Annotated in this window: 93 protein-coding genes, 1 tRNA gene, 8 pseudogenes and 1 other annotated feature (2 of these 103 running past the window's edge); of the genes and pseudogenes, 64 read left to right on the top strand and 38 right to left on the bottom strand. The window is 39.7% G+C overall.

The window, feature by feature from the left end; all coding sequences use genetic code 11:
* From feoB to EGS47_RS18840, 15 genes and pseudogenes are all read left to right on the top strand, one after another.
* Positions 1–924: the 3' portion of a ferrous iron transporter B gene (feoB, locus tag EGS47_RS02655; protein WP_004699721.1), read on the top strand. It extends 906 nt beyond the left edge of the window; 924 of the gene's 1,830 nt are visible here — the last part of the coding sequence; its start codon lies beyond the left edge, outside the window; the stop codon is at positions 922–924.
* Between the two features lie 125 nt (positions 925–1,049).
* On the top strand, positions 1,050–1,454 hold the full coding sequence (locus tag EGS47_RS02650; RefSeq protein WP_004699723.1) for a hypothetical protein: 405 nt from the start codon (positions 1,050–1,052) through the stop codon (positions 1,452–1,454).
* A gap of 80 nt (positions 1,455–1,534) precedes the next feature.
* Positions 1,535–2,839 carry a TolC family protein gene (locus tag EGS47_RS02645; protein WP_125269146.1) on the top strand — a complete coding sequence of 435 codons (1,305 nt, stop codon included), beginning with the start codon at positions 1,535–1,537 and terminating at the stop codon, positions 2,837–2,839.
* Positions 2,839–4,329, top strand: coding sequence for an efflux RND transporter periplasmic adaptor subunit (locus EGS47_RS02640; RefSeq protein WP_004699726.1), 1,491 nt, complete (start codon positions 2,839–2,841; stop codon positions 4,327–4,329). Before EGS47_RS02645 ends, EGS47_RS02640 begins: the two co-directional genes overlap by 1 nt.
* Before the next feature lie 14 nt (positions 4,330–4,343).
* A pseudogene (locus EGS47_RS02635) lies at positions 4,344–5,564 on the top strand (efflux RND transporter permease subunit); the annotation flags it as partial.
* Between the two features lie 49 nt (positions 5,565–5,613).
* A protein-coding gene (locus EGS47_RS02630; protein ID WP_125269079.1) for an IS3 family transposase occupies positions 5,614–6,833 on the top strand; the annotation gives its coding sequence in 2 pieces (ribosomal slippage) (positions 5,614–5,890 and positions 5,890–6,833; 1,221 coding nt in all).
* Positions 5,889–6,005: a sequence feature (AL1L pseudoknot), on the top strand. Its footprint overlaps the gene before it by 117 nt.
* A gap of 40 nt (positions 6,834–6,873) precedes the next feature.
* A pseudogene (locus tag EGS47_RS02625) lies at positions 6,874–8,790 on the top strand (efflux RND transporter permease subunit); the annotation flags it as partial.
* Positions 8,791–8,823: 33 nt separating this feature from the next.
* On the top strand, positions 8,824–9,186 hold the full coding sequence (locus EGS47_RS02620) for a copper-binding protein (RefSeq protein WP_004699729.1): 363 nt from the start codon (positions 8,824–8,826) through the stop codon (positions 9,184–9,186).
* A gap of 146 nt (positions 9,187–9,332) precedes the next feature.
* Positions 9,333–9,767: an arsenate reductase (glutaredoxin) gene (gene arsC / locus EGS47_RS02615; RefSeq protein WP_004699732.1), complete on the top strand. Its 435-nt coding sequence runs from the start codon at positions 9,333–9,335 to the stop codon at positions 9,765–9,767.
* 59 nt (positions 9,768–9,826) lie between these two features.
* Positions 9,827–10,147, top strand: coding sequence for a metalloregulator ArsR/SmtB family transcription factor (locus EGS47_RS02610; RefSeq protein WP_004699734.1), 321 nt, complete (start codon positions 9,827–9,829; stop codon positions 10,145–10,147).
* Between the two features lie 6 nt (positions 10,148–10,153).
* On the top strand, positions 10,154–10,627 hold the full coding sequence (locus EGS47_RS02605) for an arsenate reductase ArsC (RefSeq protein WP_004699737.1): 474 nt from the start codon (positions 10,154–10,156) through the stop codon (positions 10,625–10,627).
* Positions 10,628–10,634: 7 nt separating this feature from the next.
* The gene (gene arsB / locus EGS47_RS02600) at positions 10,635–11,675 is read left to right on the top strand and encodes an ACR3 family arsenite efflux transporter (protein ID WP_004699740.1); all 1,041 of its coding nucleotides are present in this window, start codon (positions 10,635–10,637) and stop codon (positions 11,673–11,675) included.
* A 5-nt stretch (positions 11,676–11,680) separates the two neighbouring features.
* Positions 11,681–12,385: an arsenical resistance protein ArsH gene (gene arsH / locus EGS47_RS02595; RefSeq protein ID WP_004699742.1), complete on the top strand. Its 705-nt coding sequence runs from the start codon at positions 11,681–11,683 to the stop codon at positions 12,383–12,385.
* An 18-nt stretch (positions 12,386–12,403) separates the two neighbouring features.
* Positions 12,404–13,354, top strand: a complete 951-nt coding sequence (gene trxB / locus EGS47_RS02590) for a thioredoxin-disulfide reductase (protein WP_004699744.1) — start codon at positions 12,404–12,406, stop codon at positions 13,352–13,354.
* Between the two features lie 145 nt (positions 13,355–13,499).
* A complete protein-coding gene (locus tag EGS47_RS18840; RefSeq protein WP_323807942.1) occupies positions 13,500–13,670 on the top strand; it encodes a hypothetical protein in 171 nt (56 codons plus the stop codon).
* Between the two features lie 21 nt (positions 13,671–13,691).
* On the opposite strand, the gene EGS47_RS02585 is transcribed toward EGS47_RS18840, so the two are convergent.
* Together EGS47_RS02585 and EGS47_RS02580 are read right to left on the bottom strand one after the other, a co-directional pair.
* Entirely contained in the window at positions 13,692–14,963 is a 1,272-nt protein-coding gene (locus tag EGS47_RS02585) for a tyrosine-type recombinase/integrase (protein WP_004699746.1), read from the bottom strand.
* Between the two features lie 179 nt (positions 14,964–15,142).
* Entirely contained in the window at positions 15,143–15,979 is an 837-nt protein-coding gene (locus EGS47_RS02580) for a tyrosine-type recombinase/integrase (RefSeq protein ID WP_005003199.1), read from the bottom strand.
* Between the two features lie 17 nt (positions 15,980–15,996).
* Between EGS47_RS02580 and EGS47_RS02575 the strand changes: the two genes are divergently transcribed.
* The 3 genes and pseudogenes from EGS47_RS02575 (at position 15,997) to EGS47_RS18880 (ending at position 18,868) form a co-directional block, all read left to right on the top strand.
* Positions 15,997–16,347, top strand: coding sequence for a hypothetical protein (locus tag EGS47_RS02575; protein ID WP_005003200.1), 351 nt, complete (start codon positions 15,997–15,999; stop codon positions 16,345–16,347).
* Positions 16,348–16,436: 89 nt separating this feature from the next.
* Positions 16,437–18,353 (top strand): annotated as a pseudogene (locus EGS47_RS02570) (type VI secretion system Vgr family protein); the annotation flags it as partial.
* Positions 18,354–18,628: 275 nt separating this feature from the next.
* On the top strand, positions 18,629–18,868 hold the full coding sequence (locus EGS47_RS18880) for a DUF2345 domain-containing protein (protein WP_005003203.1): 240 nt from the start codon (positions 18,629–18,631) through the stop codon (positions 18,866–18,868).
* Here EGS47_RS18880 and EGS47_RS02565 read toward each other — a convergent pair.
* Positions 18,836–19,353: pseudogene (locus EGS47_RS02565) on the bottom strand (transposase); the annotation flags it as partial. The gene EGS47_RS18880 and the pseudogene EGS47_RS02565 overlap by 33 nt on opposite strands.
* Before the next feature lie 228 nt (positions 19,354–19,581).
* Between EGS47_RS02565 and EGS47_RS02560 the strand changes: the two are divergent.
* From EGS47_RS02560 to EGS47_RS02540, 5 genes are all read left to right on the top strand, one after another.
* Positions 19,582–20,103: a DUF3304 domain-containing protein gene (locus EGS47_RS02560; protein ID WP_125269145.1), complete on the top strand. Its 522-nt coding sequence runs from the start codon at positions 19,582–19,584 to the stop codon at positions 20,101–20,103.
* Positions 20,104–20,129: 26 nt separating this feature from the next.
* Positions 20,130–20,651 (top strand): DUF3304 domain-containing protein, encoded by a 522-nt coding sequence (locus tag EGS47_RS02555; RefSeq protein WP_005003208.1) that lies wholly within the window; start codon positions 20,130–20,132, stop codon positions 20,649–20,651.
* 28 nt (positions 20,652–20,679) lie between these two features.
* The gene (locus EGS47_RS02550; protein WP_005003211.1) at positions 20,680–22,191 is read left to right on the top strand and encodes a T6SS phospholipase effector Tle1-like catalytic domain-containing protein; all 1,512 of its coding nucleotides are present in this window, start codon (positions 20,680–20,682) and stop codon (positions 22,189–22,191) included.
* 763 nt (positions 22,192–22,954) lie between these two features.
* Positions 22,955–23,629, top strand: coding sequence for a DNA-binding response regulator PmrA (locus EGS47_RS02545; protein ID WP_004990411.1), 675 nt, complete (start codon positions 22,955–22,957; stop codon positions 23,627–23,629).
* A gap of 20 nt (positions 23,630–23,649) precedes the next feature.
* Positions 23,650–24,969, top strand: coding sequence for an ATP-binding protein (locus EGS47_RS02540; RefSeq protein ID WP_026039880.1), 1,320 nt, complete (start codon positions 23,650–23,652; stop codon positions 24,967–24,969).
* Positions 24,970–25,113: 144 nt separating this feature from the next.
* Here EGS47_RS02540 and EGS47_RS02535 read toward each other — a convergent pair whose 3' ends face one another.
* From EGS47_RS02535 to EGS47_RS02520, 4 genes and pseudogenes are all read right to left on the bottom strand, one after another.
* Positions 25,114–25,878 (bottom strand): hypothetical protein, encoded by a 765-nt coding sequence (locus EGS47_RS02535; protein ID WP_004990405.1) that lies wholly within the window; start codon positions 25,876–25,878, stop codon positions 25,114–25,116.
* A gap of 152 nt (positions 25,879–26,030) precedes the next feature.
* Positions 26,031–27,218: pseudogene (locus EGS47_RS02530) on the bottom strand (ammonium transporter).
* Between the two features lie 160 nt (positions 27,219–27,378).
* Positions 27,379–27,816, bottom strand: a complete 438-nt coding sequence (locus EGS47_RS02525) for a helix-turn-helix domain-containing protein (RefSeq protein ID WP_228274804.1) — start codon at positions 27,814–27,816, stop codon at positions 27,379–27,381.
* A gap of 88 nt (positions 27,817–27,904) precedes the next feature.
* Positions 27,905–30,808, bottom strand: a complete 2,904-nt coding sequence (locus EGS47_RS02520; RefSeq protein WP_125269143.1) for a valine--tRNA ligase — start codon at positions 30,806–30,808, stop codon at positions 27,905–27,907.
* 250 nt (positions 30,809–31,058) lie between these two features.
* On the opposite strand from EGS47_RS02520, the gene EGS47_RS02515 reads away from it, so the two are divergent.
* Together EGS47_RS02515 and EGS47_RS02510 are read left to right on the top strand one after the other, a co-directional pair.
* A complete protein-coding gene (locus tag EGS47_RS02515; RefSeq protein WP_125269142.1) occupies positions 31,059–31,733 on the top strand; it encodes a hypothetical protein in 675 nt (224 codons plus the stop codon).
* Positions 31,734–31,758: 25 nt separating this feature from the next.
* Positions 31,759–32,565, top strand: coding sequence for an SDR family NAD(P)-dependent oxidoreductase (locus tag EGS47_RS02510; RefSeq protein WP_125269141.1), 807 nt, complete (start codon positions 31,759–31,761; stop codon positions 32,563–32,565).
* A gap of 32 nt (positions 32,566–32,597) precedes the next feature.
* On the opposite strand, the gene EGS47_RS02505 is transcribed toward EGS47_RS02510, so the two are convergent.
* The 8 genes from EGS47_RS02505 to sdsA form a co-directional block, all read right to left on the bottom strand.
* Positions 32,598–33,059 carry a YbjQ family protein gene (locus tag EGS47_RS02505; protein WP_119686502.1) on the bottom strand — a complete coding sequence of 154 codons (462 nt, stop codon included), beginning with the start codon at positions 33,057–33,059 and terminating at the stop codon, positions 32,598–32,600.
* Between the two features lie 10 nt (positions 33,060–33,069).
* The gene (locus tag EGS47_RS02500; RefSeq protein WP_004990395.1) at positions 33,070–33,420 is read right to left on the bottom strand and encodes a YbjQ family protein; all 351 of its coding nucleotides are present in this window, start codon (positions 33,418–33,420) and stop codon (positions 33,070–33,072) included.
* 98 nt (positions 33,421–33,518) lie between these two features.
* A complete protein-coding gene (adeK, locus tag EGS47_RS02495) occupies positions 33,519–34,970 on the bottom strand; it encodes a multidrug efflux RND transporter AdeIJK outer membrane channel subunit AdeK (RefSeq protein ID WP_004990394.1) in 1,452 nt (483 codons plus the stop codon).
* Positions 34,970–38,149 (bottom strand): efflux RND transporter permease subunit, encoded by a 3,180-nt coding sequence (locus EGS47_RS02490; RefSeq protein WP_125269140.1) that lies wholly within the window; start codon positions 38,147–38,149, stop codon positions 34,970–34,972. Before EGS47_RS02490 ends, adeK begins: the two co-directional genes overlap by 1 nt.
* 12 nt (positions 38,150–38,161) lie before the next feature.
* Positions 38,162–39,430, bottom strand: a complete 1,269-nt coding sequence (locus EGS47_RS02485; protein WP_035272001.1) for an AdeA/AdeI family multidrug efflux RND transporter periplasmic adaptor subunit — start codon at positions 39,428–39,430, stop codon at positions 38,162–38,164.
* Positions 39,427–40,065 (bottom strand): phosphatase PAP2 family protein, encoded by a 639-nt coding sequence (locus tag EGS47_RS02480; RefSeq protein WP_004990390.1) that lies wholly within the window; start codon positions 40,063–40,065, stop codon positions 39,427–39,429. The genes EGS47_RS02485 and EGS47_RS02480 overlap by 4 nt, the downstream gene beginning before the upstream one ends.
* A gap of 190 nt (positions 40,066–40,255) precedes the next feature.
* On the bottom strand, positions 40,256–42,310 hold the full coding sequence (locus EGS47_RS02475) for a site-specific recombinase (protein WP_004990389.1): 2,055 nt from the start codon (positions 42,308–42,310) through the stop codon (positions 40,256–40,258).
* Positions 42,311–42,322: 12 nt separating this feature from the next.
* On the bottom strand, positions 42,323–43,300 hold the full coding sequence (sdsA, locus tag EGS47_RS02470) for an All-trans-nonaprenyl-diphosphate synthase (protein WP_004990385.1): 978 nt from the start codon (positions 43,298–43,300) through the stop codon (positions 42,323–42,325).
* A gap of 440 nt (positions 43,301–43,740) precedes the next feature.
* Here sdsA and rplU point away from each other — a divergent pair, with 440 nt between their 5' ends.
* Together rplU and rpmA are read left to right on the top strand one after the other, a co-directional pair.
* Positions 43,741–44,052 (top strand): 50S ribosomal protein L21, encoded by a 312-nt coding sequence (rplU, locus tag EGS47_RS02465; RefSeq protein WP_004664501.1) that lies wholly within the window; start codon positions 43,741–43,743, stop codon positions 44,050–44,052.
* Between the two features lie 18 nt (positions 44,053–44,070).
* The gene (gene rpmA / locus EGS47_RS02460) at positions 44,071–44,328 is read left to right on the top strand and encodes a 50S ribosomal protein L27 (RefSeq protein ID WP_004929519.1); all 258 of its coding nucleotides are present in this window, start codon (positions 44,071–44,073) and stop codon (positions 44,326–44,328) included.
* Positions 44,329–44,391: 63 nt separating this feature from the next.
* On the opposite strand, the pseudogene EGS47_RS02455 reads toward rpmA, so the two are convergent.
* A pseudogene (locus EGS47_RS02455) lies at positions 44,392–45,275 on the bottom strand (pirin family protein).
* 300 nt (positions 45,276–45,575) lie between these two features.
* Here EGS47_RS02455 and lolA point away from each other — a divergent pair.
* From lolA to EGS47_RS02430, 5 genes are all read left to right on the top strand, one after another.
* A complete protein-coding gene (gene lolA, locus EGS47_RS02450; RefSeq protein WP_125269139.1) occupies positions 45,576–46,271 on the top strand; it encodes an outer membrane lipoprotein chaperone LolA in 696 nt (231 codons plus the stop codon).
* 159 nt (positions 46,272–46,430) lie between these two features.
* A complete protein-coding gene (locus EGS47_RS02445; RefSeq protein WP_119686496.1) occupies positions 46,431–47,216 on the top strand; it encodes an RsiV family protein in 786 nt (261 codons plus the stop codon).
* A 225-nt stretch (positions 47,217–47,441) separates the two neighbouring features.
* Positions 47,442–48,713 carry a serine--tRNA ligase gene (gene serS / locus EGS47_RS02440; RefSeq protein WP_005003260.1) on the top strand — a complete coding sequence of 424 codons (1,272 nt, stop codon included), beginning with the start codon at positions 47,442–47,444 and terminating at the stop codon, positions 48,711–48,713.
* A 68-nt stretch (positions 48,714–48,781) separates the two neighbouring features.
* Entirely contained in the window at positions 48,782–50,155 is a 1,374-nt protein-coding gene (cysG, locus tag EGS47_RS02435) for a siroheme synthase CysG (RefSeq protein WP_119686495.1), read from the top strand.
* Positions 50,156–50,190: 35 nt separating this feature from the next.
* On the top strand, positions 50,191–50,670 hold the full coding sequence (locus tag EGS47_RS02430; protein ID WP_044436037.1) for a tRNA (cytidine(34)-2'-O)-methyltransferase: 480 nt from the start codon (positions 50,191–50,193) through the stop codon (positions 50,668–50,670).
* A 6-nt stretch (positions 50,671–50,676) separates the two neighbouring features.
* Here the strand turns inward: EGS47_RS02430 and EGS47_RS02425 are convergent, their stop codons facing one another.
* Together EGS47_RS02425 and EGS47_RS02420 are read right to left on the bottom strand one after the other, a co-directional pair.
* Entirely contained in the window at positions 50,677–51,060 is a 384-nt protein-coding gene (locus EGS47_RS02425) for a VOC family protein (RefSeq protein ID WP_119686494.1), read from the bottom strand.
* 14 nt (positions 51,061–51,074) lie between these two features.
* The gene (locus EGS47_RS02420) at positions 51,075–51,458 is read right to left on the bottom strand and encodes a winged helix-turn-helix transcriptional regulator (RefSeq protein WP_119686493.1); all 384 of its coding nucleotides are present in this window, start codon (positions 51,456–51,458) and stop codon (positions 51,075–51,077) included.
* Between the two features lie 133 nt (positions 51,459–51,591).
* Between EGS47_RS02420 and EGS47_RS02415 the strand changes: the two genes are divergently transcribed.
* Complete coding sequence (locus tag EGS47_RS02415; protein ID WP_119686492.1) at positions 51,592–52,152, top strand: flavodoxin family protein; 561 nt, start codon at positions 51,592–51,594, stop codon at positions 52,150–52,152.
* A gap of 169 nt (positions 52,153–52,321) precedes the next feature.
* Here the strand turns inward: EGS47_RS02415 and EGS47_RS02410 are convergent, their stop codons facing one another.
* The gene (locus EGS47_RS02410; protein WP_228711788.1) at positions 52,322–52,882 is read right to left on the bottom strand and encodes a hypothetical protein; all 561 of its coding nucleotides are present in this window, start codon (positions 52,880–52,882) and stop codon (positions 52,322–52,324) included.
* 245 nt (positions 52,883–53,127) lie between these two features.
* Here EGS47_RS02410 and EGS47_RS02405 point away from each other — a divergent pair, with 245 nt between their 5' ends.
* Both EGS47_RS02405 and EGS47_RS18590 read left to right on the top strand, forming a co-directional pair.
* Positions 53,128–54,627, top strand: coding sequence for a cation:proton antiporter (locus EGS47_RS02405; protein WP_119686490.1), 1,500 nt, complete (start codon positions 53,128–53,130; stop codon positions 54,625–54,627).
* Positions 54,628–55,097: 470 nt separating this feature from the next.
* Positions 55,098–63,308: pseudogene (locus EGS47_RS18590) on the top strand (Ig-like domain-containing protein); the annotation flags it as partial.
* Between the two features lie 469 nt (positions 63,309–63,777).
* Here the strand turns inward: EGS47_RS18590 and oxyR are convergent.
* The 4 genes from oxyR to rubA form a co-directional block, all read right to left on the bottom strand.
* Positions 63,778–64,683 carry a LysR family transcriptional regulator OxyR gene (gene oxyR, locus EGS47_RS02395; protein ID WP_004990358.1) on the bottom strand — a complete coding sequence of 302 codons (906 nt, stop codon included), beginning with the start codon at positions 64,681–64,683 and terminating at the stop codon, positions 63,778–63,780.
* 6 nt (positions 64,684–64,689) lie between these two features.
* Positions 64,690–65,634 carry an esterase EstB gene (gene estB / locus EGS47_RS02390; RefSeq protein WP_004990357.1) on the bottom strand — a complete coding sequence of 315 codons (945 nt, stop codon included), beginning with the start codon at positions 65,632–65,634 and terminating at the stop codon, positions 64,690–64,692.
* A 60-nt stretch (positions 65,635–65,694) separates the two neighbouring features.
* Positions 65,695–66,876, bottom strand: a complete 1,182-nt coding sequence (gene rubB, locus EGS47_RS02385; RefSeq protein WP_005003284.1) for a rubredoxin reductase RubB — start codon at positions 66,874–66,876, stop codon at positions 65,695–65,697.
* A 79-nt stretch (positions 66,877–66,955) separates the two neighbouring features.
* Positions 66,956–67,120, bottom strand: coding sequence for a rubredoxin RubA (gene rubA, locus EGS47_RS02380; protein WP_004990351.1), 165 nt, complete (start codon positions 67,118–67,120; stop codon positions 66,956–66,958).
* Between the two features lie 394 nt (positions 67,121–67,514).
* On the opposite strand from rubA, the gene EGS47_RS02375 reads away from it, so the two are divergent.
* A complete protein-coding gene (locus EGS47_RS02375) occupies positions 67,515–68,051 on the top strand; it encodes an adenine phosphoribosyltransferase (protein WP_005003289.1) in 537 nt (178 codons plus the stop codon).
* A gap of 64 nt (positions 68,052–68,115) precedes the next feature.
* Here the strand turns inward: EGS47_RS02375 and EGS47_RS02370 are convergent, their stop codons facing one another.
* The gene (locus EGS47_RS02370; RefSeq protein WP_005003292.1) at positions 68,116–68,619 is read right to left on the bottom strand and encodes a YqiA/YcfP family alpha/beta fold hydrolase; all 504 of its coding nucleotides are present in this window, start codon (positions 68,617–68,619) and stop codon (positions 68,116–68,118) included.
* A 259-nt stretch (positions 68,620–68,878) separates the two neighbouring features.
* On the opposite strand from EGS47_RS02370, the gene lysS reads away from it, so the two are divergent.
* Positions 68,879–70,408 (top strand): lysine--tRNA ligase, encoded by a 1,530-nt coding sequence (lysS, locus tag EGS47_RS02365; RefSeq protein ID WP_005003294.1) that lies wholly within the window; start codon positions 68,879–68,881, stop codon positions 70,406–70,408.
* Between the two features lie 59 nt (positions 70,409–70,467).
* Here lysS and EGS47_RS02360 read toward each other — a convergent pair whose 3' ends face one another.
* On the bottom strand, positions 70,468–71,154 hold the full coding sequence (locus EGS47_RS02360; RefSeq protein ID WP_119686725.1) for a superoxide dismutase: 687 nt from the start codon (positions 71,152–71,154) through the stop codon (positions 70,468–70,470).
* A gap of 457 nt (positions 71,155–71,611) precedes the next feature.
* Between EGS47_RS02360 and EGS47_RS02355 the strand changes: the two genes are divergently transcribed.
* Together EGS47_RS02355 and EGS47_RS02350 are read left to right on the top strand one after the other, a co-directional pair.
* A tRNA-Met gene (locus EGS47_RS02355) sits at positions 71,612–71,688 on the top strand.
* Positions 71,689–71,837: 149 nt separating this feature from the next.
* Entirely contained in the window at positions 71,838–73,025 is a 1,188-nt protein-coding gene (locus tag EGS47_RS02350; RefSeq protein ID WP_005003300.1) for a hypothetical protein, read from the top strand.
* Between the two features lie 51 nt (positions 73,026–73,076).
* On the opposite strand, the gene EGS47_RS02345 is transcribed toward EGS47_RS02350, so the two are convergent.
* Positions 73,077–74,141: a hypothetical protein gene (locus tag EGS47_RS02345; protein ID WP_005003302.1), complete on the bottom strand. Its 1,065-nt coding sequence runs from the start codon at positions 74,139–74,141 to the stop codon at positions 73,077–73,079.
* Positions 74,131–75,759, bottom strand: a complete 1,629-nt coding sequence (locus EGS47_RS02340; protein WP_005003305.1) for an NAD+ synthase — start codon at positions 75,757–75,759, stop codon at positions 74,131–74,133. The genes EGS47_RS02345 and EGS47_RS02340 overlap by 11 nt, the downstream gene beginning before the upstream one ends.
* A 264-nt stretch (positions 75,760–76,023) precedes the next feature.
* On the opposite strand from EGS47_RS02340, the gene EGS47_RS02335 reads away from it, so the two are divergent.
* The gene (locus EGS47_RS02335; RefSeq protein ID WP_005003306.1) at positions 76,024–76,482 is read left to right on the top strand and encodes a hypothetical protein; all 459 of its coding nucleotides are present in this window, start codon (positions 76,024–76,026) and stop codon (positions 76,480–76,482) included.
* 197 nt (positions 76,483–76,679) lie between these two features.
* Here EGS47_RS02335 and EGS47_RS02330 read toward each other — a convergent pair whose 3' ends face one another.
* A complete protein-coding gene (locus EGS47_RS02330) occupies positions 76,680–76,913 on the bottom strand; it encodes a hypothetical protein (protein WP_004990327.1) in 234 nt (77 codons plus the stop codon).
* Positions 76,914–77,411: 498 nt separating this feature from the next.
* Between EGS47_RS02330 and EGS47_RS02325 the strand changes: the two genes are divergently transcribed.
* Positions 77,412–78,410, top strand: a complete 999-nt coding sequence (locus EGS47_RS02325) for a CobW family GTP-binding protein (protein WP_005003310.1) — start codon at positions 77,412–77,414, stop codon at positions 78,408–78,410.
* A 48-nt stretch (positions 78,411–78,458) separates the two neighbouring features.
* On the opposite strand, the gene dctA is transcribed toward EGS47_RS02325, so the two are convergent.
* Complete coding sequence (gene dctA, locus EGS47_RS02320; RefSeq protein WP_119686726.1) at positions 78,459–79,718, bottom strand: C4-dicarboxylate transporter DctA; 1,260 nt, start codon at positions 79,716–79,718, stop codon at positions 78,459–78,461.
* Between the two features lie 203 nt (positions 79,719–79,921).
* Here dctA and EGS47_RS02315 point away from each other — a divergent pair, with 203 nt between their 5' ends.
* The 10 genes from EGS47_RS02315 (at position 79,922) to EGS47_RS02265 (ending at position 89,116) form a co-directional block, all read left to right on the top strand.
* A complete protein-coding gene (locus tag EGS47_RS02315; protein ID WP_004990315.1) occupies positions 79,922–80,458 on the top strand; it encodes a YaeQ family protein in 537 nt (178 codons plus the stop codon).
* A 44-nt stretch (positions 80,459–80,502) separates the two neighbouring features.
* Complete coding sequence (locus EGS47_RS02310; RefSeq protein ID WP_119686727.1) at positions 80,503–80,844, top strand: FKBP-type peptidyl-prolyl cis-trans isomerase; 342 nt, start codon at positions 80,503–80,505, stop codon at positions 80,842–80,844.
* A gap of 648 nt (positions 80,845–81,492) precedes the next feature.
* Positions 81,493–81,885, top strand: a complete 393-nt coding sequence (locus EGS47_RS02305; RefSeq protein ID WP_004990307.1) for a hypothetical protein — start codon at positions 81,493–81,495, stop codon at positions 81,883–81,885.
* 473 nt (positions 81,886–82,358) lie between these two features.
* Positions 82,359–84,434 (top strand): poly-beta-1,6-N-acetyl-D-glucosamine N-deacetylase PgaB, encoded by a 2,076-nt coding sequence (gene pgaB, locus EGS47_RS02295; protein WP_119686729.1) that lies wholly within the window; start codon positions 82,359–82,361, stop codon positions 84,432–84,434.
* Between the two features lie 12 nt (positions 84,435–84,446).
* Positions 84,447–85,709, top strand: a complete 1,263-nt coding sequence (gene pgaC / locus EGS47_RS02290; RefSeq protein WP_004990303.1) for a poly-beta-1,6-N-acetyl-D-glucosamine synthase — start codon at positions 84,447–84,449, stop codon at positions 85,707–85,709.
* Between the two features lie 28 nt (positions 85,710–85,737).
* Positions 85,738–86,151 carry a poly-beta-1,6-N-acetyl-D-glucosamine biosynthesis protein PgaD gene (pgaD, locus tag EGS47_RS02285; protein ID WP_004996518.1) on the top strand — a complete coding sequence of 138 codons (414 nt, stop codon included), beginning with the start codon at positions 85,738–85,740 and terminating at the stop codon, positions 86,149–86,151.
* A 234-nt stretch (positions 86,152–86,385) separates the two neighbouring features.
* Positions 86,386–87,519, top strand: a complete 1,134-nt coding sequence (locus EGS47_RS02280; protein ID WP_119686731.1) for an acyltransferase family protein — start codon at positions 86,386–86,388, stop codon at positions 87,517–87,519.
* Positions 87,520–87,597: 78 nt separating this feature from the next.
* Entirely contained in the window at positions 87,598–88,176 is a 579-nt protein-coding gene (gene pnuC, locus EGS47_RS02275; protein ID WP_119686732.1) for a nicotinamide riboside transporter PnuC, read from the top strand.
* Entirely contained in the window at positions 88,173–88,487 is a 315-nt protein-coding gene (locus EGS47_RS02270; protein ID WP_119686733.1) for a hypothetical protein, read from the top strand. Before pnuC ends, EGS47_RS02270 begins: the two co-directional genes overlap by 4 nt.
* Before the next feature lie 29 nt (positions 88,488–88,516).
* The gene (locus EGS47_RS02265; RefSeq protein WP_119686734.1) at positions 88,517–89,116 is read left to right on the top strand and encodes an alpha/beta hydrolase; all 600 of its coding nucleotides are present in this window, start codon (positions 88,517–88,519) and stop codon (positions 89,114–89,116) included.
* Between the two features lie 49 nt (positions 89,117–89,165).
* Here EGS47_RS02265 and EGS47_RS02260 read toward each other — a convergent pair whose 3' ends face one another.
* The gene (locus tag EGS47_RS02260; protein ID WP_119686735.1) at positions 89,166–90,461 is read right to left on the bottom strand and encodes an MFS transporter; all 1,296 of its coding nucleotides are present in this window, start codon (positions 90,459–90,461) and stop codon (positions 89,166–89,168) included.
* Between the two features lie 243 nt (positions 90,462–90,704).
* Entirely contained in the window at positions 90,705–90,908 is a 204-nt protein-coding gene (locus tag EGS47_RS02255) for a hypothetical protein (protein ID WP_035272242.1), read from the bottom strand.
* A gap of 298 nt (positions 90,909–91,206) precedes the next feature.
* Between EGS47_RS02255 and EGS47_RS02250 the strand changes: the two genes are divergently transcribed.
* The 3 genes from EGS47_RS02250 (at position 91,207) to EGS47_RS02240 (ending at position 94,216) form a co-directional block, all read left to right on the top strand.
* Positions 91,207–92,073: a Cof-type HAD-IIB family hydrolase gene (locus EGS47_RS02250; protein WP_125269138.1), complete on the top strand. Its 867-nt coding sequence runs from the start codon at positions 91,207–91,209 to the stop codon at positions 92,071–92,073.
* A 156-nt stretch (positions 92,074–92,229) separates the two neighbouring features.
* Positions 92,230–92,712: a peptide deformylase gene (gene def / locus EGS47_RS02245; RefSeq protein ID WP_125269137.1), complete on the top strand. Its 483-nt coding sequence runs from the start codon at positions 92,230–92,232 to the stop codon at positions 92,710–92,712.
* 220 nt (positions 92,713–92,932) lie between these two features.
* Positions 92,933–94,216 carry a glutaminase gene (locus EGS47_RS02240; protein WP_119686737.1) on the top strand — a complete coding sequence of 428 codons (1,284 nt, stop codon included), beginning with the start codon at positions 92,933–92,935 and terminating at the stop codon, positions 94,214–94,216.
* Here the strand turns inward: EGS47_RS02240 and EGS47_RS02235 are convergent.
* Positions 94,213–95,001, bottom strand: coding sequence for an AraC family transcriptional regulator (locus EGS47_RS02235; RefSeq protein WP_005003324.1), 789 nt, complete (start codon positions 94,999–95,001; stop codon positions 94,213–94,215). The two genes, EGS47_RS02240 and EGS47_RS02235, sit on opposite strands and share 4 nt — an antisense overlap.
* A 105-nt stretch (positions 95,002–95,106) precedes the next feature.
* Here EGS47_RS02235 and EGS47_RS02230 point away from each other — a divergent pair, with 105 nt between their 5' ends.
* The 4 genes and pseudogenes from EGS47_RS02230 to EGS47_RS18780 all read left to right on the top strand — a co-directional run.
* A complete protein-coding gene (locus EGS47_RS02230; RefSeq protein ID WP_005003325.1) occupies positions 95,107–96,330 on the top strand; it encodes an MFS transporter in 1,224 nt (407 codons plus the stop codon).
* A 164-nt stretch (positions 96,331–96,494) separates the two neighbouring features.
* Positions 96,495–96,788, top strand: a complete 294-nt coding sequence (locus EGS47_RS02225; protein ID WP_004996544.1) for a cold shock domain-containing protein — start codon at positions 96,495–96,497, stop codon at positions 96,786–96,788.
* Positions 96,789–96,858: 70 nt separating this feature from the next.
* Entirely contained in the window at positions 96,859–97,431 is a 573-nt protein-coding gene (locus EGS47_RS02220; RefSeq protein WP_005003327.1) for a hypothetical protein, read from the top strand.
* A gap of 140 nt (positions 97,432–97,571) precedes the next feature.
* Positions 97,572–101,759: pseudogene (locus EGS47_RS18780) on the top strand (DEAD/DEAH box helicase); the annotation flags it as partial.
* Between the two features lie 75 nt (positions 101,760–101,834).
* Here EGS47_RS18780 and EGS47_RS18875 read toward each other — a convergent pair.
* A complete protein-coding gene (locus EGS47_RS18875; protein ID WP_373869131.1) occupies positions 101,835–101,894 on the bottom strand; it encodes a hypothetical protein in 60 nt (19 codons plus the stop codon).
* On the opposite strand from EGS47_RS18875, the gene EGS47_RS18870 reads away from it, so the two are divergent.
* The 4 genes from EGS47_RS18870 to EGS47_RS02200 all read left to right on the top strand — a co-directional run bounded on the left by EGS47_RS18870 (position 101,886) and on the right by EGS47_RS02200 (position 103,464).
* Entirely contained in the window at positions 101,886–102,086 is a 201-nt protein-coding gene (locus EGS47_RS18870) for a type ISP restriction/modification enzyme (RefSeq protein WP_316249908.1), read from the top strand. The genes EGS47_RS18875 and EGS47_RS18870 overlap by 9 nt on opposite strands.
* The gene (locus tag EGS47_RS18775) at positions 102,086–102,796 is read left to right on the top strand and encodes a type ISP restriction/modification enzyme (protein ID WP_005003330.1); all 711 of its coding nucleotides are present in this window, start codon (positions 102,086–102,088) and stop codon (positions 102,794–102,796) included. Before EGS47_RS18870 ends, EGS47_RS18775 begins: the two co-directional genes overlap by 1 nt.
* 63 nt (positions 102,797–102,859) lie before the next feature.
* The gene (locus EGS47_RS02205; protein WP_005003333.1) at positions 102,860–103,087 is read left to right on the top strand and encodes a type II toxin-antitoxin system Phd/YefM family antitoxin; all 228 of its coding nucleotides are present in this window, start codon (positions 102,860–102,862) and stop codon (positions 103,085–103,087) included.
* Positions 103,084–103,464, top strand: a complete 381-nt coding sequence (locus tag EGS47_RS02200; protein WP_005003338.1) for a type II toxin-antitoxin system VapC family toxin — start codon at positions 103,084–103,086, stop codon at positions 103,462–103,464. The genes EGS47_RS02205 and EGS47_RS02200 overlap by 4 nt, the downstream gene beginning before the upstream one ends.
* A 29-nt stretch (positions 103,465–103,493) precedes the next feature.
* Here EGS47_RS02200 and metH read toward each other — a convergent pair whose 3' ends face one another.
* Positions 103,494–107,180, bottom strand: a complete 3,687-nt coding sequence (metH, locus tag EGS47_RS02195) for a methionine synthase (protein ID WP_005003340.1) — start codon at positions 107,178–107,180, stop codon at positions 103,494–103,496.
* A gap of 437 nt (positions 107,181–107,617) precedes the next feature.
* Between metH and EGS47_RS02190 the strand changes: the two genes are divergently transcribed.
* Together EGS47_RS02190 and EGS47_RS02185 are read left to right on the top strand one after the other, a co-directional pair.
* Entirely contained in the window at positions 107,618–109,249 is a 1,632-nt protein-coding gene (locus tag EGS47_RS02190) for an inorganic phosphate transporter (protein WP_004996551.1), read from the top strand.
* Between the two features lie 148 nt (positions 109,250–109,397).
* The gene (locus EGS47_RS02185; RefSeq protein WP_125269860.1) at positions 109,398–110,735 is read left to right on the top strand and encodes a D-serine ammonia-lyase; all 1,338 of its coding nucleotides are present in this window, start codon (positions 109,398–109,400) and stop codon (positions 110,733–110,735) included.
* A gap of 73 nt (positions 110,736–110,808) precedes the next feature.
* Here the strand turns inward: EGS47_RS02185 and EGS47_RS02180 are convergent, their stop codons facing one another.
* From EGS47_RS02180 to EGS47_RS02165, 4 genes are all read right to left on the bottom strand, one after another.
* Complete coding sequence (locus EGS47_RS02180; protein WP_004990267.1) at positions 110,809–111,177, bottom strand: DUF1090 family protein; 369 nt, start codon at positions 111,175–111,177, stop codon at positions 110,809–110,811.
* Positions 111,178–111,319: 142 nt separating this feature from the next.
* A complete protein-coding gene (locus EGS47_RS02175) occupies positions 111,320–112,852 on the bottom strand; it encodes a hypothetical protein (RefSeq protein WP_104794800.1) in 1,533 nt (510 codons plus the stop codon).
* A gap of 148 nt (positions 112,853–113,000) precedes the next feature.
* Positions 113,001–113,999 (bottom strand): SUMF1/EgtB/PvdO family nonheme iron enzyme, encoded by a 999-nt coding sequence (locus EGS47_RS02170; protein WP_004990261.1) that lies wholly within the window; start codon positions 113,997–113,999, stop codon positions 113,001–113,003.
* Positions 113,996–115,343: the 3' portion of an arylsulfatase gene (locus EGS47_RS02165; RefSeq protein WP_004990260.1), read on the bottom strand. It continues 335 nt past the right edge of the window; 1,348 of the gene's 1,683 nt are visible here — the last part of the coding sequence; its start codon lies beyond the right edge, outside the window — the gene reads right to left on this strand; its stop codon occupies positions 113,996–113,998. Before EGS47_RS02165 ends, EGS47_RS02170 begins: the two co-directional genes overlap by 4 nt.

Here is a 115,343-nt window from a genome sequence, read left to right as displayed (position 1 = left end):
GCTGCTTTTTTGTTAGATAAGCTGATGTCTAAAGCTGGTTTAAGTGGGCGTTCATTTATTCCACTACTTTCGAGCTTTGCTTGTGCAATTCCCGGAGTCATGGCGACTAGAAGTATTAGCTCTGAAAGAGATCGTTTAGCAACGATTATGATTGCACCTTTAATGACGTGTTCTGCACGACTACCTGTATATGCTTTGCTGATCGCTGCATTCATTCCAAACAAGTTGGTTTATGGTTGGCTCAGTTTACAAGGTCTAGTTCTGTTCGGGCTTTACATGTCAGGAATCGTATCCGCTTTATTGGTTTCTTTATTCCTGAAATTAGTCAGAAAAGATAAAACTGAAAGTATTTTCATTTTTGAATTACCTACATACCGTATTCCAGATGTTCGAAATGTAGCTTTGGGGCTTTATGATAGAGCAACTATATTCTTAAAAAGAGTTGGTGGAATTATTGTCGCACTTTCTATTTTATTATGGTTCTTGGTAACGTTCCCTTTACCACCTGATAATCCAACAATGCCACCAATCAATTATAGTATTGCTGGACAGTTAGGGCATCTAATCCATCCAATATTTGCTCCGATTGGATTTACTTGGGAAATTTGTATTGCTTTGATTCCTGCAATGGCAGCTCGTGAAGTGATTATTGCTGCGTTAGGGGTGATCTATGCAATGTCTGGTGATGAAGATGCAGTTACCCAGACTTTATTATCTCAAATATCTGGTCCGGATGGATGGGGGCTAGCGACAGGTATGTCATTGTTAGTTTGGTTTATCTTTGCCCCGCATTGTTTAGCAACACTAGCGACCATTCGAAGAGAAACAGGGAGTTGGAAACAACCAGTCGTAATGGCTGTATATCTCTTTTCATTGGCTTATTTATTTTCCTTTATAACTTATCAAGTTATAAGTCGGTTTTAATTTAGAAGGCGGTTGTTGATATAAACCAACAACCGCTGTTTAATGAATTAGTTTAATTAATTATAGGATTGTTATTTACAGGATAATCTGTAAAACTAAAAAGGTTAAATTTTGGTCTTGATGTTATGCACTTGTTAAGGACATGCTTATCGCTGTTTTTATCTTTTGCTATCCTAATTGTAGGATCGGCAGCAGCTGCTGCATCTGTACATAGCCCATGTTTAATGTCATCTCAAGATACACAATCCATGCAAATGATGAATTCTGAAGATCATGAAAAAGCAAGTGCTATGCACATGGATTGTATGAAAGCTGAGGTAAAGATTAAGAAGCAATTACATGATCCATCATGTATGTCTAAGCAAGATTGTATTATGTCATTTTCTAAAATTGCATATACATCTACAGCGCTGGATGTTTTGCAGTCGATGATTTTTTTACCTGCGGAACAGTCTACTTTTTCTCCATTAAATCAAAATTTCATCTCATCTGATCTTTCCAATTTATGGAAACCCCCACGCTTTAACTAATTTGATGATTCTTCATCATTCATAGAGTTTTCTATGGGTGTTCTGCACGTGCGCGTGTACATCATTTTAGAGCTAAAAATATGAACTTTAATAAAGGAAAGCTGTCCCTAAAATGGGGTGGATGCTCGATTGCGACGATCTGTTTTTTCTTGAGTTATGGACATGCTTATGCCCAGCCACTGACTTTGGATACAGCATTGAAGCTTGCTGAGCGATATGCGCCTGCTCTAAGAGCTAATAGTGCTCAGATTGAAGGTGCTGAGAATATAGTTTCAGCTTCAGGTATTTTGCCCAATCCTAAACTATTTGTGGGTCTCGATAATTACCCTGTATCAGGTGATGCTGCATGGTCTGTCACACAAGAGGGGATGACGATGCAAAAGATTGGCATCATGCAAGATTTTCCAAATCGTGCCAAAAGATTAGCTGAAGTTGAATTAGCAAAAGCTGAATTGGGTTCAGCAAATGCTCAAACAGAAATTCTGCGAATTGAGTTACGTCAAAAAGAAGCATCGGCATGGCTTAAACGTTTTTATCTTGAGCGTAAACTGGCGTTATATGATGACCTTCTTTCAGAAAATGGATTGCTATCCCAGATTACACAAACACAGGTTGCGTCTGGTCGAACCATGGTTGCTAATACAATTTCCCCTAGGCTGGACAAAACTATTTTGCTTGATCAAAAAGATGATTTGCTTCGAGATATAAATAAGGCAAAACTAGAATTACACCGATTAATCAGTGAGGATTCTAGTGGTACAACTGAAATAGAAAGTTTGCCTACCCAAGAACCTATAATTAATTTTGATACATCACGTTTATATCATCATCTGCATCAACACCCTGAACTAAAAGCATTCCAAGCAGAAAAGCAAACTGTTGAAGCAAAGCTTAAGCAAGCCCAAGCCCTTCAAAAACCAGATTGGGGTATTGAGCTTGCCTATCAGCATCGTGCTCCTGAATTTGGAGATATGATTGGTGTACAACTGACAACAGAACTACCAATATTTTCAAAAAAACGTAGTGGTCCGCTCATTCAGGCAGCATTAGCTGAACAAAATCGGATTACAGCAGATCAGGAGATAAAATACCGCGACCATCTCACCATGTTAGATGAGGGGCTATCGGATTTAAAAGCTCTTGAAAGACAAATCCAACGTACCGTTCAAAGTACACTTCCTTTGGCTAAAGAAAAAGTAACTTTACAGTTAGCAAGTTATCAGGCTGGTAAAGCCAATTTGTCAGATGTCATTGAGACACGACAAGCATTACTAAATCAGCGATTACGTCTCATCGATTTACAACAACAGCAAGCAATTATCAAAGCCCAGCTCTATTTTTCTTTTGTAGAACCCACCTTAAACCATGCTGAGGAGTCAAGATAATGTTAAAAAATAAATTGGCATTTGTAATTGCTGGCTTGATTGTGGGCAGCTTGGGAGTCGGTAGTGGGATTGGATATTGGTATGCGCATCAAAATGATGAAAAGCAAACTGTAAGTGATCAGGCAACTGCTAAAGTGTTGTACTGGTACGATCCAATGAAACCAGAACAGCATTTTGATAAGCCAGGGAAATCCCCTTTTATGGATATGCAGTTAGTCCCTAAGTATGCGGATGAAAGTACTTCTGGAATAACTGAAAGTGCAGGAGTAAAGATTGATCCAGCTCTTCAACAAAATCTAGCCATTCGTTATGCCACAGTCGAACAGGCTGTAATGGGCAATACCTTGTTAACCAATGGCATATTACAAGCGAATGAACGACAGGTAGCAATTCTGCAAACACGAGCAAGTGGTTTTGTTCAGCGTGTTTATGGCCATGCAGTCGGGGATATAGTGACTCAAGGGAGTCCGATTGCTGATATTTCAATCCCTGAGTGGACTGGGGAACAGACTGAGTTTTTGGCAGTACTTAAAATAGGAGACCGTTCTCTTATTCAAGCAAGTCGACAACGCCTACAGCTTCTGGGAATCCCACCAAATGTGATCCATCAAGTCGAACGGACACATCAAGTACAGTCTAATATGACTTTGAGTGCTCCTTTGAGTGGATTCATTGACTCACTAGAAGTTCGTAGTGGAATGGCTTTAGCTATGGGGCAAACACTTGCCACCATTAAAGGCGTGAATCCAATTTGGTTAGAAGCAGCAGTGCCTGAAACGCAAATTGCTGGGATAAAGCGAGGAGATAAAATCGAAGCAACTTTTGCTGCGTACCCTCAAAAAGTGTCTGGCAAAGTCATTGATATTTTACCGACATTAGATACTACAAGCAGAACCATAAAAGTTCGTATTGAGTTACCCAATAGAGAGGGGCAACTCAAGCCCGGAATGTTTGCTTCTGTCAAATTTTCCAACAATCCTCAAAGCAGTTTAGTTGTGCCAGAGCAAGCTGTTATACGTACAGGTACTCGTAATATTATTATTGTCGCACATGAAAAAGGGCGTTTCGAACCTGTTGTTGTACAGTTAGGACAGAGTGACGGAAATAAAATAGCAATTCTACAGGGTTTGAACGCTGGTCAGAAAATCGTGATTTCGGGACAATTCCTAATTGATTCTGAGGCCAATTTACAGGGTGTACTGGATAAGCTGAACACTGGACAATCGATTACATCATCTCAAGTGACTAAGGCATCAATATACCAAGGCATTGGTAAAGTGGAAAAAGTTACAGCTCAAGACATTACCATTTCACATCATGCAATTGCTGAATTGGGGTGGGGGGCTATGACCATGAGCTTTAAACAACCAGTACAACCATTTACCCAAATTCAGCAAGGCGAGCAGGTCAGTTTTCGTTTTACACGTGTTGGGGATGCTTATGTTATTTCTGACATTTCCAAGATGTCTATGACATCTATGCAGAACTAAACGGGAGAACCATTATGATCGCCCGTATTATTCGTTTTTCAATTACAAATCGAGTATTTGTCTTATTAGCTGCTGTAGTTCTTGCCGTTTGGGGAACTTGGGCTGTCAAGAATACTCCGGTTGATGCTTTGCCAGATCTGTCTGATGTACAAGTGATTGTGCGAACTAATTTTCCCGGTCAAGCACCACAAATTGTTGAAAATCAGGTGACTTATCCTTTAACAACGACCATGTTATCAGTACCCGGTGTTAAAGCTGTTCGGGGCTATTCTTTTTTTGGTGATTCGTTTGTTTATGTCATTTTTGATGAACATACTGATCTTTATTGGGCACGTTCTCGTGTATTGGAATATCTCAATCAAATACAAGAAAGAATGCCTGCAAATGCAAAATCTTCATTAGGACCAGATGCTACAGGTGTTGGTTGGATCTACGAATATGCTTTGGTTGATCCAACAGGGCAACATGATCTCTCACAACTGCGAAGCATACAAGATTGGTTTTTGAAGTATGAACTGAAGACAGTACCAAATGTGGCTGAGGTCGCCACAATTGGGGGGATGGTTAAACAATATCAAGTTGTTTTAGACCCAACCAAAATGGCAGCATTCGGTATAACTCAGCGAAGCATAATTGAAGCAATTCAAAAGGCAAATCAGGAAACTGGCGGTTCAGTCCTAGAAATGGCTGAAACTGAATATATGGTGAGAGCTTCAGGTTATTTAAAAACATTAGAAGATTTTCGGCAGATTCCGTTACGTACAAACGATTTAGGTGTTCCAATCACTCTTGGAGATGTTGCAACGATTCAACTCGGTCCTGAAATGCGTCGTGGAATTACTGAACTCAATGGACAAGGGGAAACTGTTGGAGGTGTTGTGATTTTACGTGCTGGTAAAAATGCACGTGAAACCATTACTGCTGTAAAAGAAAAACTTGCTGAATTACAACAAAGTCTACCGAAAGGTGTACAAGTTGTTTCTGTGTATGACCGCAGTCAATTGATTGATCGGGCGGTAGAGAATCTCAGCCATAAATTAATTGAAGAGTTTATTGTAGTGGCTTTGGTTTGTGGGCTATTCCTCTGGCATTTACGTTCAGCAATGGTTGCGATTGTTTCTTTGCCTTTGGGAATCTTGTCAGCCTTTTTATTGATGTATTATCAGGGACTAAATGCCAATATCATGTCATTGGGTGGGATTGCAATCGCGATTGGTGCTATGGTTGATGCATCTGAACCGTACCGGGTTTGTCGGAGGGTCAATATTCTGAGAGACTATTCCGATGAAAAAACCAAACTATACCCCCGAAATTAGAGAAAGAGCGGTTCAATTACTAATTGAATCTGAAAAAGATTATCCTTCTACTTGGGCAGCAATCACAGCTATTGCACCTAAGATTGGTTGTACTCCTGAAACATTGCGTGTTTGGTATTTAAAGCATATGGATCAACTAAATCCTGCCAAAGTACAACAGATATCTGACCAAGAAAAAATGAAGCAAATGGAACGTGAAATTAAAGAATTAAAACGTGCCAATGAAATTCTACGTAAAGCAGCCGCTTTTTTCGCCCAGGCGGAGCTCGACCGCCCACACAAATAATGGTGGATTTTATCCATAACAATAAAGATCGATATGGTGTTGAAGCGATTTGTAGAATTTTACCGATTGCAGCTTCGACCTATTATCGGGCTTTAGATCTCGTTGATAACCCAGAACATCGAGCGAAACGTGCTCAGCATGATTTACATCATGCAGAACAAATCAAACGTATTTGGAAAGAAAGTTCAGGTCGATATGGTGTACGTAAAGTCTGGCAAAAATTGAAACGTGAAGGCTATGTTATTGCACGTTGTACAGTTGCTCGATTGATGCAGAAGCTAGATATACAAGGTGTTTGGCGTGGTAAGAACAAACAAACTACCCGCAGCCGAGATGATCAAAAACGAGCAGATGATTTAGTGAAACGGAATTTTAGTGCTGATCGACCTGACCAATTATGGGTCAGTGACTTTACGTATATTCAAACCAATTCTGGCTGGGTCTACACTGCATTTATTATTGATGTGTTCTCGCGAGCAATTGTTGGATGGAAAGTATCTACACGGATGAATACAGATATGGTGCTCGATGCATTGGAGCAAGCATTGCACGATCGAGGCATGCCAAAGAATGTAATTCATCATTCCGATAGAGGTGTTCAATATCTTTCTATTCGCTATACCAATCGTTTAGAAGCAGCAAATTTACGAGCATCAGTCGGTACGACAGGTGATTCATACGATAATGCTTTGGCTGAAACGGTGAATGGCTTATACAAAACAGAGGTGATTGAATATTTAAAAGCAGATTGGCAAGGTTTAGCGGATGTACAACTTGCGACATTAAATTGGGTAGATTGGTTCAACAAAAAGCGTGTACACAGTGCACTGGGTTATGTATCGCCTTTTGAGTTTGAAGCAATGTACTATGATAAGATTAATCCGTTAGGTCAGGTGGCCTAACTTAAATAAAAAAGTCTCCGACAAACCCGGTACGGTTCAATCTGTGGTTATGGTCGAAAATGCACATAAGCATATCGAAGCTTGGCAACATGAACATCCTGATCGAGTTTTAGAAATACAAGAGCGTTGGGACATCATTACACGTTCTGCCAGTGAGGTTGGGCCTGCTTTATTTTTCTGTTTACTCATCATTACTTTATCCTTTATTCCCATTTTTACTTTGCAAGCACAAGAAGGACGATTGTTCTCTCCATTGGCATTTACTAAAACTTATGCCATGGCTGCTGCTGCGGGGCTATCTATTACATTGATTCCAGTTTTGATGGGATACTGGATTCGCGGGAAGTTACCATCTGAACAACGGAATCCATTAAACCGTTTTCTCATCAAAATATACCGTCCTATGTTAGATAAAGTCTTAGCTTATCCAAAGACAACGTTATTAGGTGCGTTACTCATTTTTCTTATCAGTCTTTTTCCTTTAACGCAATTAGGTGGAGAGTTCCTGCCTAATATGGATGAAGGTGATTTACTGTATATGCCTTCAGCTTTACCGGGATTGTCCGCAGCAAAAGCTTCTGAATTACTTCAACAGACTGATCGAATGATTAAAACTGTTCCAGAGGTTGCCACTGTATTTGGTAAAGCTGGGCGAGCAGAGTCGGCTACAGATCCTGCACCTTTAGAAATGTTTGAAACCACGATTCAGTTTAAACCACGATCTGAATGGCGTTCAGGTATGACACCAGATAAGTTGATAAAAGAACTGGATAAAGCTGTTCAAGTACCGGGTTTAACAAATATCTGGGTGCCGCCTATTCGTAACAGAATTGATATGTTGGCGACCGGGGTTAAAAGCCCAATCGGGATCAAGATTTCAGCAAATGATTTGCAAGATATTGATCGGGTAGCACAACAAATTGAACAGGTTGCCAAAAAAGTGCCCGGTGTTAGCTCAGCTTTAGCTGAACGACTCACTGGTGGGCGATATGTTGATATCGATATTAATCGAATGGAAGCTGCACGCTATGGTCTCAATATCACCGATGTACAGCAAATTGTGTCATCAGCAATTGGTGGGGAAAATATTGGTGAAACTGTTGAAGGGTTAGCAAGGTATCCTATTAATGTACGTTATCCGCGAGAAATTCGAGATTCACTTGAGGCATTAAGAAATTTACCAATTCTGACTGAATCAGGTCAGCAAATTGTTTTGAGTAGTGTTGCCAACATTCAAATCACAGATGGTCCTCCGATGTTAAAAAGTGAGAATGCTCGTCCAAGTGGTTGGGTCTATGTTGATGTACAAGGACGTGATTTAGCCTCCGTTGTTCGGGATTTGAAACAGTCTATTGACCAACAAGTGAAACGCTCTGCGGGTATGAGTATTAGTTATTCAGGTCAATTTGAATTTATGGAAAGAGCAAATGCTCGCCTAAAGGTAGTAATACCAATCACTTTGATGATCATTTTTCTATTGCTGTATCTGATTTTTAGACAAGTACAAGATGCTGCTCTGATTATGCTGACTCTACCATTCGCTTTAATTGGTGGTATTTGGGCAATGTATTTCAGTGGTTATAATTTCTCAATTGCCATTGCAGTAGGCTTTATTGCACTTGCCGGTGTTGCCGCAGAGTTTGGAGTGGTCATGTTGTTTTATTTAAAGCAGGCGATAGAACATGCTCAACAAAATTTATCATCTTTAACTGAGCAGCAACTCAATGATGCCCTTCGTACAGGGGCAGTACTACGGGTTCGCCCTAAAGCGATGACTGTAGCTGTCATTCTGGCGGGTTTGATTCCTATCCTTTTAGGAACTGGAACGGGCTCTGAATTGATGAGTCGTATTGCTTTACCTATGGTTGGGGGCATGATTTCAGCTCCACTTTTATCAATGTTTGTTATTCCCGCTGCATATCAGCTTTTAATCAAAAGAAAACTATCAAAATCTTGATAGTTTTCTTATTTCGTTCAAAGAGGTTTTATTATGTTTAAATTTATTAAAATTGTCGCTCTTGTTGCCACTGTTACTGCGTTAAGTGCATGTAGTAAAAATGAGGCGTCAGAGCAAAAGAAAGCGGAAGCGCCTATGGAGCAGATGAGTAAAGAATCATCTACAGCAACGACAACTCAAGCAGTTGGAGTGATTACGGCTATTGATACGAAAGAAAATATTTTGACACTCGATCATGAGGCAATTCCTGCGATTAAATGGCCTGCGATGACCATGGGCTTTAAAGTTGCTGATCCTGCATTATTGAATGGGCTTGCAGTAGGGCAAAAAGTTGATTTTGAATTAAAGGCTGAGGGAGAAACATACACAGTCGTAGCTGCTAAGTTAAAAAAATAGGATGATTTAGTAGATAGAATTTTGATAGTAATGAGGTTCTTTTCAAAAGAGCCTTATTCTCTAATAAAAAACAAAACATATGGTATTGCATATATATGGTAATTCGAATATAAAGATATTATAAATTATCAAAAGAGCTCAATTCGATGACAACTTCATCAACTGTGACGATTTATCACAACCCAGCTTGTGGGACATCTCGCAACACTTTGGCTTTGATCCGTAATACAGGGATTGAGCCAACTGTGATTGAATATCTCATTACACCACCTAGTCATGACGAATTAGTTAAATTGATTCAGGATGCAAAATTAACAGTAAGAGAGGCCATTCGCCAGAATGTAGATCCTTATCGGGATTTAGACCTTGATCGTAGTGATTTGAGTGATGAGCAGTTACTTAGTTTTATGCTTGATCATCCAATATTGATTAATCGACCATTTGTTGTTACTGAATTAGGCACTCGCTTAAGCCGTCCTTCTGAAGTTGTCTTAGATATTCTACCATTACCTCAGAAGGGTGCCTTTACGAAAGAGGATGGTGAAAAAGTGATTGATGAAAATGGTCAACGAGTGAATTAAAAATTTTACTTTTTGTATGTGATTATCCGCATATCCAAATAAGTGAATGGGAGTTAAGAATGGACCAAGTTAATTTTTTTAAATGCTTATCAGATGAAACTCGACTAAATATCGTGACTTTAGTCGCTGAGAATAAAGAATTATGTGTTTGTGATTTGACTGAAAAGTTGCAACTGAGTCAGCCAAAGATTTCTAGGCATTTAGCGTTATTGCGTTCTTCTGGTCTCTTACAGGACAGGAGACAAAGCCAATGGGTGTATTACAGCATTAATCCGCAATTACCAATGTGGTGCCATGACGTTCTGAATCTTTTGGTAAGCAGTCAAACCATAGTAAATAAAGATTCCCAAAATATCCAAATAAATAGCTATTGTGAGTAATAGAATATGAAATTTCTTTTTTTGTGTACTGGAAATAGTTGCCGTAGCATCCTCTCAGAAGTCCTTTTTAACAGTCGTGCGCCTGAAGGATGGAAAGCATACAGTGCAGGTAGTAAGCCATCAGGGCAAGTACATCCATTGACTATAGAAACTTTAGAAAATCTTGGTCTCTCAACAGATGGTTTGTGGAGTAAAACCATTGATGACTGCGAACAATATCAACCTGACGTCGTGATTACTGTTTGCGATTCAGCAGCTCAAGAAGCGTGTCCACTTTATTTAGGTGGAGCGATTAAGGCACATTGGGGCTTGGCTGATCCTTCACATTTAGATTTGCCGAAAGAAGAAAAATTAAAAGCATTCCAAGTTACTGTTGATCATATCAACCGCCGCTTAGACGCTTTATTGGCACTAGATACAACTCATATGTCTCGCCCAGATTTGATTGCAGCAATCAATCAAATTTCGCATATTGAATGAGAACATCATGGCTCAACAAAGATTATCTTTTCTAGATCGTAACCTCACTCTATGGATTTTTATCGCCATGGCATTGGGGATTGCGATAGGTGTGTTCTTTCCGCAAGCTTCCGTTACTTTAGACAAAATGAGTGTGGATTCCGTCAATATTCCAATTGCGATTGGTTTGATTCTGATGATGTATCCACCTTTAGCCAAAGTGGACTATGCTACTTTGCCACAAGTGTTTAAAGACAAGAAAACCTTAACTTTGTCTTTGGTGCAGAACTGGGTGATTGCGCCTGTATTAATGTTTGCATTAGCAATTATTTTTTTACATAGCTATCCAGAGTACATGACAGGCTTGATCCTGATCGGTTTGGCTCGCTGTATTGCAATGGTCTTGGTGTGGAATGGTTTAGCCTGTGGTGATAACCAATATGTAGCAGCGTTGGTGGCATTCAATAGTATTTTCCAGATTCTGTTTTTTAGTACCTATGCTTGGCTGTTCCTCACATTCTTGCCACCCTATTTCGGTATTGCAGGGCAAGTGATCAATGTTGATTTCTGGACGATTACCCATGCGGTGTTGGTTTACTTGGGGATTCCATTTCTTCTTGGTTTCTTGACTCGTTTGGTTTTGGTCAAAGCCAAAGGCTTAGATTGGTATCAAAATGTCTTTTTACCCAAGATCAGCCCACTCAGTTTATTGGCACTTCTTTTTACCATCGTGGCAATGTTTAGCCTAAAAGGTGGTGATGTAGTGAGCTTACCATTGGATGTTCTGCGTATCGCAATCCCACTCACGATTTATTTTATTGTGATGTTTTTCATCAGCTTCTTTATGAGTAAATGGATGGGCAATGACTATCCTAAAACCACAGCAATTTCTTTCACGGCTGCTGGTAATAACTTTGAGTTGGCTTTGGCTGTAGCGATTGCAACCTTTGGTTTGGCTTCACCTGTGGCATTTACCACCGTGATTGGTCCTTTAGTTGAAGTACCTGTATTGATCGCTTTAGTGAGTGTGTCTCTATGGCTCAGAAAAAAGTATTTTAAATCGGTGTAATTGTAATGAATCTTCCTAATGTTGATATGGAGCTACTTGAACAGCCAACTTTGGAAAAAGTTCAAGCTAAATCGTTAGATCATGCGCCACGTATTTTGTTGTTATATGGTTCTAACCGTGAGCGTTCGTATAGTCGTTTAGCCGTGATGGAAGCAGGTCGAATCTTGGAACAGTTTGGTGCTGAGGTTAAAATTTTTCATCCGAAAGGGCTACCTTTGCCAGAAGATGCGGATATGGAACACCCAAAAGCAAAAGAACTACATGAGCTTTTGGCATGGTCAGAGGGCATGGTGTGGTGTTCGCCTGAACGTCACGGTTCAATGAGTTCGATCTTTAAGTCACAGATAGATTGGATTCCATTGGCAGGTGGTGCGATTCGTGCCACTCAAGGAAAAACACTGGCACTAATGCAAGTCAGTGGTGGTTCGCAATCTTTCAATAGTGTCAATCAAATGCGTATTTTAGGGCGTTGGATGCGGATGATCACGATTCCGAATCAGTCTTCAATTCCAAAAGCATTTTTAGAGTTTGAAGAAGATGGGCGAATGAAAGCATCATCGTATTACGACCGTATCGTGGATGTGATGGAAGAGCTGTATAAATTCACCTTGCTGACACGGGGGCAAAGTCAGTATTTAACTGATCGTTATTCTGAGCGTAAAGAATCTGCTGAAGAATTATCAAAACGTGTTAATCAGCGAAGTTTGTAGAATGCTGGAGAAAATTAAATGCAAAATCAACATTCTCGTTTAATTATTTTAGGTTCGGGACCTGCGGGTTATAGTGCAGCCGTATATGCAGCTCGTGCCAACCTCAAACCAACATTGATTGCTGGACTACAATTAGGCGGGCAATTAACAACAACGACTGAAGTTGATAATTGGGTTGGCGATGCTGAGGGCTTAACTGGTCCTGTACTCATGGAGCGTATGCAGGCGCATGCAGAACGCTTTGGTACAGAAATGGTCTATGATCACATCAATGAGGTGGATCTCAAAACTCGCCCATTCGTACTCAAAGGTGACATGGGTGAATATACTTGTGATGCACTGATTATTGCAACAGGTGCAACGGCTCAATATCTAGGTCTTGAGTCAGAGGCAGCTTTCATGGGGCAGGGTGTGAGTGCCTGTGCAACCTGTGATGGTTTCTTCTATAAAAACCAAAATGTCATGGTGGTTGGTGGTGGTAACACTGCGGTTGAGGAAGCTTTATATCTGTCAAATATCGCTGCACATGTGACACTGGTACACCGTCGTGACAGTCTGCGTTCTGAAAAGATTTTGCAAGACCATCTTTTTGCCAAAGAAAAAGAGGGCAAAATCAGCATTATTTGGAACCATCAAGTTGATGAGGTTTTAGGTGACAACACAGGTGTAACGGCGGTACGTATTAAATCCACTCAAGATGCAAGTATCCAAGATGTTCAAGTGCAAGGCTTGTTTGTTGCGATTGGACATAAACCCAATACAGGAATGTTTGAAAGTCAATTGAACCTACGTGATGGCTATATCCAAGTCCAAAGTGGAACTACGGGTAATGCAACAGCTACATCTATCGAGGGTGTATTTGCTGCGGGTGATGTGGCAGACAGTATTTATCGTCAAGCGATTACCTCGGCTGGTTCGGGTTGTATGGCAGCATTGGATGCTGAAAAGTATTTAGACAATCAAGAATAATCAATACATTCACTGAAATAAATCAAGCTAACTCCACCTCTCATGGGTGGAGTTAGATTTTCTATATTGTTTTTTTATTTAGCTACTTATAGTGTTACGCCAGCGTTTCTCTATTTCGGATTCGCTTACTTAAAGCGAGTGTGGGATAAGTAAGCAGATCCTTTTTAGTAATTGGTATGCTCATTACAAATTCTTTTGGGAACATCAAATTAGTTGGATGGATGAGCAATTAAAATTCAGATTTATAAGAGATAAAATTCCTTTATCTCTTATTTTTATATTAAGTGTTTTTGTAATTGGGATTGTACTTTTTTGAGCTGTACCACATGGCTTCAGGCTATTTGTGCATGATATATGTTGCCCAATCAGCCATTAAGCCTTTACGTTTTTCTAAATAGCCTCCACGTAAATAAGAAGCTTCAACCTTATCTGGAAGTTTGTGTGCGAGAACATGTTCACACACTTCTCTACGGTAATCTGTTTTGTCTGCCGACCAATCACGGAAAGTAGACCGAAAGCCATGCGTTGTAATGACTCGGTTTTGTTTGGGATCAATATAGCCTAAGCCATTTTCTTTAAGCTTTTGCTCATGCAGTCGTTTGATTAGGGTCGTCAAAGACATATCAGAAAGCATCTCACCACTCCGTGGCGCAGGGAAGATGAAATCTTGAATTAGAGTATGATTTTGAATTGATTCAAGCAAACTTATCGCTTCTTTCGACAAAGGCACATGATGTTCCTTTTCTGCTTTCATACGTTCTTTAGGAATAATCCAGACTTTATTCTTAAAATCAATTTCCTGCCATTTCGCCCCAAAAATCTCACCAGAGCGACAGGCGGTTAAAATTGCAAATTCCAGAGCTTTTGGTGAAATTCCTTTTTTCTGTCTTAAGTGTTGGATAAACTCAGCAACCTGTTCATAGGGCAGGGATGGGTGAGGGCGTGATTCCTGCTTTAAATTACCTAATATAGGTTCAAGATTGCCTTTCCATTCGGCAGGGTTGTCACCCTCAAAATATCCCATTGCTTTGGCATAATCAAAAATGGTTTCTATACGACCACGGATACGTTTGGCTGTTTCGTTTTTCTCAACCCAAATAGGTCTTAAAACTTCAGCAATATCGGCTTTGGTAATGTTACTAATAGTAAGATTGCCCAAAGTTGGGTAAATATAAGTTTCTAGTGTTGATGACCATTGTCCAATATGTTTTTCATTTTTGAGTTCACGGGTTTTATTGGCAATAACAACTTTTGCACATTCCATGAATGTTTTGTTCCGTAGTTGCTGAACATGAAGCTTTGCAAGCTGTTCCTGTTGATGGACAATTGGATCAATACCACTTCGTATTTGTAATTTTAATTCAGTGGCTTTAGCACGAGCTTCAGCTAAAGAAACTTCAGGGTATGGACCAATACCAATATCACGTCGATGAGGTTTTAATTTTCCATCTTTATCCAGATGTTTTCCCACCACCGCACGTAAAATCCAGACACGGGAAGTTCCTTCGACGTTTAAACAAAGACCATCAACACCACCTACGTGATATCGACCAGTCTCTTTAATTTTTGCTACACTAAGCGCAGATAGCTCTTTAGCTTTCTTTGGCATGTTATTGTCTACCCCTCAAATTACCCCTCATAAAATACTGGAAATAGTCGGATTAGACAAGACTGAGTTGGATGGGTGTAATTGTAATTAATTGAAAAATATTAATTTATAATATTGGATTGGACTTCTTAGGATTGGTGTTAGACGGACACCGCTTCCGCCAAATATTTTAAAGGGAATCAAATATATAGTTTGATTCCCTTTTTCTTTGGCACAATTTTGGCACTATTCGAAATTTTAGCTATCTCTTCTTTGTTTTTATCCGAGTTAATCCACTTCGCGTAACGCTTCATGAGTATCACCAAACTATGACCCAGCTGTGAAGCCACATAGACCGGATTAAGTCCATTCATTAAGCATACAGTCGCATAAGTATGACGAGTGTTATAGGCAGGGCGATAGCGTATGCCATTCGCTTTCAGTGAGGCTACAAACTTTTCACTCAATGATTTTTGCGTAGTAAATTCCTCACCAGTCTCATCACAGATAAATACATGCTCGTATTTGAGATAAGTTAGTAATCTGAGTTGTTGGAATGCTTCAAATGCAAAATCATTCAAATCTACAAATCGAGCTTTATTGGTTTTAGTGGTTCCCTGCTGAACGCCGTTCACACGACCTTTATTGATGTGAATCTGCTTATTCAAAAAATCTACATCCTGCCAAGTGAGTGCGATAATTTCTGATGGACGGCAACCTGTCCAAAATGCCACCACAAAATACCAATACACAGTTGGGTAGTCTGCAAGATATTTCTCTCTTAACCAGTTCAGTATTCTTTCCCTTTCAATTTCATTAAATGGATCAGGTTCAGCTTCTTGAGTTTTCTGATTCTTCAATCGATCGCATGGATTCTTATCAATAATTTCATCGTCATGCGCTAACTCAAATGCGCCGCGTAATGGAATCAAAGCATCATTTCTAGTCTTCGCTGAAGTCCATTCACGTCCATTCACCGCGCTACGCAACATTTGGCTGGTGATCGTATTAATTGGCATGTCAGCAAATAACGGCATCCTGAGCCGTTCCAAAATTGATAGATACTTTTGCTTGGTGCCTTGCCTATGGTCTGAAAGGTTATAAAGGTATTCTCGGGCGTTATCAGCATCGTGATACGATTCTTAATCCAGTGATGACCATTAAACAAATTGCTGAACAACTCAAAATAACAATCGAAGAAATTCATAATGCACGTAAAGCATTACGTCGAAAATTAAAGATAGAAGAAACGATTGGGCAGGGGAAAATAGAAAAATGGGTTTTGCAACATGCCATCCCATTAACGAATTTAAAGATAAAACAATTGCAACAAGAATATCAAATTAGTAAAGAGCAGATTAAATATCGTCGAATTTTATTAAAAAAACTGCAATCAAAAATATGACGTAAATTGTCATAAATAGACAGAGTTGTATGGACATGGGAAGGCTATATTTGTAAAATGCAATAATATTGATCAAATATTTTATAAAAATGTTAAATAATATTTATCAAGTCTTGGAAAAATTAGGTCTTGATACTCAAAAACGTGCCATTAGTATTCAGTTTTCAAATGCAGCCCTAAATACTCAAATCATGTTACAACGTGTTGATGGTTATCATGGTATTAATGAGGGACTCTCCTTAGAACTGATCTGTCTATCTACAAATCCCTATATCGAATTAAAACAATTTATTGGTAACCAAGTTGCCGTTGATCAAGTTACAGATTACGGACAACTCTTTAGAACAACTGGAATTATTACAGGGGCTAGTCAGGGACAAAGTGATGGTGCATTGAGCCTTTATCGACTAACAATGCAGGATGCCACCAGCTTATGGCATAAAAGACGCAATAGCCGCGTATTTATGAATAAAAGTGCGGTGGATATTTGCGAAATTATTTTCAAGGAATGGCAAAGCAAAAGCCCTTTGTCTGCCGCTAGTCTGAAACTAGATACCAGTGGTTTAACTCAAAACTATGATATCCGCCCTTTAAAGCGATTATGAATATTTAACACGATTATTACGCGAAGAGTCGATTAACTTTTTAATTGATGAGTCGAATTATATTGTTGCGAGTTCAAGTCAAAGTATCGAAGCCCAAAAGTTACGTCTGATTGATGATAACGCACAATTTAAGGCGCTTGAACGCCGATCTATTCGTTACCACCGTTCCAATGCGGTTGAGCAGGCTGACAGTATTACCAGTTTTATTGCCCAGCGCCAATTACAGCCTACGGCTATACATGTGCAACGTTGGCAAGCAGATAGTCTAAGTCAAGAAGATGCCGGTGGTTCAGTTCTCAGTTCACATCAACACAGTACCCAGCGAGATAATGAAAGTTTAAGTCTGGAACATTTCACCAGCATGGATTGCTGATTTAAATGGAGAGGATCAGGCAACAGCATCAGGAAATAATCAATTAGAGAAACTCAAGAAGCAGCTCAATCAATATCAGGCTTTACAGGCGAAATACTTTACTGCACATAGTAGTGTTCGAGATACTCAGGTTGGTCACTGGTTTCAGTTGAATGATCATCCAGAATTAGAAAAAAATCATAGTCAGAATGATAAAGAATTTCTAATTTTAACTAAGCGTTTTTATAACCAGAACAATCTTCCGAAAGATATAAAGGAGCAAGTCGAAAAATTACTCAATCTTAGTCATTGGCCAATCAGTAAAGACAGCGAGCACGAACGCCAAGCCAATGAATTAATGCTAGTACGTCGAACGATTGCGATTGTGCCTGAATATGATCCGTTACTTCACCGACCGACTGCGCATGTGCAGCGTGCCAAAGTGGTGAGTGATGGTGAAGAAATCCATGTTGATAAATGGGGGCGAATCAAGGTTCGCTTTCTATTTACCCGTACAGAAGACCATGCACATGATGGTGGTGCGGGATCGAATGACAGTGATACTGATTCAGCATGGGTCGATGTGCTCACTCCGTGGGCGGGCGAAGGCTATGGTGCGCGCTTTTTACCACGTAAAGATGAAATCGTAGTAATTGACTTTTTTGATGGCAATATTGACCGCCCATTTGTGACTGGACGTATTCATGAAGCGCAACGTTCACCCACCAAATTTGATATTAAAGGTCAGTTGCCCGATACAAAAAAACTCAGCGGAATTCGTTCAAAAGAAGTTGGTGGCGAGGGCTATAACCAACTACGTTTTGATGATACGACTGGACAAATCAGTGCCCAATTACACAGTAGTCACGGTGTAACCCAACTGAACCTCGGTAATCTAAGCCATCCAAAGGAAACGGCTGAAAGTGAAGGTCGTGGTGAGGGGTTTGAACTACGTAGTGATCAATGGGGGGCAGTTCGTGCTGGTGATGGACTACTGCTTTCAACGTATAAACAAAAAAATGCGAATGATGATGTTTTAAATATTGATCAGACAATTGCTGATTTAAAAATACATGAAGAGTGGAATCAGACTTTAAATGAAAATATAAAAGAACATAAGGTTATGGCTTTAGAGGCACTTGCAACCTTAACTAAAAGTATTGAAGCGCTCGAAGCTTCTGGCAAAGATCAAGAGGTTAAAACCTTAAAAGAAGCGATTATTATTTTAACGAGTCCAGCAGATATCACATTAAATTCTTCTAAAAATGTAATGATTCAAAGTCAGTAAAATACTTATATTTCTGCCAAACAAAATATCAATTTAGTGAGTGATCAAAACACTGTTATTGCCAGCCAAAAAGGGATGAGTTTATTTTCTCATGAAGAACTTATGCAAATTATTAGTGCTAAGGGTAAGTTGGAAATACAGACTCATGAAAAATCTATTGAGATGATTGCGAATGAAGTTGTTAAGATCCTTTCTGTTAAATCGAATATTGAGTTAACTTCTCCGAATGAAATTAACTTGAATGCCAACTGTACGTTCACTCATGCAGTAACCTAAATCATGCATGTCGTGCACCAATGAAGGTGCTCCTAAGCGAGCATGGTGTTGCCAATATACAGCTTTTAAATCAGTGTACTTCTGATTGACGTAAATCTGTCTCTTTCGCCAAGCATAGTAGCCCGAAGTGCTGACACCTAGGCATTTACAGGCAGAAGAAACCGTAATTTCAGTCACAGCTAGGCCTTGGATTACCGTGTACTTTTCTTGGCATGATCTGTCAGGAAGTACACATGCGCCTTTTTTAAAATATCATTAGCTTCCCTGAGTTGTTTGACTTCTTTTTCTAAATCGAGAATACGCTGTTGTTCTGGCGAGAGCTGTCTTTTGCTGGAACCAGTGGGGTTGGTCTCACGAATCCATTTATCTAATGTTGAATAACCCACACCTAATTTCTGGGCGATTGTAGCTACAGACTCGTGTGAGTTTGAAAGTGCATAATCAATTGCTTGCTGTTTAAATTCTGGACTAAAGCGTTTAGCCATTTTACATCTCCAAAGTTAACCTTACGTTATCTTTAGAGAGACTATGTGTCCATTATTTTGGCTAGGATCACGGTGAGTTTCTTCTTAGCGATGGGCCATTTAAAAAAGCATTGTTGAAAGCCCAGAGAATGAATATCAGTTTCCAAAAAGCAACAGATGAAATTGATTTGAATGAGCTTGACCATTGGTACAAGCAATATCAAAAAGCCCAGCTATAGAAGACTGAATATGATGAATTGTTTAAAAACTCTGTTATATCTGTTCTGGCTCCCCATGATGGTGGCCTGTAAAGCTGAAACGGAAACTGTGGACTTAACTTTTTTAGTTTATAACTATAGTACTGCTGGACTTGGAGAAATTCAGGTCAATGGTAAAGGAAATCGAATTGCGAGTGCTGCAGAAAGATTCGGTAGTGTGGGTGAAGCTGGAACCGCTTGTTGTATTTCATTATTGCTTAACAGTGATACAGCTGATGTAAGTTTATATACAGATCGAGGCGATGGATATAAGCAGTATCATATCAAAGTTCCGGTTGAAAACTTAAAAGATACTCCACGTTCATATGCAGTTTTACATTATTTCCCGAACAATACTGGTGTGATTGAAGTCACTATGCGTAGGCCAAGTTTTCGTAGGGACCTGTTTGAGCAGGGAGTGGGAGAAAAAGCAAAAACGATTGAATTAGACTCTCCAACTATGTGGAACAGCATTTCTGAAAATGAAGTTGCCCGAATAGATTTTCCAGATTAAATACAGCAAAGAAGCTAGGAAAAATGATGAATAAATTCTTAAAGTTTGCAATCTCTCTAACCATGTTACCCATGATGGTGGCCTGTAAAGCTGAAACGGAAACTGTAGATTTATCCTTTATGGTTTATAACTACACTACCGAGGAACTTGGCCAGCTTCAGGTGAATGGGAAGGGCAGCACAATTGTAGAGGCAGCAGAAAGATTGGGCAGTGTCGGTGGCTCAGGAACAGCCTGCTGTGCTCATCTACTGGCAAATAGTGATACGGCTGAAGTCAGTTTTTATACCGACCATGGGGAGGGATATAAGCAATATCATATTAAGGTGCCTGTAGAAAACCTGAAAGATACTCCACGTTCTTTTGCTGTTTTGCATTATTTCCCCAATAATACTGGTGTCATTGAAGTCAGTATGCGCTGGCCAAGTTTCCGCAAGGACTTATTTGATCAAGCACTAGCAGAAAAATCAAAAAGCATAACTCTAAGTTCGCCACAAATGTGGAACAGTATTCCTGAGAATGAAGCGGCCCGAAAACAGTTTCCAGATTAAGATGAACTAAATAATAATAGGAGCATTTATGACCCAAGCGATACAAAATGAAACCCGTTCGGTTCGTGATATGTTGATTTCCGCCAAAGTGTTGGTCAAAGATGGTAAAGCGACCGAAAGTCCCTGTAAGACTTGTCGTGTTCCTGTATGGGTCAGCTTTTTCTTTGATGGTACAGGCAATAACAAAGATGCAGATGCTACGACTCTAAATCAAAGTAATGTCGTCGCCCTATTTGAGGCACATAAGCAAGAAGCTGAAAAAGGAATACAAAAATTTTATTATGAGGGATTGGGAACAGCATTTCAGTTTGATAAATATTCAGAATATGATTCATCTAAAGTTGCCAATGGTGCCAGAGGATTAAAAGGTCCAATTGATATCACTGATCCACAATGGCGTAAGCAGGGCTATTCCGAGACGGGCACTGGAAAACAAGGGAAGATGGGGCTGGGGTTCGCTCTTGGAATACAACAGCGTTTACAAAAAGCCATTTTTGAGTTAGTTGCTTATCTGGATAGAATCTATCAACAAAATGGTATTACGGAAATCAATGTCTCCGCTTTTGGCTTTTCACGTGGTGCGACCGAAGCGCGTATTTTTATGAACTGGTTACAATATGCGCCAAATGTGACGAGCCAAGGTACGGGTAATGCTCAGAAACTTTTTTATCGGGGTAAGCCATTAACTGCAAAATTCTTGGGTATTTTTGATACGGTGGAATCGATTGGGATGGCTGCGCAAAATAAGGCTCCGCAAATCTATCGTACCCGAATAGAAAGTTATGTTGAGCACAGTATGCATTTGGCTGCCTCGCTTGAAATGCGACAGTCATTTCCTGTTACTCCAACAGGACGACCTAGTGCAAATAATGTAAAAGAATTAATTCATGATCAACAAGTCTTTCCAGGGGCACATTCAAATGTGGGGGGAGGCTATATGCCTATGGAGCAAGGTCGTAATTTAGGCTTATCCAGGATCACTTTACATGCAATGTTTAATCGTGCGACGGCCTATGGATTAAAATTTTTTACGATACACGAACTTGAAAAGTCAAAAGCAAAAAATATAATTTTTAGAAACTTCTATACTTTTAACCCCCAATGGCAACAAGATTTGAATAATTTTATGGCTCATGTAAAAGGTAGTTCCTCATTTGAACAACAAATGCAAAGTCAGCTAGCCCTTTATCATCAATGGATTCGTGAAGGCGGATATGCGCGTTTTATTCATCGAAAAACACGAGAGCGAATTGGTAGAAAGGAAAAGATTACTGCGATTACAAAGATAAATGACGGGTTATTTGAAAACATTCGTCAAATACTGAATGTCTATGCGCCAGAAGGTGCTCGACCATACGATATTATTAGAAATAGAGAAAATAAGTCGACATTACCTAAAGAGGTTATTCACTACTTTGAAAATTATGTTTGTGATTCAGTTGGTGGCTTCGCACTATGGGCCAATGACTTTCAAGCCCTGCTTTCAGATGGTAAGGCACCGAATTATTTGATTCCAAGAGGGATCGTCAGGCCGACTTAAAATGGAAAACGCACTTTATTGGGGCTTTGTTGTTTTTGGGGTTTATGTAGCGTAAGCAGATCATAAGCATAATAAAAATTGTCATATCAAATTAATTCAATTGATGTGGCACAAATTTTTAAAAATTAATTTCTTTCAATCGACTTTTCTAGTGGTTTATAGCATTTTCTGCACGGTGGGCGATAGGCAGTCCACTTCAAGTTTTAAGCCGACACCTTTTGCAAAGCTTATAGAATGCACCGTTACTCAAGTGATTTCATCCTGAAAAGTGGCTGAACAAAGATGAACAGCAGCCAGAGAAACTAGGCTGTCGCTTAAATTCCAATAAATCAATAGGCTAATTAAAGTTGAGTATTACGCTTACCTTTATGTATTTAAGAGAGTTTTAAGCTTAAATTCTTAGATTAGTGAATGTAATCTGAATATGATGTTGATGCCCAATTCCATTTTTTAAGCTTATATGAGACTTTAGTAGATTTGACAAATCAAGATGATTTATTCAAATCATTCAATTAGGTCAAAATAAAATTTCATCAAGCCGAAAATGATTGACGTTATTTATTCAATATAAAATTGTGTGCAGGATTTATATTGGTCTAGTCATTTTAAACATAACCTGTTTAAATATAGATGAAAATAAACATTTTAATGTTCAGATACGCAGTCATTGTACTTCAGATATTTCACATCTTATGAAGATCTGAGCCAGATGACATACTGATATAAATCCTGATAATAAACTAATTAGCTGTGAGCCAACACCATGCCTAAAATCCTGATTATTGAAGATGACTTCATGATTGCAGAGTCTACGCTCACTTTGCTTAAGTATCATCAATTTGATGTGGAGTGGGTAAATAACGGAATTGATGGTTTATCGCAACTTTCAAAACAAAGTTTTGATCTGGTATTGCTTGATCTCGGTTTGCCGATGATGGATGGCATGCAAGTGCTTAAACAGATTCGTCAAAAAACGGCTGTTCCTGTGCTTATTATTTCAGCGCGTGATCAACTGGAAAATCGTGTGGATGGTTTAAATCAAGGGGCAGATGATTATTTGATTAAGCCTTATGAATTTGATGAATTATTGGCCCGTATTCATGCCTTATTACGTCGAAGTGGAAAGGAAGCCCAGGCCACAAGTCAGGATCAAATTCTTAAAAGTGGTGATGTGACTTTAAATATCGAAAAGCATGTTGCAACAGTCAAAGGTCAGGAAGTTGAACTTTCCAATCGTGAATGGGCAATTTTAATTCCACTGATGACACATCCAAACAAGATTTTCTCCAAAGCAAATCTCGAAGATAAACTGTATGACTTTGATAGCGAAGTCACCAGTAATACCATTGAAGTCTATGTGCATCATTTACGTTCTAAACTGGGTAAAGATTTCATCCGTACCATTCGTGGTTTAGGTTATCGTCTGGGTCACAGCTAAGGAATTTTTCCATTATGGCCCTGCATTACTCTTTAAAGCGACGCTTAATCTGGTACACGTCCATTTTTAGTATATTGCTCGGCTGTGTTCTGATATTTTCAGCTTATAAAATTGCATTGCAGGAAAGTAATCAAATTCTTGATGCACAAATGCAATATTTGGCCAAACGTGCTGCGACTCAACCTTATGGAGCAGTCGTCAGTCATTTTGAAAAAGATCGTGTGTATCGTGAAGAAGATTTATTTGTTGATATTTGGGCTTATAAAGATCAAAGTCATTTAAGTCATGCAGACCGTTTATTGGTTCCTCCTGTGAAGTATGCTGGATTTTATACCCAGCAAACCGACCATGGCATCTGGCGTACTTATGTGATGCCGACCAAAGATTTTCAAATCCAGATCAGTCAGCAAGAAAAAGTCAGACAAGTGATGGCGTTGGAACTTGCGGGTAGTATGTTCCTCCCTTATGTCATTATTTTGCCTTTTGCCTTGATTGGTTTGGCAGGTATTATTCGACGTAGTTTAAAACCCTTGGATGACTTCAAATCTGAATTGATACAGCGTGATTCTAATGATCTAGCGCCTATTCATGAAAAAGATTATCCAGAAGAGCTTTCTCCAACCATTCATGAAATGAATCGGTTGTTTGAACGAATTTCGACGGCTCAACAAGAGCAGAAACAATTTGTCGCTGATGCCGCTCACGAGTTACGGACACCCATTACTGCTTTAAATTTGCAAACCAAGATTCTACTCAGTCAGTTTCCTGATCATGCTGCCTTTCAAAATCTGAGTAAAGGACTCGCGCGAATTCAGCATTTGGTCAGTCAACTGTTGGCTCTGGCTAAACAGGATGCCTCAATGAGTAGCCTGGAGCGATTCAGTACTTTTCAGCTTAATAATGTTGCCTTAAATTGCGTTGAGCAATTGATGAATTTAGCAATGGAAAAGGAAATTGATCTGGGTTTTGAGCGCAATGAAGACATTGAAATGGTGAGTATTGAACCCACAGTACATTCGATTATTTTTAACCTGATTGATAATGCGATTAAGTACACTCCCGTGGCAGGAGTGATTAATATTTCCGTCTATGAAGATGAGAATAGCTGTGCCTGTGTGCAAATTGAAGACAGTGGTGCGGGGATTGATCCTCAATATTATGATCAGGTGTTAAAACGTTTTTATCGAGTACATCATCATCTGGAAGTGGGCAGTGGTTTGGGGTTATCCATTGTGGATAAAGCAACACAGCGCTTAGGTGGTCAACTGATTCTTTCCCAAAGTACAGAATTGGGTGGACTCAGTGTTTTAGTCTGCTTACCCAAGATCTTAAAAAGTTAAGATATTTAAGAGCTAGCCTATTAAAAGTCCAAATATTAAAAAGATTTTAAAAATGCCAAGAGACTAAAGCATTGATCAGAGCCAAAGCAAATGGATCAACTGTGTTTTAAATCATCGGTAATGGGTCTTGGCGTTCTAGTTTCTTTAAAAACAACATACTTTTTGGATACGTTTGCCGTCGTTGCCTAATTTTTCAGGTTTAAAACTCAAGATCCACTGCAATTTATGACCAACATTGCAAATGTCACGATAGACCTTTTTATTGTTATTTAAAGCATGATAAAAAATAGCACTTGCTTGATCAAGTTCCGTGAGTTCAAGTCGATATGACGATGAAAAAATAAAGCATAACCAATCACGTACCTGACATTGATTTAAACTTAAAAGTTCTCCCGGATCTGTCTCAAAATCTATAAAGGTAAACTGATGATCCTCATCGACTAAAATATTACGGACAAATGCTTCACTCAAATAGCTGCCTTTTGCATGTATGGATTGAATTGCCAAAATTGCATCGGTATAGAGTTGGATGCGTTGTTCAGAGCTGATGGCTCTGGCTAAGGCATGATCTAGTTGTACGACTTCGTGCTCACTGGAGCCTGCATCCTCAATTAAAATACCTTCATGTGAAACAGCCAAAACCTGTGGCGTTTTGATACCTAACTTTTTCAGAGCAGTAAGGCGTTGATATTCACATTGGATGGCTTCTTTGCCACCACGATTAGGAACCGGAATCAGTGCATCTAGTTGAAGCAAGCGGGCAAACCATCTCAAAGGAGTGTATAACCAAAGTGCATGACGCTCAGATGCTTTCTTTAACCAAACTTTACGACCGTTGAACTCATAAGACTGTATCGATTCATTTTGTTGATCAATAGACGCGTTCAAGAAGTCTGCAAAATTCCCCATCAATATAATCCTGTCATCATCTGTCTTTTATTCTAGGCGGATTGATACGTGCTGTCACGATGGGATTTGTTGAGTAAATTTAAATGATTATGTATAAAAAAACGGCTCAGTGGAGCCGCTAGGGTAATATAAAAGTTAATCAAAAAATTGATCTAAAACATGCCTTCTTCTGAGTTCGCAGAAATTTTATGAATAGAAAGATCTGCGCCCTGAAATTCCTCTTCCTGTGACAATCGAATGCCCATCGTCATTTTCAAAACACCATAGACAATGAAGCCGCCCAGTAAAGCAATACTGACAGCCAAAGCACTTCCAATTAACTGAGATATAAAAGAAACATGACCTAATCCACCTAGCCATTGTTGTCCAAATATTCCTACAGCAAGACCACCAAAAACACCACAAACGCCATGCAAAGGCCAAACACCTAGAACGTCATCAATTTTCAGTTTGTTTTGGGTATAAGTAAATAATTTAACGAAAATCACACCTGCAATTAACCCAATCAGCAATGCCCCAAAAGGATGCACCACATCTGAGCCTGCACAAATTGCAACAAGTCCAGCCAAAGGCCCATTATGTAAAAATCCTGGATCATTCTTTCCGACTAAGTTTGCGCTCAATGTACCGCCGACCATTGCCATGAGTGAATTAATCGCAACAAGACCAGAGATTGCATCGACGCGCTGGGCACTCATAACATTAAAGCCGAACCAGCCAACAATTAAAATCCATGAACCTAAGGCCAGAAAAGGAATAGATGATGGCGGATGCGCACTGACACGACCATCATTTTTATAACGACCATGACGTGCACCCAATAAAATTACGGCGGCAAGTGCAATCCAGCCACCCATGGCATGTACCACAACTGAACCTGCAAAGTCATGAAATGGCGCACCAAAATGTGTTTGTAACCAATTCTGTAAACCAAAATTGCCGTTCCATGCAATACCTTCAAAAAATGGATAAACCAGAGCAACCAATAAAAAGGTGGCAATCGCTTGTGGTCGCATCTTGGCTCGTTCGGCAATACCACCTGAAATAATGGCAGGAATGGCTGCGGCAAACGTCAGTAAGAAGAAACAACGCATTAGGTTATAACCATGTTCTGCCGAAAGCGTTGTGCCCATGTGAAAAAAATGCAGCCCATAGGAGATGTAATAGCCGATAAAAAAATAGGCAATTGCTGAAATAGAAAAATCGGTCAAAATTTTACTGAGGGCGTTGACCTGATTTTAATGGCGAACTGTTCCTAATTCCAAAAATGCAAAACCTGCATGCATGGCTAAGACGAGTACTGCTCCAAGCAATAAGAAAAAGAGATCTACATTTTGCATAGTTTGCTCAAAATAGGTGCTATAAACCAGTTTTAATACATAACTTTTAGAGTTAATGCACCAAAATGGTTTAGTAAATCTAAAAAATAGGAACCAAAGTCATCATGCTTTGATAATTTAAAACTTTAAGCAAAAAACGCACCAGTTTGGATGTGATTCATCATTTTTTCAATAATTGTGGTGCATATTGGGCAAATATGGTGCTTGTAGTGATGAGTAAATGAAGTCTCGGTTTAAGCATGAGTTTAGGTCGCCCTTTAGACTTTGGTTTTAAACCATCTATACCGTGCTCTAGATATTGACGCAACCAATTGAATATCTGTGATGGGCTTTTAAGGTCGAATTTAATCATTGCTTCCCGAGCAGATAGACCATCTATTAGAACCGATTCTATAACTGCCAGTTTAAGTTCGAGAGAAAGTACTCGATGTATTTGTTTTTCAGAAAAAGCCACTTCACCTTTTTGATTATATTGAGCTACCCATTGGCGAACGAGTCCCTTGTCAATATCAAAAAACTTAGAGGTTGCTGGATAACCGTAGCCTGATAAGTAATGTTGCACAACTTTTAATTTTAATGCTTTGGTATATTTAGCCATAGAAAAGCACCCTTCAAATTAGACTAAGTGTGTCCAACTTTTAGGGTGCAGTTCACAATTGAGGGGACTTTTTTATTCAAATTATCGTTTAAAGCGCCGCAATTTGCTCCATACTCGCTCTAATCTTGCTTAACTGATCCGCACATTCAGCCAACTTGGCTTTTTCACCTTCAACTACAGCAGCAGGTGCTTTTGCCACAAAACCTTCATTACCCAGTTTATTGGCAATTTGATCATGTTGCTTTTGGACTTTATCTAAGTCTTTTTGCAAACGGCCCAACTCAGCTTTCGGATCAATCAAACCTTTCATTGGAACAAAGACAGACGCATGACCGACAACGCTAGAAGACGATAATGGCGGTTCTTGATCTTTCGTCAAAAATTCAATACTTTCAACTTTAGCCAATGCTTTAAAGAGTGGTTGAATACGCTCAATTTGAGTACGTTCTGCATCCGAAATATTTTGCAGCAATACAGGTAATAAACGTGCATTACCCAAGCCCATCTCACCACGAATATTACGCACTGCACCAATTAAACCTTGCAGCCATTGCATATCTGCTTCGGCTTGTTCATTGATTTTTGCTGCTTCAGGAACAGGGTATTGCGCCGTCATGATCGTATCGCCACCTTTACCAATCATTGGTGCAAGCGTTTGCCAGATTTCTTCGGTTAAATACGGCATCAATGGATGTGCTAGACGAAGTGATGCTTCCATCACTGCAAGTAACACACGGCGAACTTCAGCTTTACGCTCGGAAGATACTTCTGCATCATTCAGGACAGGTTTGGTCAGTTCAACATACCAGTCGCAGTATTCGTTCCAGATAAAGTCATAAATCGTTTGCGCGGCAAGATCTAAGCGATAGGTTGCAAATGCCTGATGAACGGCTTGTTCGGCTTTTTGCAAACGGCTGATGATCCATTGTTCTGGAAGTTCCCAAAGCTCAGGGCGAGCTTCTTGAGCAACCGTTTGACCTTCTACATTCATCAAGACAAAACGGGTCGCATTCCAGATTTTATTACAGAAATTACGGTAGCCTTCAACCCGTTTTAAATCAAACTTAATGTCACGGCCAGTATTGGCAAGTGCACAGAAGGTAAAACGTACCGCATCTGTACCATAGGCATTAATGCCTTCTGGGAATTCTTTACGGGTTGATTTTTCAATCTTTTCGGCTTGTTTTGGATTCATCAAGCCAAAGGTACGTTTTGCGACCAAGCTTTCAAGATCAATCCCGTCAATCAAATCTAAAGGATCAAGTACATTCCCTTTAGATTTTGACATTTTTTGACCTTCGCCATCACGAACCAAACCATGTACGTACACAGTTTTGAACGGTACTTGTCCAGTACCATCTTCATTCTTCATAAAGTGCATGGTCAGCATGATCATGCGTGCCACCCAGAAGAAGATAATGTCAAAGCCAGTGACTAGTACATCAGTTGGGTGGAAGGTGTTCAAGAAATAGTTTTCTTTATCTTTGGCAGCATCACCTGTCCAACCTAAGGTGGAGAATGTCCAAAGACCCGATGAGAACCAAGTATCCAAAACATCTTCGTCCTGCTGTAAAGTCACATTGTCAGCAATATTATGTTTGGCACGGACTTCTTCTTCGTTACGACCGACATAGATGTTGCCATCAACGTCGTACCATGCAGGAATACGATGACCCCACCAGAGTTGGCGTGAAATACACCAGTCCTGAATGTTGTTCATCCATGCCATATACATATTGGTATATTGCTCTGGAACAAATTTGATGCGTCCATCTTGAACCGCTTCAATCGCAGGCTGAGCAAGCGGTGCAATTTTGACATACCATTGATCGGTCAATAATGGCTCAACAATTACACCTGAGCGGTCGCCACGAGGTGCTTTCAAGTCATACGGTTGAATTTGATCCAACCAACCTTCTGCTTCTGCCTGTGCAACCAATTTTTTACGGGCAGCAAAACGCTCCAGACCGATATAGTCGGTCGGTGCAGCAATGCTTGCTGAAATTTGTTCGCCTGCTTTGGCAATAAATTCAAAATCAGCCAAAATTTCGGCATTTTTATTGAAGATATTGATAATTGGCAAGTCATGACGTTTGCCTAGGTCATAGTCATTAAAGTCATGCGCAGGGGTGATTTTGACACAACCAGTACCAAAGTCTTTTTCGACATATTCGTCTGCAACGATAGGCACTAAACGACCAGTAATCGGCAATACGATATTTTTGCCAATTAGATGTGCATAGCGTTCATCTTCAGGATGGACTGCAACTGCGCTATCACCTAATAAGGTTTCAGGACGTGTGGTTGCAACCACGAGATAATCATTGCCATCTTGGGTTTTAAGTGATTTATCTTCAAAGAAATATTTGAAATGCCACAATGAGCCTTTTTCTTCAACCGATTCAACTTCAAGGTCAGATAGGGCAGTTTGTAGTTTTGGATCCCAGTTGACCAAGCGTTTGCCACGATAGATCAGACCTTGTTCATGCAGTTGAACAAAGACTTCTTTGACCGCATTAGATAAACCTTCGTCCATGGTAAAGCGTTCACGCGACCAGTCAACCGAAGAACCCAAACGACGAATTTGTTTGGTAATGGTGCCGCCAGATTGCTCTTTCCATTCCCAGACTTTGTCGATAAATTGCTCACGACCCAAGTCATGACGACTTACATTCTGCGCGGCCAATTGACGCTCAACCACCATTTGCGTAGCGATACCTGCATGATCCGTTCCCGGTTGCCATAAGGTATTTTTTCCCATCATACGGTTGTAACGGGTCAAAGCGTCCATGATGGTATTATTAAAACCATGTCCCATATGCAAGCTACCCGTGACATTGGGTGGTGGAATCATGATACAGAATGATTCACCATGACCAGATGGCTTAAAGTAACCTTGTTGTTCCCAAGTTTGATACCACTTTTTTTCAATCTCAGTCGGATCGTAAGTGGTCGCAATGTTTTGAGCAGATGGAGAGTTTGCGTCAGACATAATTTAAAAGTCAAAAGTGTATAAAAAATTGCATCTATTGTAGCAAAAAAACAATCAAAATGGCGTGTTACGATCAGATTGGATTGGGCTAAAAAATTGTTATCTATTTTGGTGCAAAAGTAATCTGTAGAGTCAGTAAAAAAGTTTATGTTTTGATCGAAACTTGTTAAATTTACATCAGATCAATGTTTCACTGGTCTATAAAAACAAGCTACAGAAGATGTTAGGAATTTAGGGATGATGCAATGGGATATGCAGTTTTTTTAAAATTAATGAAGCGACACATGGTCGTTTTGAAAATATTCGTACCCAATTAAATTTGGGCGCTGAACAAAGTCAGTCTAAGGCATTGGGGAATGTCTTATCTGAAATTGCCTGTGAAATTATTGAGCAGGTCTTTGCCGATTTGTTATATCAACAAAAGCAAAAGAATAGTGTAGATGCGCAAAAGCATGTCGCAGAATCAGAAAAAGTAGTTCAACAGGTTTTAGAGACTATGCGTAAATATATGCCGTGGTCTGTTTCTTTTTTTAGCAATGAACGATTAATACCGCTAGTTAACTATTTTTCAGATTTATTAAGTGAGCATAATCGACAAATTTATGTTCGTTATGAATTAGATCCATCCTTGGTTCAAGAAGCTTTTGCACATATTGAAAAAGTGCGCGAAGGGCAGATGAGTTATGTGCCTAAGGCATTTCAGGTACTGACTCAGATTGTGGACGAAGGGGTTACCAGTCTTATTCGTAAGCCTAAGAAACTGCTCAAATTTAATTTGGTTGTCGATAAAACCCTTAATGGTGTGATTAAGATGACCACGCATTTAGGATACAAACGTCTTGAAAAATTGGGTGAAAAAATTGATTCAAGCACAGCAAATGAATATATTGAACACTTTCTGATTTTTATGCAAAAAGAAACATAGTTTCATTATTTATAAGGAAATAAACATGGCGAAGTTAACAACACTTGAAAATAAAGTCGTCTGGATTACTGGGGCATCATCGGGTTTAGGCAAAGCTTTGGCACGTGAATGTGCATTACAGGGAGCGCAGGTTATCTTAACCACGCGCCGATACGATGAACTTGAAAATGTCAGAATCAGCTTATTTAAACCTGAACGACATCTTTCAATTGCTGCGGATATTACCGACGAAGTTCAAATTCGCCATGCCTATGTACAAGTGCTCGAAGAAAAAGGAAAAATTGACTGGCTCATTAACAATGCAGGATTGAGTCAACGCGCGCTCATTCAGGACACCACTATGCAAACTGAACGCGCGATTATGGAGGTGGATTATTTTTCACAAGTTTATCTGACTAAAACCGTACTTCCGACATTTATTCAGCAAAAATCAGGTCGAATTGCCTTTGTGTCTAGTGTAGCGGGTTTGTTAGGCACTCAATATCGCGCCAGTTATTCGGCAGCTAAAGCAGCGATTCATATGTGGGCGAATAGCTTACGTGCTGAAATTGCGCAGTTTGGCGTAGGAGTTTCGGTGATCTTTCCAGGCTTTGTTAAAACCAATGTGTCTTTTAATGCGCTTAATGGCGAAGGAAAGCCACAAGGTCATCAGGATGAAGCAATTGAGAATGGACTGGAAGCCGATGAATTTGCGCAGGAAGTGGTGAAGGCGCTTATGCAGGAACAGGAATATATTGTAGTCGGGGGGACTAAAGAAAAACTAGGTGTTTTAATCTCTCGCTTAGCTCCTTCTTTACTTTATAAAATGATTCGTAAAATGAAAGTGAAATAATAGCTTTATTTGGTTTTATCAAGAAGTTGCTCTCAACTTCTTGATTGTTCTGTTGTAGTTTTAGCAAAAATAGCTGTTCCATAAGCAAATACTTCGACCATACCGCCTTGCATACCGAGTTCCGTGGTACTTAAACGTAGTCCCATGATTTTATCTGCGCCGTGACGAACAGCTTCTTGTTTAAGTCGGACAATGGCTTCTCTTCGTGCACGATCGACTACGGTTTCATAACTGGTGAGCCGACCCCCTAAAAAATTCTGGATATTGGCAATGATGTATTTAAAATAATCATGAGAAATCACAACATTACTTGAAATAAATTGACCTGATAATTCACTATAGACAAAGCGATTACTATCAATGCAAATATGAGCAAGTTGCTGCTCTTTCTGCTCAAGTTCACGCCAGTGTTTTCGTTCAAAATACCGACCAAAACCCCATCCAATAGCACAAAGAATCAAAAAAAGAACAACCTGAAAAATAAGATTTTCCATCAGTTATGCCTTAAGAACTAAAAGGATCGGGGAGTTTGGGTGCATGAGGTTGCACAATCACGGCTGTACCATACACAAAAAGTTCGGATGCACCTTGTGCAATGTTCGATGTCGAGAAACGTATTCCTACAATTGCATTTGCACCTAATTGCTCAGCTTTAGCAATCATACGTTGCATAGCCTCCTGACGGGATTCCTCCAGAAGCTCTGTATATGCGGTGAGTTCACCGCCCACGATATTTTTTAAACCTGCAAGCAAATCGCGTCCCGCATGTTTACTACGAACAGTGCTTCCGTACACGACATCAAGTTGTTGTGTGATGAGGTAACCTGGCATACTTTCTAAATTACTTAATAACATATACTTATTTTTAAAAATGGTGTTATGAAGATATAAAAAAAGTCATATAGATGCAATAAAAAAGCCCACCGAAGTGAGCTTAGTCAAACTATTGAGAATTACTGTTTTTTCAAGTCAGCACTTGATGGCTGATGAACAACAGTATCTGTAGTATTGGCTTTAACACCACCACCCAGAGTCTTGTAAAGCTCAATTTGATTATTCAAATTGGCTTGTTCAAGTAACAATAAGCCTTGTTCTGCTGAGTAAGATGAGCGCTGTGCATCCAATACCGTTAAGTAGTTATCAATACCAGCGCGGAAGCGGGCATTAGATAAGTTATAAGTTGTATTGGTTGCTTCCACCAGACGACGTTGCGCAGAGATACGATCTCCGATATTGGCACGTGTGGCTAATGCATCGTTAACTTCACGGAATGCTGACTGAATTGATTTCTCATAATCAGACAATGCAATTTTCTGATCTGTTTCAGAGATTTTGATGTTCGCGCGACGAGTGCCCCAATCAAAGATTGGCAGGTTAATACTTGGTCCAATTGACCACATACCTGAGCCAGATTTAAACAAATCACTCAATTCAGCAGACGCATAACCTGCCGAACCTGTAAGGCTAATCGTCGGGAATAATGCTGCTTTTGCTGCACCAATATTGGCACCAGCGGCACTCAATTGATATTCCGCAGATTTTACATCAGGGCGATTATTCAACAAGTCACTTGGTAAGCCCGTCGCAAATAAATTTTGACGTGTTACAGATTTAACAGGTTGATTTGGCAGTAAGTTCTGTGGAACAGGTTGCCCGACCAGTAAATTTAACAAGTTTTGTGCTTGCGCGATTTGGGTTTTATAGTTCGCTACATCATTGCGTGCAGTTTCAACAGAAATCTGCGCCTGACGTAATGGAACTTCACTATCGATCCCGACATCAAAGCGTTTTTTGTTCAAATTATATGAATCAAGTTGAGCTTTTAAGGTCTGATCAGCCAGTTTCAAATTCGCACTAGCAAAAGAATAACTTAACCAAGCTTGAGCCACCTGACTGACCAAACTAATTTGTGTCGCATCACGCGCACTTTGTGTCGCGAGATAATTATCGAGGGCTGCATCTTTTAGACTACGAACACGTCCCCAAAAATCCAACTCATAAGAGGTCACCCCTAAACCGACCTGAAAGGTGGAATAAGGATTATTTGGATCACGAGTCGGTGTGACTTGACGAACAGCACTACCACTTGCACCAATAGTTGGTAACTGATTGTTTTCAGTAATTTGATATTGCTGCTGCGCGCGTTGAATATTCAAAGTCGCCGTACGAAGATCACGGTTATTGTCTAGAGCCAACTCAATCACTTGCAATAAGCGAGGGTCAGAGAAAAAGTCTTTGTAGCCTTGTTCTGCAATAGATGTACCTGAAGCGCCATAACTATAGCTTCCAGGAATATCGGCCTTTGTCACTGGTTCTGGGCCACGCATGCTTTGACAAGCAGTCAAAGCAAGCGCAAGTGCAGATACCGCAATGCTACGACCCGAAATAGACCATACTTTTTGCATCACGATGTTTGCTCCTGATTATTTGGGGTTTTTGGTTTGTACTTAAAGATACTACGAATCCATACAAAAAATACAGGGATAAAGAAAATACCTAAAAGTGTTGAACTGAGTACGCCGCCGAGTACACCGAAACCAACAGAGTGCTGGCTTCCTGCACCCGCACCTGAAGAAATTGCAAGTGGGAGTACACCAAAGCCAAAGGCAAGTGTGGTCATAATGATGGGACGTAAACGCATTTTTGCAGCATGCATGGTCGCATCAAATAATTCCTCACCTTTTTCCTGTAACTCTTTGGCAAACTCAACGATCAAGATCGCATTCTTCGCGGATAGACCAATCACGGCAATGATCGCTACCCTAAAGTAGATGTTATTGGAAAGGTTTGGATTATGCAGAACATGGAAGCCAAAGTAGGTGAGGAGTACGGCACCTAATACACCTAATGGCACCACTAGCATTACTGAAAACGGAATTGACCAGCTTTCATATAACGCGGCAAGACACAAGAATACAATCAGCAAAGACAGAACATAAACAGCTGTTCCTGATTGACCAGAATCACGTTCTTCTAAAGAAAGTCCTGTCCATTCATGGTCAAATCCAGAAAGACCCATAGATGGAAGTTTTTGCATGATGTCTTCCATGGCTTGCATCGCTTCACCAGAACTCACGCCAGGGGCAGGTGAACCTTGAATGTTCATGGATGATACACCGTTATAGCGTTCTAAACGCGGTGAACCATAGCTCCAGTGACCTGTGGTAAATGCTGAGAAAGGAACCATCGTACCCGCACTATTACGCACATACCATTTATCCAAATCTTCAGGCATCATTCGTGCAGCGGCTTCGCCTTGCATATAGACTTTCTTAATACGACCACGGTCGAGGAAGTCGTTTACATAGCTACTCCCCCAGGCAATACTCATAGTGTTATTGATATCTGCCAGACTAACGCCCATGGCACCAGCTTTCGCCTGATCAATTTCAATTTGGTATTGTGGTGTATCTTCCATACCGTTTGGACGTACTGCGGTCAAACGTGAATCTTTGGATGCAAGACCCAGTATGGTATTTCGAGCTTGTAACAGTTTTTGATGTCCTTGACCATCCACGTCTTTCAACATGAAGTCAAAACCCTGACTCACACCCAATTCAGGCATGGCTGGCAATTGTAATGGGAAGATCATGGAGGCATCTTGAATCATGCCATTCAAGCGCATGGCTCGACCAACAATCGCACCAATTTGAGTGTCATCTGATGTACGATCTGCCCAGTCTTTTAAGCGAACAAATGCCAAGCCTTGGTTTTGTCCCTGACCTGTAAATGAGAAGCCAGATACGGTGAAGATAGAAGCAACACTTTTCTTTTCCTGATCAATAAAATAATCAGTAATCGTATCAAGCGTTTTATCTGTTCTTTGTAATGAAGCATTCGGAGGTAACTGTACCAGTGTCATGATCACACCCTGATCTTCATCGGGTAGGAACGAGCTTGGTAAATTACGGAACACTAAGACAAAAATAGCAATAATGACTGCATAGAATATCCCTGAGAATATTTTATGATGTGTCATATGATTGACACCATTTTGATACTTAGAAGAAAGTTTGTCGAAACTCTCGTTAAACCATCTAAAAAAGCGTGCAAAAATATTATTGCTTGGTTTTTTATCTGGATCGTGCTGCTTCAAGAATGTTGCACAAAGCGCAGGAGTAAAGGTCAGCGCGATGAACAAAGAGAAGATCATGGCTGTCACTAGCGTAATCGAGAATTGCCGATAAATGACCCCTGTTGTTCCACCAAAGAAAGCCATCGGCACAAATACTGCTGTTAAGACGCTAGTAATACCCACAAGAGCGCCAGAGATCTGTTGCATTGATTTTTCGGTTGCAGGTACAGGTTCAAGATGTTCCTCCTGCATAATTCGTTCAACGTTTTCCACTACGACGATCGCATCATCGACCAATAAGCCGATCGCGAGAACCATGGCAAACATGGTAAGTGTGTTGATGGTAAACCCAAACAAATTAATGACTGCAAATGTACCCAATACAACAACAGGCACTGCAAGTGTTGGAATAATCGTCGCGCGCCAGTTCTGTAAGAACAAGAACATCACGATAAATACCAGTACGATTGCTTCAACCAATGTATGAACTACGTTTTCAATCGATAGCTTGACGAATGGAGTGGTATCAAACGCAATTTCATCTTTAAATCCAGCCGGATAGTTGGGACGAAGTTTGTCTAAAGCAGTCTGTACGTTGTTCGCAGTATCGAGTGCGTTTGCACCTGTTGAAAGACGAATCGCAATACCACCTGCTTCTTTACCATTATATTTTGAGTTGAACTGGTAGTTTTCCGAGCCTAATTCAACGCGAGCTACATCCCCTAAACGTACCTGAGCACCAGATGAAGTATTCTTCAGGAAAATATTACGGAACTGTTCTGGTGTCTGTAACAGACTTTGAGCGTTGATTGTGGCATTGATGGTTTGACCTTCTACAGCAGGTGCACCACCAACCTGACCAACTGCAACCTGAGCATTTTGTGCCTTAATTGCATTTGATACATCAATAGGAGTAAGTTGGTAGGTATTTAGTTTTGCAGGGTCGAGCCAGATACGCATCGAATACTGACCACCAAAGACCTGTACTTCACCGACACCTGGGACACGGCTCAGTGGGTCTTTAATGTTGGCGTTAATATAATCTTTAATATCTGCACCAGATAGAGAATTATCGGGTGAATAAAATGCAACGACCTGAAAGAAACTAGCGCCCGATTTCTTAATGGTAATCCCTTGACGTTGTACCACTTCAGGTAAAGATGCTGTGGCAGTTTGCAGTTTGTTTTGAACCTGAACCTGCGCGATGTTGGCATCGACACCTTGATTGAAGTTAACATCAATGGCAACGCTACCATTAGATAAACTCTGAGAGCTGATATAACGTAAACCATCCAAACCATTTAACTGTTGCTCAATGACCTGTGTCACTGAGTTTTCAATGGTTTCAGCAGATGCACCTGGATACGTCGCCGAAATCGAGATTTTGGGCGGCGCAATCGTTGGATACTGTGAAATTGGCATTTTTGACAGAGAGATAATCCCTGCCAACATAATGACCAATGCAATCACCCACGCAAAGATGGGGCGATGAATAAAAAATTGAGCCATTCACTCTACCCCTTATGCATTTGAAGCAGCTTTCTGTTCAGGTTGAGCTTTATTTTGATCAGCTGACTTTTGTGTTTCTGCATTTGCTTTTGGATTTTGTGGTTGATCACCTGCTTGCGGCGCTGGTGCCTGATAAGGTTTTGCAGAAACCTGCTGACCTTCTTTCACTTTTGCGATACCGTCAACGATAATTTTATCGCCAGTTTTTAAGCCGTTGGTCACAATCCAGTTGGTACCATTAGTACCTGCTGTTTCAATTTGACGCGGTTCCACTACGCCATTTGCATTGACCAACATGGCAACTGCTTGACCAGTTGGTGTACGTGTAACGGCTTGTTGCGGAACCAGATAAGCATTAGGAATCACGGCTTGAGTGATCTGAGCAGTCGTATACATACCAGGAAGCAGTAAATGATTTGGATTTGAGAATACAGCACGTAAAGTCACCGTACCTGTATCTGGATCTACGCTGGCATCAGAAAAAGCGAGATGACCTTCAATTGGATAAGTTGAACCATCTTCAAGGCGGATTTTGACTTTGGTATTGTTGCTGTTATTCAGATTTCCTTTGCTTAATTGTTGGCGTAAACGTAACAATTCAGCGCTTGACTGATTGATATCAACATAAATTGGATCTAGCTGTTGAATCTTCACCAGTGGATCTGTCTGATTCGCAGTGACTAATGCACCAGCCGTTACCGAAGAACGTCCTGATTGACCAGAAATAGGTGAACGAATGGTTGAATATCCAAAATTGACTTCAGCATTTTTAACTTGCGCTTTAGCCGCAGCAACTTGAGCTTCTGCAACGTTCACTTGTCCAACTAAATCATCATATTCTTGCTTAGAAACCGCATTACTCGAAACCAGTTGTTTGTAACGATTCATTTTGGTTCTTAGTGAGTTTAGATTCGCTTCCTGTTGTAACAATGCTGCTTTGGAGTTATCTAAAGTCGCACGATTTGTTCTTGAATCCAGCTCATACAATGACTGACCTTCACGAACATAACTTCCTTCTGTAAATAACCGCTTCAGAATTACACCGCTCGTTTGAGGACGCACTTCAGAAATTTGATAGGCTGTTGTACGCCCAGAAAGCTCAACCTTTTGCTCAACATTTTGTGGTTGTGCGACAAGCACACCCACTTCAGTCGGGGGCATTTGCTGAGCTGCACCAGCTTGCTGCGCATCTTTTGGATCTTTGCTACAGCCAACAAGTGCGATACTTGCTGCTAATGTGCAAGCAGTAAGGGCTGGAGCCCAAAGCTTTGCAGACATCATTGTTTCACCTCATTTAGAGCTTTATCTAAAAATAATTTGTTGTTGTTCAACTTGCTTTGTTTCCACAACCAAAGCAGTGAGATCCAAATAAAACCGATACTCCAACCCGCTAATACATCTGTAGGATAATGAACACCTGCATACACTCTTGAGAGCCCCATACTAAGCAGCCAAAAACAGGAAACCACTAGGAAATATGATCTTTTAGGATGATTTTGATAAATCAAGATGACTAAACTGGCAAGAGTAGCCGCGTAGGCACTATGAGCACTGGGAAATGATGCGCCATAGTTGACCACCAGCTGATAGACTTCTGGTGGTCTGGGCCGATTAAAACACCACTTTAATAACCATCCTAAAACAATACTTCCGCTCACACCTATTAAAATGAAGATGAGTGTTGAGTATTTTTTATACCATGCGCAGACTAAACACCAGACCATAGTAAAAAATAATACAAAAGGCATGCCACCTAAATAAGCTAAAGTAATTACAATTTGATTGAGCGTTTTATTTCGGTGTTCATTCAGGATTTGAATTGCATGTAGATCAAATCCTGAGATGACGGGAGAGTATAAACCAAACACACTCAACAAAAATAAAATGCAACCAATACAGAGTATTAGGTAGGGCATACTTACAACCTTCAGTTTAACCAAGCTTATCGGTTGGAATATGGTTATGAAGTGTACTCGCCAGTACACTTTTTTTCAAGACTAGGTTATTTATACTAATTTCTTTTTTGAAAATATTTAACTATCAGCACACAAATATAACAATTTTAAGTGAATTTTGGCACATTTTCTTCATTATTTAGAACCGTCGCTAGTGTGATGCAGATCCTGACTTGGCTGTACCATCATCCACTTCAAGAGGCTGTTTGGGTGGCCAGAAAAAATCACTAGGACGAGTGAGAAAATGTGTGATTACCAGTTTGGCTAAAGGTTTCCATTGTTCAAAGCGTACACGACGCGCCCGCAAAGCCACAATAATAGTCAAACTAAAACTAACAAATAGGTTGGTCAAACCGATGAGTAACACCCCTAAAAAAGAAACAATAATGAGTCCAATATCTGGGGGACCATTAATACACATCAAACCTTGTATAAAGTTGGCAGAAGCAAACGCAATATGTCGGATATCTAGAGGTAAACCTAAAATAAAGCCTATGGTTCCCATACTCCCGAGCATAATCCCGAAAATAAAGTTACCCGAAAGCGCACCAAGATTACGTTGGATGTAGTCGGCAAATTTATTGAGGCGCTCTTGACCCATCCAGTTTGCCAACCGTTGGTGTGCTTTCAACCGTGGGCCGACTTTACGATAGATAGCCATATTGTCAAAATAACCCGCCAGCAAGCCTGATAAAAATAAACACACACCAGCAATAGCGGCATGGGGAATAGCCAGCGAGGTAAAAGGGTTCAAACTATGCAGTACGATATTGGCTTTTGCATGATTGAGTAATGGTTCATCCAAAAAGTATTGCCACAGATAAGTAATGATGGCGGCCGTAGGAATGGCGATAGAAATATTTCCTAAAATCGCAACAAACTGTGTCCTGATAATATTGATAATTAGGGCTGCCAGTTCTGCAATTTGAGCCGTTCTTGAACCTTTGCGTTGTTGTACAGTCGAAGCAAGCGCAGCCGCAGTCATGGCAGGCTGTTTTGTCGCAACCGTAAAATGCAAAACATGAATCAGAACAAAGCCCAATGAATAGTTCATACTATAAATAAAGGCATGCATCATGGGGGCGAGGGTGAGTCGTGCGGCCAATATTTTCAGTGTTGCCATGATGGCAATGATCACACCTGCACCTGCGGCGGCCCGATACATTTCAAAAAAACCTTTTTTATCGGTACTTACATAGTGTTCACCAGTACGGCTGGCGTTTTCTGTCACTTGTAAGGCGATTAACTCACTGTTTGTGGTCATCAGTGAGCGTACGCTTTTTTCACTATAATGTGCTTCTGTAATATTTTCTAGAAATTCGCCCAGCGAGAGATAACGAATTTGGGCATCACCCACCACAATATTTAAAAGTAACTCGATTCGATCCAGACATTGCTCAAGCAAGGACAATAAATAAGTCAGACTCAGACTGACACCGATCCGTTTGGTGGCTCGTCGTATTTTAAGTACAACTTCCCGACATTGCTCAAACATAACAAAGGCTTGAGAGGCATCAGGCGGTTCAAGCACTGCAACTTCGTGACCGGTATAATGCTGCTTTTTAAATTTTTCAATAAAATCGATCACTTCTCGATTTTGCACTAAAAAAGGCGATTCATATTCGGTCAGTTCAGGCTGCGCATTAATAAATTCTGGATATAAGCCAATACCACTGATACGGTAAGATAAAACCGTAATGGCTTTAATCATTTGATCCTGAATGGCACGTTTTTCATCGATATTGCTATTACTTTGCCCAATGATTTCAAAAAGAGCATACCAGTGCTTTTCATCAATCGCATTTAGCCAATATTTGTCACTACGTTGATGAAATACCTTTCCAATCAATGTACTCAGGTCATGGTCATCCTGAATTAAAGGGAGAAAATGTGCGCCAAGACGTTTGACTAGCTGGTTCCAAAAACCATCTAAAGACAATATGCCGCTGTCGGCATATAAGCTGGTTTGTTTGTATTGATTGATTAGGCGTAATAAAAAGCTTTGTAAGGTGTTGGCGGCGTTAGGTCCGATCAGTAAAGACTCGACAAATGCCTCAAACTTATCATTGATTTCATCTTGATCTTTGCTGTCGCTTGGACGAATACGATTGATCAGCTCAATAATAATATGTTCATCTAAAACAGCCTGAGTTTGATCAAGCTGTTGCTGCATTTGAATGTAAAGATCAGATAAATTTATATGCATAGGCAAAAGAGATTATTGAATCCGATGTAAAGCCATTAAAGTCAGATTGGTAAGTGCTTGACGCGCCTCACTATCTGGTAATTGATTTAAAGCATCAAGCGCAGCTTGTGTTTCTTGTTCAGCACGGGCGCGACAATACTCTAAAGCCCCCGAATTTTGCACAATCTGGATGACTTGCTCAAGTTGTGTGATGCCACCTGTGGAAATACTTTTACGAATAATGTCATGTTCTTCGCCAGTGGTTTTTTGTAACGCGGCAATCAATGGTAGCGTGGGTTTGCCTTCCATCAAGTCATCACCGATATTTTTACCTAAGGTGTCTGCATCAGAAGTGTAATCCAAAATATCATCAATAATCTGAAAAGCATTACCAAAATGACCGGCAAAATGACGTAATGGCTCACGATATTGGGGGGTATTGGCTAAAATCGCTGCGCCTTCGGTGGCCAGTTCAAATAGTCGGGAAGTTTTACCGTGAATAATATTTAAATAGGTTGTTTCTGTAGTTTCAGGGTCATGTTGCGACTGAAGTTGTAGCACTTCACCTTCAGCAATTTCACAGGTTCCTGTTGAAAAGTCCTTGAGTAAGACCATGTCGTTTAGATCGACCAATAAATCAAAAGCACGGGAGATTAAAAAATCACCTACCAAAACCGCCGTTTGATTGTTCCACGTTGCGTTGGCTGTTGGGCGGCCACGACGTAAGCCTGACTCATCCACAACATCGTCATGTACTAGCGTCGCGGTATGCAGCATTTCAATGATCGCAGCCAATTTACGATGATGTTCTAAGTCTTGAACGCCACATGCCTGACCTGCCAGCAAACACATGATGGGGCGCATACGCTTACCGCCAGCTTCGACTACATGTTTACTAACCGCCATGACTAAAGCGACTTTTGAGGTAATTCCTTCATTAATAAATGTGTCCATCACAGCAAAGTCATGAGCTACAGGCGCGAGTATATCTTGCTTAAAGTCGATGGCCATATGAAAGGAAACCTCATCAATATATTGGTAATTTGCTCAATGGATTTAAAGCTATAAAATCTTAAACTCAAATGAATGACAAAACACAAGTTTTCATACCGACCGATACAACGGTATGAACGTTTGATGTTAAATATTGTCTAGCCAGCGATAGGGAGAAGCTCCATGTTGAGTGGTTTTATAGTAGCAATTTGTTTTTAAACCTTATTTGCGATTTTACACATATTCAAACGAAATACTAGATTGATTCAGCCGATCATAAAGCTTAACTGTCTTTCTTCTTATTTTTTGTTTTAGCTTGCGTAATTTTGCATCAAAATACTTGTTGTTTGCCCAGTTATCCCTTAAAATCTTTCGCCTTATACATCCCAGTGGCGTTCGTTTTAAGATCGATATATCCCTTTATCGACACGACGACACGGGCTTGGTTGGAGTACGTTATGTACGCAGTAATCCAAAGCGGTGGTAAACAGCACCGTGTAGTTGAGGGTGAAACCCTTAAAGTTGAATTGTTGAAAGCTGAAACTGGCTCAACTATTACGTTTGATGACGTATTAATGGTTGTAAATGGTGATAGCATTCAAATCGGTGCTCCAGTTGTTGCTGGCGCAAAAGTAACTGCAGAAGTGGTTGGTCATGGTCGTCACGACAAAATCCGCATCATCAAAATGCGTCGTCGTAAACACTACCGTAAACAACAAGGTCACCGTCAATGGTTTACCGAGTTGAAAATTACGGGTATTGCAGGCTAATCACGAGGAGTAATAGACATGGCTTCTAAAAAAGCTGGTGGATCGACTAAAAACGGTCGTGATTCGAATCCTAAAATGTTAGGTGTTAAAATCTACGGTGGTCAATCAGTAACTGCTGGTAACATCATCGTTCGTCAACGTGGTACTGAATTCCACGCTGGTGCTAACGTAGGTATGGGTCGTGACCATACTTTATTTGCTACTGCTGATGGCGTAGTAAAGTTTGAAGTGAAAGGTCAATTTGGCCGTCGCTATGTAACTGTTGAATCTGTATAAGTTTTAATAGTTTAAAAAACCCGCATCTTGCGGGTTTTTTTATGTTTAAAGCCACTACTTGGTTTACGAACTTGACTCTTTAGCCTGATTTCGAATAAATCGATGATGTTTAATGTCGTCATAGGCTTGTAAAATTTCATCATAAGTATTCATGACAAAAGGACCTTGACCATTGATGGGTTCACCTAACGGTTTTCCTGAAAGCAGAAGTAATTTGCTGTGATGCAATGCCGTGATTTTAATATTGTCTCCATGACTCGACATCACAGCCAACGCCTGTTCCTCTAAAAGCTCATCTTGTTCGGTAAATTGTATCTGACCATGACGCAAATAAAGCAAAGTGCTGTCCCCATGTTGGGCAGGTAAGATCAGGTGCTGTCCTTGAGGTAGATCAATATCTAAAACAGTCATTGGACTGTAGGTCAGTGCGGGACCCTGTACGTGTTGGTATTGTCCTGCAATGACCCGAACTGAACCCGCTTCTTGAGCCAATTCAACCTTTGGAATATCGGCATTTTTTAAATTTGATAACGTGGCTCGGCCATTTTATCTTTAGCGGGTAAGTTGACCCAAAGTTGTACCATTTCAAAAGCTCCGCCGCGCTCACGAAAAGCAGAACTAAATTGTTCGCGGTGCATCACGCCAGAGGCCGCAGTCATCCATTGTACATCGCCTTTTGCAATGATTCCGCCACTGCCAGTAGAATCACGATGTTCTAACTCACCTTCAAACATAAAGGTTACGGTTTCAAAGCCGCGATGTGGATGTTCATTCACACCACGACGTTTATTTGATGGGCTTAATACGCCAGGACCTAAATGATCCAACAATAAAAAAGGGGAAACGGTATTGCCTAGTTCATGATAAGAAAACACGGAAAGTACAGGGTAGAAGTCACCGACTGAAAAACGGGTATCGTTGCGATGAATAAATGCAAGGCTTTTCATAGGTGAACTCCATTATTTTTAATCTATTGTCATCTGTTTTAGCATATGCCTTTTATCCAGATAAGATCAGTCTGTATAATAGGACACTGTATTTTAATTTCAGTATGTTCTCCTATTACCGCAAGCGTGTATTTGAATATCTTTATCTTGTTATTTTCTTCATAATGCTGTGATTTCTGTACATAAAATTGTTATTGGAGACATTAATTACACAAAATCAATGTGTTTCTCCACAGTTTTATTTTTCAAAAACAGTAAGATATCGATATAACAGTAAAAACTGATTAGAGGTTTTATTTTATGAATTCCGTAAAAAAAGTGGCATACGCATTAACTTTAACCGCAAGTGTAGTTGCACCTGTCATGAGCGCAACTGCTTTTGCAGCCACGGCAGCTTCGGAACAGCAAGCAACCTCAAACCTTGTGAAACAACTCAGCGGTATGCAAAGTTTATCTGCCAATTTTGAGCAAACGACAAAAGCCACCAATAATACCCTTGCGCCAAAAAATAAAGGTCTAACCGCACAACATATGAATCAAACCTTTAAAGGGGTGATGAAAGTAGAACGTCCGGGTAAATTCTTCTGGGAAACGACTTCACCCTCAAAACAAACGATTGCGACAACAGGTAAAACCGTCTGGATTTATGACCCTGATTTACAGCAAGCGGTACGCCAAAACCTGGATGATCAGGTTGCCAATACACCTGCGTTATTGTTGTCGGGTAATACCAATCAGATTATGCAGTCTTATCGTGTGACTCAGCCTGATAGCAGCAAAACTTATTACACCTTATACCCTAAAGACAGTGAAGGTGCTTTTCAAAGTCTGACCATTAGTTTTGGTGCAAATAAAGCCCCAAGTTTGATGATTTTACAGGACTCTTTGGGTCAAACGACTTATGTGCGTTTTAATAATGTGAAGCTAAATCCATCGATTCCCGCTTCGACTTTTAATTTCACGCCTCCAAAGGGAACAGATATTATTGATCAATAATATCTGGTTGATTTCCAAAACATCGCTTCAGTTAACCGCTCATTTTGGGCGGTTAATTTTTTGATGGATCATATAGATACATATTTTCAATGTTCAGTATAAATAGAGCTTTGTATAGTAGATCAAAATGAACATCGAAAACGATCAGAAGGGGCGGCAATGTCTGCACGACACTTTAAAACAACATTATTGATTCTGCCATTTTTAAGCGCTGTGTTTCTCACTGTGGGCTGTCAGCCAAAAACGGAGAGTAAAAAGGACGACACTCCGACACAAAGCAAAGTTGAAAAAGTGAGCGTGCCTGTCATTCAGTCTAAGGTAGTTACAGTTAAATTACCCAAAAATAAGCTGTGTCTGGAAGATGGATGTACCACGTATCATTTCCAAACAGTCGAAACCAATCAAGCGTGGATCAATGAATATTTTATGAATCGGATCAAAAAAGCAGATCCAAATGCTTTTGACAATATTCAGGATCAGCAAGTCAAATTACCTGAAGGTATGCCTCAGGATGGTGAAAGCACGATCTTTGTGCGTTATTTGGGGCAAAATTATAATTTGGCTTCATTTCAGTTATATAGCTATACCTACTCGGCGGGCGCAGCACATGGGATGCATCATGAAGAATATGTCATTTTTGACTTGAATAAGAAAAAACGCGTGAGTGTTGCAGACTTACTGAAAGAAGGAAGCGATACAACTGTGCGTGATCGCTTATATAGCTTTAATCAAAGTTGGCTGGAAGAACACAATATTAGCAAAGATAAATTTCAACTGAGCGATAACTTCTACTATGGTAATGAAGGCATTGTCTTTGTGTATCCACTGTATGAACTGGCTTCTTATGCCGAAGGTTTAAGTGAATTGACATTACCTTATGATCAGGCCATAGATGTAGTCAAACCTGAATATTTACCAAGTCAGCCAATTTTAACGCGAGATTAATTTATCTTTGAATAAAGTTGATTTCGCTCATGTAATTGGATTTAGTGCTGACTTATTTTTTATTGATATTTAACTCAAGTTTGTTTGGTTTTTTCAGTTATGGTTCAAAGAATTGGTCATTTTTTTTAATACTTTAAGTTGCAAAAGTAAGTCAGTGCTGACTATATTTTTTGTTGTGAAGCACTTACACTATAGGCAGTTTTTCTTTGCAACTTATGATTGGCTATGATCGACCCAAAATTACTCAGAAATAATATTGAAGCTGTAAATCAGGCTTTGGCAAAACGTGGTGTACAACTTGATCCTGCTGAATGGGCATCTTTGGAAGCGCGCCGTAAAGAGTTTCAATCCAAAACTGAAAGTTTACAGGCAGAACGTAATTCTGGTGCTAAACAGGTAGGTCAGATTAAAAAAGCAGGTGGTGATGCCTCTGAGATCATGGCGCGTATGCAGGCCATTGGTGATGAAATTAAGGCTGCAGAAGTTGCTTTAGCAGAATTACAGGCTGAAATTGAAGACAAAGCACTGAGTATTCCAAACTTGCCAGATGATTCTGTGCCAGAAGGCAAAGATGAAAATGACAATGTGGAAATCTCAAAATGGGGAACACCACGTCAGTTCGATTTTGAAATAAAAGATCACACCGACTTGGGTGAATGGATGGGCGGTCTTGAGTTTGAAACCGCAACCAAGTTGACGGGTTCACGTTTTAGCGTATTGAAAGGGCCTTTAGCTCGGTTACAACGTGCTTTAACGCAATTCATGCTAGATACTCATACCTTAAAAAATGGTTATACCGAAGCGTATGTACCGTATTTGGTCAATGCAGATTCATTACGTGGTACAGGTCAACTGCCAAAGTTTGAAGAAGACTTGTTCAAGCTACAAGGCGAAAAAGAATATTACTTGATCCCCACTGCTGAAGTCCCTGTGACCAACTTTGTGCGTGACGAAATCATTGATGCAGATCGTTTGCCGCTTAAATATGCGGCGCATACGCCTTGTTTCCGTAGTGAAGCTGGTTCTTATGGACGTGATACCCGTGGTTTGATTCGTCAACATCAGTTCGATAAGGTTGAAATGGTGCAAATCGTCAAACCAGAAAATTCGATGCAGGCATTAGAAGAATTAACAGGTCATGCTGAAGGAGTCTTGCAGGCACTTGGCTTACCTTATCGTAAAATTCTTCTTTGTGGCGGGGATATGGGTTTTGGTTCAACCAAAACTTACGATTTAGAAGTTTGGGTTCCAAGTCAAAATACCTATCGTGAAATTTCAAGCTGCTCAAATATGGGTGACTTTCAGGCACGTCGTATGATGGCACGTTACCGCGCGGATCAGAAAAAAACTGAGTTAGTACATACCTTAAATGGTTCTGGTTTGGCGGTAGGTCGTACTTTATTGGCGGTAATGGAAAATTATCAACGTGCTGATGGCTCGATCGAAATTCCAGAAGTATTGCGCCCTTATATGGGTGGAGCAACTTATATCGATTAATCAAATCGATATCTATTGTGCATGATTTTTGCTTTAACCTACCCAAAATCAAGATGTAGAGGTCGGCTGTGGAAATTCTTCCAATTTCACTTAAGTTGCAACAGCAACGTTGTCTGATCGTGGGTGGGGGGCATATTGCCTATCGCAAAGCACTATTACTGGTCAAGGCTGGTGCAATTCTTGATGTAATTGCACCTGAAATTGAGGAGCAGCTTCAAACCCTAGTTGAACAAAGCCAAGGGACACTGTATTTAAAAGTATTTGAAGACAGTGATTTGGATCAGGCTTATCGTTTAGTCATTGCGGCAACCAATGATGCTGCGGTCAATCAACGCGTGTTTGAGCAAGCCGAACTCCGAAATCTGTTGGTGAATAGTGTGGATGATATTCCCAACTGTCGTTTCATGATGCCTGCGATTATTGATCGTTCGCCATTAGTGATTTCTGTCGCCTCAAATGGCGCTTCACCTGTGCTGTCACGTCAGTTGCGTACTCAGATTGAAACACTGGTTCCACATGGTATGGGGAAACTCGCCGAGTTCTCTGGACAGTGGCGTAGCCGCGTTAAGACCAAGATTACCAATCCAGATGAGCGTCGTATTTTTTGGGAAGAACTGTATGCCAGTCCTCTTAAAGAACAGGTGTTTCATGACAATCTGGAAACCGCCAATCAAATGATGGCACAGGCGCTTTCTGAGTGGACTGCGCCTAAAGGGGAGGTCTATTTGGTGGGGGCGGGGCCAGGTGATCCAGAGTTATTGACTTTAAAAGCCTTGCGTCTGATGCAACAAGCAGATGTAGTCATTTATGATCGCTTGGTTTCTCCTCCGATTTTAGAGCTTTGCCGCCGTGATGCCGAAAAAGTCTATGTAGGTAAGGCGCGATCCAATCACAGTGTACCGCAAGATGGCATTAATGCTTTACTCGTTCAATACGCACAATCAGGAAAACGTGTTTGCCGTTTAAAAGGTGGTGATCCCTTTATCTTCGGACGTGGTGGCGAAGAAATTCAGGAGTTATTTGCAGCAGGTGTTCCGTTTCAGGTGGTGCCTGGTATCACGGCAGCGTCAGGCTGTTCAGCTTATGCGGGTATTCCATTGACTCATCGCGATTATGCGCAAAGTGTACGTTTTCTGACAGGACATCTAAAAGAGGGTTCGCCAGAACTACCGTGGAATGAACTGGTGTATGAAAATCAGACGCTTGTGCTGTATATGGGATTAGTCGGGCTTGAGCATATTTGCCAGCAACTCATTGCACATGGTCAACGTCCTGATATGCCTGTCGCTTTGATTTCTAAAGGCACTACTCCTGAACAAAAAGTAGTGGTCGGTACACTCTCTGATATTGCATCTAAAGTTGCCGAATACCATATCCATGCACCAACTTTGACCATTATTGGTGAAGTGGTCAGTTTGCGGGAACAATTGCAATGGTTATAGCCCGAATTGTTCCAATTATTTAGTAGAGAGACTTTGTGATCCACGTTGTATTGTTTGAGCCTGAAATTCCTGCCAACACGGGTAATATTATTCGTTTATGTGCTAATACAGGTGCGCAGTTACATTTGGTCAAACCTTTAGGTTTTGAACTCGATGATAAAAAACTGAAACGTGCTGGATTGGATTATCACGAATATGCGCGGATGAAGATCTGGGACAATATTGAACAATGCCTTGAATATCTCAAAGCGCATGGAATTACTGAATCTGAAGTTTTTCCATTAACCACCAAAGGCAGTGCGACACCACATACAGTCGATTTAAATCGTTCGGTTGCATTATTGATGGGGCCTGAAACGCGCGGTTTACCTGAACATGTGCGTTTAATGTTTCCACAAAAAAACTGGATTCGTTTACCGATGGCAGAAAACTCACGCAGTCTGAATTTATCGAATGCAACGGCAGTGATTGTCTATGAAGCATGGCGGCAACAAGGTTTTCAGCCTTTGTCATAAGAAGATTTAAATATCTCCATAAGGACTTGCAACCACGATGACATAACCGTCAGGGTCTTTAAACCAGACTTCGCGATGGTTGGCATTTAAATTGACTTTCGGTTGTTCCAGAATGTTGACTTGATGTATCTGTAAACGCTGTACCAAGTCATCAAAATCAGGAGTTTTAAACCAGAGCAGAACGCCATTGCCTTTGGCGGCATCAGGATTGCCCAAATAAGGGTGATGATGCACTTGCCATTGGTGTAGCTGTAAAACCATTTCACCTTGTTTGTTCAGCAGTTGTTCGTATTCAGTGCCGCCATGACCACTTTTGAGGGCGAGAACCTGTTGATACCACTGACTACTGAGTTCGACATTATGAACTGCAATTAAAGGTTGGGGTGTCATTCTATCTCTCTTTTTTATAATGTCGCTGTGCTTTGAGATGAATCATAATTTTGTTGTGCTTTGAGCACAGCTTCAATATGGGTTTCTGCCCATCCTTTGAGTTGTAATGCAGTTTGGGATACATCGCGACCTAAATCGGTTAAACGATATTCGACTCGAATGGGCGCAGTATCTTGTACCTCGCGCAAAATAAAGCCATCCCTTTCTAATATTTTTAGTTTCTGCGATAAAACTTTTGGAGAAATCCCTTCAATTTTTTTCTTGAGCAAATTGAAATGAATCGGTTTTTCTTCCAAGACATTTAAAATCAAGAGTACCCATTTATCTGCAATTTTTTCAAAAAAAAGACGTGCAGGACAATTTTGACTATAGACATTATATCCGCAGGCAGAATTCACGACTGTACTCCTAAATTGTGGCTTTTGTGTAAATATTTTATGAGAAAGCACTTGGTTACTTATTGGTAACTAATTGACACCTAGTTTCTAAAATATATCATTAATCTATCTCCATGCAAATAGGGCATTTCTAATGGCTAAGGTATCTCTGGTTTATTTTTCAGGCTATGGTCACACTAAGGTTTTGGCAGAAACTTTTGCCGCGCAAATTGAAGCGAATTTAATTGAAATTAATCAGGATGGTGATATTCAGGATCAAGACTGGCAGACGCTAGATGATTCTGCTGCAATCGTATTTGCAGCACCAACCTATATGGCTGCGGCGCCATGGCAATTTAAAAAATTCGCCGATGCTTCTTCAAAAAAATGGTTTACTCGAACTTGGCAAGATAAAGTTTTTGGTGGTTTTACCAATAGCGCCAGCTTAAACGGTGATAAACAAGTTACTCTAATCCAGTTCCAGACATTGGCATCACAACATGGTGGTATTTGGGTCAGTTTAGGTTTGTTGCCTGCCAATACTAAAACAGCAACGCGTCAGGATATCAATAATCTGGGTGGTTCAGTAGGTGCACTGATTCAAACTCCCGCTGATGCAAGTGTAGATGAAATTCCAGAAGGTGATATTGAGACAGTAAAAAGTTATGCACAGCGCATTCAAACGATTACTGATCAGTTTAGCCTAACAAAATAATGGTGTTCAATATTGGCTCAGATTTAACAGATCAATCCGACAACTTTTGGATCTAAAGCTGATTAAATTTGAGCCAAGTTTCATTGTCACTCTTTATTGAAAATCTTAGTTGAAAAATAAAAAATGGGATAAATTATTGAGGTTCAATTTATCTTTATCATCATGTGAACTAAGCAATGAATTTTCTAAAATCACGTATGATCCGATAACAAACATACAATCCGCTCAATGAAAATAAAATCAATGCGCCTAAGATATATTTTAAATTGTCTATATCATTCTGATAAAGCTGTTGAATATCTTGCTGTGACCAAGTCAAAGCGGTGGGTTGATTGTTTTGAATGTCTATCCATTGAATATTTTGAAAATAAAGATAATTTCCGATCGATTGAATGGTCGCTTTGCGGATGTAACGTGTACTAAATAGATTGTATTGATCCGTACAAACAGTTTTTAAATAGTGTTCACAACTGAGCTCCATCACATAACCGTGATCTTTTAGCACGATCAGCGCAGATTGATCTGGTTTTTGATTATTCGACATCAAGATGTATTGATGATCTGCATCTGTATCAAAATGCACGACTTTTCGACTTTCATACAGCTCATTACTGTTTAAAATATCCTGCGCTTTGATAAGACATGTGATGACCAAAGCGGCAGTAATTACAAAAATACAGATCGCTAGACTCAAGCGGAATATCTTTTTGATCGTTTGATGCATACTCATCTACTAAAATTTTAAAATTAAGCCCAAGACTTTAACATTCGAACCTGTTCAAGCATGTTGATTGTAAAAACATCATACACTCTTTGAATGGGTAGATTTTATGTTAAAAAAGCTAATTATTTCACAGATTGAGAGAAACTTTTCGTTAAAATTATCATGACTTTGAAATGACATTTTGATGTGTATTTTTATTAGAAATAATTGAAAACGGTTTCGGTTATTCCTGTAATAAGTGAAGGACTTTTATGGGTAATTATTTTTTACTACAAGCACTGAGCGTTATATTTGCACTTTCAATTGCAACCACGATGTTCAATAAGCGAATTTTAGATTTTCCTCAAGCCATTGGCGTGCCTATTGTTTCGGCTGTATTAGTATTTATTTTGCAATGGGGGGCAAACCTACTTCAAGGCAATCAATTTATCACCATCAATATCCATAATATTGAAGAAGCGGTACGGGGGATTGATTTTTATGACTTTTTAATCAATGGTGTGATCTGCTTCATCTTAACCTCCTCAGCGCTCAAATTTAAAATATCTGATTTACGAAACCATTGGAAACCGATCGGGATACTGGCCACGATTGCACTATTGCTTTGTGCGATTCTTTTTGCAGGTTTAATGTATGGTTTTCAATTTTTGATTGGTCATCCAGTTCCTATACTTGTATTACTCCTTTTAGGGTCAGCTTTGGGTGCAACAGATCCGATCGGTATTAAGGGTGTACTGAGTTCGGTTCGCGCTCCACATCATTTGATTGTTAAATTAGAAGGTGAATCTTTATTTAATGATGCCATGTGTATTGCGGTATTTATGACCTTACTCAATGTATTGCAAGGGGAACATTTCTCTCTTATGCATACACTTGAAAATTTCGTTTATGAAATTGTCGTTGCTGCGATGATTGGCTGGGCATTCGGTTTGGGGATTCTACGCTTACTTCGTGGGAAACATGAAATGGAATCGCTGATTTTAACAACAGCATTACTCGCTTGTGGTTCTTATTTGGTGGCATTATTCGCCCATGCTTCCGCACCGATTGCTTGTGTGATTGGGGGATTAATCGTAGGTAATAAATGGAAAGAAATATTACAGGAACGAGAAATCCGTGAAGTTAATCATTTCTGGCATACCGTGGAAGGGATTATTAATTCTTTCCTTTTCACATTAATTGGGTTGGAACTTTTTATTCTGGATTTAAATGCAAGCATGATTTTTGGGGGGATTCTTGCATTTATTGCGCTACATATTTCTAGATTTGCAGCAAACTTTTTATCCTTCTCATTTTTTCCATCATTTAGATCAAAGAGTTATAATGGTAGTTTGACGATATTATCTTGGGGTGGCGTACGTGGTGGTATTTCATTAGCATTAATATTAGCAGTCGCAAACGTTCCTGAATTACGTGAATATAGTAGTATTTTAATTGGTTATACTTTTATTAGTGTGCTGCTTTCTGGTGTAGTGTGTGGTTTGGGTTTACCTGCGGTGATGAATGCATTTTATTATAATCCGAATGAGAAAACTCAAGGATTTAAAGGCTGGTATCAACAACTTTGCAATAAAATGAATCGGCGTGGGTTTAAATACATTGTTGGTGAAGATGCCAACGGAATGGAGACTATTACTATTTACAACTCTGAAGTTATTATTGATAAAAAATCAGAAGATGGAATAGCCTCTGTGCATAATCCTAATAAAATTGAAGAAGTAAAACGTTTAGAGAATCCCGATAATTTTTAATGGGTTAGTTTTTTTTAGGTGGTTTTCAATATAGCTAAAAGTTTATGGATGTAACTTTTAGCTTTTTTATTAAATTTTGTTTAATAAATATATTAGAATGAATTAAAGTGAAAATGCTATTATTAAAAAATATTTAAACTAATTGAACTTAGTTAAAGATCATCTAAATAAATAATAATCTTATAGTGTATCTTTTGTATCGAAATGTATTCTAAATGTGACTTGATTTTGTTGTTAAATAAATTTTTATAAATTAAACAAATATTTATGTGCTTTGATTATGCATTAAGTGATTTAAGCATCATAATTTTTGTAATGTGTCATATTTTGCATATTTTATTTTTTAAATTTTAGGTTTTAAATAATATTTACATAAAAACTGAAGTATTTCTCATTTTACAGTGTGAGATATCGAAGTGAAATAATTAGAAAATAAAACCCTAAGACTAAATAAATAAGGAAATGAGAATATGTCAGACATACAAATTATTGCCAAAGCGAGCCATGCAACTTTAGTTAATTCAACTGCTAGTACCGTTAAATTAACAGAAGCCTCAGTTGTTTTAATAAAAGCCCCATCCACAGATGTTAAAGCCATTACAAGAAATGGAACGAGTGCAGTTGTCGAATTGAATAATGGCGAAAAAATCATTATTCAGGATTTCTTTAGTACCCAAACTGCAACTAACAATAGCTTAGTGTTTGAAGATGCACCTAATAAATTAATGTGGGCGCAGTTTGTCGATGCTCAAGGCAATGCGATGAATCCCGTTATCTATGAACCATTAACCAAGCTTGAGCCATTATTATATGATGATCATGGCAATGCGATTAGTCCGTGGGCATGGGTGGCTGGCGTAGCTGCTGTAGGGGCAATTGCTGCTGCGGCTGGTGGTGGAGGTGGATCATCAGGAGGGAGCGGCGCCACACCAGTTGACAATCCAGATAAAGTCGCGCCAAAAGTGACTCTTTCTACTCAATTGACGAATGATTCAACGCCCATATTGAATGGAACAATAGATGATCCAACTGCAAAAATCACAGTTGTCGTCGATGGAGTGAGTTATCCAGCTACTAATAATGGGAATGGTACTTGGACTCTGGCAGACAATACATTACCACCTTTAACTGATGGTTCGCATACCGTTGTGATAAATGCAACTGATGCCGCAGGAAATGTGGGGACAACCACTGGGACAGTGGTGATCGACACAGTGGCACCAACTGCCCCTGTTGTCAATCCAGTAAATGATACGGATGCAATTACAGGAACAGCCGAATCAGGTTCTACAGTAAAAGTAACTTTTCCTGATGGAACGACAGCCACAGTGGTTGTGGATTCTGATGGGAAATGGAGCGTACTAAATCCTGGACTTCATGATGGCGATAAAGTAACAGTGGTTGCTCAGGATCCAGCGGGAAATACTTCATCACCTACAGAGGTGTTTGTTGATGGTGTAGCACCAGCAGTGACTCTTGATGATCATTTAACCAATGATTCAACGCCTGCTTTAAATGGAACGGTTGATGACCCTGCTGCAAAAGTCACAGTTGTGGTTGATGGCGTGACTTATCCAGCTACGAATAACGGGGATGGAACCTGGACGCTGTCAGACAATACGTTACCTACTTTAACCGATGGTTCACATACCATTGTGGTAAATGCAACTGATGCAGCAGGGAATGTCGGGACAATAACAGATAATTTAGTGATTGATACGATTGCACCCAATGTACCAATAATTAATCCAGTAAATGGTACGGATACAATTACGGGAACAGCCGAATCAGGTTCTACAGTAAAAGTAACTTTTCCTGATGGAACTACAACGACAGTAGTTGCTGATTCTGATGGGAAATGGAATGTACCAAATCCTGGACTTCAGGATGGCGATAAAATAATAGCGGTCGCTCAGGATCCTGCTGGAAATAGTTCGCAACCTGCACAAGCAGTTGTTGATGGTGTGGCGCCAGTAGTGAGTTTAGATAATTTATTAACCAATGATAATACACCAGCATTGCATGGAACGGTTGATGATCCATCTGCAAAAGTCACAGTTGTCGTTGATGGTGTGAGTTATCCAGCTACGAATAACGGGGATGGAACATGGACGCTGCCAGACAATACATTACCTGCTTTAACCGATGGTTCACATACCATTCTGGTAAATGCAGCTGATGCCGCAGGAAATAGCAATACCATTTCCAAAGATATTTCTATCGATACCACAGCACCAAGTTTGACGATTGGCACAGCTGATATCACATTATCTCCTAACGAAACTGTAGATATCACCTTCAACTTTAGTGAGAAAGTCATCGGATTTGACTTGTCTGATATTCAAGTCACAGGAGGCTCAATTTCACAACTTCAAACCACTGATGGTGGCTTAACCTGGACAGCAAAATTTACCCAGTCTGGTACCGATCAGCCTAGTATTCAAGTTTCTGGCACTGGTTATACCGATCTTGCGGGTAATAATGGTACAGATGTCATATTGGATGGCAATAACAACTTTCATTATGATCCAGATGCAAAAGACGTGATAGGCAGTGTGGTGTTGTCTGCGGGAGAAGACGCAAATAATGATGGTGTAATCAATACAGCAGAATTAGGAGCTGACGGCAAAGTCAATGTTGATATTAGCTTAGGTGTAGATGCAGTTGTTGGGGATGTAATCGTAATCAATGGCGAGTCACACACATTGACGCAAGCAGAAATAGATGCACAAAAAGTTATTGCTGCGGTAAGTGTGGCTGATGGTAGCAATACTATAATTGTTACACATGACGATGGACTTGGCCATGTAGATACAGCTCAAACTATTGTTCATGTTGATATTACGCCTCCAAATGTTACGCCAATAATAGGATCAGTGAGTGATGATGTTGCCCCTATTGCTGGCACCCTGAATTCAGGGGATAGCAGTAACGACAAAACGCCAACCCTTATGGGTACGGTAGATCCGTCTGGTTTAACAGATGGCAGTGTAGTTACTATCTATGATAATGGGAATGCGATTGGTACAGCCGTGATTACAGACTCCGCTACGGGTTCATGGAGTTTTACACCATCAACTGATTTAAGTGAGGGTAATCACTCCTTTACAGTTGCTTTGGTTGATCCAGCTGGAAATAAAGGTGCTACGAGTCCTGCTTTTGATTTAACAATTGATACCATTGCTCCTACAGCTGGAACCATAATCTTTACTAATTTGATGGATAGTGGAGTACAGGGAGATGGTATTACTAATGATAATAACTTTGACCTCAGTATTTCTGGTCAGGAAGCGGGAACGACTGTTGTTTATCAAGAATTAATTGCTGGCACATGGACGGATTTAACTAGCCCGAATATTTCAGGCGCTAGTGATGGTGAGCATACTTATCGTGCAAAAGTAATCGATCTTGCTGGTAATGAAAGTACAACTCCCAATATTAATATTAGTATAGATACTACTCCACCATTAGCTGGTGCGCTGGAATTTACTAATTTGACGGATAGTGGAGTACAGGGAGATAGTATCACTAATGATAATAGCTTTGACCTCAGTATTTCTGGTCAGGAAGCGGGAACCACTGTTGTTTATCAAGAATTAATCGCTGGTACATGGACCGATTTAAGTGGTCCAAATATTACAGGTGCTAGTGATGGTGAGCATACTTATCGTGCAAAAGTGATTGATACGGCTGGCAATGAAAGTGTGACTGATAGTATTCGTATTGATATTGATACGACAGCACCAACTCTCACTCCAACTATAAATTCTGTTGAAGATAATGCAGTACCTGAAACGGGAGCATTGGATTCTGGTGATAGCAGTAACGACAAAACCCCAACCCTTATGGGTATTGTAGGTCCATCTGGTTTAACGGATGGCAGTGTAATCACTGTCTACGATAATGGTAACGCGATTGGTATAGCCGTAATTACAGACCCTGCTACGGGTTCGTGGAGTTTTACCCCATCAACTGATTTAAGTGAGGGTGATCATTCATTTACTGTCGCTTTGGTTGACTCAGCAGGTAACAAAGGCAATACGAGTCCAGCTTTCGATTTGATAATTGATACGACAGCGCCAAGTTTGACGATTACGACCAGTGATACCACCTTATCCGCTAACGAAGTAGTAGACATCACCTTTCATTTTAGTGAAAAAGTGATTGGATTTGATCAATCAGATATCCAAGTCCTAGGCGGTTCGATTTCCCAACTTCAAAGCACCGATGGCGGTTTGACTTGGACAGCAAAATTTACCCAATCAGGCACAGAACAACCAAGTATTCAAGTTTCAGGAAGTGGTTATACCGATCTTGCAGGTAATACGGGTACAAATGCGACATTGGATGGGAATAATGACTTTCATTTTGATCCAACTGCAAAAGATGTCATAGGTAGCGTGGCATTATCAGCAGGAGAAGATGCAAATAATGATGGTGTGATTAACACCGCAGAATTGGGTGTGGATGGTAAAGTCAATGTAGATATTAGCTTAGGTGCAGATGCGGTTGTTGGAGATGTGATTGTAATCAATGGCGAGTCACATACTTTGACGCAGTCAGAAATAGATGCACAGAAAGTTGTTACTTCGGTAAGTGTGGCTGATGGTAGCAATACTATAATTGTTATACATGACGATGGTCTGGGAAATATAGATTCAGCTCAAACGATTGTAAATGTTGATACCACAGCACCCAACAGCACCACCACCACAGTCATTATTAATAACATCACCGCGGATAACATCCTGAATGCAACAGAAGCTAGCGGCAACTTGACCATCAGTGGAAGTTTGACTGGAGACTATCGCGTAGGCGATGCGGTGACAGTCAATGTTAATGGCACAGATATTCCGACCACCGTACAAACAGGAGGAGCATGGAGTATTAGTGTTGCGGGCAGTGAATTGGTTGCAGATGCAGACAAAACCATCAATGTGAGTGTCAGCGCAAGCGATGCAGCTGGTAATGTCGGTGTGGTGACCCAAGATAAGGTTTATACGGTTGACACTACACCACCAGATAGCAGTAGTACCACTATTACTATTGATAACATCACCGCGGATAACATCCTGAATTCGACGGAAGCCAGCGGGAATGTGACCATCAGTGGAAGTGTGATTGGAGACTATCGCGTAGGCGATGCGGTGACAGTCAATGTTAATGGCACAGATATTCCGACCACCGTACAAACAGGAGGAGCATGGAGCATCAGTGTTGCGGGCAGTGAATTGGTTGCAGATGCAGACAAAACCGTTAATGTGAGTGTCAGTGCAAGCGATGCAGCGGGTAATGTCGGTGTGGTGACCCAAGATAAGGTTTATACGGTTGACACTACACCACCAGATAGCAGTAGTACCACTATTACTATTGATAACATCACCGCGGATAACATCCTGAATTCGACGGAAGCCAGCGGGAATGTGACCATCAGTGGAAGTGTGATTGGAGACTATCGCGTAGGCGATGCGGTGACAGTCAATGTTAATGGCACAGATATTCCGACCACCGTACAAACAGGAGGAGGATGGAGCATCAGTGTTGCGGGCAGTGAATTGGTTGCAGATGCAGACAAAACCGTTAATGTGAGTGTCAGTGCAAGCGATGCAGCGGGTAATGTCGGTGTGGTGACCCAAGATAAGGTTTATACGGTTGACACTACACCACCAGATAGCAGTAGTACCACTATTACTATTGATAACATCACCACTGATAACATCCTGAATGCAACAGAAGCCAGCGGCAATGTGACCATCAGTGGAAGTGTGACTGGAGACTATCGCGTAGGCGATGCGGTGACAGTCAATGTTAATGGCACAGATATTCCGACCACCGTACAAACAGGAGGAGGATGGAGCATCAGTGTTGCGGGCAGTGAATTGGTTGCAGATGCAGACAAAACCGTTAATGTGAGTGTCAGTGCAAGCGATGCAGCGGGTAATGTCGGTGTGGTGACCCAAGATAAGGTTTATACGGTTGACACTACACCGCCAGATAGCAGTAGTACCACTATTACTATTAATAACATCACCACTGACAACATCCTGAATGCAACAGAAGCCAGCGGCAACGTGACTATCAGTGGAAGTGTGACTGGAGACTATCGCGTAGGCGATGCGGTGACAGTCAATGTTAATGGCACAGATATTCCGACCACCGTACAAACAGGAGGAGCATGGAGCATCAGTGTTGCGGGCAGTGAATTGGTTGCAGATGCAGACAAAACCATCAATGTGAGTGTCAGTGCAAGCGATGCAGCAGGTAATATTGGTATCGTTACACAAGATAAGGTTTATACGATAGAAACAGTCGATGCTGTTAATGATACGGTTGATTTAGATATTATCAGCCAGACCTCAGTCACTTATGCACCAGTAATTGATAGTGACACTCAAGTATTGGGTTTGTTACAGTCGACTTATAACACTGACAATAGTGCATCAGTGATCGTTGCTCCTGACCAGTCTGGTTCATTGAAAATTGAGATTAGTCAGACAGCATTGGTTGCTGTGGCAGATGCATTCCGTTTAGATGTGATAGATAGCAGTGGAAATATTGTGTATTCGGCTGTGACTCAAAACTCTTTATTAGGAGATGTAGCCGGTCTTCCAATATTGGGGCTAACAGGCGATAACACTTTAACTGCAACCATCGATGGTTTATTACCTGGTAGTTATTCTGTGGTGGTAAGAAATGATTCTAGCACTTTAACGAATCTGCTTGATGCCGATGGTGGTGGAGTATCCTTACAAGATTTAGGGGATGCTGGCGTAATCATTGGTGCAAATAATCAGACAGTTATTTTAACTGCGCTATCAAATGCTTTGGGTTCTACACTTGGACCACTTGCGGTCAATTTACTTACTCCTGTTTTAGCTACACTTAATGGGCTTGGTGTTGATCAACTTGTAAATCCTATAGTTAGTGTTTTAAATACTATTGGTTTTACTGGACTTGCAGACACAATTATTTCAGATGTGGCTCAAGCCCTTTTAAGCAATACCTTGACTCTTCTTCAAACCACGACTATTACCACAACACTCACTGAAACTGATTTTGCCGTAGAAAGCGCTTCAGGAAATGTGATCACAAATGATCATCCAAATCAGGGTGATTTTATTACTTTAATTCAAAACAGTGAGGGTGTTCAAAAAGTAGTTTTATCTGATAATACTGATGTTACGCTTGCAGGGAAATATGGCACCTTAACCATCAAAGCAGATGGTACCTATACTTATAATGCCTATGGAGATGCAACATCAGCAGGAAAAACAGATGTATTTACCTATACGTTGTCTAACGGTATTAGCTCAGATCAAGCAACTTTAACCATTAATATTGCTGATAAAAGTGCAACTACTCTTAGTTTAAGTCTAGCTGCAGATAATGGAAGCAGTAATGCAGATCATATTACCAATAATGGAACGATAAATGTTACTGGAGTTGAGCAAAATGCAACATGGGAATATCGTGTAAATGGTGGTAGTTGGCAAACAGGTACAGGTTCAAGCTTTACATTAAATGATGGTATTTATACCAGCGTAGAGGTTCAACAAAAAGATAGTGCGGGTAATGTTAGTGCAATAACCGATTTGGGCGCTGTAACGATTGATACCACACCGCCTTTGCTCAGTATTTTGGGTGCGCAGGACAATGTAGGCGTGTCGCAAAATAATTTATATTTTGGGGCAACTACAGATGACTCAACACCAACACTGTATGGGAAAGGAGAGCCTAATACTACGATTAGCATTGTTCAGGATGGTGGAACACCTATAACCGTGAATGTTGACGCAAGTGGAAATTGGAGTTACACGCCAACAAACGCATTGACCTCATCTGCGACAGGTGTTCAACATACTTGGGCAATTAGCGCGGGTGATGTTGCTGGAAATCAGACAAATTCAACATTTACTCTTAATGTAACTGGACCAGCAGCACCAATTGCTGCGGCAAATAGTAATGCATTGTTAGGTTTAGTGGGTGCAGATGTTACGGGCTTAATTGATTTAAATAAGCAGTTCTTTGTAGCGGCTGATGTTAATAACAATTTATCAAAAGTTGAAATTACATTAGATTCAACAGTCTCATTAGGTGGTGAAAAGTTTGAATATTCGCAATATTTAGCAGAAATGTTTGGTTTAAAAATAACTGCACAGACAAGTAGTTTGACGGTTACGGATCCTCTCTTGGGAATAGTTCTAATTCCTGGCCAACCAGCCAAAATTACCATTGAGTCATTAACTGCAAATACCCCACTTGATAATCAGATCATTAATGAGTTTTTAGCTTCAGTGAAAATGTCGGGTGGCCTTTTAGGGGGAGTTTTAAGCCTCAGTCTTTTGAATGATTTGACGATTAAAGCAACGGATCTGACAAATCTTTCAACAGAATATACTCGAATGGATTTAGCTGATGCGGGAGTCTTGAAAAACTTACTTTCTGGAAATAATACGCCAGTACATGTAGGTACATCTGGAGATGATTCTTCATCACTGGATTATGCAAGTAGCACATCATCTGTACATCTATATGGTCTTGCTGGTAATGATATATTAAAGGGCGGATCTGCTAACGATATACTTCGAGGCGGCGATGGAAACGATATTTTGAATGGGGGCGCCGGAAATGATTATCTTAATGGTGGTTCTGGACAAAATACATTTAATGGCGGTTCGGGTTCAGATACGGTATTCTTTGATCTTTTATCCAATAACAGTTTAGGCGGTCATAGTGGGTTAGATACTTGGACAGATTTCCATGTAGGCAATATCACGACAGACCAAAATGCGGATAAAATTAATGTCTCAGAGTTGTTGGATTCTTCTGCCAACGCTGGAAATATCAATGATTATTTAAGCTTGGTTAAAGTGAGTGATACGTCTTATAAACTCAATGTTGACCGCGATGGTACAGCTGGATCATATCAATCTGAAACCCTACTTACACTTAATTTTCAGGCCAATGAAACGCATGCCAATCTAACCATTGATGATTTATTACATAATCAACAAATTATTTTCTAAGTAAATTAGCGTGAGATAAAAGTGAATAATGTATTCGCTTTTATCGTGATTAAAGAATATTAAAAATTTAATCATAAAAAAGAGTTTTCGTAATATGCGAAAACTCTTTTATTTATAGATAGTGTTAATTTAAATTCGCTGTAATCTTTTTCAAAATACCTAAAATCACATCAAACTCGCTTTGAAGTGGAGTACTTTTGCGCGTGATTAAGGCGAGGGTGCGACTTGGAGCATCCTGAAGTGGTTTGATTACTAACTCATCATTACCCTTTAACATATGCGTTTCAATCGCGATCGCAGGTAACAAGGTAAAGCCTAAGTTTGAAGATACCATTTCAATCAGGGTAGGTAAGGAGCTGGCTTTCAGACGATTATCATTTTTACGCTCACCAATTGGGCAGGCACTTAAAGCATGATCACGTAAACAATGACCTTCTTCTAAAAGCATCAATCTGGATAAATCAAGATCATCCAAAGATTGAGCATTTAAAGAATGTTGATCATGTTTATTACAGACGAGGTATAAGTCTTCTTTGGCAACTTCTGAGACTTTTAAGCCGCGGGTATCAAATGGTAGAGCCAACAGCACCATGTCCAGATTGCCATGTTCAAGGCGCTCTACAATTTTTTCACTTTGTGCTTCGTGTAGATGAAGCTGAATCTTAGGAAGTTGCTTATGCACCTCTTCAAGAAGCGGTGTCAAAATAAAAGGCGCAATGGTCGGAATAATCCCCAAATGGAGATCTCCTGTGAGAGGTTCACTCATTTCCCGACTTAAACGCATCAAATCCTGAGCATCTGCCAGTAAAACACGAGCCCGCGCAACCACTTGTTCACCAAGCGGAGTTAAACGTACATTTTGGCGGTCACGTTCAACCAGAACGCCACCAAGCAAACGTTCAAGTTCCATAATCCCGCCCGACAAAGTCGACTGCGTGACGAAAGAACGACGTGCTGCTTCTGTAAAGTGCAACGTTTCTGACAGCGTCACTAAGTATGACAGCTGTCTCAATGATGGTAATGCAGCCATAGTGTCCTAATTTGATGTTCTAAAGTGGTTCGCAAATAAACCGCTAAGTTGTGGAATAAAATGTGCAGGGATATCATGCCCCATTCCATGAATTAATTCAAATTTGGCATTTGAAATTGCTTTGGCAACAGCTTTACCATGACTTGGCGGAAGTAACCGATCTTGTGATCCGTGTACAACAAGGGTGGGCTGTTGAATTTGCTTATCAAGTTGTAGTAATGAACCTGTACATAAAATGGCTAAAAATTGTTGTAACACGCCCGCAGGATGATAACTGCGTTGATAAAGTTTGCGTGCAGTTTGCATGGCTTCCATTTGATTGACATAACCCGGTGAGCCAATAATTTCATAAAGTTTTAGGCTATGATTAATAATACCATCTTCATCATTGGATTTAGGCTTACCAATCAGACTAAAAAGCTGTTTGGGAAATGGAGGCGGTAGCAAGGCCTGATTATTACTGGTAAATAATAAACCTAACTTCTCTACTTTTTCAGGATATTTCGCCGCAACAATTTGGGCAATCATCCCGCCCATTGATGCTCCGAGTACATAAACCTTACCCAATTGCATTTCATCAATCAACATGGATACGTCTTCAGCCATATCATAAAGGGTATAAGGCGCACCTTGATTGCCTAAACCCAATGCAAAACGTCCCATCAGCTTAAGCGTATTTAAACGTTTCCCTTTATGTCGAATCTTGGAGGAAAGACCAATATCACGATTATCGAAACGAACGACATGAAAGCCTTGATCGATCAATGATTTACAAAAGAAATCAGGCCAGAATAACATTTGGGCGCCCAAGCCCATCACCAATAAAATCGTTGGTTTTTCAGGATCGCCACCGACTTCGACATGAAGTTCAAGTCCATTGCTCAGTTTGACTTTTGTTTCATGCATAAATGAGGTGTAAGGTGAAACTTTGTATTCCAAGGCGCTATTCATTTTTCTTTTGATTCTCCAAAAAGGCATTTAACAAGATAAATGCCTTGGATTATTTAAACCTTAAATTTGAGCTGGAATCAAGTCTGGAACGAGTTTTGTTAAGGTCAAACGTTGTTTCGCTGCTGTTGGCCCAAGCAGTACAAAGCCACGTAATGTCCCCTCAGCATCTGAAGCTTTTGCAAGCATGCCATCTTCAAGTTCTTCAGTTTCCCAATTGACGTCAACATCTACAGGGGCGGGAAGTACAGTCAGAGGTGCCGCAGGTGTTTTAACAGCAACGGGCATGGCTGGATAATGTACAGACGTTGTTTGTCCAGTTAATGTTTTAGCTAATGCACGAGCTTGCTGCATAATTGGCATAACATAAGGAAGCAATGTTCCATTGACTTCGGCACAGTCGCCAATTGCAAAAATATCAGTTTGATTAGTTTCGAGTAAACTGTTGGTAATGACACCACGACTGGTTTGAATCTCGGCGGTTTTTGCCAAAGAGATATTAGGCTGTAAACCAATGGCTGAAAGGACGATATCTGCAACGAGGGTCTGCCCGTTGGCAAGTGTAACCGCATAATCCTGTCCATCATTTATTTTTGTGACTTTTTCAACTGTGGTTGAAAGTACAAAACGAATGCCACTTTGTTCTAGATTTTGTTGGAATGCTTCGGCTACATGGGCTGGCAATAGACGACCTAAAGGACGAGGTGATAAATCAATGACGGTGACATCGTGATCTGTATTTTGAAGATCATTTGCAAATTCGCAGCCAATGAGCCCAGCGCCTAAAATGACCACACGTTTGTCATTACATTGCGCTAGATTTTCGCGGAAGGCGCGATAATCAATCAGTGAATTCACCACATGAATGTCATCACTTCCATCGCCTGCAATGGCAAGGCGAATCGGATTTGCACCCACAGCTAACACTAATTTTGAATAGGGTTGAACGTTTTGTTGTCCATCTTTTTCTATGACTAGCTCATGACGATCTGCATGAATTTCTTTGACCCATGTATGCGTCTGAATTTGCATATTGAGTTGTGTTGACATTTTTTCGGCATCACCCAACTGAATTTGTTCAGGTGCTTTATTGCCAACAAGTGCATTAGATAAAGTCGGTTTAGCATAATTTACTGCATCGTCAGCACAAATCATGAGAAGTTCATGGTCTGGGTTTAATTTCCTAAACTCGCGAGCCAACGTGTAACCTGCCATGCCTGATCCAATGATGACGATAGGATGCATTGCGTATTCTCCATTCACAGTAAATGATTAACTTTTAAGTAAAAAGACCATGAATTGTACATGGTCTTGATGAAACATATTAGATTTCGATCATTTCAAAATCAGCTTTTGAAACGCCGCAATCTGGGCAAGTCCAGTCATCTGGAATGTCATCCCATTTTGTCCCCGGTGCAATGCCGTCTTGTGGCCAGCCTTCTGACTCGTCATAAATCCATCCACATACGATGCATTGATATTTTTTCATTTGATTCTCCAACCCGATAAGTTCGCTTCAGCTGCCTGTCGTAAAACGAATCCATTCTCTAAATATAGACTCTAGCGATAAATGCAATCACATTTATACAACTTATGATTTTTGCGCAGATCATCAGCTAAGTAAAGCAATTAAAGGAGTTTAATCATTCAGAATAAAAGCGGAATGGCAGCTTGGGACAAAAGCGTGGTTTTTTGGGCAATGAAGCCAATTAAGTCATTTTGAATAAAAATAAATTGATGTTTTACAATTGGTTGTATCGCGGTTTTCTTGAAAAAGTGGCGTGATAATTAATCAATAATCTTGTTGTTGATTGGTCTCACTGGTCTAGTTAAATATGAAGGTGTAAAATTAAGACATTCATTTGCCATCTTAGATTGTATTTATGACCGCTCTTGCTCAGACTTTATGGTCGCATATTCGGACTGTGCCTGATTTTCCTAAAAAAGGCATTTGTTTTTATGATTTAACTCCTTTATTTGTCAAAGAACTAGACTTACTCACTGATGCATTAATTGCAGCCATTCCCGAGTCACAATTACAACAGGTCGAAAGTTTTGTTGCAGTGGAGGCAAGAGGATTTGTATTAGCCACGTTATTGGCACAACGATTAAAAAAAGGTTTATTGTTGGTGCGTAAGGCGGGCAAGCTACCACCACCAGTCGAATGTGTTGGTTATAGTCTGGAATATGGTTCAGATCAGTTAGAAATGTCAGCGCAAATCGAAGCGCAAAAAGTTATTTTGGTAGATGATGTGCTAGCGACAGGTGGAACCTTAAAAGCGGTTAATCAACTTTGTCAAAAATGTGGACATCAGGTCTTGGGTGCTGTCATTTTACTGGATTTGCCAGATCTTCATGCGGATTTAGGTTTATCAGTCTGGCATGTGCTAGATAATAAATCTGAGGGTTATTCTGAATAAATCATATCCATAAAAAGAGAATGAGACCTCATTCTCTATAGGCGCTATAGGATAGCCTTCAGATTTACTTAAAGTACTGTTTTTGAATATGTTCAATTAGATGATTAATCTTTTCGGGCTGTTCAAGACGATGATGACCACCTTCAACAGCATCGATTAGCATATAGTTTTCCAATTGTGATTGAACTTCACGCATATCGATCACCTCATCACCTAATTCAAGATAAGCCAGTCGTGGAAGATCGTTATCCAGATCTTCAGGCGAAATAGGGGGATAGTCATCACGAAAAAGAGGGGTTAAACTTGGGTTAGCCACAATCGCAGCCAATTGATATTGACTAGAGAGTTTAAGCGCCCAATACCCGCCTAGACTATGTCCAATCAGAATATTTGGTCGAATGCTTTGAATAATATTTCGATAAAAATGTGCAACTGTTTCATAGTTTAAATTGCGATAATCGACATCAATACAAAACTTGTTTGTACTTTGAATAGCATGAAACTTGGTGGATTCACGCGAGGAATCCAAGCCATGCAAAAATAATATTTTAAATTGATCTTGCAGCATTTTTATTTAAACCAGTAGGATGAATAAACTGGTCATTCCATGTCCACAGCTATTCGTTTTAAAAGCACCTCAATGTTTAAATATTTTACTGTGAAGTATGGAGAATGAATCTTAGATTTTGGTCTAAGGAGATGGGTTAAAGCATTCAAGAAAATAGGATTCACATGAATTTCAAAGATAGAGCCGAAGAAATCATACGAAAATCTGATGACATCTGCTAAACTCTACGACTTCATTTTTTTACTTAATCGAGGCAGAGATGACGCAACAAAACGCTCAATCGACTTCTGAACCCATTATTTCCGAAAACGATTTAATTGCACAGCGTCATGCCAAGTTAAAACAAATTCAGGACAATGCGAAGCAAAGTGGCCAAAGTCCGTGGCCAAACAGCTTTAAACGCGAACATTACGCTGCTGATTTACAAGAACAATTTAACGATCAAGATAAAGCACAGATTGAAGCGGCTGAACATGTTTATGTGAAAGTTGCAGGGCGTGTCATGCTCAATCGTGGATCATTTATGGTGATTCAGGATATGACAGGTCGTATCCAGCTGTATGTGGACCGTAAAGGGTTGCCAGCAGAAACTTTGGAAACCATTAAGAGTCTGGATCTGGGCGATATTATCGCGGCTGAAGGCTATATTGGTCGTTCAGGCAAAGGCGATTTATATGTTCACCTTGAAGGCTTTGAATTACTGACCAAATCGTTGCGTCCTTTACCAGACAAATTTCATGGTTTAACTGATACCGAAGCTAAATATCGCAAACGTTATTTGGATTTGATCGTCAATGAAGAAACGCGTAAGACTTTTGAAATTCGTGCCAAAGTGGTTGCAGGGATTCGTGCATTTTTGAACAATGAACGTTTTATGGAAGTTGAAACCCCAATGATGCATATCATTCCGGGTGGTGCTTCTGCGCGTCCATTTGAAACGCATCACAATGCATTGGATATGCCATTATTCTTGCGTATCGCGCCTGAGCTTTATTTAAAACGTCTGGTGGTAGGTGGTTTTGAACGTGTGTTTGAAATTAACCGTAACTTCCGTAATGAAGGGGTATCGACACGTCATAACCCTGAATTTACCATGATCGAATTTTATCAGGCTTATGCGGATTATAAAGACCTGATGCAATTGACTGAAAACATGCTGGAAAAATTGGCTCTGGATATTCTGGGTAGTACAGACGTTCCGTATCAAGGCGAAGTATTCAGCTTTAAAGGGCCGTTTAAAAAGATTTCCATGTTCGATGCGATTTTGGAAAATAATCCAGAATTTACGCCTGAAAATGTGAATGATCGTGAATTTTTGGCTAAATTTACTCAAGACGTATTAAAAGAACAGGTAAAACCTGGCTTTGGTTTAGGTAAATTACAAACGATTGTGTTTGAAGAAACCGTTGAAACCAAATTGCGTCAGCCTACATTTATTACTGAATATCCAGCGGAAACGTCACCACTAGCGCGTCGTAACGACGACAATCCACATATTACTGATCGTTTTGAATTCTTTATTGGTGGTCGTGAATTGGCGAATGGTTTCTCGGAGTTGAATGATCCGATCGATCAAGCGGAACGTTTTCAGGCGCAGGTTGCAGAAAAAGATGCAGGTGATGATGAAGCGATGCACTATGATGCTGACTTTGTGGAAGCACTTGAGTATGGTTTACCACCAACCGCAGGTGAAGGCATCGGAATTGATCGTTTGGTGATGTTATTTGCTGATGCACCAAGTATCCGTGATGTTATTTTATTCCCGCATATGCGTCGGAAAGAAGGTTAATATTTTAAAAGCAAAAACAAGCGCCTAAATGGCGCTTGCTTTTTATGGATGCAGAAAAATTATTTTTTGACGGCTTGTGTATAACGTTCGTTGACTTTATTCCAGTTCACCACACTCCAAAATGCCTTGATATAGTCCGCACGACGATTTTGGTATTTTAAATAATAGGCATGTTCCCAAACATCCAATCCGAGTAAAGGCGTACCTTTTGTTTCAGCAATATCCATGAGTGGATTATCCTGATTCGGTGTTGAGGTGATGGCAAGTTTTCCATCTGGCGTGACGATCAGCCAAGCCCATCCTGAACCAAAACGACCCGAAGCTGCCTCGTTAAATTTTTGTTTAAAGGCATCTAATGAACCAAAGTCCTGATTGATTTTTTTCAGCAGTGTTGCGCTTGGTTGCCCTGTTTTCGCTGTGGGTGCTAGGCTATCCCAAAAGAAGGTATGGTTAAAATGACCACCACCATTATTACGAACAGCTGTATTGTATTTTGAAATCTGTTTTTGTAGCTGAATAAGTTCGATTTTGTCGAGCTCTGGATAAGTCTTAATCTGTGCATTCAAGTTATCGACATAAGCTTTATGATGTTTGCCATAATGAATTTCCATGGTTTGTTGATCAATGGCGGGCTCTAAAGCATTGCTGGCATAGGGTAAAGGTGCTTGTTTAAAGTCAGCAAGTGCAGACATACTGATGACTGATGTAGTTAAAAGAAAAAGCGTAGTCTTAAATGCTCGTGTCATTGGATCGTCCTTATATGTCGAAAACTTTTTCAAGATCACATAGTAACGGGTTTATTATAGAGAATGATTCTTGGTTACATATATATAATAAATTTTGTATCAAATTGATCAAAAATTAAATATTCTTTAAGTTTTATATGGATCATTTTTAGACTTATTTCAGACATTCTTTTATTTCTTTTTGCGGAAGAAAAATAAAAGGCGGTTTCAAACCATGATGACAGAAGTCTTTTGTCTAAACATACACAGCAATACTATTTTTAATTTATTTATCTCAAATAAACTGCTCAATAGAATTTGAGTCATGCATCACCCAATATTGTATTTTGTATGCTAAATGTTCTTAAATTTTAAATGTCACCCAGTATTTCAATGTATTTGAGTATTTGATGAACAGATGGTCGCTAAAGGTGTTGACGCTTATCCTGCTTCTATAGATAATGCGCACACAGTTTATGGCTATGTAGCTCAGTTGGTTAGAGCACCGCACTCATAATGCGGGGGTCACAGGTTCAAGTCCCGTCATAGCCACCATTTTTAAAGATCATGTACCTTACGTGATCTTTTTTTTTATTTACATTTTTCGTTCATCTACTTTTGTTAACATCAAGTTCAATGTTTTAGTTTTCTAATTAAAAACGAACTTATGCATTTTCATTACCTCACTTTCAGGAAGTTATGACATGAATAAGTCAGTATTACTACTCACAACAAGTATTATTTTTAGCTCGAGCAGCCTATGGGCATCCGATTTAAGTTGGGGTGATCCTCAAGAAAATCTGGGGGAAATCAAACTTTCAGGTGCAATACGAACTCATTTTTATAGTAAGGATTATCAGGAAAAAGCCAATGAGGGTCAAAATAATCTTTGGCGTTTAGCAGATATTCGTCTGGTGCTGGATTATGAAAATCCAGATTGGCTGGCTTCGATAGATGGACGCTGCTATCGATATGATCAACTTTGTGATGCGGTTTTTTTACGTCACGCGTGGATAGGCTACAAGTTAAATGATGAACAACGGATAAGTTTAGGTTTGCAGCCTATTAATTTTGGATTAGGTGAATTTTGGGGCAGTAGTTATTATGAAACGCTCATGAATACCTTAGGGTTTGAGGATGTTTCCAATCTTGGAATCCAATACCAACTTCATCATGATGACTATCACGCGAGCTTTGCATTCTATCCAAGTGATGGTGGAAATTATAAAGGCACATCAAAAGATGCCAGTCGTTATACTCCAAACTTTGTGGAATCAGATGATTTAACTACGGGAACACATTTAAAAGAAAAAAATATGTGGATCGCGAGGTTAACCAAAAAAATTGAATTAGATGAACGTCGTCAGCTAAGTACAGAGCTAGGGACATCTTTTTGGTATTCAGAGATTGAAAATAAACGTACTCATCGCGATGGACATCGTAGCACATGGAATATTTTTGCTACGACTCAATTCGGTCAGTGGCAATGGCTTAGTTTATATGGTCAGCAGAAGATCAATAATCACGACGATATGTTCCCAGACAGCTCAACCATGGGTGCTTTTGATAGCAATTACCAACTGGCAAACCAAGGACGCTATTTCCTCAATGAAGTGAATTACACCTTTGAGCAACCCTATTTTCACTTAGAAAATATTAGGCCGTATTTATCGCATAGTCGTTTCTTTAAAGATGAATCAGGTTATAAAGATTCAGAGCGTTTAATTGGTGGGATTGCATTTAATTATAAAGCCATTGGCGTTCAGGCTGAATACCTTATGAGTCGCAATGACCCGATGAACGGCGGAGACGCTGAAAGTTTGGCACAGGGGAATCAAACTCAGAATGGCTGGGATAAAATGTTTTATCTCGCGGTGGGTTATTATTTTTGATTATCAGGTTTTAAGCTCAATACATACTAGAAAATGTATTGAGCTTAAAGATTAGTTCGATTTTAAATGTTTAGAAATTACATTAAGCGTATCTGAACGAAGGTAAAATGGTTTCAATAGATTAAAGATTAAAGGCTCTAATAAATCCTGTTCATCCAATGCCTGAATCGCCTTAGGATAAAAACGTAAAGCTTCTGTTTGTATATCTTGTTCTGTTAATCCAACTCCAAACAGTAAATCTTGCAGAGTTTCATCTTCATAAAAACGATAGAACACCTCAACTCCATGTAAAATCAGATTTTGCATTAAAGGCGATTGGCGCAACTCTTTCCAATACTCATAAATTAGAACAAAAAATTCTTCAATATCAATGGGTTTAAGTTGAGAGGCGTATTGATAGATGGTTTTCTCTTTGACATCATCCCAAATATCACGAATGAGAATTTCCAAATCCTCATTACTTAAAATGCTTAACCCAGCAAGTTGCTGCTGAATAAACTCAGCTAGATAATCTTCTAGCTTTTGTTCAAGGCGTTGTTGCTGAATGCTCGAAAACTGACGTAATTTACGTTTCCATTCAGACTCAGCGCGTTCTGGCAACTGACTTTTGGAGTTTGAGGTTGTAAATAATACAGGAAGCTTATTTTGTAAAACCGTTGTAGCAATAAACTGACACAACTGCCGAATCGCAGGGCTACTTTTCAAAAATTGGTTCAAATAAACCCGCACATTATCGAGTTCTAGAAATTTGGATAACCAGATTTCAAATTGATAATCAGAAACCAAGTCATTGACAGTGGCGGTAGACTGAAGCGTATATAAATAAATTTTTTGCGCAATTTCACCAATAAATTCAAGCAAACCAGCGCCAAGCTGCATTTCTAAGGCATAGCGTTTGACTACATCTTGTAGTTGCTCAAGGCTCACCACTTGACCAAGTGTCAAATGTTGTGAGGTATTAAATATGAGATGGGTAATATGCTGTAGATATTCTGGTGAATGTTCACCAGCAAGCTGCTGTTTAAAATAACGCACTTGCTCAAGCAAAAGTGCTTGAGCAAGTTGTTCGCTAGGCGATAATGTCTGATCCGTGACAGTTTGATCCTTAGATGTCATCTGGTCTCCAACCATTTACGATAGGGTAGCGGCGTTCGCGACTAAAAGCACGTGAGCTGATACGCGGTCCAATCGCGCCCTGACGACGTTTATATTCGTTTCGATCTACAAGACGAATGACTTTTTCAACAACTGCTTTATCAAAACCTTTGGCAATAATATCAGCCTGACTTTGATCTTCTTCTATATAGGCATACAGGATTGCATCCAGAATATCATAAGCAGGTAATGAGTCCTGATCTTTTTGGTCTGGACGTAATTCTGCTGATGGCGGTCGAGTGATCACACGCTCAGGAATGACAGGCGTATCACTTAAACTATTACGATACTTTGCCAATTCAAATACGATGGTTTTATACACATCTTTGAGGACTGCAAAACCACCGACCATATCACCGTAAAGTGTACAATAACCGACTGCCAGTTCAGATTTATTACCTGTTGAGAGCACCAGATTACCAAATTTATTGGATAAACCCATCAATAGCGTACCACGTGCACGAGCTTGCAGATTTTCTTCGGTAGCATCGGCAGGACTGTTGCCAAAAAATGGATACAGGGTTTGCATAAAGCTATTCACAATATTGTGAATTTCAGCAATCCCAAAGGTTACGCCCATACGTCGTGCTTGTTCAGAAGCATCTTCAACACTGATTTGCGCCGTATAAGTATAAGGCATCATGACGGCTTGTACTTTATCTGGACCAAGAGCATCCACTGCAATTGCAAGTGTTAGTGCCGAATCGATACCGCCAGATAAACCTAAGATTACACCTGGAAAACCAGAACGCTGAACATAGTCACGGGTTGCCATGACCAAACCTTGATAGATTTCAGCAATCGCATCCAGATTTGGCGATGGATCAGCCACATTAAACTTTTTATCTTCAGGATTAAAGTCTGTGAAATAAAGAGCTTCTTTAAAGCTAGGTGCTTTAAGTGCCAAACTGCTGTCATGATTGATAATAAAACTACTACCATCAAAAATCAGATCATCTTGTCCACCGACTTGATTGACATAAATCAAATTCACATTAAATTGTTTAGACAATTCCGTCAGGGTTTGTACACGATGTTGTGGCTTACCGACTTCATAAGGGGATGCATTTAAAATAACAATACTATCCACATTGAGCTGTGCGACTTGCTTAACCGTATTGATTGACCAGATGTCTTCACAAATCAAGACACCAAATTTATGACCTAAATATTCAAAAACAAGATGCTGATGACCCTCATTAAAATAACGTTTTTCATCAAACACACCGTAGTTAGGTAGATTGTGTTTGTTATAGATTCCGAGGACTTGACCGTCTTTCATCACCGCCGCTGAGTTATAACGTTGGCCTTCTTCGGTTAAATGTACAAAACCAAATACCATGACGATATCTTTGACTTCAGCAAGCTGTTTAAAGGCTTTATCGATACGTTTGGCAAGTGCTGGACGTAACAATAAGTCTTCAGAAGGGTAACCAATCACTGAAAGTTCTGGGAAAATAATTAAATCAGCATTTTGTTTTTTTGCTTCAAGCGCCTGCTCAATCATTTTTTGAGCATTTGCATCTATATTGCCAATATGCGGTGAAAATTGGGCAAGGGCAATTTTAAAACTTTTCATCCAAACCTAATCCTAGATTAAATATATAGATATACACAACATGTTGATTTATCATTTTTTTTGTTCAACTTTGCGTATGAGGTAACAAAGTAAATTAACGTATAACGTAAAAGCGCAAGGTGGATAATATATACCAATCCAATGTTTTTCGGCGTAAAAAATGACAAGTTTTTGCATATTATTATGGAATACTTACAAATTGACATTTTTTAAGCAACTCATCATAGCATTATATTAAGCAAATCATGATGTGTTTAGAATAAGATGATATACGGTTTAAACAAGCACTTGATGGTTCAAAAACGCTTGCTGACCCATGCTGAAAAGCAATTGGCAATGAGTGTGTTTGGCACATCCATTAAACTTGAGCATATTCAAATTGTGGCGCATCGATTGGTTTTAAAACACTATGCGATTAGTCCCAATGGCAATATTTATTTTCATCCAGCAAATTGGTGTGAGGATTTTACTCAAGATACGATTTTAAAGCAGTCGTGGTTTATTCATGAACTGGTACATGTTTGGCAGTATCAGCAAGGTGTTAAGCTGATTCGTACAGCTCTATTTGATCGTAAATATAATTATGTGTTACAGCAGGGCAAACAATTTTTTCAATATGGTATTGAACAGCAAGCACAGATGGTACAAGACTATTTTATTCGCTTGCACACAGGACAACCCTGTCAAGATCTTGCTACATGTATTCCATTTATTCCGAAATAAAACATAAGAGTATCGTTGACTTGGGTATGGATAAAAAGTTGATTTGTGTGTTGATCAAAACTGAAGATTAATCATTAGAAAAATAAACGATCTAAAAGCGTCAGAGGTCAAATCGCAGCAATGATTTAACCTCTGTCACTTGGTTTAAACTGGGAAATTTAAACCTAAATAAATGCTGTTATTGAGAGAGCCTTAGATTATTGAGCTGGCTGTGTAGGTTGAGCTTGTCCTTGAGCTTCCGCAGCATTTTCAGAACCAGGTTGAGCTGAGGTAGGTTGACCAGCAGCTGACTCAGGCGTCGCTGTGTTTGGAGATTCTTGAGTGGATACTACCACTTTTTCTTGCTCTTGAGCATGATCTGCTTTTGCAGCAAAAGTAGTAGCAGCAGCTAAAGTAAGTGATGAAGCTAGTAGAATTTTAACGAGTTTCATTGGAGGCATCCTTTATTTAAATTAAAAAAAGCGATCAGTGAATGACTTTGAGTTGAGTAATCAAACGACTTCGCTTGAACATCATGCTAGAAGTTCTGTTGACAGGCAGCAATCAATGCAACAATGCTTAACGAGTAGATTTACACAAAAATTACAAATGGTGGGTGACTGTATTTTTATTGTAAAAATCATGCAATTTAATCCTGTAAAAAGTGTATGGATTTATTTCGTGATGATTAAAAATAAACCAATATCATTACTCATATTTACACAAACACAGACAAACAGAGAATAGCTAAATTGGATATTTCACTAAATAAATGGATTTTAATTATTTTATTGAATATGTGGTGTGATTTTTATCACAAAATGACTTTAAGTGAATGCATCAAGAAAGAGCTAGGTATTTTTAAAAGATCCATAATAAGATAGATCACTTCGCTACGAAGACGTCTGAAAAAGCCAAAATGCTCCCATGATTGATAAGCTGAGTTTAACGTGAAAATTATTAATTCAAGACCTGTTCCCACTCATATTCTTTCAGGATTTTTAGGTGCAGGTAAAACGACGTTGCTGCAACATTTATTACAACAAAAGCCTGAGCATGAAGTCTGGGCAGTCCTCATGAATGAGTTTGGTCAAATTGGCGTTGATCAACAGCTTTTGCCGCAGCAGCAAGGGTTTGAAATCAAAGAACTGCTTGGTGGTTGTATGTGTTGTAGTAGCCAATTGCCTTTACATATCGCGTTGGCGCGGTTGCTCTCCGAGTCAAAACCAGATCGTTTATTTATAGAACCCACCGGATTAGGGCATCCTGCACAATTGATGGAACAACTGACTGAGCCGCATTGGCAAAGTAGTCTGGATATGCGGGCATTGGTCACAGTGGTAGATGGCAGTCGATTACATGAAAGTAATTGGGTCAAACAAAATCTCTATGAGGATCAGATCAAGGCCGCTGAAATAGTCGTCATTTCGCATACAGATGTGATGACCTTTGACGATGATCAGGCATTGTTGCAACTTCAACAAGAATATGAGGTTTACCAACAACAATGGTTAAGTACCGCGCATGGGGAGCTTCAGCTAAAACAGATTGATCTGGCACATGTTACCCATGAACGTAAAATTCAGCCCTTACTGATCCAGCAAAGACAACAGCTGGCTACGGAACAAGCAACTGAAATTAAAGAATTACCTTACCATTATGTAGAACAGGCGCAGGGTTATATGGTTGCTGGCTGGAAATTTCCGCGTCGTTGGATCTTTAATTTTGACCGATTATTGGATGTGTTATGTGAACAGCAGAATTGGTTGCGTATAAAAGCCATTTTTCATACCCATCAGGGCTGGATGTATTTTAATTGCAACCCGAATCAGTTTAATTATAAAACGGGTGAAGAAAATATTGATAACCGTATTGAAATGATTAGTCAGCATGAGCACAACTGGCTCAAACTGGAAACTGATTTATTGGCCGCGAGAATAGAAATCTGATCAGGTTTCTATTCTATGTTTAAGATTATTTGAGGTTTATAAGTCAATTTATTTTTGATCTAACACTGCTTTGGCCTGTGCATGGTCAATATCTTTTTCCCAGTGTGAGATGACAACAGTCGCAACACAATTGCCGATGAGGTTGGTACAAGCACGGACAATTCCAATAAACCAATCCACCGAAAGAAGAAGTACCAGACCAATGGCAGGTAAACTTGGAATTACCGATAAAGTCGCGGCTAAAATCACCAAGGCTGAACCTGGAATCCCGTGCGCACCTTTAGAAGTCACAAGTGAAACCAATAAAATAGCCAGTAGGTCATGCATGGAAAGATCAATATTGCAGGCTTGTGCAATGAAAATAACGCCCAAAGTTAAGTAGATGGAAAAACCATCCAGATTAAAAGAATAACCCGTTGGAATGACCAAACCGACCGTTGAATCTTTAATACCAAGCGCTCTGAGCTTTTTCATGATTTGTGGCAAAACAGAATCTGAAGACGCTGTGCCTAAAACAATGGAAAGTTCATCTTTAAAGTAGTTTAAAAATTTGAAAATATTTAAACCTGCAAGTTTAAGGATGGAACCCAAAATCACTACCACAAAGACAATACAGGTCAAATAAAACAAAATCACCAGATAGCCTAGTTGCATGAGTGAGTCTAGTCCAAATTTTGCTGTGGTATAGGCCACCGAACCTAAAACGCCTAAAGGTGCGAGACGAATAATCAGTCCCATCATCTTGAATAAAACTTCAGAAAAAGCTTCGATGGATTGACAGACCAGTGATGAAAATTGTTTAGGAATCAGCAGCAGACTGACACCAAATAAAATGGCAATCAGTAAGACTTGAAGAATATCGCCATCAGTAAAGGCACCGAATAAGGTTTTCGGAATGATATGCAAAATAAAATCAGAACTTGAACTAATCGCGTGTGCACGTTCGGTATAGGTACTTAAATCCTTACTGTCGAGCTTAGTAATATCAATATTCATTCCGACGCCAGGTTTGAAGATATAAGCGACGGCAATGCCCAGCATGAGTGCGATAGTGGTGACTACTTCAAAATAGAGAATGGTTTTTGCACCAACTTTTCCCATTTTTTTAATATCACTTGCACCATAAATACCCAATACCACAACACAAAACACAATAGGGGCGATCAGCATTTTGATCAAAGAAATGAAACCATCTCCTAATGGCTTTAAATTTAAAGAAAAATCATGAAAACTTAGACCAATTACGATCCCCAAAATCAATGCAATAATGACTTGAAGAAAAAGACTGGATTTAATTTTTTGCCACATTGTACAGGTTCATCATCGAAAATTTCCCCAAACATTGCAAAAAGCTCGCCAATTTGAGATTGTGCTATCAAAAAAAGAAAATAACTAAAGATCAAACAATGCTGCAATGTCAGGAAATTTGAAAAAATAGATGAAAACGATAACTTCAATCTGATTGCTAAAATCGGGTATGCTAGCGCCCATCAAAAATGGACAGTTTCATTATGGCGCTAAAAGCAACAATCTATAAAGCAGACTTAAATATTGCAGATATGGATCAGCATCAATATGGTGATTATCAACTCACATTAGCGCTGCATCCTTCTGAAACTTTAGAGCGTTTGATGGTTCGTATCGTGGCGTTTGCACGTTATGCAGATGAACAACTCGAATTTACCAAGGATTTATTTGAAACCGATGAACCTGCTTTATGGAAAAAAGACTTAACAGGTTTACTTGAGCAGTGGATTGAAGTGGGTTTGCCGTCTGAAGATAAAGTCAAAAAAGCGGCTGCGCGTTGTAAACAGGTGGCTGTGATTGCTTATGGCTCACAAGTCGATGAATGGTGGAAAAGAAATCCTAAAATTAAAACCCTTGAAAATGTGGAAGTCTGGCAAATTTCAGCAGAGAGTTCAGCACAACTTGAGCAACTTAGTCAGCGTACTATGCAATTACAACTGAACGTGATGGATGGTGAGTGGACACTCATCGGTGATCAGGCGCAAGTTGTGATTCAATGGACACAGTTACAAGGGTTATAATCTTGACAAGATAAGCCACGTTATTTGATCTGGAGAAATGTATCATGACCGCAGAACTAGAAATTATCGATTTGAAAGTAGGAGAGGGTAAAGAAGCCGTTAAAGGAGCTTTAATTACCACACATTATACAGGCTGGCTTGAAGATGGAACCCAGTTTGATTCTTCACTAGATCGTGGTCAATACTTTCAATGTGTCATTGGTACTGGTCGTGTGATTAAAGGTTGGGATCAGGGCATCATGGGAATGAAAGTTGGCGGCAAACGTAAGTTGATCGTTCCTTCGCACCTTGCTTATGGTGAGCGCAAGATGGGTAAAATTATTCCTGCAAACTCAAATCTTATCTTTGAAATTGAATTGTTCGATGTCAAAACGCGTGATGATTAAACTTTAAATCATCTTACACATCGAATCTTTTATTTCGATATTGTAGGTTCGATGTGTATGAGCAATTTATGTTATGGCACATTTTAAAATGTGATGTTTAAATGAATAAAAAACAAGAGACTTCTTTCTACGTCCCTTTTATTTCTTCCTATGCAAGAAAAAATAAAAGAGTTTAAACAATGATGAAAGAAGTCTTATATATCTTAAATTTTTAACATCATAAAAAAGAATAGTCCGAGCTAAACCTAAGCAGAGTTAGAAGAGATTTGCTTGTTTAAATTGATGAAATGCAATGGGATGTTGAACGATTAAGTTATGTTCATCTAATTCAAAAGGCATCATCAAATAGAGTTAACGCATAGAAATAGAACGCATAAAAATACAATACCTTCATTCATAGAAGAAATTAACCTAATCTTGAATACATATTTTTCAGAATATTTTTAAGGGTTGAGTCAAAAATTTAAATAAATTTACAACAATTTTATGTGATTTATTTGACTTTTATTTGTGTAAAATTAGATCAATAGGCAAAATACAACTGAATGCTATAAATGCTAAGCGAAGCTAAATATTTTCTAACAAACTTTGAAAATTTGGCTTCATATAAATTCTAAGATAAAAGCAACAATAAGAGAGACCACGACGATGAATGATTATTCTGATTTAACCGCGACAGAGCTTTTAAAAGAGCTACACCACTTCTTTATGATTGATACCACTGAGGATGAATATCCTGGATTGTGGGTACAAGAAAAAGTTAATTTTGATAAGCATTATTGGCTAGATGAAGACTATAAAGTTGAATTGATTAAAGAGACATTATCCATGCATCCGCATCAGTCCGCAAATTATCGTATCACTCTATTTCAAGAAGGAGAGCCGATCACTTTATTGGATTATGATGGGGTCAATAAAAAGATCAAAATTTTCCGCCGTGGACAGTGGATTAATCGTTTATATAAATATTTGTATCAAAAAGAACGTTATTATCTGGAACAAATGGCTGAAAATCCGAATTTTGCAATCATTGAATATTAGGCTTCTTTCATGATGGTTTGAACACTCTTTATTTTTCTTGCATAGGGATGAATAAAAGGGACTTATGAAAGAAGTTTATTAAGTGGTGATATGAACGTTTTGTCATATTTTAAGAAAAACTAAGTGAGGTGATTATACTTTATTGTAATTTTCTTATAAGAAAGATGGTAATTTTGCCATCTTTTTTTATGCAAAAATAATCAATGGATTGTAATCGTTTTTGGGCGTTTTTTGTACAAAAACAAATGTTTGAATATTCATCTAAAAATTTTTTATAGCTTGCAATATGACTGTAAAGTTAAGAAAAACCTACAAAAATTTTTAAGTTTCTTTTCAGATTTGATTAGTATAACTGACACTGTTAAAAGCCTGATGGATTTCTGTCAAAAGCAATGGATTGTGGATAGAAAAATAGATATTTTCGATCAGACAAAGCCTTCAGAAAATAACCCGAATTGAAAGATGATATTTCTATGCCAACACGATTTCCCTTGCAATTTTTAACTCTGAGCATTTCATTATTGTTCGGTTCTATAGGAGTCAGTTCTGTTTATGCGGAAACGCCTGCAACAACAGATCTTCCTACAGCAGCGGAGATCCCAGCTGTGACTGATCCACATACAGGTGAAGCACCCGAAGAAGAACCACAAATCGATGTGTCGACTCTCACGATTATTGGTTATCATGAAATAACATCTAAGGAAGCTGTTATTCCAGATTATGCTGTAACGCCACAGCGTTTTGAAATGCATCTGGATTGGCTGATTAAAAACGGTTATCACTTTATTAGTGTAGATCAATTGATTAAAGCCAATGAAGGTAAACTCAAACTTCCACCTAAACCTGTATTACTTACTGTGGATGATGGCTATCAATCATTTTATCAATATGCCTATCCGATTTTAAAAGCGCGTAAAATCCCCGCGGTATTAGCGGTCGTTGGAAAATGGCTGGAAGTTAAGCCGAATAAAATGGTGCAGTTTGGTGATGAAAAACTTGAACGCAGCAAATTATTAAGCTGGAAAGAAATTAAAGAAATGCAGGACAGTGGTTTAATCGAAATCGGTAGCCACAGTTATGATTTGCATCATGGTGTCATGGGAAATCCACAAGGCAACTCTGAACCTGCGGCAACCACACGTATTTATGATGCAAAAACCAAAACTTATGAATCTGATCGTGCCTATGAAAAGCGCATTAGTGATGATTTAAAGAAAAATATCGATACGTTTAAAGCTAACGGTATTCGGGCACCACGAGTCATGGTCTGGCCTTATGGTCGATATAACATGGAAACTGTGCGTATTGCTAAAAAGTTAGGTATGCCGATTACCATTACACTTGATGATGGGCCTGACCATGTGACCAAATCTTTAGGGCACCTCAGTCGTATTTTGGTGATGAAAGGCGAAAGTACGGATGATTTGGCGCAAGACATTTTAACGCGTCAAATGAACCTGACCGATAATAATCGTCCGCAAAAAATCATGCATATCGATCTGGATTATATCTATGATCCTGATCCTGCACAGATTGAACGCAATTTGGGACATGTTTTAGATCGGATTCGTGCCTCTGGTGTCAATACAGTTTATCTTCAAGCTTTTTCTGATCCAGATGCCAATGGTTCTGCCGATATGGTGTATTTCCCAAATCGTTATGTTCCGATGCGCGCTGATTTGTTTAATCGTGTCGCGTGGCAGATTTCAACACGGACAGGTGTCAATCGTGTTTATGCGTGGATGCCTTTGATGGCATGGGAATTGCCGAAAAATAATCCAGCCTCTAAAAAACTGGTGGTGACCCAACAGCCTAAAGACAGTGACCATTTGAATATGGGATATATTCGTTTAAGTCCGTATTCACCTGAAGCACGTAAAGTGATCGAAGGAATTTATACTGACTTGGCAAAATATTCCACATTTGATGGTATACTGTTCCATGACGATACCACGTTATCTGATTATGAAGATGCGAGTCCAGATGCATTGAAAGCCTATGCCAAAGCAGGCTTGCCAACTGATCTGGAAAAAATTCGGAATAATGATGCCTTGTTATCTAAATGGACTGATTTAAAAATCAAGACCATCGATAACTTTGCCATGAAGCTTGCTTCCGATGTGCGTTATTATCAGCCTTATTTAATGACCGCCCGTAATTTGTATGCGCAAGTCGCATTATCTCCTTATGCAGAAAACTGGTACTCCCAGTCTCTGGAGCAGTCACTAAAACGTTACGATTTTACTGCAATTATGGCCATGCCTTACATGGAACAAGCAGAAGATCCGACCAAGTTCTATCAGGATATTGTGAAACGTGTAAAACAATATCCAAGCGGAATCAAAAAAACCGTATTTGAGTTACAGGCGACTAACTGGCGCACCAATCAACCTGTGCCATCGCAAGAACTCGTCGATACGATTCGTTCCCTGTACAGTCAGGGGGCTATGCACGTTGGATATTATCCAGATGATCCGTTTAAAGATCATCCAGATACCCAAATGTTGCATGATGTATTTGCGACTAAACCTTCAAAGTTAGTCCCGTAGCAGGAATTGACCATGTCAACAACCTTACAGCATTTATGGCATTCAGCACTGAACTTTGTGTTCTATTATCCGCTGTTTATGTCGTATTTGTGGATGATGGGTGCGCTGATCTTTTATTGGAAAGAGCGTAAAGAGCCCCCATATCAGCAACCAGCGGAATTAGATGTTTATCCAATGGTGGCGGTGCTTATTCCTTGCTTTAATGAAGGGGATAATGCAGAAGAAACGATTAGCCATGCGCTCAGTCTGGATTATCCTAACTTTGAAGTGATTGCGATCAATGATGGGAGCTCGGATAATACCGCAGAAGTGCTTGACCGTCTGGCTGAACGATTTGAAAAGTTACGTGTGGTTCATTTGGCGCAAAATCAAGGCAAAGCTGTGGCTTTGCAAGCAGGTAGCTTATTGACTCAAGCTGAGTTTTTGATTGGGATTGACGGTGATGCCTTGCTCGATCCACATGCAGCCAAATGGATGATTCGTCATTTTCTGCAAGATCGAACTGTAGCAGCTGTAACAGGTAATCCGCGTATCCGAACTCGTTCTACTTTATTGGGACGGATTCAGGTCGGTGAGTTTTCCTCTATTGTTGGGATGATCAAACGTGCGCAGCGTAGTTTTGGACGATTATTCACGGTTTCGGGTGTGATTACTGCCTTTCGTAAGAGTGCGGTACATGAAGTCGGTTATTGGTCACCGAATATGTTGACTGAAGATATCGATATCACATGGAAACTGCAACGCGCTGGTTGGGATATTCGTTTTGAACCCAATGCATTGGTGTGGATTCTAATGCCTGAAACCTTAAATGGTTTATGGAAACAGCGTTTGCGCTGGGCTATGGGAGGCGCACAGGTTTTAGTCAAAAATCTGGACGTATTCTTTAAACCAAAACTGAATTTTTTATGGCCGCTGATGTTTGAATTATGTCTAACACTGGTCTGGTCATATTTGATGCTTATTATGGCAATTCTCTGGTTATTACATTTTGTAGTACCGCTTGGAGAGTTGTCTGGAATCAGCTCGCCATTTTTACCTTATGGCAGCGGAATATTATTAGGTGCGACCTGTTTACTTCAGTTTGCTTTAAGCAAATGGATGGACAGTCGTTATGAGCCTAATTTAGGTAAAAACTACTACTGGATGATTTGGTACCCGTTTGTGTTTTGGTTAATTACCATTACTGCTACAATCGTGGCCTTTCCAAAAGTCCTGCTTCGTGGTGATGAAAAACGCGCGCGCTGGGTCAGTCCTGACCGTGGCATGCGCATGTAGATATTAAGCATGTTTTCGAGAAAATTTCATGAAATCTAACAATTTGATTATCGACGTGCGCCATCAGTTGCCATGGCACAGACGCTATGTATCAAATACCTCTACGATGATGATGTGGGGTGCATGGTTACTCTTGTGGCGTCCATTTCTTCTGGTTTGGGCGCTTGTCGAGCTAGAAAAAAGCCATCTCATCCATCAGATTTTCCATGCCCTTAGTCTGGGCTTGGAACACGGCATCACTTCATTGATTGCCTGTGCTGTTGCGTTGTTACTGTGGAGTAATTATGTCCCTGCGAAAAGTGTCAAGCGAACGCATGAAAAGGATGTAACTGATTATGCACGCTATTTTGAACTGGATGAAACCCAGATTCATCAGGGTCGTGCGCAAAAAATCAGTGTCGTGCATCATGACGAAATGGGTCGAATCACGCATATTGATTAAGTAGATTCGCACTTGTTGCTCATTGCAAAATGCCAGCTTGTTTTAAACAAGCTGGCATTTACATTAGATATTTGGATTTACAGGGAAATCGGGTAATTCAAATGACAAAAAAGACTTGCTGTAACTCATGGATTGATCGTAAGTCTAGGTTATAGACAGGAGATGAGTGACACACCTGTCTGAATAAAAGGAATGAATGAAGAGCGTGCAATTGAAAGATGAAGATATCTCATAATGGATAAGTCCATCAAACTTAATGCCGTTGAAAGTATTCGCGGGTTGGCCTGTCTGGCTGTGGTATTTTCACATCTGAGCTTAAGTTTCTACCCTTATTTACATCATTTTGATGAACATGAAATTGCCAGTAATGTATGGGTACATTTTATTCACCATTCACCTTTTGCCTTTTGGTATTCAGGTACGGCTGCAGTCTATGTTTTTTTTGTATTAAGTGGCTTTATTCTATCTTATGTGATTTGTAATAGTCGTAATATGCAAGCAAAGCTCAAATCGATGATGGTGAAACGTTATCCGCGTTTAGCGATTCCTGCTTTAGGTTCATGCATCTTATTATGGACAGCATTGCAGTTTAGTGATATTGACAGCTCTCATGTGCAGTATTGGCTAAAAGTTTTAGCGACCCAAGACATCGGTTTTTCCCAAGCGATTTATGAAGGGACGATTGGATCATTTCTATTTGCAGAATCCAGTCTCAACTGGGTACTTTGGACGATGCAGGTGGAGTTACTCGGTTCATTTTTGTTATTTGGATTGTTATATATTTACAGTCTGGATAAGCGACTATTTTTACCGCTGATTTTACTGTTTCCGATGACCTCAATTTTCTTTCAGAGCCAAGAGCTTTATTTGGGATTGTTGTGTTTTCTCATTGGTTCGCTGATATTTCTATATGGTCGTGTTATTCGTTCACCACTAGTTGCACTATTATTATTGTTATTCGGACTTTATTTGGCTGGAGCGCACAATACCAGTCTGGCGTATCACTGGATTTATGTTTTAGTGGGCGAGCGAACTTACGAGTATTGCAACTTTATCGCAGGGATTTTGATTGTGTATAGCATCCTGATGAATCCGATGCTATCGCAAAAGCTGGATAATCCCGTTTGTGTGTATTTAGGTAAATTGTCATTTTCAATTTATTTATTGCATTTGCTTTTAATGTATTGCGTATGTCTGCCCGTATTTAACTTTTTTATTGCACTAGGTTGGGGCTATGACGCGGCTGCAATTTGGGCAATCTTACTTTTTTTTATTGCATTGATCATTTCTGCCGATCTTTATAGTCGATATGTCGATACTTTAGCGATTAATTTGAGCAATCGTTTATCGGACTGGGTTTTAAAATAATTCAGTTAGCGAATAGAAATCATTTGCCTATAGTCAGAAACATTTCATAATAGCGCTTTCCCTTTTGATGTATAGAACATGTCTCCACTTGAGATTGTTGCCGTGATAATTAGCGTGATTGGTGTTGGTCTCACCATTAAACGCAATATGTGGTGCTGGTGGTTTAACTTTCTGGCTTTTGTTTTATATGCTTATTTATTTTTTACTTTTAAGCTATACGGCGAAACCATCCTACAATTTTTCTTTATGGTGGTGAACTTTTATGGTTTTTATCACTGGCTCAAAGGTAAACAGGTTGATCATGATATTCGGATAGAACCGATTAGTCCTAAGCTCGTCATTATACAAATGCTGATAACAGCAGTGGGCGGGGTGATTTTTGGTCTCAGCTTAAAACACTTTACCGATGCGGCTGTGCCGATGTTAGATTCTCAACTGGCCGCATTTAGTCTATTGGCAACGTATTGGACCAGTCGTAAGCACATTGCTACATGGATTTTGTGGGTATTTGTCGATATTGTTTATGTGGGCATGTTTATTTATAAAGACTTATATTTGACGGCGGGCTTATATGCTGCATTTGTCATTATGGCTGCCTTTGGTTGGTGGCAATGGGAGCAGGTTAAGCGTAAGCAACAGACAAAATTAATGATATGACAATATTTGATCTGGAACAGTATAAGCAGCAATGCTTTGATCAATTGGCTGAAAAAATTTGCCAATCACCAGAGAATTATCTGGATTTTGATTCTGTTTCAGATGTTTATAAAGCCAAATGGCTGCAAGATTTTCCTAAAGGTACCACTTGGGCCGTTTCTGGATTAGATGATGGTGCAGATGAATTTTATATTTTGATTCAATACCAAACGCGATACAAAATAAAAAAATTAAGCATCGAAATGAAGCAAGGGCATTACAAGATCGATATGAATGTATCAAGCATTGGTGACAAGAGCAAACTAAGATAGATGACATTGAATATTGGAGATGAGATCAGATGACGGATAAACTAGTAATCATGTTTCATGGGGTCGGTAGCAATGGGCGTGATCTATTGCCGATTGCACAATATTGGCAGCGTCAGATTGAAGATTTAAGTATTGCATCGCCCAATGCGCCTTTTCCTTTTATGCATAGCCATGAAGTGTTTGAATGGTTTAGTCTAACTGGAATTACCGAAGAAAATCGCTTTGGACGTATTCAGCAAGCACGAGAATATTTCGATCAAACAGTACAGCGGATACTGGAGGAGCAAGGTTTTGCTGATCGGCTTAATCAAGTGGTTTTTTGTGGATTTTCACAAGGAACCATGATGTCACTGGATGCGGTTGCTTCTGGTCGTTGGCCAATTGCAGCAGTCATTGGCTTTTCTGGACGTTTGGCTTCTCCGATTGAAGCCAATGCCAACAATACGGCAAAAGTGAGTCTAATGCATGGTGAAGCAGATGAAGTCATTCCTGTGTATGAAAGTCAGGATGCTTTTAAGGCGCTACGTGCAGCGGGTTTTAATGTCGAACTTGAAACTTATAAAGGTTTAGGACATTCAATCAACGAACTTGAGCTTAAGCGTGGTCTGGAATTTTTAAAAACACTTTAATGCGCATCAAAGCTCGTGATGATTGATCGTCACGAGCTTTATCATCGATTTAAATGACATGCTTAATGCTGTTTGATGGTTCGAATTTCTTCTTAAAGACGACTGCTGTGAGACACGCCATTATGGCTAAAGCAACGATATAATACATTGCTCCAATATCACTGTACTGGCTTAAAATTTGAATTAGTGGCAAGGTTAAACCGCCCACAACCGCATAAGACACATTATACGAAAATGAAATCCCTGAAAAACGAATAGGTGCAGGAAACATTTTCACCATACTGCATGACACCATGCCCACAGTCCCTGAGCATAATCCCAGTAACATGTATAGCATGAAAATAGTGCTATGACTGGCATGCGCCAAACTGTGATAAAAAAACGCAGCCACAACGGCTAGGGCTGTTGCACCCATCATCATCACTTTTGCACAGCCAAAACGATCAGCCAAGGTTCCTGCTAAAATACAGCCCAACATTTGCATGATAATTGCTGCACTTTGCATTTGAAACGAACTAGCCCGATCAAAGCCAAAAACGGTGGTAAGCAAATTAGGCATGGCTAAAATGATCACGACGACACAAGCCGTTAAAAACCAGGTAAACAACATGCCAATAACAACGGCTGCTTTATGATTTACTAAGACTTGTTTAATTGGTAAGTCTTTGGACAGTTGTTTACGGGCTTGCATGGCTTTAAATACGGGGGTTTCTTTTAAGTAACTGCGTAAATATAGGGCAAATAACCCAAAAATTCCGCCTGCGATAAAGGCAATTCGCCATGCCCAGTCATGTATTACTGTTTCAGTAAACTGTAATGAAATCCACAAAGACATCAGTGAACCCAGTAAAATTCCTAAAGATAAACCTGCGGTTAATAGGCCGTTAGCAAGCCCAATGCGCCGTTCTGGGACATGTTCTGAAACAAATGTCCAAGCCGCTGGAATTTCTCCACCAATAGCGATGCCTTGTATCACGCGCATCAGCAATAATAAAACTGGTGCAAAATAACCAATCGATTCAAAAGTGGGTAATAGCCCAATCATTAGAGTAGGCAGTGACATCAATAAAATCGACAGTGAAAATAGTCGTTTACGCCCGACCAAATCACCAAAATGTGCCATCACCACACCGCCTAAAGGCCGAAAAAAATAACCTGCTGCAAAAATGCCATACGTATTCAGCATCGCCCAAAAAGGACTTAGAGTACTTGGAAAAAATAAATCCGAAATGATCTTGGCGTAAAAGACATAGATGACAAAATCATAAAACTCTAATGCACCGCCGAGTGAGGAAAGTGCAAGAGTCCGTTTATCCTGAGTGGAAAGATGAGGAATAGCATCCATGCTGTCATGATTCAAAAGTAAAATGATGGGCCTGATATTACTTGAAATTTAAATTAAAAGTAAGGCAGTTCAATGCTACCCAACTCGCTAGAATGGGATAAATAAACAACCAATGCAATCTTATTGAAATCAGCCTAATAGACTTTTTTTATCATTGTTTAGACTCTCTTTATTTTTTCTACCATAGCGAAAATAAAAATACACTTATGAAGAAGTGTATTTTTGAGAATCAATGGCTTGACATTATAAACGTACAAAATAAGGAATAATCGAGAGTACAATTCCAATCACACTGAGTAAGCTGACATTTTCAATAAAGTAAGGAAAAATCATCAGTACCAGACCACATACCAAAGGCACAATCACTTTTTGCTTTTTGCCATACATAAAATAGCCTAAGCCAATACAGCTAAAGATTAATCCCAAGAAAAGCTGCGTAGTGTTCATGATTTTAAAATTCGATTTGTTTTTGTGTAAATGAGCATAAAAACAAAAGCTGAAGATAAGATTAAAAGTAAACATGATCCTCTATTTAAACAGGCTTGACTCAGGCTAAGAACTTGATCAGCCCATGTATTATCAGTTCATAAAACGGTGATCTCCTGATAGGATAATCATAATAGAGTTTTCATCATGCTTTGGATTTTTTACTTTCTCCGATAGAGAGAAATAAAAAAGTGCTCGAAATAAGCCGATTGAAAGAAACCTGATGCAAGATTAATGATTATCAAAATACGAGGTTTAAATGCCAGTCAAGCTTATTGCAGTTGATATGGATGGAACGTTTTTAAATTCAGAGAAGAAATACGACAAAGCCCGATTTTTAAAACAATATTCACAGCTTCAACAGCGTGGAATTCATTTCGTTGCGGCCAGTGGTAATCCGCTTTATACCCTAAAAGCTTATTTCCCAGAAATTGCCAATGACATGGCATTTGTGGCTGAAAATGGAGCTTATGTGGTCGATAGGGCGCAAACTTTAAATTACGATCATTTTAGTCCAGAGATTTTGCAACAGATCTTACAAGATTTAATTCTTGATTATGCCCAAAATCTCATTTTATGTGCCAAAGACTGCGCTTATATTCAGCACAATGTCAGTGAAAAAACTCAGCAAAAACTTAACATTTATTTTAAGCAACTTCAGCAGGTTGACGATCTGTTACAGGTGCATGATCAGATTTGTAAAGTTACCCTAACGACAACCCAAGACGATAACCAACAAACTTTGGATGATCTGTCTGAAAAACCTTATATTCAACACACTGCTGCAAAAATGGTCTCCAGTGGTTTTGGTTTTATCGATCTAATTATTCCAAACCGACATAAAGCCTACGGTTTACAGTTTTTACAACAAAAATGGGGCATTGATCATCAGGAGGTTTTGGCAATAGGGGATAATTACAATGATCAAGAAATGATTGAAATGGCGGGATATGGTTTTGCTATGGCGAATGCTGTACCAGAACTCAAACAAACTGCACAATATTTTGCCCCAAGTAACGAACAGCAAGGTGTATTAGAAGTGATTGATGCTGTACTACAAAACTCATCATTGCAGCGCTACAAAAAAACTGAACAATTTTTGCAAAAGAATGGCTCATCATTTTGAAATGATCCATTGGCTGAATTTAAGTCTCAACTGATTTAAAGATGGATTGAAAAAAACATGTCAGACAAAGCATGGACTGATTGAGGTGATCATTTAACTTGTCACAACGAAATTTCAAACGCAAAATAAACATGACATGATCATAGGTCTATTTAAATGGCTACCGTTTTACCTATTGCCCAGCGCGGTGAAACAATCTTGAAACTTCAGGCTGCACCTGTGGCCCAATCCGAGTTTAATAGTGAGTGGCTATTACAATTAGCTGCTGCCATGCAGACGACCATGCTTGAGCGCCATGGTGTAGGTATTGCAGCACCACAGGTATATATTTCCAAACGAATTATTATTGTGGCTTCGCGTCCGAACCCACGTTATCCCGATGCACCTGAAATGGATGCTGTGGTCATGGTGAATCCTGAAATTTTGGAATTATCCCCAAATACGTGTTTAGGTGAAGAAGGCTGTTTAAGTGTGCCAAATGAACGAGGTGAGGTCGAACGAGCTTATTCTATTCGAGTGCGTTATCAGTCGTTGTATGGTGAAGTCATCGAAACCGCTTTTGAAGGTTTTCCTGCTCGCATTGTGCAACACGAAGTAGATCATTTAAATGGGGTCTTATTTGTGGAACGCTTAAACTGATCTGGTGTACGCATTGTTGATTTGATTCATTTTAAAATATCACTGACATTGAGCGTTATGATGATATTTAGATAGTGGAATGATTTACCACTACATTACACAGTGAATCGAATAAATAGGATAGAACTAAAAATCATTACAAAAGATATAAATTTAAGATTATCAATACCCTGTACCATCAAAATTAAATGCAAAATAATGAATAGAATAGGTTGTTTGTATGAAAACTCCTTTACCAGATTATCTGGAACATGTACTTGATGAATGTGATGGAGATGATAGCGGACATCTGGCTGATTATATTCCAGAGTTGGCGAATGCCAATCCACATCGTTTGGCCTTAGCCATGTCGACCGTCGATGGTGAGATTTATTCAGTCGGTGATGATGACGTTGAGTTTACCATCCAGTCAATGTCTAAACCTTTTACTTATGCTTATGTATTACAACAACTGGGTATTGATGAGGTATTAGAAAAAGTCGGTGTTGAACCCTCTGGAGAGGCTTTTAATGAAATTTCACTGGGAAAAGATGGCCGCCCTAAAAATCCAATGATTAATTCGGGTGCAATCACTACGCACTCTCTGATTCCACTTAAAGAAAATGTATCTAGTGCAGAAATTTTACGCCAGTTTATGAGCGAACTGGCAGGACGTGAATTATGTTTTGATGATTCCGTATATCGTTCAGAAATTAAAACGGCTTATCGTAATCTTTCGATTGGTTATATGCTTAGAACCGTTGGAATTCTTGAAACAGATCCTGTGGATATTGTGAATGGTTATATTCGCCAATGTTCAATCTTGGTGACGGTAAAAGATTTGGTGCGCATAGGCAGCGTACTCGCCAATGGTGGAGTGGATGCTCAGACTGGAAAAAGGTTATTGAACCGTTCAGTGGTGCGCCAAGTGCTTAGTGTGATGATGAGCTGTGGTATGTATGATGCCGCAGGTGACTGGCTGACAACAGTTGGTATTCCTGCTAAAAGTGGCGTGGCAGGTGGAATTTTAGGTGTATTGCCCGGTCAGGTGAGTATTGCAGCCTTTTCACCCAAACTGGATGAACATGGTAATAGTGTCCGTGGGATTGATATGATGGAACGGCTGAGCCGTGATATGGGGCTGCACCTGATGGAAGGGACACCTTCAGCGCAAACCATTGTCCAGAGTCATTATCGGACTGGACAAAATGCATCACTGAGTGTTTATGTATTACGCGGAGTCTTGAAGTTTACTGAAGCTGAAATGTTATTGCGTATTTTTCAGCGTGAACCTGTTGATCAAAGTACGATTATTATCGATTTAACTCAGATTTCATTGATCCATGATGTCGGTAAACGTATGTTTTTAGAGGGTGTTGATCGTTTGATCGATGATGGTCATAGCTTGCTTTTAGTCGACCCTGAACAACGCTTGGATCATGCCCGCACACATAAGGATCGGGTATTACATGTGTATCAGGATTTAGATGATTTACTTGAACAAAAAAAAGGTCATCACAATTAAATCAATGAACTTGATATGTTTTCAGTTTTAAAGTGTTGCGGTGTTTTGCCTAAATGCCGCTTGAACATCGCGCTAAATGCACTGGCATTGGTATATCCCAAAGATTCTGAAATCTGACTTATGGATAAGCCATCTGCAATTTTGCTTAAAGCTAAAGCAATGTGCATTTGTTGAATCCATGCCCGATATGAAAGTCCTGTTTCTTTTTGGAACATTCGCATGAGTGTACGGGAACTGGTGCCAATTTCATCTGCCCAAGTATTTAAATCTTTTAATTGATCGGGTGATTGCAACAAACTTTCACAAATCTTGATCAGGCGTTTGTCATTTGGCCACGGAATTTGCACTTCTAAAGAATGAGCTCTCTGGATTTCATCAAAAATAATAATTTGTAGAGCTTGGGAAAGCGCTTGAAAGGGAGCGGAATCATTTTTTCTAAGCTGATCTAGTTCATTAAAACGAATGAGTAATTCATGTAATAAATTACTGACCCGAATCAAAAAACAAGTTTGACCCATTGCTTGAGCGGCATTTTGTTCCACCAAGGCAGTGTTTAACTGTACATGACTTAAAGAAATCACACTGTGTTCAACCCGCGGAGGAATCCATAATGCACACATGGGCGGCATAATCCAGACTTGATCATGGGTTAAAATCTGAATAGTTCCTTTAGATGCATACAGTAATTGCGCCTGCACGTGTGCATGGGCATAGGTCACTTCTCGATAACGATGCTCAGAGGAAAGACCGATCATTAATTCAGATTGCGGATGAGATAGCATCATGATGAGATTGAAATTGTCACTTATACAATGATTATTGGAAGATAGTTGTATAACCGACAGATTACAATAGCAAGCTCAGTTAAACAATGATTGGAGTTTCTTGGGATGACGTCTTCAATACCGTTGAAAGAAAATATCATGGAAAATACAAATATAAATGCACAGCCACAAGTGATGATCGTTAAAGTGGTCGGTGCTGTCGCGATTGCACATCTACTCAACGATTTGATTCAGGCGGTACTGCCTGCCATTTATCCCATGCTCAAAGCCAACTTTGCCTTAAGTTTTACGCAGGTCGGATTGATTTCACTGGTCTATCAGGTGACTGCATCCTTATTGCAACCGTGGATTGGACTGTATACCGATAAACACCCGAAACCATATTTATTGCCAATGGGCATGTGTGTGACGTTTCTGGGAATTTTGTTACTCGCATTTTCGCCTACCTTTACCGTGTTATTAATTGCTTCGGCTTTGATTGGGGTTGGTTCATCGACCTTTCATCCAGAGGCTTCACGTGTTGCACGTATGGCATCGGGTGGGCGGTTTGGTACAGCACAATCTACCTTTCAGGTGGGTGGGAATACGGGAACGGCAATTGGCCCTCTATTGGCGGCATTGATTATTGTGCCATTTGGACAACATGCAGTTGCTTGCTTAGTGGTTTTTGCATTATTAGCCATCTGGATATTAACTCGCGTTAGTCAATGGACGATTCGTCATGCCAAAACGCAGGCAGTTTCACGTATTGTTAATGCCAGTAGTAAATTGCATGGTCGTCAATTAACCTTGGCAATTGGCACGATTTGCGTGTTGATGTTTGCTAAATTTACTTATATCGCCAGTATTAGCAACTATTTTACTTTTTACTTGATTCATAAATTTCATGTCAGTTTAGCCACTGCACAACTGCATCTATTTGCTTTCTTGGCTGCGGTTGCCGTGGGAACATTTGCAGGTGGACCAATTGGTGACAAGATTGGACGTAAAGCGGTGATTTGGGTGTCTTTTGTTGGCATGGCGCCATTTGCTTTAATGATGCCGTATGCAGATTTATTCTGGACAACGATTCTTTCCGTAATTGCAGGTTTGGTGTTGTCTTCGGCTTTTGCTGCTATGGTGGTTTATGCTCAAGAAGCTGTTCCAGGACGAGTAGGCATGATCTCAGGACTGATGTTTGGTTTAATGTTTGGTGTCAGTGGGATTGCCGCAGCAGGACTTGGACATTTGGCTGATCTTAATGGAATCGAATGGGTGTTTAAACTATGTTCATATTTGCCATTACTGGGTTTGGCAACGTTCTTTTTACCTAAAACCCATGTGAAATAGAAGTCATTTTTCAAATTATCCTCTGCAAAAGGGGATAATTTAATTCTGTAAAATTAGAAAAATATGTCACGACTCATTTAGAATCATTCTATGTTCCTAGATTTTTCTTGGTTTCAGCAGATTCATGTATAATTTGATGATTGCGTAACATTATAGGTTAAATCATGAAATCTGAAATTTATCAGGGAAAAATCAAACAATACGATGCATCAAAAGGTTTTGGATTTATTGGTGGTTTAGAGCAGGATATTTTCTTTCATATTTCTGATTTCCCGCTTGAAGGTGGCGAGCCTAAACGCAATGAGCGCGTCAAATTCATGGTTGTTGAAAATAACGGTAAATATAAAGCTGTAAAAATTGAAAGAGTCATAGATCAATCTGCCAAAGCTAAAAAAACAAGAGCGGTGGAAAATAACAAGTCAATTACCAATGCCTTGTTGGATAGTTTTAGGAAGTAGATGGACTTAATCTATCCAAAAAAGTGAGGTAACTTGATAATTTTGAAATCGTTTAGATATTGAGAAAAATATGAGCAAAGATGTTTTGGATAAAGTTGAATTAATGATTGAAACGATTAACAAAATTCATGCTGATTTTTCTCAGGATTATTTTGAAACTGGGCGCATTGAAAAGTTCAATCTGTCTAAAACGATTTCCCGTGTACCTTATCAACATATTGCAAAATATCGGTTAAATTTACATGAAAGCATTAATGACTATTTGATTAAAAATAAAAAAGGATTTTTATTACAGTATTATTATCGAGTTAAAACGTTAGAAAGTATTGATGATAAAATTTCAAGATTCTCAAGTCATAGTGACCAATATCCAGTCAATAATTGGTTAAATGATATTTTTGGCGCAAGAATTATTTTAAATACGCAAGAAGTTAAAGAAATTATTGAATTGCTGGATGGATGGCAGGAAAAATTTGGTTTAAAAAACTGGTATTTTCGAGATAAAAGTGGATATCGTGGTTTGCATATCGATTTTAAAAATAAATCAAATTTTTATTTCCCTTGGGAGTTACAAGTTTGGGATGAAAAAGATGAGCTTACTAATATTGAAAATCATGAGAATTATAAGCGGAAGTTTGTATAGAATAATCGGTAGGCTATCTAGTAATTATCATCATTTTGAAAAGTGTGCTTAAAAGACAAATTTTGTTTTGTGAAGCCATTGATAATAAAGTCTTTGCTGCTAGAATGATAGACAAAATTGGAAATCACCAATAACCTTTTATGAGGTCAATAAGGATTGATATGTCGTCTTTTTTTCAGCTTATAGATAAATTTAGAAGACACGCCAAAACACAACGAGAAAAAGGCAATTATTTTGAAGATTTGATGCTACGTTATTTTTCCAATGAACCAAAATATCAGGAGCTTTATAATGAAGTGTTTTTATGGCAGGGTTTCCGTCAATATTGGCTAGAACGAAATGGTGAAGATTTAGGTATAGATACAGGCATTGATCTTGTTGCCAAGGTCAGAGATACGGAAGATTACCATGCGATTCAATGTAAGCTTTATTCCGAAGATTATAATTTACAGAAGAAAGATATAGATAGTTTTTTTACTGCATCAGGTAAACGTCCTTTTACCCATCGAATGATTGTGAGTACCACAAATCACTGGTCAAAACATGCCAAAGATGCGTTAAAAGGTCAACATTTACCTGTTCAGAAAATAGATTTATATGCTTTGGAACATAGTGTTATTGATTGGGAAAAATATCAGCCTAAACAACAATTAGAACTGAAACCCAAGAAGAATTTACGTTCACATCAAAAACAAGCATTGCAAGCAGTCACAGAGCAACTTAATTATCCAAATATTTCTCGTGGCAAATTAATTATGGCATGTGGGACGGGCAAGACGTTTACCAGTTTAAAAATTGCCGAAGCAATGGCAGGGCGAGGGAAACGAGTTCTATTTTTAGTGCCGAGTTTATCCTTACTTTCGCAAACTTTAACCGAATGGACGCAAGAATCAAGTACACCATTATGTAGTTTTGCGGTGTGTTCGGACAGTGATATTGGCAAAAAACGTCAAGCTGATGAAGATGCGGTAAATTTATTGGTACATGAGTTGGATTATCCAGCCACCACTAATGCCAAACGCCTTGCCGAAGAAATGCAGTCACGCCATAAAGAGCATAAAATGAGTGTGGTTTTCTCAACCTACCATTCAATTAATGTCATTAGTGAAGCACAAAATAGTCATTTATTGCCTGAATTTGATTTCGTTATTTGTGATGAAGCACACCGTACCACAGGAGCAACCTTTGATGGTGAAGATGATTCTGCCTTTACCAGTGTGCATGATGAAGAGTTTATCCATGCCAAAAAACGCTTATATATGACGGCAACGCCACGTATTTATAGCGAAGATGTGGAGATTAATGCGGAGCGTGATAAAGCCAAACTGTATGGCATGAATAATGAAGCCATTTATGGCAAAGAGTTATTTGTCATTAATTTCTCCGAAGCGGTACAGCGTGGATTATTGGTTGATTATAAAGTGATTGTTTTGGCAGTTGATGAAAGCCATGTTAATAAACGCTTGCAGGATTTACTTGCTGATGAAAATAACAGTTTAAAGGTCGATGATGCAGCGAAAATTATTGGTTGTTGGAAAGCATTATCCAAGCAAAATAGTGAAACTGATTTACAGGATGACCCAAACCCGATGCAAAGAGCAGTCGCTTTTTGTCAGGTGATTGAACCTCATACGAGTAAGGGTAAAAGTAAACAACATAAGGTCAGTTCCAAAAATATTGCTGCAATGTTTCAGGCCGTGGTTGAACAATATCAGACCTATGAAATACAGCATAATCCACAAGATGCCGATTTAATCGAAAATTCTTTGCAATGCATTGCTGAACATATTGATGGTGGCATGAATGCAACAACTAAAGAAGAAAAATTACAATGGTTAAAAGCACAGCCCGAAGAAAATCAATGCAAGATTTTAAGCAATGTGCGTTGTTTATCTGAGGGTGTCGATGTTCCGAGTTTAGATGCAGTATTATTTTTAACGCCTCGAAATTCGCAAGTTGATGTCGTGCAATCAGTTGGGCGTGTGATGCGTTTAGCACCGAATAAAAAAAGGGGTTATATTATTTTGCCTGTAGTGATTCCAGCAGGTGTTGAACCGCATGAAGCCTTAAATGATAACAAAACTTATAAAGTTGTTTGGCAGGTTTTACAGGCATTGCGAGCGCATGATGACCGTTTTGATGCCATGATTAATCAATTAGAATTGAATAATAAAAAGCCTGCTAAAATGGAAGTGATTGCCATTTCAGATAAAGCAACTAAACGACAAAAAACGTTGACCGATAAAACCAAAGGGGCGAAAGGGCAGGATAATTTAGGCAAATCGCCTACTCGAAAAGAATTAATTGATGAAAAACAAAATGTCTTAAATTTTGAAATAGATGAGTTAGAACGTGCGATTTATGCCAAAGTGGTGCAGAAATGTGGTAATCGTCAGCATTGGGAAGAATGGGCAAATGATATTGCCAAAATTGCCAAAACTCATATTGATCGTATCACCCATATTTTAGCCAATCCTGAAAATAAAGAAGAAATACAAGCCTTTGAAAGTTTTGCTAAAAAATTGAGAAATGACCTGAATGATGCGTTGAGTGATGCTGAAATTATTGAAATGTTGGCACAGCATCTCATTACCAAACCTGTGTTTGATGCACTGTTTAGTGAATATGATTTTGCTCAATATAATCCAATTTCATTGGCAATGCAGGATATTTTAAATAAACTGCATGAACATCATTTAGAAAAAGAAGCAGATACCTTAAATAGTTTCTATGCCAGTGTGAAACTGAGAGCAGAGGGTATAGATAATGCTCAGGGTAAGCAACGAATTATCGTAGAGCTTTATGATAAGTTTTTCCGTAATGCTTTTCCAAAAATGACCGAGCGTTTAGGTATTGTTTATACTCCTGTAGAAGTGGTTGATTTTATTATCCATAGTGTCAATGATGTCTTAAAGTCTGAATTTAACCAAACTTTGGCAGATGATCATGTTCATATTATTGACCCATTTACAGGCACAGGGACATTTATCACTCGATTGCTACAAAGTGGCTTAATTCCGCCAAACCGCTTACCTTATAAATATAAACATGAAATCCATGCCAATGAGCTAGTTCTTCTTGCCTATTACATTGCGACAATTAATATTGAAGCAACCTACCACGATATTATTTTTAATGACTATACGCCGTTTGAGGGTGTTTGTTTAACTGATACATTCCAGATGTATGAGCATGATATTGTGACTCAAGCTCAGGATGGCAATAGTGCAAGACGGAAACGTCAAAAAGAGTTAGATATTCAGGTGATTATTGGAAATCCGCCTTATTCAGCAGGTCAAAAGTCTGAAAATGACAATAACCAAAATGTTGCTTATCCAAGTTTAGATAATAGAATATCTGAAACTTATGCTAAATATTCTAAAGCAAGCTCGACAAAAAATTTGATGGATTCTTATATTCGTGCAATGCGTTGGGCAAGTGACCGTATAGGGGGAAATGGTGTAATTGGTTTTGTTAGTAATGCAAGTTTTGTTGATGCTAACTCTATGGATGGATTACGAAAATGTTTAGCAGAGGAATTTAGTAGTTTATATATATTCCATTTACGGGGAAATGCTAGAACTTCAGGTGAACAAAGACGTAAAGAAAAGGATAATGTGTTTGGTCAAGGTACACGTACACCGATTGCAGTTTCTATTTTAGTAAAAAACTCTCAAATTGAAAAACAAGGGGAAATTTATTTCCATGATATAGGAGATTATTTAACTCGTGAGCAAAAGCTAGAAAAAATTGTAGAGTTAAAAAGTATTACAGGAATTAGCCAAAAAGATGCTTGGCAAAAAATTATTCCTGATGAACTCTATTATTGGATAAATCAAAGAAATAAAGAGTTTGATGGAGCTAAATTTATTTCATTAGGTAATAAGAAGTTAGAAGAAAGTACATTGTTTAATGATTATTCACAAGGTATGCTAACCAGCCGAGATGCTTGGAATTATAATTCAAATAAAGATACTTTAATTCAGAATACTAAAAATTCTATTAATTTTTATGATAAACAAAGAGAAAGAAATAAACAGAATAACACACCTATATTTGATAACGATCCTACAAAAATAAGTTGGTCTAGTAGTTTAAAAGAACATTTAAAGAATGATAGAGAGATTATATACAGTGATGAAGATATTATTAAAGCAGAATATCGCCCATTTAATACATCTTGGCTATGTAAAAATAAGTGGTTGAATCATAGAACAAGCCGATTATCGAAGATTTTTAGTGATAACTCTACAAAGAATAAGGTAATCTCTGTAACTGGTCGAGGTTCAACAAAAGAGTTTTCAGCTTTAATAACTGAGAAAATCCCTGATTATGAACTTATTTCAAAAGGGCAATGTTTCCCACTATCTACTTATGAGGAATCAACCCACCTAAATGATGTTTTATCGACCATCGACCATCGACCATCGACCATCGACCATCGACCATCGACCATCGACCATCGACCATCGACCATCGACCATTATACGAAAAATACCAAGAAAAATCAACAACAAAACCTTGTTATTTGTCTATCATTAGCAGGGAACAAGGGCTTTTCTGTTCTAATGACGGACAAGCTACCAGATTATCACCTCATTGGAGATGCACAGTGTTTTCCTCTTTATCTTTACGAAACAGAGGAGAACAACTAATGCAAAATCAAAACGATCAAGGTGATTTATTTAATACACCATCAGAAGAAAACCCACAAAGCGAACAACCTAAACTGGTGCGTAAAGATGGGATTAGTGATGCAGGTTTAGCCCATTTCCAAAAAGCCTATCCAAATGAAAATATTACAAAAGAAGATATTTTCTATTATGTTTATGGCTTGCTACATAGCGAAGATTACCGTACTCGTTTTGCCGATAATCTCACCAAAGAATTACCCCGTATTCCATGTGTAAAACAGGCTCAGGATTTTTGGCATTTTAGCCAAGCAGGACGGGATTTAGCTTATTGGCATCTTAACTATGAAACGGTTGAACCTTATCCCGCAACTTTGGATACAGGCAAAACACCTTATAACCAACTTAAAGATGAAGATTTTTATGTCACCAAAATGAAATTTGCCAAAAAGGGTGAAAAACAAGCGGTGATTTATAATTCAAAAATCACCATTCGGGATATTCCGTTAGAGGCGTATGACTATATCGTTAATGGTAAGTCTGCCCTTGAGTGGGTAATGGAACGGCAGGGTGTTTCTACACATAAAGACAGTGGTATCACCAATGATGCAAATGATTGGGCGATTGAAACAATGGATAATGCCGCTTATCCTTTGGAATTGTTCTTGTGTGTTATCAATGTAAGCCTTGAAACTATGAAGATTGTAAAAGGGTTGCCGAAGTTGGAGATATAGGAAAATACTTGCATAGAATTTAATTGAGTGTACACTTTTAAGTGGATACTTGGAGGGTGAGTTATGCAAGTTTCAACTAAAGAATTACGTATTCAATCCGGTAAAATCATTCAACAGGTTCAGCATGGGCAAGAAGTTACAGTAACTTATCGAGGCAAAGCACTCGCAAAAATTATACCGATTCAGCAGCAAAAGCAGGATGAGGATATTTTTGGCATGTGGCAACAAGATCAACATGCGCTGACTGTGGATGAAACTGTGAGAGCAATGCGTCAGGGTAGACGGTTTTGATTATTGATACCGATGTGTTGATTTGGTATTTGCGAGGAAAAGCATCTGCTAAGGAAGCAGTTGAAAGTCATATTCCATTTTCAATTTCTGCTATCACCTATATGGAATTGTTGCAGGGAATGCTGAATAAACAAGAAAGCTTACGTTTTCAGAAAGCCCTGCATTACTGGAATGTGCATATTATTCATCTTGATCAGGAAATTTCTGCCCGTGCATCATTCTATGTTCAGGAATATGCACTGAGCCATTCAATGCAAATGGCAGATGCTTTAATCGCTGCAACAGCAATACAATTTGGTGAACCTTTACTGACTGCAAATGATAAACATTATAAATTTATTCCTAATATTGATCTGCATAAATTCATTCCTGAATAATCGAGAATGAATTTTAAATTCCTATATGCTTAACCAATCGAATCATCCAAATTCGGCGCTAACCAACGCTTCGCCACATCTAGAGACCAACCCTTACGCTTCGCATAATCTTCAAGCTGATCCTGAGCAATCTTGCCCACATTAAAGTATTCACTTTGAGGATGCGAATAATAAAAACCACTTACCGAAGATGGTGGCATCATCGCAAAATGTTCAGTCAACTTAGTACCAATCTTCGCTTCCGAACCTAACCAGTCAAATAATACCGCTTTTTCAGAATGTTCTGGGCAAGCAGGGTAGCCAGGCGCAGGACGAATGCCGACATACTTTTCTTTGATTAGTGCTTCATTGTCCAAAGTTTCATCGGCTTTATAGCCCCAAAACTCTTTACGAATCCGCTCATGCAAATGCTCGGCAAAGGCTTCGGCAAAACGATCCGCCAATGACTGTACTAGGATGGCTGAGTAATCATCACCTTTGGCTTTATATTCATTGGCGAGTTCTTCAGCACCAAAGATCGACACGGTAAAGCCGCCTAAATAATCTTGCTGATTGATTGTCGGCTTAATATAGTCGGCTAAAGATAAATTCGGCTTGCCTGTGACTTTGTCTGATTGCTGACGGACATGCTCGAAAGTATGTGTAACCTTTTGACCTGCTTCATCAAACACACTCACCGTATCCGCAGCTGTACGTTGTGCAGGGTATAAACCAAACACCGCACGAGCATCAAAACGATGATTCTCGATAATGTCTTTCAGCATCGCTTGCGCTTGGTTATACAAATCCGTTGCGGCTTCGCCGACCACTTCATCTGTTAGAATTTTCGGGAATTTACCCGCCAAGCTCCAAGAGATAAAGAACGGTGTCCAGTCAAAATAAGGAACTAAAGTTTCAAGTGGATAATTTTTAATGACTTGCGTACCTAAAATATTTGGCTTAGGCGGTGTATAGTTGTCATCAATTTTAAAGCCATTCTCAACCGATTCGGCATAAGAAAGTTTTGCGGCTTTCGGTTGCTTATTGGCTAAACGTTCACGAATTTTGGCATATTCAGCACGATGCTCATCAATAAAATTGCCGCGCATTTCTTTGGAAAGTAGGGTGGTCGCAACACCGACGGCACGTGATGCATCAGCCACATAAATCACGGCATCATTTGAATATTGAGGATCAATCTTCACTGCGGTATGGGCTTTGGATGTGGTTGCACCGCCAATCAATAATGGAATGGTAAAACCTTTACGCTGCATTTCTTTGGCGACAAAGACCATTTCATCCAGACTTGGCGTAATTAAACCAGACAACCCAATAATGTCACACTTCTCATCAATCGCAGTTTGCAGGATTTTTTCCGCAGGCACCATCACGCCTAAATCGACAATATCGTAGCCATTACAGCCTAAAACCACGCCCACGATATTTTTACCAATATCATGCACATCGCCTTTCACGGTCGCCATCAATACTTTACCTTTAGATTGGCTTCCTGTTTTTTCTGCTTCGATGTATGGGTTTAACCACGCGACTGCTTGTTTCATCACACGGGCAGATTTCACCACTTGCGGCAGGAACATTTTGCCTGAACCGAACAAGTCACCGACCACATTCATGCCATCCATCAATGCGCCTTCAATCACATCAAGAGGACGTTTGGCTTTTAAACGTGCTTCTTCGGTATCTTCATCAATATAAGTAGTGATGCCTTTGACCAGCGCATATTCCAGACGTTTTTCTACGGATTCATTACGCCATTCTAGATTTTCAGCTTCACGTTGTGCGCCACTATGTCCACGGAATTTTTCAGCCACTTCAAGCAGTTTTTCAGTAGCTTCCTGACCGCTTGCACCTTGGTTTTGATTCAGAACAACATCTTCAACCGCATCTTTGAGTTCTTTTGGAATATCATCGTAAATCGCCATTTGACCTGCATTCACAATGCCCATGGTCATGCCTTGTTTGATGGCATGGTATAGGAATACTGAATGAATCGCTTCACGCACAGGCTCATTACCGCGGAATGAGAAGGATACGTTGGATACACCGCCAGAAATCATGGCATGTGGCAAGTTTTGTTTAATCCAGCCTGTCGCTTCAATAAAGTCGACGCCATAGTTGTTGTGTTCTTCGATCCCTGTTGCCACGGCAAACACGTTCGGATCAAAAATAATGTCTTCAGCAGGGAAGCCAACGTCATTGACCAAAACATCATAAGAGCGTTTACAGATTTCACGCTTACGCGCTGCTGTATCGGCCTGACCTGCTTCATCAAAAGCCATCACGATAATCGCAGCACCATACTGGCGGCATAAATGTGCTTTTTCGACAAACTCGTCATAACCTTCTTTTAAGGAAATCGAGTTGACCACAGGTTTGCCCTGTACGCATTTTAAGCCCGCTTCAATGATCTCCCATTTAGATGAGTCAATCATGATCGGGACACGTGAAATATCGGGTTCAGATGCAACTAGATTCAAAAAATGCACCATCGCATTTTGTGAATCCAGCATGCCTTCATCCATGTTGATGTCGATGATTTGCGCACCTGCTTCAACCTGTTGCTGAGCAACTTCTAACGCTTCTGCAAAATTTTCCTCACGGATTAAACGCAAGAATTTTTTGGAACCTGTGACATTAGTTCGTTCACCGACATTCACGAACAATGAATCATCATAAATGTTAAACGGTTCTAAACCACTTAAACGACAAGCAGGTTGCGTTTCAGGAATTTGACGTGGTTGAATATCTTTAACTGCATTGTAAGTGGCACGGATATGGTCGGGTGTAGTACCACAACAACCACCTGTAATATTGATCAGACCACTTTCGGCAAATTCTTTTAAAAATGCGGCGGTCTGCTCTGGCGTTTCATCATATTCACCAAAGGCATTGGGTAAGCCCGCATTGGGATGGGCTGAAACAAAGGTATCTGCCACATCACTAATGGTTTTGACGTGCGGACGCATTGCATCTGCACCCAAGGCACAGTTAAAACCAATTGAGAGTAGGTCACCATGACGCACCGAGTTCCAAAATGCTTCGGCAGTCTGACCTGTCAAAGTACGACCTGATGCATCGGTAATCGTGCCTGAAATCATCAAGGGTAATTCACGACCAATTTGCTTAAACACTTCTTTGACCGCAAAAATCGCAGCTTTACAGTTTAAGGTATCGAACACCGTTTCGATCAAAAGAATATCTGCACCACCTTCGATGAGTGCATGCGTCGCTTCAATATAATTTTCTTTCAGTTCATCAAAAGTGATGTTACGAAATGCAGGATCGTTGACATTCGGCGAAATTGAACAGGTACGAGATGTTGGTCCAAGTACACCCGCCACAAAACGCGGTTTTTCTGGGGTGGAGTATTTGTCACAGGCCGCTCGCGCTAATCGTGCTGCTTCACGGTTAATCTCTGGAACAAGATCTTCCATGTGATAATCCGACATGGAAACACGAGTGCCATTAAAGCTATTGGTTTCAATAATGTCCGCGCCTGCATCCAGATAGGCTTCATGTATGCCCTGAATAATTTTCGGCTGAGTGAGTACCAGTAAATCGTTATTGCCTTTAAGGTCAGATGCCCAGTCTGCAAAACGTTCACCACGATAATCTTCTTCTTCGAGTTTATGGCGTTGAATCATCGTTCCCATCGCACCATCAATAATCAGGATACGTTGGGCAAGAAGTGATTTCAGGGTGGCAAGCGTGGACATAAGAACCCCAGATAGATTTAAAAGGCGCGTTATTGTAACAGAATCCCTCACAATAAGTGGCTTTGATTGATCGCCGAGACGGTCAAACACAGATTCATACCATTCAGGATTGAGATGGTGACGATTTCATCAAAATGCAATATTCCTGTTTCAAAATAGCTTTACATGAAATGTGACATCGGAAATGTGACCAGCTGTCATAATTTCATCATATTTACTTCAAAATACAACAATTGAATGTCATGATGGTTTTTGTGTTTTAAGTTTTTGTATTTATTTGTTTTTATTGATTGTACTGGCATAAAATTAAACTAAAAAATGCCTTTTATGAGGTCAAGTGTTTAAAAAATGACTTCATTAGACCCCTATTTGTCATATAATTGTCATAATTTAATTTAAGAATATGGGGATTTTAACGATCCTCTTGAACCGTCTACATGAATTCAAATCTTCCTCCCGTTTCGGATTCAAATCATGTCGAAGCTGGACATGTTCAATCGACGAATGTACATGTACCCACACCGAAGTTTTTTATGCCGGTGTTTTTTACGGTTATTATTGCAACCCTGATTTACATCGCTGTACAGGTAAATGCTGATTTGGCACATGTGCCTGCACTCAGTTTATATTCCGTGATCTTGCTGGCAACAGCACTTTTTATTGCTTTGGGATTTGAGTTTGTAAACGGTTTTCATGACACAGCCAATGCTGTGGCAACGGTCATTTACACCAATGCATTGCCTGCACCTGTCGCCGTAATGTGGGCAGGTTTTTGTAATTTTCTGGGTGTTATGGTCGCAAGCGGGGCAGTGGCCTACGGTATTATTGCATTATTACCTGTTGAATTAATTATGAATGTCAGCAGTGGTGCTGGCTTTGCCATGGTTTTCGCTTTGCTGATTGCTGCGATTATCTGGAATTTGGGAACCTGGTTTTTAGGAATTCCTGCATCAAGTTCACATACCCTGATCGGTTCGATTTTGGGTGTGGGCATTATGAACCATCTGATTAATGCTGCAACGGGCAGTACCAGTGGCATCGATATGGATCAGGTGATTAAAGTGGGTAAAGCTTTACTATTTTCACCACTAATCGGTTTTGCTTTTGCTGCTATTTTATTCCTATTGGTAAAAAAAGTATTTAAACGCCAACTTGAACTGTTTCAGCCACCTGAAGGCAATAAGCCACCGCCACCTATTATTCGTGCCATTTTGATTTTTACCTGTACAGGCGTAAGCTTTGCGCACGGTTCTAATGATGGTCAAAAAGGAATGGGCTTAATCATGCTGGTGTTGATTGGCTTGGTGCCGATGGCTTATTCATTAAATAAGAGTCTAGATGCACAGCAATTGCAAACCTTTGAACAATTATCTGGTCAGACTTCTTCTGTTCTTTATACTCAGCATACAGACATGCAAGATGAAAAAGCACGTGTCATTTTGACCAAGTATATTCAAACCAAACAGCAAACTCCTGATGTGGTTCCTGCATTAGCCAGTTTGACCGATCATTTGGGTCAACGTGTCGGTAGTTATGGAAGTTTGAAAGATATTCCTGAAGATGCGATTGGTAATATCCGTAATGACATGTACTTAAGTACTACTACATTTAAGCGTCTGGATAAAGCTGAAGCACTTCCTGCAATGACAGCCGATCAGCAAAAAGTAGTGAAACAGTACCGCGATAGTCTGGACTCTTTCCTACAATATATTCCAACTTGGGTCAAAGTTGCTGTGGCATTGGCACTGGGTCTGGGAACCATGGTGGGTTGGAAACGAATTGTGGTGACTGTTGGTGAGCGTATTGGTAAACACCATATGACTTATGGTCAAGGTATGTCTGCTGAGTTGGTGGCGATGAGTACCATTGCAGCAGCGGATGGTCTTGGTATGCCTGTCTCCACTACGCATGTACTGAACAGTGCAGTGGCAGGGACAATGGTTGCCAATAAATCTGGCTTAAACTTTAATACGGTGAAAACCATTTTATCGGCTTGGGTCTTTACCTTACCTGCAACTATTTGTTTATCGGGTGGTCTGTACTGGTTGTTCCTTCAATTTGTTGGATAAATCCCGAGCTTGTACAATTGAATTTTTAGAGTTGAAAAGGTCACATCAGTGACCTTTTTTATTCTCTAAAATTTTTATGTGAAGATCGCTTTCTTTTTAGCGAATGTTTGCTACCTTGTGATAAAAACCCATGTTGAAACCCATCAAAATGACTGCTTTAAATTTAGATCAATTACAACAAGACCCATTGATTCAAACATTACAGCAATACCAATCTGTATTTTGGTTTCCACCTGAAAAGATGCCATTAAAACAAGCGCTACAGCATGTGGGTCTAACCCGAGCCGATATTGAGGATGCAGAAGCTCGCTTAAAACGTTTTGCTCCATTTATTGCTCAAGTTTTTCCTGAAACTCAAAACCAGCAAGGTATCATTGAATCCGATTTGGTGCGCATTGCACAGATGCAACAGCTGCTTTCGGAACAATGGAAAATTCCATTACAGGGACAATGGTGGCTGAAACAAGATAGTCATTTACCTATATCTGGTTCGATTAAAGCGCGTGGAGGTATTTATGAAGTGCTTACCCATGCTGAAAAGTTAGCTTCGGCTGCTGGGCTAATCTCTTTAGAAGATGATTATCGAAAATTTGATTCGGATGAGTTTAGAACCTTTTTTCACAATTATCAGATCGCTGTTGGCTCGACAGGAAATCTGGGACTTTCAATTGGGATCATGAGTGCCAAACTGGGTTTTCGGGTTTCGGTGCATATGTCTGCTGATGCAAGACAATGGAAAAAAGATAAACTGCGCTCTTTAGGGGTTAATGTCGTTGAATATGCCAGTGATTATGGTGTCGCCGTTGAACAGGGGCGTAAAGCTGCTGAGGCTGATCCAAACTGCTTTTTTATCGATGATGAAAATTCCAAAACTTTATTTCTGGGTTATGCTGTAGCAGGGTTAAGACTCAAACAGCAATTATTTGAGCGTCATCAAGTGGTCGATGCCGCGCATCCATTATTTGTGTATTTGCCTTGTGGCGTGGGTGGCGGGCCTGGGGGAGTCAGCTTTGGGCTTAAACAGGCTTTTGGTGAGCACGTACATTGTATCTTTGCAGAACCCACCCATTCGCCATGCATGCTACTTGGTGTTTACACGGGGTTGCATGATCGAATTAGTGTCAATGATATTGGGCTGGATAATCAGACCGCCGCAGATGGTCTTGCCGTTGGACGCGCTTCTGGTTTTGTTGGCCGTGCCATGCAAGGACTGATAGATGGTTATTACACTCTTTCTGATCAAAGTTTATATGCGTTGATTGGGCAACTTAATCAATCAGAACAGATTCAACTTGAACCCTCTGCTGCGGCAGGATTCATGGGGGGCTATCACACAACTGCCCAAACATCTTATCAGCAATTACATCAGTTTACGCCATCTCAATTAGCCAATGCCACGCATATCATTTGGGCAACAGGAGGAGGGATGGTACCACCCGAAGAAATGCAAAGATATCTGCTTCAGAGTCAACATCTGCTAACTTAGTACCTACACTGATGTTTTCATTGACGAGATATTAAGCTCGCATTTATTCAAATCAAGCAGTCAAATCACCGTATTAACTGGTGGTTTGTATTTGCTCAAGTTCAAACAGCGCTTGATTTAACTCTTGTTGTTTCTTTAATGCTTTCTGGGTATCCTGATTTTGTTGGGCTTTATAAAGTTCGGCCTTTAGTTTTTCAATTTTATGCTCAGTTTGTAGCTGCATTTTAATTTGAGTAGGAGTGTCGTCTTGGCAATAACGATCAATATTTTGAATGGCTCGTTTTAAGCCTGCAACCCGATAGCTACTCGCATATTTTTCAGCATAACGAAGTTGATTGCTGAGTTCTTGTTTTTTAATTTCACAATTTTTTGCAGCATAGGTGGGGGAGATCCCGATCATAATTGTCGTCAAAATAACGACTACTTTTTGGACATGATTCATCAGACTAAAACCGTATAAATAAAATCAACTTTAAACATGGCAACTGATTAAACGTACGCTTAGGAATAATCATATTTGCCATGCTTAAAGCCTAATTTATCAAGTCTGATCCGATAAATATTGGCATTTAAAACAGTGTTGTTTATCTTTTTTTCAAAGGGATTTTATCACTGACAAAACCATAAATTGCAGCAAAAGGTAGAGCGGTTCTTGCCAGATAAGCCACGCGCCACAATCCACCATGATTAGCACCTTCCATCATCAACTCTAGAGGGTGTTCAAGTGGCATTTCTGGGTTGGCAAAAGCCTGATCATTTCTTAAGTCATGAACCCAAAGTGCAGCCATAATTGCGTTGGTGGTTTCTGGACTAAAGGCTTCGACATCAAACAAATCAGCGCCATTAAATGCTGCTTTTAACAACGGATTCTTGGTAACTGAATGGGTGGTAGTAGAGGGTGCAATATTGATGCTCACGCGTTGTCCTTGATGACGCGCCAATGTTGCTCGCCATTGCTGGATCCGCTTTGCCAAGGCATAGTTTGGTCCTTGTTCAAGCACTAAACAATCTGCAATTCCATATTTTTTCCCATTATCAGAAGCGATCAGACTTGAATCGTTGGTTTTAAAGAAATGTTTGAGTGAAAGTGTCGAAATCCCTTTGGTCAGTAACTTTTGCAGGCTAGAGCGATCCAGAGATTTTTGCTGTGCTGCCGCAACAACCTCTTTAGGTACCGCATAGACATCAGTCGGTGTGCACATAAACATCAGACTGGTGTTGGCTTTGCGTTCACTCACTAAGCTCATAATCGTATCCATTGCTATCGAAACACGGACATGTTTTTCACCATCCAGATAGGCAATGGCTGCTAAATCCAGACTTTGTTCAAATTTGATTAGCCATTCAGCAATTTCAGGTAATTGCGTCAGTAGGTTTGCACCCAGTTTGTCCTTAAGGTCATAAGACGGGGTTGTATCATGGATAGGGTTCAGACTTGGTGCAATGAGAGTGGCATTGCCTTTTTGGATGGTGGTTAATATTTTTTCCCAAACTTTGGCATTGGGTAAATCAACCGCGACAATATTCGCTTTCCATTTGGCAAGCCATGTTAGTGGGCCCGCTTCAGATGCCGCCCCAAAAAGTACCATAGTACGATCAGACAAATCGAACCATTCAGGATGTGCATGAACTTCTCTTAATGCTGTGGCATGACTCGGTTCAATGATTCCACGCTGTTCCCAATTTGAAATTTGATCAAGCAGTGCTTGTCCTTGTAGTTTTTGACCATGATAAGGCACATACCATTCAGGTTTTTCCTGACTTTCACCTTTAATGATCACTGTATTAAATTCTGCAATATCAGGTATCCGTGGTACATCTTTGAGTAAGTATTGCTCACCATTTCGATAAAATTCAAAACTATGATGTGCTTTATGCAAGCCTTGTTTTGCAATGGTAATCGGGTTGACTGTTTTTTCGATACCCAGTTCGACCAAAGCCTTAAAATAGGTCGGATAATTTTTACGCCAGTCTTTTTCTTTTGCAGCCTGTTGAGAAATTTTATGATCCACTAAAGACAATGCTTCCGAGACAATTGCTTTGCCTGTTTGTGAAGTACTTGGCTTCTGAGTTGCAGGATTGACTGGGAACTGCAAACCTTCAATTGGACTGGACATGCAAAAAAACTCACTTTAAATGGCATTAATATACAGATGTAAACATTATCTATGCCAACTTACTTTCAGGGTTGGCATTAACTACCAAAATTGCAAGAAAGCGTTAAATCTGGTGTCTACTCGTAAATTAAGATACTGAGGTTTTGTATTATGCTCTCATGATGGTACGAAATCCGACATGACTGGTGGCTAAATCAAACTCTTGCGGATGGCGACTACTGTTACGAAAACGTGCGCAATAGTTATCTGCACATAAATATGAGCCGCCTTTAATCACGAAGTTCTGGCTGGGTATATTGGTTTGGCGCAGATGTTGATAATCTCCCATGTGTTCATCATGCGCACCCTGATAAACCGAAGATGTCCATTCCCAGACATTGCCGATCGTGTCATAGAGTTGAAAATTATTTGCCGCAAAACACCCAACGGGTGCGACACCCTCAAATTGATCTTGCTTTGTATTGTGAAATGGGAACTCACCCTGCCAATAATTGGCTTGGGGATGTTGATGATGATCCATGGGGGCTTGGTGCAAGGGGGTATCTTGAGTTTGTCCTGCTTTGGCGGCATATTCCCACTCTATTTCAGAAGGTAAATCCCGACCTAGCCAGACAGCGTAATGTTCGGCATCATTTTTCGTGACAAAACGGACAGGCTCGTTGGGTAATGCTTTTTCTGCTTGTGGTCCATTTGGGCTTTGCCAAGTGTAGCCAGATTTAAGCTGCCACCATTGTTGTGGATGATTAGCATCGGGTAAAAATACCGCAGCCTGTTTTTGTCGTTCAGCATCAGTGATATAGCCTGTTGCTTGAACAAAGCTTGCAAACTGTGCCACTGTGACTTCAGTCTGATCGATCCAGAAGCCAGCTACCTGCCGCTTTTTTTCTCCAAAATTAATTTCATCGGGATAAGCCAGATTCGAACCCAGATTGACTGTACCCGAGTCGACCCAAACCATACCTGCATGATTATTCTTTCGCCATTGATTTGGCAATCCTGAATAATTTTTGCAGGTTGAAAGTGAGCCAAGTGCTAATAAGGCTGGTGTAGGATCCTCTTTTTTATTAGGGAATGCAGGTTGTGATGTTTGGCTACAGCCAGCCAGTAACAAGCTGTAGCCTAAAATTGAAAGGAATACCGCTTTCATTGAACAAGATATTCCTTTACACCATTTTGTTGCGTGTATTGTTGATAGACTTTAATCAATTCCTGAACTTTATCTGGATAGGTATTTGCCAGATTTTGATTCTCACCACGATCCTGTTTCAGGTTATATAGCTCCCATGTTCCAGTACCAAGATTGGCTTTGCCTTGTAATGCGATTTTCCAGTCTCCTTGTTTCGCATATTTATTACCATGTAGTTCATCTGCAAAGCTGAATCCGTCAGGGCGAATCGTTGTTGCTTTATTTTCCAGAACCGCTTTCCACGAACGTCCGCTTGGCGTATTGATATTACGACCTTTATATTGACCTTGTGGAATATTGATATTGGCATAATCCAGAACGGTCGGGAATACATCCAAGACCGATGCAAAGCTGTTATGAATCGGTTGTATCTTATTTTGGTGCGGCAGTTTTACGATGGCTGGAGCGGTGGTAGCACCTTCACCTGCGGTATTTTTCCAAAGATGAAAGGGTGCAGCACTGACTTCAGCCCAGCGAGGACCAATAAAGGTATAAGAATTATCTGTACCCAAACCAGTCAATGAATTATCCACCTGAGCGCCTGCATTTGCGCTACCTGTTGAACCTTCTGCACCATTATCAGACACAAAGAAAATCAAGGTATTGTCATATAAACCATTGGCTTTTAAATATTGAATCAGGCGTCCAATGTTGGCATCCAGATTTTCGACCATACCTGCATAGATTTCCATATTACGCGCTTCAAGCGCCTTACGTTCTGGGCTGAGTTCATTCCATCGGCCAGACTGTGCAGGCGCATTTGCTGTTGCAATAGGTTCGGCGGGAACAAAATTGGCTGGAATGATGCCTAACTGTTTTTGTTTTGCGATACGTGCATTGCGAATGGCGTCATAACCTACATCATAGATTCCTTTATATTTATTACGGTATTCTTCTGGCGCTTGGATTGGCCAGTGTGGGGCTGTATATGCTGCATAGGCAAAAAATGGCTTACCAGTGTTCTTGCCTGAGTCTAAGTATTCAATGAGTTTGTCAGTGTAATAGTTGGTTGAAAAGAAATTATCTGGCAAAGAAGACAATGGTATGACTTGACCATCTTCGGTGTAGGTTGCATTGCGATTATAGCCTGTTGGGGTACGCTTAAAGTGCAAGTCAAAACCTTGTAACAAGGTAAATGAATGATCAAAACCGCGCGCTTGTGCATTGGTTTCAGGCGTTAACCCCAAATGCCACTTTCCACTGATATATGTTCGATAACCATTGTCTCGTAGTACTTCGGCAATCGATAGCGAACGTTCATTTAAGTAACCTTCATAACCTGGCTGCCCTTTAAGATGGCTGGGT

This window comes from Acinetobacter sp. FDAARGOS_515 (genome assembly GCF_003938865.1).
Taxonomy (GTDB): domain Bacteria; phylum Pseudomonadota; class Gammaproteobacteria; order Pseudomonadales; family Moraxellaceae; genus Acinetobacter; species Acinetobacter ursingii.
Note: the sequence above shows the minus strand (reverse complement) of the source record. Positions and strands in the feature narration are given on the sequence as shown.

Coding starts and splice junctions, on each gene's coding strand:
- EGS47_RS02650 (WP_004699723.1), top strand. CDS start 1,050: ATGCACTTGTTAAGGACATGCTTATCGCTGTTTTTATCTTTTGCTATC.
- EGS47_RS02645 (WP_125269146.1), top strand. CDS start 1,535: ATGAACTTTAATAAAGGAAAGCTGTCCCTAAAATGGGGTGGATGCTCG.
- EGS47_RS02640 (WP_004699726.1), top strand. CDS start 2,839: ATGTTAAAAAATAAATTGGCATTTGTAATTGCTGGCTTGATTGTGGGC.
- EGS47_RS02620 (WP_004699729.1), top strand. CDS start 8,824: ATGTTTAAATTTATTAAAATTGTCGCTCTTGTTGCCACTGTTACTGCG.
- arsC (WP_004699732.1), top strand. CDS start 9,333: ATGACAACTTCATCAACTGTGACGATTTATCACAACCCAGCTTGTGGG.
- EGS47_RS02610 (WP_004699734.1), top strand. CDS start 9,827: ATGGACCAAGTTAATTTTTTTAAATGCTTATCAGATGAAACTCGACTA.
- EGS47_RS02605 (WP_004699737.1), top strand. CDS start 10,154: ATGAAATTTCTTTTTTTGTGTACTGGAAATAGTTGCCGTAGCATCCTC.
- arsB (WP_004699740.1), top strand. CDS start 10,635: ATGGCTCAACAAAGATTATCTTTTCTAGATCGTAACCTCACTCTATGG.
- arsH (WP_004699742.1), top strand. CDS start 11,681: ATGAATCTTCCTAATGTTGATATGGAGCTACTTGAACAGCCAACTTTG.
- trxB (WP_004699744.1), top strand. CDS start 12,404: ATGCAAAATCAACATTCTCGTTTAATTATTTTAGGTTCGGGACCTGCG.
- EGS47_RS02585 (WP_004699746.1), bottom strand. CDS start 14,963: ATGCCAAAGAAAGCTAAAGAGCTATCTGCGCTTAGTGTAGCAAAAATT.
- EGS47_RS02580 (WP_005003199.1), bottom strand. CDS start 15,979: ATGCCGTTATTTGCTGACATGCCAATTAATACGATCACCAGCCAAATG.
- EGS47_RS02560 (WP_125269145.1), top strand. CDS start 19,582: ATGATGAATTGTTTAAAAACTCTGTTATATCTGTTCTGGCTCCCCATG.
- EGS47_RS02555 (WP_005003208.1), top strand. CDS start 20,130: ATGAATAAATTCTTAAAGTTTGCAATCTCTCTAACCATGTTACCCATG.
- EGS47_RS02550 (WP_005003211.1), top strand. CDS start 20,680: ATGACCCAAGCGATACAAAATGAAACCCGTTCGGTTCGTGATATGTTG.
- EGS47_RS02545 (WP_004990411.1), top strand. CDS start 22,955: ATGCCTAAAATCCTGATTATTGAAGATGACTTCATGATTGCAGAGTCT.
- EGS47_RS02535 (WP_004990405.1), bottom strand. CDS start 25,878: ATGGGGAATTTTGCAGACTTCTTGAACGCGTCTATTGATCAACAAAAT.
- EGS47_RS02525 (WP_228274804.1), bottom strand. CDS start 27,816: ATGGCTAAATATACCAAAGCATTAAAATTAAAAGTTGTGCAACATTAC.
- EGS47_RS02520 (WP_125269143.1), bottom strand. CDS start 30,808: ATGTCTGACGCAAACTCTCCATCTGCTCAAAACATTGCGACCACTTAC.
- EGS47_RS02510 (WP_125269141.1), top strand. CDS start 31,759: ATGGCGAAGTTAACAACACTTGAAAATAAAGTCGTCTGGATTACTGGG.
- EGS47_RS02505 (WP_119686502.1), bottom strand. CDS start 33,059: ATGGAAAATCTTATTTTTCAGGTTGTTCTTTTTTTGATTCTTTGTGCT.
- EGS47_RS02500 (WP_004990395.1), bottom strand. CDS start 33,420: ATGTTATTAAGTAATTTAGAAAGTATGCCAGGTTACCTCATCACACAA.
- adeK (WP_004990394.1), bottom strand. CDS start 34,970: ATGCAAAAAGTATGGTCTATTTCGGGTCGTAGCATTGCGGTATCTGCA.
- EGS47_RS02490 (WP_125269140.1), bottom strand. CDS start 38,149: ATGGCTCAATTTTTTATTCATCGCCCCATCTTTGCGTGGGTGATTGCA.
- EGS47_RS02485 (WP_035272001.1), bottom strand. CDS start 39,430: ATGATGTCTGCAAAGCTTTGGGCTCCAGCCCTTACTGCTTGCACATTA.
- EGS47_RS02480 (WP_004990390.1), bottom strand. CDS start 40,065: ATGCCCTACCTAATACTCTGTATTGGTTGCATTTTATTTTTGTTGAGT.
- EGS47_RS02475 (WP_004990389.1), bottom strand. CDS start 42,310: ATGCATATAAATTTATCTGATCTTTACATTCAAATGCAGCAACAGCTT.
- sdsA (WP_004990385.1), bottom strand. CDS start 43,300: ATGGCCATCGACTTTAAGCAAGATATACTCGCGCCTGTAGCTCATGAC.
- rplU (WP_004664501.1), top strand. CDS start 43,741: ATGTACGCAGTAATCCAAAGCGGTGGTAAACAGCACCGTGTAGTTGAG.
- rpmA (WP_004929519.1), top strand. CDS start 44,071: ATGGCTTCTAAAAAAGCTGGTGGATCGACTAAAAACGGTCGTGATTCG.
- lolA (WP_125269139.1), top strand. CDS start 45,576: ATGAATTCCGTAAAAAAAGTGGCATACGCATTAACTTTAACCGCAAGT.
- EGS47_RS02445 (WP_119686496.1), top strand. CDS start 46,431: ATGTCTGCACGACACTTTAAAACAACATTATTGATTCTGCCATTTTTA.
- serS (WP_005003260.1), top strand. CDS start 47,442: ATGATCGACCCAAAATTACTCAGAAATAATATTGAAGCTGTAAATCAG.
- EGS47_RS02425 (WP_119686494.1), bottom strand. CDS start 51,060: ATGACACCCCAACCTTTAATTGCAGTTCATAATGTCGAACTCAGTAGT.
- EGS47_RS02415 (WP_119686492.1), top strand. CDS start 51,592: ATGGCTAAGGTATCTCTGGTTTATTTTTCAGGCTATGGTCACACTAAG.
- EGS47_RS02410 (WP_228711788.1), bottom strand. CDS start 52,882: ATGAGTATGCATCAAACGATCAAAAAGATATTCCGCTTGAGTCTAGCG.
- EGS47_RS02405 (WP_119686490.1), top strand. CDS start 53,128: ATGGGTAATTATTTTTTACTACAAGCACTGAGCGTTATATTTGCACTT.
- oxyR (WP_004990358.1), bottom strand. CDS start 64,683: ATGGCTGCATTACCATCATTGAGACAGCTGTCATACTTAGTGACGCTG.
- estB (WP_004990357.1), bottom strand. CDS start 65,634: ATGAATAGCGCCTTGGAATACAAAGTTTCACCTTACACCTCATTTATG.
- rubB (WP_005003284.1), bottom strand. CDS start 66,876: ATGCATCCTATCGTCATCATTGGATCAGGCATGGCAGGTTACACGTTG.
- rubA (WP_004990351.1), bottom strand. CDS start 67,120: ATGAAAAAATATCAATGCATCGTATGTGGATGGATTTATGACGAGTCA.
- EGS47_RS02375 (WP_005003289.1), top strand. CDS start 67,515: ATGACCGCTCTTGCTCAGACTTTATGGTCGCATATTCGGACTGTGCCT.
- EGS47_RS02370 (WP_005003292.1), bottom strand. CDS start 68,619: ATGCTGCAAGATCAATTTAAAATATTATTTTTGCATGGCTTGGATTCC.
- lysS (WP_005003294.1), top strand. CDS start 68,879: ATGACGCAACAAAACGCTCAATCGACTTCTGAACCCATTATTTCCGAA.
- EGS47_RS02360 (WP_119686725.1), bottom strand. CDS start 71,154: ATGACACGAGCATTTAAGACTACGCTTTTTCTTTTAACTACATCAGTC.
- EGS47_RS02350 (WP_005003300.1), top strand. CDS start 71,838: ATGAATAAGTCAGTATTACTACTCACAACAAGTATTATTTTTAGCTCG.
- EGS47_RS02345 (WP_005003302.1), bottom strand. CDS start 74,141: ATGACATCTAAGGATCAAACTGTCACGGATCAGACATTATCGCCTAGC.
- EGS47_RS02340 (WP_005003305.1), bottom strand. CDS start 75,759: ATGAAAAGTTTTAAAATTGCCCTTGCCCAATTTTCACCGCATATTGGC.
- EGS47_RS02335 (WP_005003306.1), top strand. CDS start 76,024: ATGATATACGGTTTAAACAAGCACTTGATGGTTCAAAAACGCTTGCTG.
- EGS47_RS02330 (WP_004990327.1), bottom strand. CDS start 76,913: ATGAAACTCGTTAAAATTCTACTAGCTTCATCACTTACTTTAGCTGCT.
- dctA (WP_119686726.1), bottom strand. CDS start 79,718: ATGTGGCAAAAAATTAAATCCAGTCTTTTTCTTCAAGTCATTATTGCA.
- EGS47_RS02315 (WP_004990315.1), top strand. CDS start 79,922: ATGGCGCTAAAAGCAACAATCTATAAAGCAGACTTAAATATTGCAGAT.
- EGS47_RS02310 (WP_119686727.1), top strand. CDS start 80,503: ATGACCGCAGAACTAGAAATTATCGATTTGAAAGTAGGAGAGGGTAAA.
- EGS47_RS02305 (WP_004990307.1), top strand. CDS start 81,493: ATGAATGATTATTCTGATTTAACCGCGACAGAGCTTTTAAAAGAGCTA.
- pgaB (WP_119686729.1), top strand. CDS start 82,359: ATGCCAACACGATTTCCCTTGCAATTTTTAACTCTGAGCATTTCATTA.
- pgaC (WP_004990303.1), top strand. CDS start 84,447: ATGTCAACAACCTTACAGCATTTATGGCATTCAGCACTGAACTTTGTG.
- pgaD (WP_004996518.1), top strand. CDS start 85,738: ATGAAATCTAACAATTTGATTATCGACGTGCGCCATCAGTTGCCATGG.
- EGS47_RS02280 (WP_119686731.1), top strand. CDS start 86,386: ATGGATAAGTCCATCAAACTTAATGCCGTTGAAAGTATTCGCGGGTTG.
- pnuC (WP_119686732.1), top strand. CDS start 87,598: ATGTCTCCACTTGAGATTGTTGCCGTGATAATTAGCGTGATTGGTGTT.
- EGS47_RS02270 (WP_119686733.1), top strand. CDS start 88,173: ATGACAATATTTGATCTGGAACAGTATAAGCAGCAATGCTTTGATCAA.
- EGS47_RS02265 (WP_119686734.1), top strand. CDS start 88,517: ATGACGGATAAACTAGTAATCATGTTTCATGGGGTCGGTAGCAATGGG.
- EGS47_RS02260 (WP_119686735.1), bottom strand. CDS start 90,461: ATGGATGCTATTCCTCATCTTTCCACTCAGGATAAACGGACTCTTGCA.
- EGS47_RS02255 (WP_035272242.1), bottom strand. CDS start 90,908: ATGAACACTACGCAGCTTTTCTTGGGATTAATCTTTAGCTGTATTGGC.
- EGS47_RS02250 (WP_125269138.1), top strand. CDS start 91,207: ATGCCAGTCAAGCTTATTGCAGTTGATATGGATGGAACGTTTTTAAAT.
- def (WP_125269137.1), top strand. CDS start 92,230: ATGGCTACCGTTTTACCTATTGCCCAGCGCGGTGAAACAATCTTGAAA.
- EGS47_RS02240 (WP_119686737.1), top strand. CDS start 92,933: ATGAAAACTCCTTTACCAGATTATCTGGAACATGTACTTGATGAATGT.
- EGS47_RS02235 (WP_005003324.1), bottom strand. CDS start 95,001: ATGATGCTATCTCATCCGCAATCTGAATTAATGATCGGTCTTTCCTCT.
- EGS47_RS02230 (WP_005003325.1), top strand. CDS start 95,107: ATGACGTCTTCAATACCGTTGAAAGAAAATATCATGGAAAATACAAAT.
- EGS47_RS02225 (WP_004996544.1), top strand. CDS start 96,495: ATGAAATCTGAAATTTATCAGGGAAAAATCAAACAATACGATGCATCA.
- EGS47_RS02220 (WP_005003327.1), top strand. CDS start 96,859: ATGAGCAAAGATGTTTTGGATAAAGTTGAATTAATGATTGAAACGATT.
- EGS47_RS18775 (WP_005003330.1), top strand. CDS start 102,086: ATGCAAAATCAAAACGATCAAGGTGATTTATTTAATACACCATCAGAA.
- EGS47_RS02205 (WP_005003333.1), top strand. CDS start 102,860: ATGCAAGTTTCAACTAAAGAATTACGTATTCAATCCGGTAAAATCATT.
- metH (WP_005003340.1), bottom strand. CDS start 107,180: ATGTCCACGCTTGCCACCCTGAAATCACTTCTTGCCCAACGTATCCTG.
- EGS47_RS02190 (WP_004996551.1), top strand. CDS start 107,618: ATGAATTCAAATCTTCCTCCCGTTTCGGATTCAAATCATGTCGAAGCT.
- EGS47_RS02185 (WP_125269860.1), top strand. CDS start 109,398: ATGACTGCTTTAAATTTAGATCAATTACAACAAGACCCATTGATTCAA.
- EGS47_RS02180 (WP_004990267.1), bottom strand. CDS start 111,177: ATGAATCATGTCCAAAAAGTAGTCGTTATTTTGACGACAATTATGATC.
- EGS47_RS02175 (WP_104794800.1), bottom strand. CDS start 112,852: ATGTCCAGTCCAATTGAAGGTTTGCAGTTCCCAGTCAATCCTGCAACT.
- EGS47_RS02170 (WP_004990261.1), bottom strand. CDS start 113,999: ATGAAAGCGGTATTCCTTTCAATTTTAGGCTACAGCTTGTTACTGGCT.